This is a genomic window from Pseudomonas sp. MTM4, assembly GCF_019355055.1.
Taxonomy (GTDB): domain Bacteria; phylum Pseudomonadota; class Gammaproteobacteria; order Pseudomonadales; family Pseudomonadaceae; genus Stutzerimonas.
In genome coordinates this window covers 4187480-4301511 of the sequence record NZ_CP048411.1, presented here as the reverse complement: position 1 = coordinate 4301511, position 114032 = coordinate 4187480, and the positions used below count along the sequence as shown (strand labels likewise).

At 61.2% G+C, this 114032-nt stretch carries 107 protein-coding genes and 1 tRNA gene (2 of these 108 running past the window's edge); 44 read left to right on the top strand and 64 right to left on the bottom strand.

What is annotated here, in order from left to right; translation table 11 throughout:
- From hisS to trmJ, 16 genes are all read right to left on the bottom strand, one after another.
- On the bottom strand, positions 1–722 hold the 5' portion of the coding sequence (gene hisS, locus GYM54_RS19805) for a histidine--tRNA ligase (RefSeq protein WP_181101684.1). It extends 562 nt beyond the left edge of the window; the window shows 722 of its 1284 coding nt (coding positions 1–722); the start codon lies at positions 720–722; the stop codon falls past the left edge of the window.
- A gap of 13 nt (positions 723–735) precedes the next feature.
- Positions 736–1848: a flavodoxin-dependent (E)-4-hydroxy-3-methylbut-2-enyl-diphosphate synthase gene (gene ispG, locus GYM54_RS19800; RefSeq protein ID WP_181101686.1), complete on the bottom strand. Its 1113-nt coding sequence runs from the start codon at positions 1846–1848 to the stop codon at positions 736–738.
- 2 nt (positions 1849–1850) lie between these two features.
- The gene (locus GYM54_RS19795) at positions 1851–2843 is read right to left on the bottom strand and encodes a RodZ family helix-turn-helix domain-containing protein (RefSeq protein WP_181101688.1); all 993 of its coding nucleotides are present in this window, start codon (positions 2841–2843) and stop codon (positions 1851–1853) included.
- A complete protein-coding gene (pilW, locus tag GYM54_RS19790; protein WP_181101690.1) occupies positions 2840–3598 on the bottom strand; it encodes a type IV pilus biogenesis/stability protein PilW in 759 nt (252 codons plus the stop codon). Before pilW ends, GYM54_RS19795 begins: the two co-directional genes overlap by 4 nt.
- Positions 3599–3614: 16 nt before the next feature.
- Entirely contained in the window at positions 3615–4763 is a 1149-nt protein-coding gene (rlmN, locus tag GYM54_RS19785; protein WP_131651199.1) for a 23S rRNA (adenine(2503)-C(2))-methyltransferase RlmN, read from the bottom strand.
- A 19-nt stretch (positions 4764–4782) separates the two neighbouring features.
- Positions 4783–5214: a nucleoside-diphosphate kinase gene (gene ndk, locus GYM54_RS19780; protein ID WP_021209485.1), complete on the bottom strand. Its 432-nt coding sequence runs from the start codon at positions 5212–5214 to the stop codon at positions 4783–4785.
- A 239-nt stretch (positions 5215–5453) separates the two neighbouring features.
- Positions 5454–5651: a Fe-S cluster assembly protein IscX gene (gene iscX / locus GYM54_RS19775; RefSeq protein ID WP_197445456.1), complete on the bottom strand. Its 198-nt coding sequence runs from the start codon at positions 5649–5651 to the stop codon at positions 5454–5456.
- Between the two features lie 14 nt (positions 5652–5665).
- Entirely contained in the window at positions 5666–6004 is a 339-nt protein-coding gene (gene fdx / locus GYM54_RS19770; protein ID WP_131651268.1) for an ISC system 2Fe-2S type ferredoxin, read from the bottom strand.
- A gap of 5 nt (positions 6005–6009) precedes the next feature.
- Complete coding sequence (hscA, locus tag GYM54_RS19765) at positions 6010–7872, bottom strand: Fe-S protein assembly chaperone HscA (RefSeq protein ID WP_197445457.1); 1863 nt, start codon at positions 7870–7872, stop codon at positions 6010–6012.
- A 40-nt stretch (positions 7873–7912) separates the two neighbouring features.
- Positions 7913–8434: a co-chaperone HscB gene (gene hscB / locus GYM54_RS19760; RefSeq protein ID WP_131651196.1), complete on the bottom strand. Its 522-nt coding sequence runs from the start codon at positions 8432–8434 to the stop codon at positions 7913–7915.
- Positions 8435–8441: 7 nt separating this feature from the next.
- Positions 8442–8765 carry an iron-sulfur cluster assembly protein IscA gene (gene iscA, locus GYM54_RS19755; RefSeq protein WP_131651195.1) on the bottom strand — a complete coding sequence of 108 codons (324 nt, stop codon included), beginning with the start codon at positions 8763–8765 and terminating at the stop codon, positions 8442–8444.
- Between the two features lie 10 nt (positions 8766–8775).
- A complete protein-coding gene (gene iscU, locus GYM54_RS19750) occupies positions 8776–9168 on the bottom strand; it encodes a Fe-S cluster assembly scaffold IscU (protein WP_045425243.1) in 393 nt (130 codons plus the stop codon).
- A gap of 41 nt (positions 9169–9209) precedes the next feature.
- A complete protein-coding gene (locus GYM54_RS19745) occupies positions 9210–10424 on the bottom strand; it encodes an IscS subfamily cysteine desulfurase (protein ID WP_131651194.1) in 1215 nt (404 codons plus the stop codon).
- A 30-nt stretch (positions 10425–10454) separates the two neighbouring features.
- Positions 10455–10946, bottom strand: a complete 492-nt coding sequence (iscR, locus tag GYM54_RS19740) for a Fe-S cluster assembly transcriptional regulator IscR (RefSeq protein ID WP_197445458.1) — start codon at positions 10944–10946, stop codon at positions 10455–10457.
- A gap of 181 nt (positions 10947–11127) precedes the next feature.
- Positions 11128–11904 carry a serine O-acetyltransferase gene (gene cysE / locus GYM54_RS19735; RefSeq protein ID WP_131651192.1) on the bottom strand — a complete coding sequence of 259 codons (777 nt, stop codon included), beginning with the start codon at positions 11902–11904 and terminating at the stop codon, positions 11128–11130.
- Complete coding sequence (gene trmJ / locus GYM54_RS19730; protein WP_131651191.1) at positions 11904–12680, bottom strand: tRNA (cytosine(32)/uridine(32)-2'-O)-methyltransferase TrmJ; 777 nt, start codon at positions 12678–12680, stop codon at positions 11904–11906. The genes cysE and trmJ overlap by 1 nt, the downstream gene beginning before the upstream one ends.
- A 149-nt stretch (positions 12681–12829) precedes the next feature.
- Here trmJ and suhB point away from each other — a divergent pair, with 149 nt between their 5' ends.
- Complete coding sequence (gene suhB, locus GYM54_RS19725; RefSeq protein WP_131651190.1) at positions 12830–13645, top strand: inositol-phosphate phosphatase; 816 nt, start codon at positions 12830–12832, stop codon at positions 13643–13645.
- Positions 13646–13705: 60 nt separating this feature from the next.
- Here the strand turns inward: suhB and GYM54_RS19720 are convergent, their stop codons facing one another.
- The 6 genes from GYM54_RS19720 to queA all read right to left on the bottom strand — a co-directional run bounded on the left by GYM54_RS19720 (position 13706) and on the right by queA (position 19716).
- On the bottom strand, positions 13706–14239 hold the full coding sequence (locus GYM54_RS19720; protein WP_131651189.1) for a glycine zipper 2TM domain-containing protein: 534 nt from the start codon (positions 14237–14239) through the stop codon (positions 13706–13708).
- Positions 14240–14312: 73 nt separating this feature from the next.
- The gene (gene secF, locus GYM54_RS19715) at positions 14313–15221 is read right to left on the bottom strand and encodes a protein translocase subunit SecF (protein WP_197445459.1); all 909 of its coding nucleotides are present in this window, start codon (positions 15219–15221) and stop codon (positions 14313–14315) included.
- Between the two features lie 12 nt (positions 15222–15233).
- Positions 15234–17102, bottom strand: coding sequence for a protein translocase subunit SecD (secD, locus tag GYM54_RS19710; RefSeq protein ID WP_181101701.1), 1869 nt, complete (start codon positions 17100–17102; stop codon positions 15234–15236).
- 66 nt (positions 17103–17168) lie between these two features.
- Positions 17169–17498: a preprotein translocase subunit YajC gene (gene yajC / locus GYM54_RS19705; protein WP_131651186.1), complete on the bottom strand. Its 330-nt coding sequence runs from the start codon at positions 17496–17498 to the stop codon at positions 17169–17171.
- Positions 17499–17536: 38 nt separating this feature from the next.
- Positions 17537–18652, bottom strand: coding sequence for a tRNA guanosine(34) transglycosylase Tgt (gene tgt, locus GYM54_RS19700; RefSeq protein WP_165914257.1), 1116 nt, complete (start codon positions 18650–18652; stop codon positions 17537–17539).
- A 14-nt stretch (positions 18653–18666) separates the two neighbouring features.
- Entirely contained in the window at positions 18667–19716 is a 1050-nt protein-coding gene (gene queA, locus GYM54_RS19695) for a tRNA preQ1(34) S-adenosylmethionine ribosyltransferase-isomerase QueA (RefSeq protein ID WP_131651184.1), read from the bottom strand.
- A gap of 114 nt (positions 19717–19830) precedes the next feature.
- Between queA and GYM54_RS19690 the strand changes: the two genes are divergently transcribed.
- From GYM54_RS19690 to GYM54_RS19680, 3 genes are all read left to right on the top strand, one after another.
- Positions 19831–19917: transfer RNA gene (locus GYM54_RS19690), tRNA-Leu, on the top strand.
- 469 nt (positions 19918–20386) lie between these two features.
- Positions 20387–20599, top strand: a complete 213-nt coding sequence (locus GYM54_RS19685) for a cold-shock protein (protein WP_003284681.1) — start codon at positions 20387–20389, stop codon at positions 20597–20599.
- A gap of 95 nt (positions 20600–20694) precedes the next feature.
- On the top strand, positions 20695–21192 hold the full coding sequence (locus GYM54_RS19680; protein WP_131651183.1) for an RDD family protein: 498 nt from the start codon (positions 20695–20697) through the stop codon (positions 21190–21192).
- Between the two features lie 47 nt (positions 21193–21239).
- Here the strand turns inward: GYM54_RS19680 and lptG are convergent, their stop codons facing one another.
- Positions 21240–22301 (bottom strand): LPS export ABC transporter permease LptG, encoded by a 1062-nt coding sequence (gene lptG, locus GYM54_RS19675; RefSeq protein ID WP_181101703.1) that lies wholly within the window; start codon positions 22299–22301, stop codon positions 21240–21242.
- Positions 22294–23415: an LPS export ABC transporter permease LptF gene (gene lptF / locus GYM54_RS19670; RefSeq protein WP_131651181.1), complete on the bottom strand. Its 1122-nt coding sequence runs from the start codon at positions 23413–23415 to the stop codon at positions 22294–22296. Before lptF ends, lptG begins: the two co-directional genes overlap by 8 nt.
- A 183-nt stretch (positions 23416–23598) precedes the next feature.
- Here lptF and GYM54_RS19665 point away from each other — a divergent pair, with 183 nt between their 5' ends.
- The 9 genes from GYM54_RS19665 to rlmF all read left to right on the top strand — a co-directional run bounded on the left by GYM54_RS19665 (position 23599) and on the right by rlmF (position 35368).
- Positions 23599–25092 (top strand): leucyl aminopeptidase, encoded by a 1494-nt coding sequence (locus GYM54_RS19665; protein WP_181101738.1) that lies wholly within the window; start codon positions 23599–23601, stop codon positions 25090–25092.
- A 22-nt stretch (positions 25093–25114) separates the two neighbouring features.
- Positions 25115–25534, top strand: a complete 420-nt coding sequence (locus GYM54_RS19660; RefSeq protein ID WP_181101740.1) for a DNA polymerase III subunit chi — start codon at positions 25115–25117, stop codon at positions 25532–25534.
- Between the two features lie 127 nt (positions 25535–25661).
- Positions 25662–26024: a DNA polymerase III subunit chi gene (locus GYM54_RS19655; RefSeq protein ID WP_181101742.1), complete on the top strand. Its 363-nt coding sequence runs from the start codon at positions 25662–25664 to the stop codon at positions 26022–26024.
- Between the two features lie 172 nt (positions 26025–26196).
- Positions 26197–29031 carry a valine--tRNA ligase gene (locus tag GYM54_RS19650; RefSeq protein ID WP_181101749.1) on the top strand — a complete coding sequence of 945 codons (2835 nt, stop codon included), beginning with the start codon at positions 26197–26199 and terminating at the stop codon, positions 29029–29031.
- A gap of 441 nt (positions 29032–29472) precedes the next feature.
- Complete coding sequence (nhaD, locus tag GYM54_RS19645) at positions 29473–30855, top strand: sodium:proton antiporter NhaD (RefSeq protein ID WP_131651176.1); 1383 nt, start codon at positions 29473–29475, stop codon at positions 30853–30855.
- Positions 30856–30929: 74 nt separating this feature from the next.
- Positions 30930–31226 (top strand): helix-turn-helix domain-containing protein, encoded by a 297-nt coding sequence (locus GYM54_RS19640; RefSeq protein WP_131651175.1) that lies wholly within the window; start codon positions 30930–30932, stop codon positions 31224–31226.
- A gap of 12 nt (positions 31227–31238) precedes the next feature.
- Positions 31239–33068: an SLC13 family permease gene (locus GYM54_RS19635; RefSeq protein WP_131651174.1), complete on the top strand. Its 1830-nt coding sequence runs from the start codon at positions 31239–31241 to the stop codon at positions 33066–33068.
- An 85-nt stretch (positions 33069–33153) separates the two neighbouring features.
- Positions 33154–34323 carry a YbfB/YjiJ family MFS transporter gene (locus GYM54_RS19630; protein WP_181101752.1) on the top strand — a complete coding sequence of 390 codons (1170 nt, stop codon included), beginning with the start codon at positions 33154–33156 and terminating at the stop codon, positions 34321–34323.
- A gap of 43 nt (positions 34324–34366) precedes the next feature.
- Complete coding sequence (gene rlmF, locus GYM54_RS19625; RefSeq protein ID WP_181101754.1) at positions 34367–35368, top strand: 23S rRNA (adenine(1618)-N(6))-methyltransferase RlmF; 1002 nt, start codon at positions 34367–34369, stop codon at positions 35366–35368.
- A gap of 1 nt (position 35369) precedes the next feature.
- Here the strand turns inward: rlmF and GYM54_RS19620 are convergent, their stop codons facing one another.
- The 3 genes from GYM54_RS19620 to GYM54_RS19610 all read right to left on the bottom strand — a co-directional run bounded on the left by GYM54_RS19620 (position 35370) and on the right by GYM54_RS19610 (position 37472).
- A complete protein-coding gene (locus tag GYM54_RS19620; RefSeq protein ID WP_131651171.1) occupies positions 35370–35801 on the bottom strand; it encodes a GNAT family N-acetyltransferase in 432 nt (143 codons plus the stop codon).
- Between the two features lie 3 nt (positions 35802–35804).
- Positions 35805–35996, bottom strand: a complete 192-nt coding sequence (locus GYM54_RS19615) for a hypothetical protein (RefSeq protein ID WP_131651170.1) — start codon at positions 35994–35996, stop codon at positions 35805–35807.
- Between the two features lie 264 nt (positions 35997–36260).
- A complete protein-coding gene (locus tag GYM54_RS19610; RefSeq protein WP_219853051.1) occupies positions 36261–37472 on the bottom strand; it encodes an MFS transporter in 1212 nt (403 codons plus the stop codon).
- A 141-nt stretch (positions 37473–37613) separates the two neighbouring features.
- Here GYM54_RS19610 and yejK point away from each other — a divergent pair, with 141 nt between their 5' ends.
- Entirely contained in the window at positions 37614–38621 is a 1008-nt protein-coding gene (gene yejK, locus GYM54_RS19605) for a nucleoid-associated protein YejK (protein ID WP_181101756.1), read from the top strand.
- Between the two features lie 253 nt (positions 38622–38874).
- Entirely contained in the window at positions 38875–39672 is a 798-nt protein-coding gene (locus tag GYM54_RS19600) for an undecaprenyl-diphosphate phosphatase (RefSeq protein WP_181101758.1), read from the top strand.
- A gap of 57 nt (positions 39673–39729) precedes the next feature.
- Here the strand turns inward: GYM54_RS19600 and GYM54_RS19595 are convergent, their stop codons facing one another.
- Both GYM54_RS19595 and GYM54_RS19590 read right to left on the bottom strand, forming a co-directional pair.
- Positions 39730–40668, bottom strand: coding sequence for a glutathione S-transferase family protein (locus tag GYM54_RS19595; RefSeq protein WP_181101760.1), 939 nt, complete (start codon positions 40666–40668; stop codon positions 39730–39732).
- Between the two features lie 87 nt (positions 40669–40755).
- Complete coding sequence (locus GYM54_RS19590) at positions 40756–41034, bottom strand: GIY-YIG nuclease family protein (protein WP_181101762.1); 279 nt, start codon at positions 41032–41034, stop codon at positions 40756–40758.
- Between the two features lie 250 nt (positions 41035–41284).
- Between GYM54_RS19590 and mltF the strand changes: the two genes are divergently transcribed.
- The gene (gene mltF / locus GYM54_RS19585) at positions 41285–42745 is read left to right on the top strand and encodes a membrane-bound lytic murein transglycosylase MltF (RefSeq protein ID WP_131651164.1); all 1461 of its coding nucleotides are present in this window, start codon (positions 41285–41287) and stop codon (positions 42743–42745) included.
- A 6-nt stretch (positions 42746–42751) separates the two neighbouring features.
- Here the strand turns inward: mltF and ybaK are convergent, their stop codons facing one another.
- Together ybaK and metE are read right to left on the bottom strand one after the other, a co-directional pair.
- Positions 42752–43222, bottom strand: coding sequence for a Cys-tRNA(Pro) deacylase (gene ybaK, locus GYM54_RS19580; protein ID WP_181101764.1), 471 nt, complete (start codon positions 43220–43222; stop codon positions 42752–42754).
- 76 nt (positions 43223–43298) lie between these two features.
- A complete protein-coding gene (gene metE, locus GYM54_RS19575; RefSeq protein ID WP_181101765.1) occupies positions 43299–45599 on the bottom strand; it encodes a 5-methyltetrahydropteroyltriglutamate--homocysteine S-methyltransferase in 2301 nt (766 codons plus the stop codon).
- Between the two features lie 264 nt (positions 45600–45863).
- Between metE and metR the strand changes: the two genes are divergently transcribed.
- A complete protein-coding gene (gene metR / locus GYM54_RS19570; protein WP_131651161.1) occupies positions 45864–46790 on the top strand; it encodes a transcriptional regulator MetR in 927 nt (308 codons plus the stop codon).
- A 155-nt stretch (positions 46791–46945) separates the two neighbouring features.
- Here the strand turns inward: metR and GYM54_RS19565 are convergent, their stop codons facing one another.
- The 4 genes from GYM54_RS19565 to GYM54_RS19550 all read right to left on the bottom strand — a co-directional run bounded on the left by GYM54_RS19565 (position 46946) and on the right by GYM54_RS19550 (position 51506).
- Positions 46946–48076, bottom strand: a complete 1131-nt coding sequence (locus GYM54_RS19565) for a GNAT family N-acetyltransferase (protein WP_181101767.1) — start codon at positions 48074–48076, stop codon at positions 46946–46948.
- A 151-nt stretch (positions 48077–48227) separates the two neighbouring features.
- Positions 48228–48923, bottom strand: coding sequence for a DUF2057 family protein (locus GYM54_RS19560; RefSeq protein ID WP_197445460.1), 696 nt, complete (start codon positions 48921–48923; stop codon positions 48228–48230).
- Between the two features lie 155 nt (positions 48924–49078).
- Positions 49079–50143 (bottom strand): porin, encoded by a 1065-nt coding sequence (locus GYM54_RS19555; RefSeq protein WP_131651158.1) that lies wholly within the window; start codon positions 50141–50143, stop codon positions 49079–49081.
- A 241-nt stretch (positions 50144–50384) separates the two neighbouring features.
- Positions 50385–51506 (bottom strand): beta-ketoacyl-ACP synthase III, encoded by a 1122-nt coding sequence (locus GYM54_RS19550; RefSeq protein ID WP_181101771.1) that lies wholly within the window; start codon positions 51504–51506, stop codon positions 50385–50387.
- Between the two features lie 297 nt (positions 51507–51803).
- On the opposite strand from GYM54_RS19550, the gene GYM54_RS19545 reads away from it, so the two are divergent.
- Entirely contained in the window at positions 51804–52334 is a 531-nt protein-coding gene (locus GYM54_RS19545; RefSeq protein WP_181101773.1) for a hypothetical protein, read from the top strand.
- Positions 52335–52441: 107 nt separating this feature from the next.
- Here the strand turns inward: GYM54_RS19545 and GYM54_RS19540 are convergent, their stop codons facing one another.
- A complete protein-coding gene (locus GYM54_RS19540) occupies positions 52442–52654 on the bottom strand; it encodes a DUF3820 family protein (protein ID WP_181101775.1) in 213 nt (70 codons plus the stop codon).
- A gap of 293 nt (positions 52655–52947) precedes the next feature.
- On the opposite strand from GYM54_RS19540, the gene GYM54_RS19535 reads away from it, so the two are divergent.
- The 4 genes from GYM54_RS19535 (at position 52948) to GYM54_RS19520 (ending at position 57471) form a co-directional block, all read left to right on the top strand.
- Complete coding sequence (locus GYM54_RS19535; protein WP_181101777.1) at positions 52948–54342, top strand: cytochrome B6; 1395 nt, start codon at positions 52948–52950, stop codon at positions 54340–54342.
- A gap of 128 nt (positions 54343–54470) precedes the next feature.
- On the top strand, positions 54471–54995 hold the full coding sequence (locus GYM54_RS19530) for an ankyrin repeat domain-containing protein (protein ID WP_131651153.1): 525 nt from the start codon (positions 54471–54473) through the stop codon (positions 54993–54995).
- Between the two features lie 175 nt (positions 54996–55170).
- Positions 55171–56394 carry an MFS transporter gene (locus GYM54_RS19525; RefSeq protein ID WP_131651152.1) on the top strand — a complete coding sequence of 408 codons (1224 nt, stop codon included), beginning with the start codon at positions 55171–55173 and terminating at the stop codon, positions 56392–56394.
- 135 nt (positions 56395–56529) lie between these two features.
- Positions 56530–57471, top strand: a complete 942-nt coding sequence (locus tag GYM54_RS19520) for an alpha/beta hydrolase (protein WP_197445461.1) — start codon at positions 56530–56532, stop codon at positions 57469–57471.
- A 15-nt stretch (positions 57472–57486) separates the two neighbouring features.
- Here the strand turns inward: GYM54_RS19520 and GYM54_RS19515 are convergent, their stop codons facing one another.
- Together GYM54_RS19515 and GYM54_RS19510 are read right to left on the bottom strand one after the other, a co-directional pair.
- Positions 57487–58617 carry an aldo/keto reductase gene (locus tag GYM54_RS19515; protein ID WP_197445462.1) on the bottom strand — a complete coding sequence of 377 codons (1131 nt, stop codon included), beginning with the start codon at positions 58615–58617 and terminating at the stop codon, positions 57487–57489.
- A 243-nt stretch (positions 58618–58860) separates the two neighbouring features.
- Positions 58861–59802, bottom strand: coding sequence for an alpha/beta fold hydrolase (locus GYM54_RS19510; RefSeq protein ID WP_181101783.1), 942 nt, complete (start codon positions 59800–59802; stop codon positions 58861–58863).
- A 449-nt stretch (positions 59803–60251) separates the two neighbouring features.
- On the opposite strand from GYM54_RS19510, the gene GYM54_RS19505 reads away from it, so the two are divergent.
- Positions 60252–60680: a response regulator gene (locus GYM54_RS19505; RefSeq protein ID WP_181101784.1), complete on the top strand. Its 429-nt coding sequence runs from the start codon at positions 60252–60254 to the stop codon at positions 60678–60680.
- 11 nt (positions 60681–60691) lie between these two features.
- On the top strand, positions 60692–61690 hold the full coding sequence (locus GYM54_RS19500) for a sensor histidine kinase (protein ID WP_181101786.1): 999 nt from the start codon (positions 60692–60694) through the stop codon (positions 61688–61690).
- A gap of 121 nt (positions 61691–61811) precedes the next feature.
- Here GYM54_RS19500 and GYM54_RS19495 read toward each other — a convergent pair whose 3' ends face one another.
- From GYM54_RS19495 to GYM54_RS19480, 4 genes are all read right to left on the bottom strand, one after another.
- The gene (locus GYM54_RS19495; protein ID WP_374105201.1) at positions 61812–62798 is read right to left on the bottom strand and encodes an alpha/beta fold hydrolase; all 987 of its coding nucleotides are present in this window, start codon (positions 62796–62798) and stop codon (positions 61812–61814) included.
- 239 nt (positions 62799–63037) lie between these two features.
- Positions 63038–63466, bottom strand: a complete 429-nt coding sequence (locus tag GYM54_RS19490) for a 3-isopropylmalate dehydratase (protein WP_181101790.1) — start codon at positions 63464–63466, stop codon at positions 63038–63040.
- Positions 63467–63584: 118 nt separating this feature from the next.
- Positions 63585–63806: a hypothetical protein gene (locus tag GYM54_RS19485; protein ID WP_131651145.1), complete on the bottom strand. Its 222-nt coding sequence runs from the start codon at positions 63804–63806 to the stop codon at positions 63585–63587.
- A 50-nt stretch (positions 63807–63856) separates the two neighbouring features.
- Positions 63857–64006 (bottom strand): hypothetical protein, encoded by a 150-nt coding sequence (locus tag GYM54_RS19480; RefSeq protein ID WP_165914255.1) that lies wholly within the window; start codon positions 64004–64006, stop codon positions 63857–63859.
- A gap of 198 nt (positions 64007–64204) precedes the next feature.
- Here GYM54_RS19480 and GYM54_RS19475 point away from each other — a divergent pair, with 198 nt between their 5' ends.
- Together GYM54_RS19475 and GYM54_RS19470 are read left to right on the top strand one after the other, a co-directional pair.
- Positions 64205–64597, top strand: a complete 393-nt coding sequence (locus tag GYM54_RS19475) for a hypothetical protein (RefSeq protein ID WP_131651144.1) — start codon at positions 64205–64207, stop codon at positions 64595–64597.
- Positions 64598–64738: 141 nt separating this feature from the next.
- Positions 64739–66004: a DUF445 domain-containing protein gene (locus tag GYM54_RS19470; protein ID WP_181101792.1), complete on the top strand. Its 1266-nt coding sequence runs from the start codon at positions 64739–64741 to the stop codon at positions 66002–66004.
- A 231-nt stretch (positions 66005–66235) separates the two neighbouring features.
- On the opposite strand, the gene GYM54_RS19465 is transcribed toward GYM54_RS19470, so the two are convergent.
- Both GYM54_RS19465 and GYM54_RS19460 read right to left on the bottom strand, forming a co-directional pair.
- The gene (locus GYM54_RS19465) at positions 66236–66679 is read right to left on the bottom strand and encodes an HIT family protein (RefSeq protein WP_181102032.1); all 444 of its coding nucleotides are present in this window, start codon (positions 66677–66679) and stop codon (positions 66236–66238) included.
- A gap of 274 nt (positions 66680–66953) precedes the next feature.
- Entirely contained in the window at positions 66954–67391 is a 438-nt protein-coding gene (locus GYM54_RS19460) for a DUF6306 domain-containing protein (protein ID WP_131651142.1), read from the bottom strand.
- A 361-nt stretch (positions 67392–67752) separates the two neighbouring features.
- Between GYM54_RS19460 and ccoN the strand changes: the two genes are divergently transcribed.
- The 4 genes from ccoN to GYM54_RS19440 all read left to right on the top strand — a co-directional run bounded on the left by ccoN (position 67753) and on the right by GYM54_RS19440 (position 71521).
- On the top strand, positions 67753–69201 hold the full coding sequence (gene ccoN, locus GYM54_RS19455) for a cytochrome-c oxidase, cbb3-type subunit I (RefSeq protein WP_131651141.1): 1449 nt from the start codon (positions 67753–67755) through the stop codon (positions 69199–69201).
- A 3-nt stretch (positions 69202–69204) separates the two neighbouring features.
- Complete coding sequence (locus GYM54_RS19450; protein ID WP_181101794.1) at positions 69205–69420, top strand: hypothetical protein; 216 nt, start codon at positions 69205–69207, stop codon at positions 69418–69420.
- Positions 69421–69485: 65 nt separating this feature from the next.
- Positions 69486–70181 carry an MOSC domain-containing protein gene (locus GYM54_RS19445; RefSeq protein ID WP_181101796.1) on the top strand — a complete coding sequence of 232 codons (696 nt, stop codon included), beginning with the start codon at positions 69486–69488 and terminating at the stop codon, positions 70179–70181.
- A gap of 92 nt (positions 70182–70273) precedes the next feature.
- The gene (locus tag GYM54_RS19440) at positions 70274–71521 is read left to right on the top strand and encodes a M20/M25/M40 family metallo-hydrolase (RefSeq protein ID WP_181101798.1); all 1248 of its coding nucleotides are present in this window, start codon (positions 70274–70276) and stop codon (positions 71519–71521) included.
- Between the two features lie 72 nt (positions 71522–71593).
- On the opposite strand, the gene GYM54_RS19435 is transcribed toward GYM54_RS19440, so the two are convergent.
- Positions 71594–72961, bottom strand: coding sequence for a GntP family permease (locus GYM54_RS19435; RefSeq protein WP_181101800.1), 1368 nt, complete (start codon positions 72959–72961; stop codon positions 71594–71596).
- A 168-nt stretch (positions 72962–73129) separates the two neighbouring features.
- Between GYM54_RS19435 and GYM54_RS19430 the strand changes: the two genes are divergently transcribed.
- A complete protein-coding gene (locus tag GYM54_RS19430; RefSeq protein WP_181101802.1) occupies positions 73130–73834 on the top strand; it encodes a glutathione S-transferase N-terminal domain-containing protein in 705 nt (234 codons plus the stop codon).
- Positions 73835–74008: 174 nt separating this feature from the next.
- Here GYM54_RS19430 and GYM54_RS19425 read toward each other — a convergent pair whose 3' ends face one another.
- The 3 genes from GYM54_RS19425 to GYM54_RS19415 form a co-directional block, all read right to left on the bottom strand.
- Positions 74009–74731: an anti-sigma factor domain-containing protein gene (locus GYM54_RS19425; RefSeq protein WP_181101804.1), complete on the bottom strand. Its 723-nt coding sequence runs from the start codon at positions 74729–74731 to the stop codon at positions 74009–74011.
- On the bottom strand, positions 74728–75294 hold the full coding sequence (locus GYM54_RS19420) for a sigma-70 family RNA polymerase sigma factor (RefSeq protein WP_231752210.1): 567 nt from the start codon (positions 75292–75294) through the stop codon (positions 74728–74730). The genes GYM54_RS19425 and GYM54_RS19420 overlap by 4 nt, the downstream gene beginning before the upstream one ends.
- 109 nt (positions 75295–75403) lie before the next feature.
- Positions 75404–75934 (bottom strand): DUF3455 domain-containing protein, encoded by a 531-nt coding sequence (locus GYM54_RS19415; RefSeq protein WP_181101809.1) that lies wholly within the window; start codon positions 75932–75934, stop codon positions 75404–75406.
- A 280-nt stretch (positions 75935–76214) separates the two neighbouring features.
- Here GYM54_RS19415 and GYM54_RS19410 point away from each other — a divergent pair, with 280 nt between their 5' ends.
- Positions 76215–76634 (top strand): YciI family protein, encoded by a 420-nt coding sequence (locus GYM54_RS19410; protein WP_181101811.1) that lies wholly within the window; start codon positions 76215–76217, stop codon positions 76632–76634.
- A 19-nt stretch (positions 76635–76653) separates the two neighbouring features.
- Positions 76654–77082, top strand: coding sequence for a VOC family protein (locus GYM54_RS19405; RefSeq protein ID WP_181101813.1), 429 nt, complete (start codon positions 76654–76656; stop codon positions 77080–77082).
- Positions 77083–77105: 23 nt separating this feature from the next.
- On the opposite strand, the gene GYM54_RS19400 is transcribed toward GYM54_RS19405, so the two are convergent.
- On the bottom strand, positions 77106–77888 hold the full coding sequence (locus GYM54_RS19400) for a sulfite exporter TauE/SafE family protein (protein ID WP_181101815.1): 783 nt from the start codon (positions 77886–77888) through the stop codon (positions 77106–77108).
- 136 nt (positions 77889–78024) lie between these two features.
- The gene (locus GYM54_RS19395) at positions 78025–79338 is read right to left on the bottom strand and encodes a CitMHS family transporter (RefSeq protein WP_181101817.1); all 1314 of its coding nucleotides are present in this window, start codon (positions 79336–79338) and stop codon (positions 78025–78027) included.
- A gap of 215 nt (positions 79339–79553) precedes the next feature.
- Between GYM54_RS19395 and GYM54_RS19390 the strand changes: the two genes are divergently transcribed.
- The 3 genes from GYM54_RS19390 to GYM54_RS19380 all read left to right on the top strand — a co-directional run bounded on the left by GYM54_RS19390 (position 79554) and on the right by GYM54_RS19380 (position 84777).
- Positions 79554–80543 carry a ribonuclease Z gene (locus GYM54_RS19390; protein WP_181101819.1) on the top strand — a complete coding sequence of 330 codons (990 nt, stop codon included), beginning with the start codon at positions 79554–79556 and terminating at the stop codon, positions 80541–80543.
- 279 nt (positions 80544–80822) lie between these two features.
- Entirely contained in the window at positions 80823–83192 is a 2370-nt protein-coding gene (locus tag GYM54_RS19385) for a TonB-dependent siderophore receptor (protein WP_231752202.1), read from the top strand.
- Between the two features lie 166 nt (positions 83193–83358).
- Positions 83359–84777: an FAD-dependent oxidoreductase gene (locus tag GYM54_RS19380; RefSeq protein WP_197445464.1), complete on the top strand. Its 1419-nt coding sequence runs from the start codon at positions 83359–83361 to the stop codon at positions 84775–84777.
- A gap of 4 nt (positions 84778–84781) precedes the next feature.
- On the opposite strand, the gene GYM54_RS19375 is transcribed toward GYM54_RS19380, so the two are convergent.
- Positions 84782–85423 (bottom strand): acetoacetate decarboxylase family protein, encoded by a 642-nt coding sequence (locus tag GYM54_RS19375; RefSeq protein ID WP_181101825.1) that lies wholly within the window; start codon positions 85421–85423, stop codon positions 84782–84784.
- Positions 85424–85786: 363 nt separating this feature from the next.
- Positions 85787–87193 (bottom strand): PLP-dependent aminotransferase family protein, encoded by a 1407-nt coding sequence (locus GYM54_RS19370; protein WP_197445465.1) that lies wholly within the window; start codon positions 87191–87193, stop codon positions 85787–85789.
- Between the two features lie 162 nt (positions 87194–87355).
- Between GYM54_RS19370 and GYM54_RS19365 the strand changes: the two genes are divergently transcribed.
- The 3 genes from GYM54_RS19365 (at position 87356) to GYM54_RS19355 (ending at position 91188) form a co-directional block, all read left to right on the top strand.
- Positions 87356–88402, top strand: coding sequence for a thioredoxin family protein (locus tag GYM54_RS19365; protein WP_231752203.1), 1047 nt, complete (start codon positions 87356–87358; stop codon positions 88400–88402).
- A gap of 160 nt (positions 88403–88562) precedes the next feature.
- Positions 88563–90527, top strand: a complete 1965-nt coding sequence (locus GYM54_RS19360) for a protein-disulfide reductase DsbD (RefSeq protein WP_197445467.1) — start codon at positions 88563–88565, stop codon at positions 90525–90527.
- Between the two features lie 31 nt (positions 90528–90558).
- A complete protein-coding gene (locus GYM54_RS19355) occupies positions 90559–91188 on the top strand; it encodes an FMN-dependent NADH-azoreductase (RefSeq protein ID WP_197445468.1) in 630 nt (209 codons plus the stop codon).
- A 165-nt stretch (positions 91189–91353) separates the two neighbouring features.
- On the opposite strand, the gene GYM54_RS19350 is transcribed toward GYM54_RS19355, so the two are convergent.
- The 3 genes from GYM54_RS19350 to GYM54_RS19340 form a co-directional block, all read right to left on the bottom strand.
- Positions 91354–91827, bottom strand: a complete 474-nt coding sequence (locus GYM54_RS19350) for a DUF2214 domain-containing protein (RefSeq protein WP_181101833.1) — start codon at positions 91825–91827, stop codon at positions 91354–91356.
- A 10-nt stretch (positions 91828–91837) separates the two neighbouring features.
- Positions 91838–92275: a DUF6152 family protein gene (locus GYM54_RS19345; RefSeq protein ID WP_231752204.1), complete on the bottom strand. Its 438-nt coding sequence runs from the start codon at positions 92273–92275 to the stop codon at positions 91838–91840.
- A 191-nt stretch (positions 92276–92466) separates the two neighbouring features.
- Entirely contained in the window at positions 92467–93336 is an 870-nt protein-coding gene (locus GYM54_RS19340; RefSeq protein WP_181101835.1) for a LysR substrate-binding domain-containing protein, read from the bottom strand.
- Between the two features lie 154 nt (positions 93337–93490).
- On the opposite strand from GYM54_RS19340, the gene GYM54_RS19335 reads away from it, so the two are divergent.
- Both GYM54_RS19335 and GYM54_RS19330 read left to right on the top strand, forming a co-directional pair.
- Positions 93491–94120, top strand: a complete 630-nt coding sequence (locus tag GYM54_RS19335; RefSeq protein WP_197445470.1) for a DUF998 domain-containing protein — start codon at positions 93491–93493, stop codon at positions 94118–94120.
- A gap of 226 nt (positions 94121–94346) precedes the next feature.
- On the top strand, positions 94347–94676 hold the full coding sequence (locus GYM54_RS19330) for a DHCW motif cupin fold protein (RefSeq protein WP_181101837.1): 330 nt from the start codon (positions 94347–94349) through the stop codon (positions 94674–94676).
- 81 nt (positions 94677–94757) lie between these two features.
- Here the strand turns inward: GYM54_RS19330 and rarD are convergent, their stop codons facing one another.
- From rarD to fadD2, 5 genes are all read right to left on the bottom strand, one after another.
- A complete protein-coding gene (gene rarD, locus GYM54_RS19325) occupies positions 94758–95648 on the bottom strand; it encodes an EamA family transporter RarD (RefSeq protein ID WP_197445471.1) in 891 nt (296 codons plus the stop codon).
- Positions 95649–95874: 226 nt separating this feature from the next.
- A complete protein-coding gene (gene hrpA / locus GYM54_RS19320; RefSeq protein ID WP_197445472.1) occupies positions 95875–99912 on the bottom strand; it encodes an ATP-dependent RNA helicase HrpA in 4038 nt (1345 codons plus the stop codon).
- 129 nt (positions 99913–100041) lie between these two features.
- Positions 100042–101646 (bottom strand): M28 family metallopeptidase, encoded by a 1605-nt coding sequence (locus GYM54_RS19315; protein ID WP_197445473.1) that lies wholly within the window; start codon positions 101644–101646, stop codon positions 100042–100044.
- 389 nt (positions 101647–102035) lie between these two features.
- Complete coding sequence (fadD1, locus tag GYM54_RS19310; RefSeq protein ID WP_197445474.1) at positions 102036–103724, bottom strand: long-chain-fatty-acid--CoA ligase FadD1; 1689 nt, start codon at positions 103722–103724, stop codon at positions 102036–102038.
- Positions 103725–103931: 207 nt separating this feature from the next.
- Positions 103932–105620, bottom strand: coding sequence for a long-chain-fatty-acid--CoA ligase FadD2 (gene fadD2, locus GYM54_RS19305; RefSeq protein ID WP_181101847.1), 1689 nt, complete (start codon positions 105618–105620; stop codon positions 103932–103934).
- A gap of 331 nt (positions 105621–105951) precedes the next feature.
- Between fadD2 and GYM54_RS19300 the strand changes: the two genes are divergently transcribed.
- Both GYM54_RS19300 and pulA read left to right on the top strand, forming a co-directional pair.
- Complete coding sequence (locus GYM54_RS19300) at positions 105952–106422, top strand: MaoC family dehydratase (RefSeq protein ID WP_197445475.1); 471 nt, start codon at positions 105952–105954, stop codon at positions 106420–106422.
- Positions 106423–106898: 476 nt separating this feature from the next.
- Complete coding sequence (gene pulA, locus GYM54_RS19295; RefSeq protein ID WP_197445476.1) at positions 106899–110018, top strand: pullulanase-type alpha-1,6-glucosidase; 3120 nt, start codon at positions 106899–106901, stop codon at positions 110016–110018.
- 69 nt (positions 110019–110087) lie between these two features.
- Here pulA and ccoM read toward each other — a convergent pair whose 3' ends face one another.
- From ccoM to GYM54_RS19280, 4 genes are all read right to left on the bottom strand, one after another.
- Positions 110088–110198 carry a cytochrome c oxidase subunit CcoM gene (gene ccoM, locus GYM54_RS21895; protein WP_305955872.1) on the bottom strand — a complete coding sequence of 37 codons (111 nt, stop codon included), beginning with the start codon at positions 110196–110198 and terminating at the stop codon, positions 110088–110090.
- A gap of 224 nt (positions 110199–110422) precedes the next feature.
- Positions 110423–110584 (bottom strand): hypothetical protein, encoded by a 162-nt coding sequence (locus tag GYM54_RS19290; RefSeq protein ID WP_197445477.1) that lies wholly within the window; start codon positions 110582–110584, stop codon positions 110423–110425.
- Entirely contained in the window at positions 110581–111168 is a 588-nt protein-coding gene (locus GYM54_RS19285) for an alpha-ketoglutarate-dependent dioxygenase AlkB (protein ID WP_197445533.1), read from the bottom strand. The genes GYM54_RS19290 and GYM54_RS19285 overlap by 4 nt, the downstream gene beginning before the upstream one ends.
- Before the next feature lie 23 nt (positions 111169–111191).
- The gene (locus GYM54_RS19280) at positions 111192–111488 is read right to left on the bottom strand and encodes an aspartate-semialdehyde dehydrogenase (protein WP_131651112.1); all 297 of its coding nucleotides are present in this window, start codon (positions 111486–111488) and stop codon (positions 111192–111194) included.
- Positions 111489–111670: 182 nt separating this feature from the next.
- Between GYM54_RS19280 and rapA the strand changes: the two genes are divergently transcribed.
- A protein-coding gene (gene rapA / locus GYM54_RS19275) for an RNA polymerase-associated protein RapA (RefSeq protein ID WP_197445478.1) crosses the window boundary here: on the top strand, positions 111671–114032 show its 5' portion. It continues 488 nt past the right edge of the window; 2362 of the gene's 2850 nt are visible here — the first part of the coding sequence; it begins with the start codon at positions 111671–111673; its stop codon lies beyond the right edge, outside the window.

Genomic DNA, 114032 nt, shown 5'->3' with positions numbered 1-114032 from the left:
AGCCCTTCGAAATGAACACGAGACTCATCGTCCAGGTAGTCATGCAATGTCGGCGCATCAGCCAGCAAAGCCTGAGTCTGAGCATTCTTGCTATCCAGAATGCGCAAGGGATTACTGGTCAAGCGGCGCTGGCTATCTTCGTCAAGCTGTTCGAAATGCTGCTGCAGGTAGGCGACCAAAGCATCACGATAGGTCGCGCGCGCCTCGCTGGAGCCTAGGCTGTTCAGCTGCAGCGTGACCGCGTCGGACATGCCGAGCTTCTTCCACAGTCGGGCCGTGAGTACGATCAATTCGGCATCGACGTCGGGGCCGGGCTGATTGAATACCTCCACGCCAATCTGGTGGAACTGACGATAGCGGCCCTTCTGCGGCTTCTCATAACGGAACATCGGACCGGCATACCAGAGTTTCTGCACCTGACCGCCACCGGTCATGCCATGTTCGAGCACGGCGCGGACGCAGCCGGCCGTGCCCTCGGGGCGCAGGGTCAGCGACTCTTCGTTACGATCGAGGAAGGTGTACATCTCCTTATCGACCACATCGGTTCCTTCACCGATGCCACGGGCGAACAGGTCGGTGAACTCGAGGATGGGCAGGCGGATCTCGCTGTAACCATAGCTGTCCAGCAGACGCGCAAAAGTCGATTCCAGATAGCGCCACACCGGCGTCTGCGCCGGCAGAATATCGTTCATGCCACGAATGGCTTGCAGGGACTTGCTCAATTCGGTTCCTTAATCAGCCACGAACAATCAGCGCGGCGTCAGCCTCGGCCTTCTCGCTGGCCTTGCGACGAATCAGCTGTTCCAACTCGTCGACCAGATTTTCGTTGTTCAGCTTCTGCGCCGGCTTGCCGTCGATGTAGATGAGGTTATTGGGCGTGCCGCCGGTCAGACCGATATGCGCTTCCTTGGCTTCTCCGGGACCGTTCACGACGCAACCGATCACCGCCACATCCATCGGCACCAGTAAATCGTCCAACCGCCCTTCGAGTTCGTTCATGGTCTTGACCACATCGAAGTTCTGCCGCGAGCAGCTCGGGCAGGCGATGAAGTTGATGCCACGCGAGCGCAGACGTAACGATTTGAGGATATCGAAACCGACCTTGATTTCTTCCACCGGGTCGGCCGCAAGCGAAATACGGATGGTGTCGCCGATGCCCTCGGCCAGCAGCATGCCCAGCCCTACCGCAGACTTCACCGTCCCGGAGCGCAAGCCACCAGCTTCGGTGATGCCCAGATGCAGCGGCTGCTCGATCTTGTCTGCCAGCAGCCGGTACGCGGCAACGGCCATGAACACATCGGAAGCCTTTACGCTGACCTTGAAGTCTGGGAAGTTCAGCCGGTCGAGGTGCTCGACATGGCGCAAAGCCGATTCCACCAACGCCTCGGGTGTCGGCTCGCCGTATTTTTTCTGCAGATCTTTTTCCAGCGACCCGGCATTAACGCCAATGCGGATCGGGATTCCGCGGTCGCGTGCGGCTTCGACCACGGCCCGCACACGATCTTCCCGACCGATGTTGCCGGGGTTGATGCGCAGACAATCGACGCCAAGCTCAGCCACACGCAGGGCAATCTGATAGTCGAAATGGATGTCGGCCACCAGCGGCAAACCGACGCGCAGCTTGATCTTGCCGAACGCCTCAGCCGCATCCATCGAGGGCACCGAGACCCGAACGATGTCCGCACCTGCATCCTGCAGCCGCTGGATCTGCGCGACAGTCGCGTCGACGTCGCAGGTTTCGGTATTGGTCATGCTCTGCACGGCGATAGGCGCATCGCCACCGACCGGTACGCTGCCAACCCAAATCTTTCGGGTGTGGCGGCGCTTGATGGGGGATTCACTGTGCATAATTACTGTCCGAGCTTGAGTCGCGCGGTCTCGCCACGCGTTTTGCCAGAAAGATTGACGGCTTCCCCGTTGAAGCTGACTTGCACACCGGAGGCAAAGCCCAGGTGCAGGTCCAGCGGGGTCTCGCCAACCAAAGTGCGACTGCTGCCAGCCTTTTCCAACCCGCTGTAAAGCACCTTGCCGTTCGCATCGGTTACTCGGGTCCAGCAGTCAGCGGTGTACTCAAGCGTCAGGCGACCTTCTCCCGGCACGATCGGCTCCGCTTCGGCCACTGGAGCCACTGCAACATCGGCTGGTGGGGCGGGCGCGGCGGATACCTCAGCGGAAGAAACCGGCTCGCCCTGCTCCGCAGGCGCTTCAATAGGCATCTCGGCTGCCGGCTGTTCGTCCGACGACAGGGTTACAGTTTCAGAGCTCTGCCCTTGGTCACTCACCGTAGGCGGCACTGAATCAGTCGGCTCGTCGATAGCAAGCTCAGCCGGATCCTCGGCTCGATCCAGCAAATGAATCTCAGTGGTACCGTCGGCCGCCTCGACCTCGATCCGCTCCAGTGCCGTGACCGATGGGCCCGACTCGTTACGAGCCGATCGGTCCTGCCACCAAAAAAAAGCGCCAGCGCCAATAACAAGCGTCAGAAGAAACGTGAAGAAGCGCACCATGCTGCGCGACAAGCGCACGGGCTGATCAATATGACCCAGGCTGTTGACGCTGCTACCACTCGCATCCGTACCAGTATGCTGATCGAACTGCTGCACTAACAGAGCCTGATCCAGCCCCAGGAGCTTGGCATATGCCCGAACGTAGCCGCGCGCAAAAGTATGGCCAGGCAGCTGACTGAAATCACCGGCCTCGATCTGGATGAGCGAGCGCTCCGACAGATTGAGCTGTTTCGCCACCGAAGAAATCGACCAGTCCTTGCTTTCCCGCGCGGCGCGGAGCGTCTCGCCTGGGTTGGCCAGTGTCGGGGCAGCGGCTTCTGAATGTGGCGCTATCATCGTTGCTCCGAAAGAAACTGTTGATATTCAGGCGTACCTGGGTACAGGCGCTTGAGTTGCAGGCCGAGGCTTGCTGCTTGGTCCCGGTCCTGATGAATCCTTGCCAGACGAATACCCAGCAGCAAACTGCGGGCGTTCTGCTCGGAAAGACTACTGAATCCATCGTAATAACGTTTTGCCGGCACGTACTGCTGGGCCTCGTAGGCCAATAGTGCAAGTTCGAGAAGAGCCCGTGGCTGACGGCTGTCGAGGCGAAGAGCGCGGGTGAAATAGGCTTCGGCCTGCTCGCGCTGGCCGAGTTTCAGCGCAGTCATGCCCATGTTCTGGAAGACATGCGAGCGCTCGGGATAGAGGTTATCCTCGGACGCTTTCGCAAAACGCTCCATGGCTTCTTGATAACGTTTCTGCTCGAACAGGAAACTGCCGTAGTTGTTCAAGATACGTGCATCGTTGCGGCTGGATAGTGCCTTACGGTAATGCTCGTCGGCCAACTGGTATTCCATCTCGTTCTGAAATACGAGAGCCAGCGCCGCATGGGCGTCCGCACTACCTGGATCCAGCTCGAGCGCCTTGCGCAGCGGCGTCTTGGCACGCGAGCCCTCACCTTGCTGCAAATAGCCGATGCCAAGCTGAATATAGGCATCTCGCGCTTCGTTACGCCCTTCAGAGGTTTGCAACGGATTACCCGTCCCGGAAGATACACAGCCAGCCATGAAGCCGGCAAAGACAAGCAGCAGCGCAACGCGCACGGTCATCAGCAATATCCCCTCCTCAGGAACGGTTGGAAGCAACGGACGCCGTCACTGGCTCGGATTGCAACTCACGCACCGCGATATAGCGCTCGCTACGACGCGTCCGATCCATCACCTGACCCACCAGCTGGCCGCAGGCTGCATCGATATCCTCGCCGCGAGTGGTACGCACCGTTACATTGTGCCCAGCTTTATGCAGGATGTCCTGGAAACGGCGGATGGCGTTGTTGCTCGGCCTCTCATATCCGGAATGCGGGAAGGGGTTGAAAGGGATCAAATTGATCTTGCAGGGGATTTTCGCCAGCAACGCGATCATTTGCTCGGCATGCTCGGGCTGATCGTTGACACCTTGCAAAAGCGTGTACTCGATGGTGAGCACGCGCTTCTCGCCCAGATTCGAGATATAGCGCTGGCAAGCAGCAAGCAGCATCTCCAATGGGTACTTCTTGTTGATAGGCACCAACTGGTCACGCAGCGCGTCGTTCGGCGCATGCAGCGACAGTGCCAGCGACACGTCGATGACTTTGGAGAGTTCATCGATCATCGGTACGACACCGGATGTCGAGAGCGTCACCTTGCGCTTGGAAATGCCATATCCCAGGTCATCCATCATGATCTGCATGGCGGCGACGACGTTGTCGAAGTTCAGCAAAGGCTCGCCCATGCCCATCATCACCACGTTAGTGATGGCGCGATCGACTTTCGCCGGTATGGTGCCGAACGACTTGTTAGCAATCCACACCTGACCGATCACCTCGGCTGCCGTGAGGTTGCTGTTGAAACCTTGTTTGCCGGTAGAGCAGAAACTGCAGTCCAGCGCGCAACCAGCCTGCGAAGAAACGCACAGCGTGCCCCGCCCGTTCTGCGGAATGTATACGGTTTCGACACAACTGCCCGAGGCGACGCGAACCACCCATTTGCGGGTGCCATCGCTGGAAATATCCTCGCTGACGATTTCCGGGCCGCGTATCTCGGCAGAGGCCTTGAGCTTTTCGCGCAAGGCCTTGCCGATATTGCTCATGGCGTCGAAATCATCGACGCCAAAGTGGTGAATCCACTTCATGACCTGACCGGCACGAAAGCGCTTCTCCCCTATTGAATCGAAGAAGCTTTCCAACTGAGGCTGGGTCAGCCCCAGCAGGTTTACTTTACCGGTCGTAACAGTCATTGAATTCACCTTCGCCTGATCAGCGAATGCGGGCGCACACTTCGGTGGCGGAGAAGAAGTAAGCGATTTCGCGCGCAGCAGAGGCTTCGGAATCGGAACCGTGAACAGCATTTTCGTCGATGGAAACAGCGAAATCGGCGCGAATAGTGCCCGGAGCGGCTTCCTTCGGGTTGGTGGCACCCATCAGCTCACGGTTCTTGGCGATGGCGTCTTCACCTTCCAGCACCTGAACGATGACCGGACCGGAAACCATGAAAGCGACCAGATCCTTGAAGAAGCCACGCTCACTGTGCTCGGCATAGAAACCGCCAGCTTCACGCTCGGACAGTTGGACCATCTTCGAAGCGACGACGCGCAGACCAGCCTTCTCAAAACGGGAGGTGATTTCACCGATTACGTTCTTCGCGACAGCGTCAGGCTTGATGATGGAAAAAGTGCGTTGCAGGGCCATTTGAAAACTCCAGAAATCGACAGGTTAAAGCAAACGAGTAAACCCGCGAATTATACGCGGGTCGGGAAGGAAAATATAAGAGCAGCCGGGGAGCTGAAGACGATAACAGCGCTGGAAGTTTGAATGCCAAACGGACGTCTTAAGCACCGCAGGGTGGGCTTCAGCCCAGCAGAGCCCTCTCGACGTCGATGCCGGCGGGTGGAGCCTACCTTACCCAAAACTTGCAGCTCGCCGCTGATCTAGATTTCTTCGATCCAGGCAGCCTGGATGGCTTCGAGCACTTTCTCGCCACCGCGATTCGGATCGTCCGAGAAATCTGGCAGCTCAACCACCCAACGATGCAGCTCGACGAAATTCACATAGCGAGGATCTACATCCGGTTTGCATTCGGCCAGTTCGATTGCGATGTTCAGCACATCGGCCCATTTAAGCGCCATGGTTCACCTCGCCCTCAATGGCCTTCGGAAACTTGATTGATGGTGTACTTCGGAATCTCGACCACCAGATCGGCATCCGTAACGGCCGCCTGACAGGACAGCCGGGAGTTGGGCTCGAGCCCCCAGGCCTTGTCCAGCATGTCGTCTTCCAGCTCATCGGAAGCTTCCAGCGAGGCAAATCCTTCACGGATCACAACGTGGCAGGTGGTACATGCACAGGATTTTTCACAGGCATGCTCAATATCGATACCGTTTCGCAGCGCGGCATCGAGCACCGTTTCACCGGGCTGCGCATCCACTACAGCCCCTTCCGGACAGTGGTCAGCATGGGGCAGGAAAACAATCTGCGGCATCTGGGTCATTCCTCGATATCGTTAAGCCGCCGTCCAGCCAGTGCAGCCTTGACGGTGGAATCTAGCCTGCGCGCGGCAAAGGCATCGGTAATCTGGCTCAGGCGCTTGATTTGACGCTCGATGGCAACGCCGTCGTGACCATCAAGCAGCTCACGCAGCGCATGCATCTGCGATTCGATCGCGACGCGTTCCTCATCGCTGAGCAAACGCTCGCCATCTACAGCCAAGGCAGAGTCGACCGCCTCGAGCAGCCGCTGCGCATCGACCAGCTGTTCACGTAGCGCCCGAGCAGCCTTGTCTTCGCCGGCCTTGTTAAAAGAATCTTCCAGCATGCGGGTGATTTCGCCATCGGTCAGCCCATACGAGGGCTTCACCTGAATGCTCGACTCGACGCCGGATGCCAATTCACGAGCCGATACGCTGAGCAACCCGTCGGCATCGACCTGAAAGGTAACGCGAATCTTCGCCGCGCCCGCCACCATCGAAGGTATGCCACGCAACTCGAAGCGAGCCAGCGAGCGGCAGTCGGCGATAAGCTCGCGCTCGCCTTGCAGCACGTGGATCATCATGGCCGACTGACCATCCTTGTAGGTGGTGAACTCCTGCGCACGTGCAACCGGAATCGTGGTGTTGCGCGGGATGATCTTCTCCATCAGACCGCCCATGGTCTCCAGCCCCAGAGACAACGGGATCACGTCGAGCAGCAGAAGCTCCTCTCCATCACGATTGTTGCCTGCAAGGGTTTCGGCCTGGATCGCCGCGCCGATGGCAACGACCTGATCGGGATCGATATCGGTCAGAGGATCTCGACCGAACATCTCGCCAACCCGTTCACGAACTCTCGGCACCCGAGTGGAGCCGCCGACCATTACCACCGCATGAACATCTTCCAACTCGACAGCCGAATCCCGTAGCGCGCGCCGGCAGGACTTGAGGCTGCGAGCAATCATCGGATCGATGAGCTCGTTGAAGGTCGCGCGCGTCAGAACGCCCTGCCAACCGCCATAACGCACCTCGACGGACTCGGCATCGCTGAGCCGCTCCTTGGTATCACAGGCGATTTTCAATACTGCGCGCTGCGCGCCTGGATCGAGATCCTCGGATGCCCCCGCCTGGGCGAGAATCCAGCCGGCGATCGCATGGTCGAAGTCATCACCGCCAAGTGCGGTATCGCCCCCGGTCGCCAGCACCTCGAACACACCTTTCGTTAGGCGCAGAATTGAGATATCGAAGGTTCCGCCACCCAGATCATAGATAGCCACGACGCCCTCGGCCTCGCGATCAAGACCATAAGCAACGGCTGCGGCGGTCGGCTCGTTGAGTAGACGCAGCACATTGAGATTGGCCAGCCGCGCGGCGTCCTTGGTGGCTTGCCGTTGCGCATCATCGAAATACGCAGGAACAGTGACCACAGCACCAACTAGCTCACCACCCAGCACGGCCTCAGCGCGCTCGCGCAAGGTGCGAAGAATTTCGGCAGATACCTCAACCGGACTCTTGGCGCCCTGTACCGTCTCGATAAAAGGCATTTGCGATTGCCCTTCGCTGAACTGATAAGGCAGTTGCTCACCCAGCTGCTTTACATCGCCGATACCGCGACCCAACAGACGTTTGACCGACACAACGGTATTCAATGGGTCACTGGCGGCTGCGCTCTTAGCAGCACGTCCCACCTCAACGTGGTCAGCGTGATAACGCACCGCGGACGGAAGAATCACCTCACCGTCGGCATCGGCCAGCGGCGCCGTAACGCCACTACGCAGGGCCGCGACGAGTGAATTGGTAGTTCCGAGATCGATACCAACCGCCAGGCGGCGCTGGTGAGGCTGCGGGCTTTGTCCGGGTTCAGCTATCTGAAGTAAGGCCATGTCTGTCTGATATCGGGCGCAGCGCTGGCGCTACGCGGGGTTAATCGTCGAGGCGCTCTTCCAACTGGCGCACTTCATGTGCCAGCTTGTCGAGAAACTGCATTCGGCGCACCAGCCGTTCCGCCTCCTCGCGCTGCGATTCATCCCGCCATATATGGGCGAACGAATCATTGAGATCCTGCTGAACGGCTTTCAGGCGAGCCTTGAAGGAAACGACGCCGTCGAGATTCCCATCGTCATACAACTCTTCGAGCTCTTCACGCCACTGCATCTGCTGCATCAGAAAGGCAGGATCCTGGACGGTAGCCTCAAGCGGCATATCCCGCCCCTGCAGCGTTAGCAGATAACGGGCCCGCCGGGACGGGCTTTTCAACGTTTGAAAAGCCTCGTTGAGATTCGCCGAGCGCTCTATGGCGTGACGCTGCTCTCTCTCGCCAGCGTCAGCGAACCGATCCGGATGAACCTTGCGTGCAAGCTCGCGATAACGGGACGAGAGCGCCTCGATATCAATATCGAAAGCCGGCTGCAGCTCGAACAGCGCGTAGTGACAGGGAGTTCCCACAGCGTCCTCAGATGTTGAAGCTCTCGCCGCAGCCGCATTCGCCGCGCACGTTGGGGTTATTGAACTTGAAGCCCTCGTTCAGGCCTTCCCGAACGAAGTCGAGTTCAGTGCCATCGAGGTACACGAGGCTTTTCGGATCGATGATGACCTTCACGCCGTGACTGTCGAACACCGAGTCCTCTACCGCCGCCTCGTCAACGAACTCAAGCACGTAGGCCAGACCGGAACACCCGGTGGTGCGCACACCCAATCGGACGCCCAGCCCTTTGCCGCGCCCCTCGAGGGAGCGACGTACGTGATTGGCAGCAGCGGCTGTCATGCTGATAGCCATCGATACCTCCTTAGGCCTGTGGCAACCCTTTTTTCTCGCGATAGTCGCGAACGGCGGCCTTGATGGCATCTTCCGCCAGGACCGAGCAGTGGATTTTCACCGGCGGCAGCGCCAGCTCTTCGGCCAGCTGAGTGTTCTTGATGGTTTCAGCTTCTTCCAGGGTTTTGCCCTTCATCCACTCGGTAGCCAGCGAGCTGGAAGCGATGGCCGAACCACAGCCATAGGTCTTGAACTTGGCATCTTCAATGACGCCCTGCTCGTTGACCTTGATCTGCAGGCGCATCACGTCGCCGCATGCCGGCGCACCGACCATGCCGGTACCGATGGATGGATCCTCAGCGTCGAATTTGCCGACATTGCGAGGGTTTTCATAATGGTCGATGACCTTGTCACTGTATGCCATGGTGCAATCCTCTTTGATCAGGCTATGCGGAGCTCGGTGAATCAGTGGGCAGCCCACTCGACTTTCGAGATATCGACGCCGTCTTTGAACATGTCCCACAGGGGCGAAAGCTCACGCAACTTGATAACCGCCTCGCTGACTTTCCGCGCGGCGTAGTCGACTTCTTCTTCAGTAGTGAAGCGGCCGAAAGTAAAACGGATCGAGCTGTGCGCAAGTTCGTCGTTGCGGCCCAGCGCGCGGAGCACATAAGACGGCTCCAGTGAGGCAGAGGTACAGGCAGAGCCGGAGGAAACCGCCAGATCCTTGAGCGCCATGATCAGCGACTCGCCCTCGACATAGTTGAAACTCAGATTCAGGTTGTGCGGAACCCGCGCCGTCATGCTGCCGTTTACATACAGCTCTTCCAGGTGTTCGACCTGCTTGAAGAAGCGGTCACGCAACTGAGTGATGCGCTCGTTCTCGGCAGCCATTTCCTCTTTAGCAATGCGGAACGCCTCGCCCATGCCCACCGACTGATGCGCTGCCAGCGTGCCCGAGCGCATGCCGCGCTCATGGCCACCACCATGCATCTGCGCTTCGAGGCGCACACGTGGCTTGCGGCGAACATAGAGCGCACCGACACCTTTGGGGCCGTAGGTCTTGTGTGCGGAGAAGGACATCAGGTCGACCTTCATCTTCTCTAGGTCGATTTCCACCTTGCCGGTGGACTGAGCGGCGTCGACATGGAACAGCACACCGCGCGAGCGGGTGAGTTCACCGATCGCAGCAATGTCGTTGATCGTTCCGATCTCGTTGTTCACGTGCATGATGGAAACCAACACGGTGTCATCACGCAGGGCTGCCTCGACCATTGTCGGGGTGATCACACCGTCTTCGCCTGGCTCGATGTAGGTCACTTCGAAGCCTTCACGCTCAAGCTGGCGGGTCGTATCCAAAACGGCCTTGTGCTCGATCTTGCTGGTGATGATGTGCTTGCCTTTGGAGGCATAGAAATGCGCGACGCCTTTGATCGCCAGGTTGTCAGATTCGGTGGCACCCGAAGTCCAGACGATTTCGCGAGGGTCCGCATTGACTAGCTCGGCGACTTGGCGGCGAGCGTTCTCCACAGCCTCCTCGGCTTTCCAGCCAAAGGCATGGGAGCGTGACGCCGGGTTGCCGAAGTTACCTTCAGCAGTGAGGCACTCGACCATTTTCTCGGCAACGCGAGGATCGACCGGTGTGGTAGCGGAATAATCAAGGTAAATCGGCAACTTCATCAGGTATCTCCTATCAGGCAGTCGTCCTGCTCAATCGACGGCGGACGCTTCAATCTTATCCAGTTGCGAAATCTGGCCTTTGGCGCGCCGCATATCCTGGCGCAGAGCCACTTCCTGAACCTCGCGACGCATTACCAGATCCGCCAGACTGATGCCGCTTAGAAACTCGTGGATCTGCTGACTCAAATCGCACCACAGATGGTGGGTCAGACAGGTATCACCCGAATGACAGTCACCCAGCCCCTGGCAGCGCGTGGCATCGACCGACTCGTTGACTGCGTCGATGACTTGCGCAACCTGAATACCGGCCATTTCACGGGAAAGTTGATAACCGCCACCCGGCCCCCGAACGCTGGTAACTAGACTGCCACGGCGCAGTTTGGCGAATAGCTGTTCAAGGTAGGAGAGCGAGATGCCCTGCCGCTCGGATATATCGGCAAGAGACACCGGCCCATGCTGCGCATGCAGCGCCAGATCGAGCATCGCAGTGACGGCGTAACGGCCTTTGGTAGTCAATCGCATCGGTTTGCACCAAGCATCATGGTTTGGCGCAAGTATGCAATACCCGACTATTTAGATCAACTATAAGACCTATTAAACCACTCGGACTTTAGCTGCTGAGCAGAAGCGGCGGCCGGAACGCAGCACCCCATCAGCAAAGGCGCCCATTATAACAGCGCGCCCCGTCTATCGCACCCAACCCTCAGGGGCGAGCCTCATCGCCAGCATCCTTAACCTCAGCGAAATCCTCTTCACGCAGCTCGGGCATCTGCTTGGCGCAATAGTCGCTGCCTAGCGCAGTCAGCGCCTGACACATACCTTCCATGCGCTCTTCGACAGCCTGGACGTGATCGAGCAACTGGCCAATGGCGCGCGCCACGGGGTCTGGCATATCTTCTGTCACCCCGTAAGCATCGAAGCCGATCTTCTCGGCAATCGCCTTGCGCTTGGCTTCTTGCTCTTCATCCGACTTGACGATCACGCGCCCCGGAATGCCGACCGCGGTAGCACCCGCCGGAACCGCGCGGGTGACCACCGCGTTGGAGCCGACCTTGGCGCCAGCACCTACTGTAAACGGGCCGAGAATCTTCGCCCCTGCTCCAACAATCACACCGTCTTCGAGCGTAGGGTGGCGCTTGCCCTTGTTCCAGCTAGTCCCACCCAACGTGACACCATGATAGAGCGTCACGTCATTACCGATCTGCGCAGTCTCGCCAATCACGATACCCATCCCATGATCGATAAAAAAACGCCGACCGATATGCGCCCCCGGATGGATCTCGATACCCGTCAGCCACCGCGCCAGGTTTGAGTTCACTCGCGCCAGCCACTTGCAATCCTTCATCCACAACCAATGCGAAACCCGATGAAACCAGACAGCGTGCAGCCCCGGATAACAAGTGATGACCTCGAATGCGTTACGCGCCGCCGGATCGCGATGAAAAACGCTCTGGATATCTTCGCGCATGCGTTCGAACATCAATCAGATCTCCGCTTGTGGGGTTCGCCGCGGACAGCCTTCTGGGTTTCGGTCAGAATCCCGCGCAGGATGTTCATTTCGAGTTTGCTGATGCCGCTACGCCCGTAAAGCCTGCGCAAACGCGGCATAAGGTGACGAGGCTTCTCCGGGTCGAGAAAGCCGATATCGATCAAGGTCTGCTCGAGATGCCCGTAATAGTGCTCAAGCTCGTCAGCGGTCACGGGCTGCGCATTGAGCATCGATGTGGTTTCGAGCTTCTCCTGCTTGCTTGGCTGGCCGTTCGCCGCAAGCCAGGCCATACGCACCTCGTAAGCCAGCACCTGCACCGCCGCGGCCAAGTTCAGCGAACTGAAATCAGGATCGGACGGGATATGCACATGGTACTGACAGCGCTGAAGCTCTTCGTTGGTGAGACCGGCATATTCGCGGCCGAATACCAATGCGACCTCACCGCCGCGCTCGATTTGCTCCAGGCAAACTGAACCGGTCTCGCGCGGATCCAACAGCGGCCAGGGTATTCGGCGATCACGCGCACTGGTCCCCAGCACCAGGCTGCAGCCCACCAACGCCTCTTCGAGCGTCGCCACGACCTGCGCCGAATCGAGAATATCCGTTGCACCCGACGCCCGGGCAATAGCGTTCGGACTGGGAAAATCCTCCGGATCCACCAGAACCAGACGGGACAAACCCATATTTTTCATAGCCCTGGCCGCGCCACCGATATTGCCGGCATGACTCGTATTGACCAGCACCACACGAATGTTCTGAAGCGACACAGTTATTCTCGACCAAAAAGCGGACCGAAAGCTTACAGGAAGGGATTACGCCTTCGCCATTACCGTCCCGACGGTCTCCATCCTCATACACCCGAGCCAGCTTTCTGATAGAATTGCCGGCTTTCTTTAAACGACCAGGTATTTGATCGATGCAGCCCATGCTGAATATCGCGCTGCGCGCCGCCCGTAGCGCCGGCGAAATGATTGTTCGTTCCACCGAGCGCCTGGACGTGATCTCGGTTAGCGAAAAGGACGCGCGCGATTACGTCTCGGAGATCGACCGAACAGCCGAACAGCTGATCGTTGCCGCGCTGCGCAAGGCTTATCCGAATCACGGCATTCTGGGCGAGGAAGGCGGACTGCTGGAAGGCAGCGGTGACGGCAAGGATTATCTCTGGGTGATCGACCCGCTGGATGGCACGACAAACTTTCTGCGGGGCGTCCCACACTATGCCGTCAGCATCGCCTGCAAATACCGTGGCCGTCTTGAGCATGCCGTCGTTCTCGATCCGGTTCGCCAGGAAGAATTCACCGCGAGCCGCGGTCGTGGCGCCGCGCTCAACGGCCGCCGATTGCGCGTCAGTACGCGCAAGAGCCTGGACGGCGCCCTGCTGGGTACCGGATTTCCGTTCCGCGACGGGCAAATGGACAACATGGACAGTTACCTGAACATGTTCCGCAGCCTAGTAGGACAAACCGCCGGGCTACGTCGCGCCGGCGCCGCCAGTCTGGACCTGGCCTATGTCGCCGCCGGCCGCTATGACGCCTTCTGGGAGTTCGGGCTTTCCGAATGGGATATGGCCGCCGGCGCACTACTAATCCAGGAAGCTGGCGGCCTTGTCAGTGATTTCAGTGGTAGTCACGATTTCCTTGAGAAGGGCCAGATCGTCGCGGGCAACACCAAATGCTTCAAAGCGGTACTGACTGCTATCCAGCCGCACCTCACGCCGTCACTGAAACGCTGAGCTAGCGGCAGCACAAAAAAACGCCCCGCGGGGCGTTTTTTTATTCAGACCAAAAACTACTCACTGCTGCGTCAGCATGAGCTGACCGTCCTGCACGGGGATGCGATTACCGGGATCGCGATCCATCCGCACCGTACCGACCTTCCCATCCAGATCGTACTGGACCTCATAGCCAACCACCTTGTCATGAGTGTCGGTGACCGTATTGCAGCGGGTCTCGGTGGCGGTGTAAGTATCGTTGGCCTGCATCCGCTCTTGCACCTGATTACCGGCGTAACCACCGCCCACCGCCCCGGCGACCGTCGCGATCTTCTTGCCGGTGCCACCACCGACCTGATTGCCGAGCAACCCGCCGACCACAGCTCCTACCGCTGTGCCAGCGATGCGATGCTGGTCCTGTACCGGCTTCTGCCGTGTAACCGTCACTTCCTTGCAGACTTCCCGAGGCGTCTTGATCGTTTCCGTGACAGGCTCCACCTTAAGGACCTCAGCGAACTTCGGCCCGCGGTCAACCAGCGTGTAAGTGGCAAATGCGCCACCCGCGGTCACCACTACCGCTCCTAGTACCGCACCCACCAGCATCGATTTATTCACTGCGTTTTCCTTCTTCCGACGGGCAAGGCCCCGTTGCGGCGGCTTAGGCAGCCGAGCCCGTCAGAAGTTCGCCTCAGGGTCGCTCGTCGACCTCTTCCACCACTGGCGGAATCAGATCATCGCGGGTCAACTTCAACGCGATAAGGAAGACACCGGCAATGTAGACGGACGAATAGGTTCCGGCACCAACCCCGATGAGCAACGCCAGCGAGAAGCCCCAGAGGTTTTCCCCACCGAAGAACATCAACGCGCCTACCGCAAGCAGGGTGGACACCGAGGTGGCCAAGGTCCGCAGCAGCGTTTGGGTGGTAGATATATTGATGTTCTCGAGCAGCTCCGCCTTGCGCAACATGCGAAAGTTCTCGCGGATCCTATCGAAGATCACGATGGTATCGTTGAGCGAATAGCCGATCACCGCGAGCACCGCAGCCAACACGGTCAGGTCGAACGAAATCTGAAAGAATGAAAAGACACCCAGCACCACAATCACGTCGTGGAAAAGTGACAGCACCGCACCCAAACCGAACTTCCATTGAAAGCGGAACGCGACGTAGACCAGGATGCCACCAAGGGCAAGCAGCATGCCCAACCCACCCTGGTCGCGCAGCTCCTCACCTACCGCCGGCCCAACGAACTCGACGCGTTTGACGGTGACGGCGCTGGCAGCCTCATGGCCACGCAGCGCCTCGGCGATACGCTCGCCCAGCATAGGATCGTCGCCCGGCATTCTCACCAGCACGTCGGTCGTGGCACCAAAACTCTGAACCACGGCCTCACCGAAATCGGAGCGGGACAGCTGCGCCCGCACTTCATCCAGCGCGACCGGTTGCTCGTAAGACAGCTCGATCAACGTGCCACCGGTAAAGTCCAGGCCGAAGTTCAGCCCCTTCACCGCCAGACTGCCGAGGGAAGCAAGCGTGAGTATTACCGTCAGGGCGAAAGCCACATGACGCACACCCATGAAATTGATTACGCGTTTCATCGTGCTAGCCCCTTAAATCCACAACTTCTTGAGATCGCGGCCGCCGTAGATCACGTTGACCATGGCGCGGGTCACGAGTATTGCCGTGAACATTGACGTCAGGATTCCGAGCGAGAGCGTGACGGCGAAGCCCTTGATCGGACCAGTCCCCATCGCAAACAGGATGCCGCCAACCAGCAATGTAGTCAGGTTGCCGTCGATGATCGCCGAAAAAGCCCGATCGAAACCTTCGTGGATGGCGCGCTGCACTGACATCCCGTTCTGAATCTCCTCGCGAATCCGCGAGAAAATCAGCACGTTGGCATCCACCGCCATACCCATGGTCAGCACGATACCGGCGATACCCGGCAGCGTCAGGGTCGCACCCAGCATCGACATCAGCGCGGTCAGCAGCACCATGTTGAATAGCAGCGCGACGGTTGCCAGCACACCGAAGAACTTGTAGATCAACACCATGAAGATCGCGACGAACAGGAAGCCCCACAGAGCCGCCTCGACGCCCAGCTTGATATTCTCGGCACCCAGGCTTGGGCCGATGGTACGTTCTTCGGCGAAGTACATCGGTGCCGCCAGACCACCTGCGCGCAGTAGCAGCGCGAGTTCCGAAGACTCACCCTGCCCATCGAGGCCGGTGATGCGGAACTGGCTACCCAGCGGCGACTGGATGGTCGCCAGGCTGATGATTCTTTTCTCTTCCTGGAAGGTTTCGACGCGCACTTCCTGCTCGACGCCATCGACCATTTGCTTCACATAACGGGTCTGCGGCCGCTGCTCGATGAAGATCACCGCCATGCTGCGCCCGACGCTGTTGCGCGTGGCCCGGTTCATCAACTCACCACCATGCCCATCCAGACGGATATTGACCTGCGGACGACCATTCTCGTCGTAGCTGGCCTGGGCATCGGTCACCTGATCGCCGGTGATGATCAGCGAGCGCTCCAGCTGTGCCGGCGGACGGCCCTCCTGGCGGAACTCGAAGGTCTCGGTGGTCGCACGCGGGGCATCCATCTCGGCTGCCAGGCGGAATTCCAGATTGGCAGTCTTGCCAAGGATTCGCTTGGCTTCCGCAGTGTCCTGTACGCCCGGCAATTCGACCACGATGCGGTTGGCGCCCTGGCGCTGTACCAGCGGCTCGGAAACGCCCAGTTCGTTGACCCGGTTGCGAACCGTTGTGAGGTTCTGCTTGATGGAGTACTCGCGGATCTCCGCCAGCTTCGCCTCGGTAATAGCCAGACGCAGCACCTGATGGCCGTTGCGTTCGCTGGAAGTAATCTCAAAATCGTTGAAGTTCTTGCGGATCAGAGCCTGAGCGGTGGATAGCGTCGCCTGGTCTGCAAAGCCCAGCTGCACCGCGTTGTCCTGCATGGGCAGGCTACGATAGCGGACACGCTCCTTGCGTAGCAGGCTCTTGACCTCCCCCTCATAGACGTTCAAGCGAGTCTCGATAGCCTTGTCCATATCCACTTCGAGCAGGAAGTGCACGCCACCGGACAGGTCCAGGCCGAGCTTCATCGGGCTCGCGCCGAGACTGCGCAACCAGTCGGGCGTGGTCGGTGCCAGGTTGAGAGCAACAACATAGGCATCACCTAGAGCGCGGCGGATCACGTCTTTGGCCGGCAGCTGATCGTCCTGGTGCAGCAGACGCAGCAGACCACCGCGACCCTGTTCGTCCAGCGAGACGTCCTTGACTTCAATTCCAGCCTCTTCGAGCGCTGTACTGGCTCGGCTAAGATCAGCCTCGGTCACGTTCAGCGAAGTGGTTGCGCCGGTGATCTGTACAGCTGGATCGTCGGGATAAAGATTGGGGGCCGAATAAATGCAAGCAACCGCCAGCACCACCAGTATCAGCAGGTATTTCCAGAGGGGGAATCTATTGAGCATGACGCAGCCCGTCTAATGACGCGGGGCGCCTTGCGCGCCCCGTCGTGGTATTGAATTGAACTCGGCTCAGATGGCTTTCAGAGTGCCCTTGGGCAGCGTCGCGGCAATCGCGACCTTCTGGAACTTCAGCTCAACGTTGTCGGAAACCTCGATAACGACAAAATCGTCAGCCACCTTGGTGACCTTGCCGGCAATGCCACCGGAAGTAACCACTTCATCGCCCTTCTGCAGGCCACCGATCAGGTTCTTGTGGTCCTTGGCGCGCTTGGCCTGGGGACGCCAGATCATCAGGTAGAAGATGACCAGGAAGCCGACCAGGAACAACCACTCGAAACCACTACCAGCGGGACCAGCGGCAGCCTCTTGTGCGTAGGCGGCGGGAATCAGAAAGCTCATGTAGCACTCCTGTTGCAGAGATAGTTGGTATGAATTCGTCACGCAAGCGGCGGGGTTGGCAGACCGCGCTTGGCATAGAAGGCGTCGACAAAGGTCGCCAATGTACCCTGCTGGATAGCATCGCGTAAACCGGCCATCAGACGCTGGTAGTGACGCAGGTTGTGGATTGTATTCAACATGCTGCCCAGCATTTCGCCGCACTTGTCCAAATGGTGCAGATAGGCGCGGGAGAAGTGTTTGCAGGTGTAACAATCGCAGCCGGCATCCAGCGGTGAATCATCGTGCCGATGCACCGCATTGCGAATCTTGATCACGCCAGTGTCGGTAAACAGATGGCCGTTGCGGGCATTGCGGGTCGGCATTACGCAGTCGAACATGTCCACGCCGCGACGCACACCCTCAACTAAGTCCTCGGGCTTGCCGACCCCCATGAGATAGCGGGGCTTGTCGGCCGGCATCCGCGACGGCAGGAAATCCAGCACCCGGATCATCTCTTCCTTCGGCTCTCCCACCGACAGCCCGCCGATCGCCAGACCGTCGAAGCCAATCTCGCACAGCCCTTCCAGCGAGCGCATGCGCAGCGATTCGTGCATACCGCCCTGGACGATGCCGAACAGCGCCGCGACGCTATCGCCGTGCGCCTCCTTGGAGCGCTTGGCCCAGCGCAGCGACAACTCCATGGAACGCCGCGCCACCTCCTCGTCGGCCGGATAGGGCGTGCATTCATCGAAGATCATCACGATATCGGAGCCTAGGTCGCGCTGGACCTGCATCGACTCTTCCGGCCCCATGAATACTTTTGCGCCATCGACCGGAGAAGCGAAGTAGACACCCTCCTCCTTGATCTTGCGCATCGCGCCCAGGCTGAACACCTGGAAACCACCTGAATCGGTCAGGATCGGCCCCTTCCATTGCATGAAATCATGCAGATCACCGTGGGCCTTGATCACTTCGGTGCCGGGACGCAGCCACAGGTGGAAGGTATTACCGAGAATGATCTCGGCACCGATTTCCTCGACATCACGCGGCAACATGCCCTTGACCGTGCCGTAAGTACCCACCGGCATGAACGCCGGCGTCTCCACCGTGCCGCGCGGAAAGGTCAGGCGTCCGCGGCGCGCCCTGCCGTCGGTAGCAAGCAGTTCGAAGGACATATGGCAGGTACGACTCATGGGGTTTCCTCGGGGCCGCGCGGGGCCGGGTTGCGCGTGATGAACATGGCATCGCCGTAACTGAAGAAGCGATAACCCTCGGCGACGGCTTCAGCGTAGGCAGCCATGGTTTCCGGGTAGCCCGCAAACGCCGAGACCAGCATCAGTAGGGTCGATTCAGGCAGATGGAAGTTGGTCACCAGGGCATCCACCACATGAAAGGGCCGGCCTGGATAGATGAAAATGTCGGTATCGCCACTGAAAGCCTTAAGCGTGCCGTCGCGCGCCGCGCTCTCCAGCGAACGCACGCTGGTGGTACCTACCGCGATGACACGTCCACCGCGCTGACGACAGGCTGCAACGGCATCGACCACATCCTGGCCGACCTCGAGCCACTCGCGATGCATATGATGATCTTCGATGTGCTCGACGCGCACCGGTTGAAAGGTGCCAGCGCCCACGTGCAGCGTGACGAAAGCGCGCTCTACGCCTTTCTCTTGCAGTGCCGCCAGTAGCGGCGTATCGAAGTGCAACCCCGCCGTTGGCGCGGCGACAGCGCCGGCCCGCTGCGCATAAACCGTCTGATAGCGTTCGCGATCAGCGGTTTCGTCCGGTCGATCTATATAAGGAGGCAGCGGCATGTGCCCGACGCGATCGAGCAAGGGCAGCACGTCTTCCGCAAATTCCAGTTCGAACAGGGCGTCATGGCGCGCCAGCATCAGCGCCTCACCACCGCCCTCAATATGAATTTTTGTTCCCGGCTTCGGTGACTTGCTGGAGCGGATATGTGCTAGCACGCGACGACCATCGAGCACGCGCTCGACAAGCACCTCGACTTTGCCGCCCGTTTCCTTCTGGCCGAACAGACGCGCCGGAATCACCCGCGTGTCGTTGAAAACCATCAGATCGCCAGGCAACAGGTAGTCGAGCAGCTCGGCGAACCCACGATGTTCCAGCCGCCCGGTCATTCCATCGAGCACCAGCAGCCGGCTGGCCCGGCGCTCGGCCAGCGGGTGGCGAGCGATCAGCGAATCGGGGAGCTGAAAGGAGAAATCGGAAACTTGCATTGAAAATGATCAGCACGAGGCTTGGGGGCGCAAAGCTTAGCGGAAACGCCTCAATCTGACCACGCCAGACGATTGACCGACTCGCATTGCATCCCTATACTGCGCCGCCACTGTGCCTCGATGGCGGAATCGGTAGACGCAGCGGATTCAAAATCCGCCGTTGGTAACAACGTGAGAGTTCGAGTCTCTCTCGAGGCACCATGAATCAGAAGCCACAGGCAACCGATTGCCTTTGGAACAGGGGAACCGCGCAGCAGTAGCGGCATCACCCCAGCAGTATCGATGCGCCACGCGCATCAGCAAGCGCGACATGCTTCATCGGGCTATATCGCAGCACGCTCTGGAAGCGCTCATCGAGCGACAGCTTCGTAACGGCGCAGCGCATCTCGCTCCATGGCGACATCATAAAGAACGCAAGCAACGCTAAAGCGCGCCGAAATGGCGCCCCTGCAGTGGGCAAACTCTATGACTCCGAGGGCTTGGCATCGGCCGGCGAGTTATCGTAGAGTGTGCCCACTGTGTTTGCATGGGTCGCTGTTGAATCGTGACCTGGTGCAGTAGATCTTCAGATCCGCTACATCCCGTTCGACTCTTTACTCCTTGCAACCAGTCTCCGCTTCCTGCCCCATGCAGGGGCGCTTCTACTATTGAGTTTCAAGGATACAAAGACATGTCGAATCGTCAGAACGGTACCGTCAAGTGGTTTAACGACGAGAAAGGTTTTGGTTTCATCACTCCCGAGAGCGGTCCGGATCTGTTCGTGCACTTCCGCGCGATCGAAGGCAACGGCTTCAAGAGCCTGAAAGAAGGCCAGAAAGTCAGCTTCGTCGCTGTGCAAGGTCAAAAGGGCATGCAGGCTGACCAGGTGCAAATCCAGGAATAAGCCCTCACTCCGAAAAGCCCCTGATGGCAACATCAGGGGCTTTTTTATGCGCGTGATTCCGTAGAATGCGCACTGCCATTTTTAGCGAGACACCCATGCGCAACCATCTGCTCAGCCCGCAGGGCCAGTTTCCTGCAGCCGGCCTATTTCGCCGGCTCGCCGCAATCTTCTACGATTCGTTTCTTTCCATCGCACTGATGATGGTGGTCACGCTGCTCTACCAGCAGGGCGTGCTGCGCCTGATTTACGGCAGCGAAGGCCTGCAGGCATTGGCAGAAGCTGGCGGGCTGGACATCGATCCGATCCTGTCCACGCTGTTGCTGTTCAGCCTGTTCGGCTTTTTCGCCAAGTTCTGGACCCACAATGGCCAGACGCTTGGCATGCAGGTCTGGGGCGTGCGCATTCAGAACGCCGACGGCAGCGCCATCGACCTGTGGCAGGCGCTGCTGCGCTTTCTGATTGCAATCATGTCCTTGCTGGCGCTGGGGCTGGGCTATTGGTGGATGCTTTGGGACAAGCAGCACCGCACCTGGCATGACATCTATTCGGAAAGCCAGGTCGTTCAGCTACCGAAGAATATTCATAAGAAATAGCTTCAGGCTCGGCACTGCTCGCCGCCTAGTCGAGCGCTCTTGCATTACTAGCCCGCCCGCCGCAACAACCAAACGCCCGCTAGCGCACAGATGCCTGCGGGCACCGCCACCGCCAGCAGCGGCGAGAAGCCGAACACCTGGCTCGCCGGACCTAGCAGGTCTTGCAGAATGCGGAACACGAAGCCGACGATCACACCGGTGAAGATGCGCTGCCCGAGGGTCACCGAGCGCAACGGCCCGAAGATGAACGAGATGGCCAGCAGCATCAGCGCCACCGTCACCACCGGCTGCAGCACCTTGGTCCAGAACGCCAACCAGTAGCGCCCGTTATTCAGCCCTTGGTCGCCGAGGTAGTGGATATAGCGCCACAAGCCGGTGACGGACAGGGCATCAGGCTCCATGACGACGGTACCGACCAGCTGCGGCGTCAATAGCACGTCCCAATGCTCCTCGGCGGCCTTGACCACTTCGGTATGATCGCCGCGAAAATGCGTGGTAGCGACGTCGCTGAGCTGCCAATGATCGCCATCGTAGCGCGCCCGGCGGGCAAAACTTGCCGACAGAAGCTGCCGCTGCTCATCGAAACGGTAGCGAGTGACACCCAGCAGCAGACCGCTTGGCTGCACCGCATTGATGTGTACGAATTCTTCGCCCTGTCGATGCCAGAGGCCACGTTTGCTGCTTTGCGCCTCACCCGCCCCCTGCGCCGATGCCCGGTTGGCCTGAGCAATATTCTCGCTCCAAGGCGCCAGATATTCGCCAATCAGAATGCCTACCAGCATCAGCAGCAGCATCGGCTTCATCACGGCGACTACGATACGCCCGAGCGATACGCCAGCGGCACGCATGATGGTCAGCTCGCTGCTGCTGGCAAGCGTGCCGAGGCCGATGAGACAACCGATCAGTGCCGCCATCGGCAGCATTTCGTAGATTCGCGACGGCGTTGTGAGCAGGACGTAAACAGCGGCATTCAGCGTGCCGTAACTCCCCTTCACATCGCCCAGCTCGTCGATGAAAGCGAACAGCAACGCCAGCCCGACGATGATCCCGAGCACAGTGAGAATCGCCAGCAATACATGGCTGCCGATATAGCGATCGAGCTTACGCATGAGCGACCCCCGACCTGCTCCGACGCTTGCTGATGGCGAGCCTCAGCGGTTCCCAGTAAAGCATCAACATTCCTATCGCAAAGAAGATTGCATGCACCCACCAGAGCCCCAATGCAGCGGGGATCCGCCCCTTATCAAGGGAACCACGCGCAGCGATCAGCAGCGCCAGGTAGGTCATGTACAGAAGAATCGCAGGCAACAGCTTGAGGAAACGCCCCTGACGCGGATTGACCTTCGACAGCGGCACCGCAAGCAGGGTCACGATGAAGACCAGTAACGGCAGCGACAGGCGCCATTGCAGTTCGGACTGCAAGCGAATGTCGTCACTGCCGAACAGCTCACTGGTAGGCATCGCCTCGCGCTCGCTCAGTTCGACACTGACCTCAGGCTTTGGTAACAGTACGCCGTAGGTGTCGTACTGGATCGCGCGGTAATTGGCCTGCCCCGGATTGCCGTCGTAGCGGTAACCGTTTTCCAGAATCAGGTAGCGGCTTCCATCGGGCTGAATCTCCTGCCGACCGCTTTCGGCCACCAGCACGGATAGACCACGCTTCTCTCCGGTCGCCTCGGACAAGTTGGTTTCGGAGATGAATACGCCTGCCAGCTCCGTGCGGTCGTCGGTCAGCTCACGGGTATAAGTCACCCGAGTTCCGTCGCGCAGGGTTTGGAAGCGTCCGGGCACCAGCGTATCGAACTCGGTCAGCGAGTCTTGCTCATTGAGGATTCGATCGACTTCGGCAACACCTTGCGGCGCCAGGCCGAGACTCAGCCAGCCAACCAGCGCAGCGATCAGCGCGGCCGGCGCCAGACTGTAGACCAGCAGGCGTCGCTGGCTCATGCCGGTGGCCGAAAGGACGGTCATCTCGCTGTCGAGGTAGAGCCGGCCGTAGGCAAGCAGGATGCCGAGAAACAGGCCCAGCGGTAGAATCAGCTGCAGGAACCCGGGCAGGCGGAAGCCCATGATCATCAGAAGCACGCCCGGATCGAGAAGCCCCTGCGCAGCCTGCGCCAGGTATTTGATGAAACGTCCACTCATGATGATCACCAACAGCACGGCGCTGACGGCGCTCAAGGTGACCAGAAGCTCACGGGACAGGTAACGAAAGACGATCAAACCGGACACTCCAGGGTTGTCAGGCTCCGGCGGCTACGCTCAAACTAGCCGCCAATAGCCGGTCCGCCCGCAACAGGACGTTGAATTCACGCAGCACTCTCAACGCCCCGGTGGACGAACCACCGGAAAATAGGCCCGGCATTATCCTGCAAACCCGACTCTTTGTCTTGGGGACTCGACGCCATGGAATTCGTTGTAAAAACAACCAAAGCCGCTGCAGCCAAAACAGCCACCCTGGTTCTGCCAGTTGCCGAGGGGCAACTGCTCGGGGCTACTGCGCAGAGCGTGGACCAGGCCAGCGGCGGAGCCATCAGCACCGTACTGAAGCGCGGCGACCTACAAGGCAAGCCGGGCCAGACCCTACTGCTGCACAGCATGCCGGGCCTCAAGGCCGACCGCGTGCTGCTGGTTGGCATCGGCAAGGGGGACGAACTCGACGCTCGTCAGTGGCGCAAAGCCGCCGGCGCCGCATTCGGCGTTCTCAAGGGCCTCGGTGGCAACGACGCGACCTTCGCCCTGCAAGACGTTCAAGTGAAGGATCGCGACCTCTACGCGCGCACTCGCATGCTGGTCGAAGTGCTGGCTGATGGTCAGTACCGGTTCGATCAATTCAAGAGCAAGAAGAGCGACGCATCGGCGCTCGACAAGATCACTCTGCTCGTCGACAAGGCAAACCAGACTCAGGCCGAGCAAGCCGCACACCACGCCACCGCAATCGCCGCCGGAATGAGCTTCGCCCGCGACCTGGGCAACCTGCCGCCGAACATATGCCACCCCAGCTATATGGCCGAACAGGCCAGGCAGCTCGGCAAGGCATTCAAGGGGCTTAAAGTCGAGGTGCTGGATGAGAACAAGCTGCGCGAACTCGGCGCCGGCGCCTTCCTCGCCGTCTCCCAGGGCAGCGACCAGCCAGGCTGCATCGTGATCATGCAGTACAACGGTGGCAAGAAAGGCGAGCAGCCTTACGCGCTCGTCGGCAAAGGCATCACCTTTGACACAGGCGGCATCAGCCTCAAGCCCGGCCTGGGCATGGACGAAATGAAATACGACATGTGCGGCGCGGCCAGCGTGCTCGGCACCTTCCGCGCGGCATTGGAACTGCAGTTGCCTATCAACTTGGTCGGCCTGCTGGCATGCGCGGAGAACATGCCCAGCGGCAAGGCCACGCGCCCGGGCGACATCGTCACCACCATGAGCGGCCAGACGGTCGAGATCCTCAACACCGATGCCGAAGGCCGTCTGGTCCTTTGCGACACCCTGACGTATGCCGAGCGCTTCAAGCCGCGCGCCGTGATCGACGTCGCCACGCTGACCGGCGCCTGCATCGTTGCCCTGGGCAGCAACACCTCGGGCCTGCTGGGCAATGACGATGCGCTGCTGCAGCAGGTGCTGGGCGCCGGCCAGAAAGCCGATGACCGCGCCTGGCAACTGCCCCTCTTCGACGAATACCAGGAGCAACTGGACAGCCCCTTCGCTGACATCGCCAACATCGGCGGACCCAAGGCCGGCACGATCACCGCCGCGTGCTTCCTCTCGCGCTTCACCAAGGCCTATCCCTGGGCTCACCTGGACGTCGCCGGCACCGCCTGGATCAGTGGCGGCAAGGAAAAAGGCGCCAGCGGCCGTCCTGTGCCCCTGCTGACCCAGTACCTGCTGGATCGAGCCGAGCAGGCATGAGACAGGCGAGCGGGAACCGGACATGACACGGGTCGAGTTCTATGTGTTGCCCGATAGCGAACCGGCAGGCCGAGCCAAAGCGGCCTGCCTGCTGGCGAGCAAGGGCTGGCAGCACGGGATGCCGGTGTTCATTCGCTGCGACGACAGCCAACAGTGCGGTCAGCTGGACGAGCTGCTGTGGAGCTTTCGCGCCGAACGCTTCATACCGCACGAACTGCACGACGACGATCCGCATGCGCCGGTGGTGATCGGCACGGAGCAACCACCCGCCACTGCCCAAGGTCTGCTGATCAATCTGGCGCCAACGCTATCGCCACATACCGATCAGTTCAGCCGCGTGATCGAGATCGTCAACCAACAACCGGAGCTACTAAGCCTTTGCCGAGACAATTTCCGCCTCTATCGGCAACGTGGCTATGAACCGAAGCGAGTCGAACTGTAGCGCCAGTGCCGCTGGGTTCGGCGAACTCATCGCCTTATCGACGAGTCAACAACGATAGGCATCGGGCTCATCCCGTTTAACGAGCGCCACGACCACCTGGACGCTTAATCTCCGGAAACCACCGTACATGACGCAAACGCCAAAACCCACCCATCTACTCGACGACCTGGAGTCCATCCGTGCGCTGCTAGGAGATCAGGACCCGCCCGTGTTGAGCGAGACGCTGGATCCGGACAGCATCCCTGTGCTCTCGGAAATCGTCCAACCCGCACCTTCCGCAACAAGCCAGCCAGAGCCGGAGCCCCGCGAACCCGCCGTCCGTACGGCTTTTCGTACCTTGGCCGAGCGCCATCTCGATCTCGAATTGCGCACCGCCGCGCAATTGATCCTGCAAGAAGTGATCGACGACTTCGTTCCGCAGATCGAAGCCGAGCTGCGGCATCGACTGGAAGCCCGAGCCGAGCAACTGATCAAGACCCATCGCACCTGAGCTGCCGATACGGCAACTCAGCCGCTTTTCGATAACACCCCTTCCAACCCAGTCCAGACCAGCTGTCGCCTCGATCGCGGCGCGATAAAAGCGCCATTGCGGTTCTGCCACCCGCGTACTTACCTTTATACTCTCCGGTTTTTCCGACCAGCCGTTCTAAGGGTCCCGCCGAATGGACAAGACCTACCAGCCGCACGCCATCGAGACTTCCTGGTACCAGACCTGGGAATCGAACAACTATTTCGCACCCCAGGGTTCGGGCGAGCCCTACACCATCATGATCCCGCCGCCGAACGTTACCGGCAGCCTGCACATGGGTCATGGCTTCAACAACGCCATCATGGACGCGCTGATCCGCTTCCGCCGCATGCAGGGCCGCAACACCCTGTGGCAGCCGGGCACCGACCACGCGGGCATCGCCACGCAGATGGTAGTCGAGCGCCAGCTGGGCGCCCAAGGCGTCAATCGCCACGATCTGGGCCGTGCCAAGTTTCTCGAGAAGGTCTGGGAGTGGAAGCACGAGTCTGGTGGCAACATCACCCGGCAGATTCGCCGCCTGGGCTCCTCGGTGGACTGGTCGCGCGAGCGCTTCACCATGGACGAGGGCCTGTCCGAAGCGGTCAAGGAAGCCTTCGTGCGCCTGCACGAGGACGGCCTGATCTATCGCGGCAAGCGCCTGGTCAACTGGGACACCAAGCTGCACACCGCTATTTCCGACCTGGAAGTGGAAAACCACGACGAGAAGGGCCATCTCTGGCATCTGCGCTATCCGCTGGCTGACGGTGCGCGCACCGCCGATGGCAAGGATTATTTGGTGGTCGCCACCACCCGCCCGGAAACCATGCTCGGTGACGCCGCCGTCGCCGTGCATCCCGAGGACGAGCGCTACAAGGACCTGATCGGTCGCCACATCATGCTGCCGCTGGTCAATCGCCTGATTCCCATCGTCGCCGACGATTACGTCGACCTCGAGTTCGGTACCGGCTGCGTGAAGATCACTCCGGCGCACGACTTCAACGACTATGAAGTTGGCAAGCGCCACAGGCTGCCGTTGATCAATATCTTCGATCAGAACGCAGCGATCCTGGCCCGCGCCCAGGTGTTCCATATCGACGGCACGCTGAACGACAAGGTCGACCCGAGCCTGCCCGACGGCTATGCGCGCATGGACCGCTTCGACGCGCGCAAGGCCATCGTCGCCGAATTCGAGGCCATGAGCCTGTTGGAGAAGATCGACGACCACGCACTGAAAGTCCCGCGTGGCGATCGCTCCGGCACCATCATCGAGCCCTGGCTGACCGACCAGTGGTACGTCTCCACCAAGCCGCTGGCGGAAAAAGCCATCGCTGCGGTGGAAAGCGGCGAGATCCAGTTCGTTCCCAAGCAGTACGAGAACATGTACTTCAGCTGGATGCGCGACATCCAGGACTGGTGCATCAGCCGCCAGCTGTGGTGGGGCCACCGCATTCCGGCCTGGTACGACGAAGCCGGCCACGTCTACGTCGGCCGCGACGAGATGGAAATCCGCCGCAAGTACAACCTCGGCAATGAAGTGGAGCTGCGCCAGGACGAGGACGTGCTGGACACCTGGTTCAGCTCCGGCCTGTGGACCTTCTCCACCCTCGGCTGGCCCGAGCAGACCGATTTCCTCAAGACCTTCCACCCCACCGATGTGCTGGTCACCGGCTTCGACATCATCTTCTTCTGGGTCGCCCGAATGATCATGCTCTCGACCCACCTGACCGGGCAGATCCCGTTCAAGACCGTCTACGTCCACGGTCTGGTGCGCGATGGCCAGGGCCAGAAGATGTCCAAGTCAAAGGGCAACGTGCTCGATCCGCTGGACATCGTCGACGGCATCACCCTGGACGAACTGCTGCAAAAACGCACCAGCGGCATGATGCAACCCAAGCTCGCCGAGAAGATCGCCAAGCAGACCCGCGCCGAGTTCCCCGAAGGCATCGCCAGCTACGGTACCGACGCGCTGCGCTTCACGTTCTGCTCGCTGGCCTCCACCGGTCGCGATGTGAAGTTCGACATGGGCCGCGTCGAGGGCTACCGCAACTTCTGCAACAAGCTGTGGAACGCCGCCAACTTCGTCTTCGAGAACACCGAAGGCAAGGACACGGGAATCAATGGTGAGCCCGTTGAACTGTCCTCCGTGGATCGCTGGATCATCTCCGCGCTGCAACGCACCGAAGCCGAAGTGACCCGCCAGTTGGAAAACTTCCGCTTCGACCTGGCCGCGCAAGCCCTATACGAATTCGTCTGGGACGAGTACTGCGCCTGGTATCTGGAGCTGGTCAAACCAGTGCTCTGGGACGAAACCGCAAGCGCCGACCGCCAGCGCGGCACCCGCCGCACCCTGGTGCGCGTACTGGAAACCGCGCTGCGCCTGGCGCATCCGTTCATGCCCTTCATCACCGAGGAAATCTGGCAGCGCGTCGCGCCGCTGGCGGGCAAGACCGGTCCGACCCTGATGCTGCAACCCTGGCCGGAATACAACCCCGAGCGCCTCGACGAGGCAGCAGAAGGCGATATCGAGTGGGTCAAGGCGTTCATGCTGGGCATTCGCCAGATCCGTGGCGAGATGAATATCTCCATGGCCAAGCGCATCGACGTGGTGCTAGGCAATGCCTCGGAAACGGACCTGCGCCGCCTCGGTGAGAACGAGCCGCTGTTGAAGAAGCTGGCCAAGCTCGAAAGCGTCCGTGTGCTTAGCGAAGGCGAAGAGGCACCGCTGTCCGCCACCGCCCTGGTCGGCGACCTGCAGGTACTGGTGCCCATGGCTGGCCTGATCGACAAGGACGCCGAACTGGCGCGCCTGGACAAGGAAATCGGCCGTCTCGATGGCGAGGTCAAGCGCGTCGGCGGCAAGCTCTCCAACGCCGGCTTCGTCGACAAGGCGCCGGCCGAGGTGATCGACAAGGAACGCGCCAAACTGGCCGAAGCCGAACAGGCAAAAGCCCGACTGGTGGAACAGCGCGAGCGCATCGCCGGGCTGTGATGGTTAGCTGATCGCAGCGGCTCGCCGTTGCGATCAGTAGCAAAACGGAGTGCGCTGGCACCGGCTGGCGCTCTTCGTCTTGAGCGCCCACGGTCATTTCCAGCCTTACCTTAAACCGAACGCCAGCCTGTTTGAATCGCGCTTGATCAGTGACAAGTTATAACCGGCACCGCCGGTACAATATGACTCACAACAAAATCCCGAATAACAACTGGCAGGCCGAGCCAACGCAGAAGCTCTACGACATGAACTAAGCCCGCAGCACAGCGAGCCCGACCGGGCAGCCGTACGCGACCGTCACACGCAGGTAGCTACCTTTCCGTATACGGTTTTCTAACTTACTTCACTCGCTAAAGCCCATCGCCATTTTGAGCCTGCCAACGACCGAGCCGTTCGGCATTCCGAACCGCCGGTCCGGTTTCTCAAGATGGAGCCCCTCCGATGTATGCACTCATGGCTGTTGTGTTTGTTCTGGGCTATCTCTGTATAGCCTTCGAACACCCACTCAAGATCGACAAAGCCGCCGCCGCGCTGCTCACCGCAGTGCTGACCTGGACCGTACTGATATTAGGTGCGGACAGCATTCTGCCGCTGCTGCAACCAGGCAGTCATGATCCAGGCGACTCATCGGCCGTAGTGGTCGAATCGTTGCGCCACCACCTCGGCGAGATATCGGAAATCCTGTTCTTTCTGCTTGGCGCGATGACCATCGTCGAGCTGATCGACTCCCACGAGGGCTTCAAGGCCATCACCGACCGAATTCAGACACGCAAGCGCGTTCATCTGCTATGGATCATCGGCTTCCTGACCTTCTTCCTGTCAGCCGCGCTGGACAACCTGACCACTACGATCGTTATGGTTTCGCTGCTACGCAAACTGATCCGCGGGCGTCCGGAACGCTGGCTGTACGTGGGCATCGTGGTGATCGCCGCCAACGCCGGTGGTGCCTGGTCGCCGATTGGCGACGTGACCACTACCATGCTCTGGATCGGTGGCCAGATCACCGCCTCCGGCGTTATCACTGGCCTGTTCCTGCCGAGCCTGGTCTGCCTGTTGGTGCCATTGATCATCCTCAGCTTCCGCTTGCGTGGCGAGGCGCCGCGGCCACGTGTGCGGGCGCACCTTGCCGAACACAGCTCATCGGCTACCACTCCGTTCGAGCGCAACCTGGTTCTGGCGCTCGGTCTCGGGGCCCTGCTGTTCGTGCCGATCTTTAAAACCGTGACACACCTGCCGCCTTACATGGGCATCCTCTTCGGCCTCGGAGTGCTTTGGATCACCACTGAATTCATCCACCGCCATAAGAATGACGAGGACAAACATCCGCTTTCGGTCGTCGGCGTGCTGCGCAAGGTCGATACCCCCAGCGTGCTGTTCTTTCTCGGCATCCTGCTGGCCGTCGCGGCACTGGCCACTGCCGGTCACCTGACGCAGGTCGCTACGGCGCTACGCGAGACGATGGGCCACATCTATCCCATCAACTACGCCATCGGCCTGCTATCGGCTGTAGTCGACAACGTGCCGCTGGTTGCCGGTTCGATGAAAATGTACCCGCTGGTGAGCCCGGCTATGCTTGCCGAAGCCGCGGCTGACGAAACCGTATGGCTCTCGCAATTTGTCGTCGATGGCAATTTCTGGGAAATGCTCGCCTACTGCGCCGGCACCGGCGGTAGCACGCTGATCATCGGCTCGGCGGCGGGCGTTGCAGCAATGGGCATGGAGAAGATCAGCTTCACTTGGTATATCAAGCGGGTCAGCCTGCTAGCTTTCCTCGGCTACACAGCCGGCGCGGTCACTTACATCGGCATGCTCGCGCTGCGTTAATCGATACGCCTCGTTCTGTGCCGTTGAAGCCTCGCATAGGCTCAACGGCACAGAACCACTGTCATGGAACCGTGATGACTGTCAGCAAAACCAGAAGCAGTTTCTACCGTCGACTCTACGTCGCCTGGCTGATCGACAGCGGTGCAGCCACCAGCGTGCCCGCGCTGGTCGCCGCGACCGGGATGCCAAGGCGCACAGCCCAAGACACCCTGACCGCACTGGCCGATCTCGATATCGACTGCCGCTTCGCCCAGGAGGACGGCGAGCGGCATAACGCCGGTCAATACCGCATCCACGACTGGGGCGCGATCGACCGCCATTGGATCGAGCGCAACCTGCCCCAGCTCAAATCCGTTCTCGGCTACCCCTGAGCGCCGTTCAGCATGAACGTCGATCTGTTGCTGGTCTTGGCATTGCTGGCCACCTGCGTCGGGTTGTTCATCCTCAACCGGCCGCGGATGGATGTCGTCGCGCTGCTGGCCATGGTCGCCCTTCCGCTGACTGGGGTCCTTAGCGTTGCCGAAGCACTGGCCGGTTTCAGCGATCCCAGCGTCGTACTGATCGCCGCGCTTTTCGTGATCGGCAACGGCCTGGTGCGTACCGGCATCGCTTATCGCATGGGCGAGTGGTTGATGCGCTCGGCCGGCAGCAGCGAGACACGCCTGCTGGTACTGCTGATGCTTGCCGTTGCCGGACTGGGCTCGGTGATGAGCTCGACCGGCGTGGTCGCCATCTTCATTCCGGTGGTGCTGAGCATCGCCGCAAAGATGAATGTATCGCCGCGCCGCCTGATGATGCCGCTGGCGTTCGCCGGCTTGATGAGCGGCATGCTCACACTGGTCGCCACACCGCCGAACATGGTGGTACACAGCGAGCTACGACGCGCCGGCCTGGTCGGCTTCGCCTTCTTCAGTTTTGCGCCCATCGGGCTGACCATCCTGCTGCTAGGTATCGCCTACATGCTGCTGGCGCGGCGCTGGCTTGGGCAGTCGAGCGATCCGGACAGCACCGCAGAACCCCGCGACACGCTCGCGGCCTTGGCCCAACGCTACCGACTGCCCGAGCGCGAACGCCGTCTTCGCGTACTGCCCGCATCGCCGCTGGCCAACCAAGCGCTCGACGAGCTGCGGCTTCGTACTCAATACGGCATCAATGTCATCGGCATCGAGCGCCAACGGCGTTTCCGCCGTCTGTTATTGATCGCCACCGGCAATACGCAATTGCTTGCGGGAGACGTATTGCTGGTCGACCTGGCGAGCCCGGCGATCGGGCTGCTTGGCGCGTACGACGAACTGGGGCTCGAGCCGCTGCAGCTCGACACTTCCTACTATGGCGATCACTCCCGCGAGCTGGGCCTGGCAGAGGTGGCGCTGCCACCGGACTCGCGTCTTCCCGGCAAGACCATTCAGGATCTGGGCTTTCGCTCCAATCACAAGCTCAACGTCGTCGGCCTGCGGCGCAACCACGAGGCGCTGCAAGGCTTGCTGGTCGATGAAAAACTCAAACCCGCCGACACCCTGCTGGTAGCCGGCGGCTGGAAACACATACATCGCCTGCAAGGCATGCGCCGAGATTTCCTGGTCTTGAGCCTGCCCGCCGAGATTGATGACGTAGCGCCCGCCGCTAATCAGGCGCCCTTCGCGTTGTTCGGGCTGGCCGTGATGGTGGTGCTGATGGTCAGCGGCGTGGTCCCTAACGTGCTCGCCGCGCTGATCGGCTGCCTGGTCATGGGGCTGTTCCGCTGCATCGACATGGACAGTGCCTACAGAGCCATCCACTGGCAAAGCCTGGTGCTGATCGTCGGCATGCTGCCGTTCGCCCTGGCGCTGGAAAAGACCGGCGGGATAGCACTGGCGGTATCGGCGCTGATCGGCCTGTTTGGCGACTCCGGCCCGCAGGCGTTGCTGGCCTGCCTGTTTCTGCTCACGGCCATCATCGGCCTGTTCATCTCCAACACCGCAACCGCGGTATTGATGGCGCCGGTGGCGATTTCCACAGCCGAGCAAATTGGCGCATCGCCCTATCCCTTCGCCATGATCATCGCGCTGGCCGCCTCAGCCGCGTTCATGACGCCGATTTCTTCGCCCGTGAATACCTTGGTGATTGGGCCAGGCAACTATCGTTTCGCGGATTTCGTGCGCATCGGTGTGCCCTTCACCTTGTTGGTCATGCTGACATCGGTGTTAATGGTGCCGCTGCTCTTCCCGCTTTGAAATTTCTATCAGCCATCCGTAGCGTGGTCGCCTGACCATTGCTGCCGTTAAGCTGACGCCCTCCACGCTCGCCTGGTCCGAACCAATGACCCAACGCCCCGCCCTGTTCCCTGTCCTGCTGGCCGGAGCCACGCTGCTGCTCGTCGTTCACGGGCTCGGTCGTTTCGTCTATACGCCATTACTGCCCTGGCTAGTGGAAGACGGGCAGTTAACCGTGCAACAAGGCGCGAGCATCGCCAGTTGGAACTACCTCGGCTACCTGATCGGCGCGCTGCTGGCGTTGCGCTGGCATCGGGTCTCGCAGATCCGCCGAAGCCTGCCTTGGGCGCTGATAGTGCACGTGTTGACCACCCTGGCACAGACCCAGGCCGAGTCTGCGGAGTCGCTTTCGGCGCTGCGTCTGCTCAATGGCATCAGCAACGGGTTGGTGTTCGTTCAGGCCCCTTCGCTGGTTCTGGAATGGCTTGCGCGGCATCGGCGCGTGTCATCCAGCGGTCTGGTTTACCTGGGCGTTTGCGTTGGGCTGATCCTCTCCAGCCTCCTGGTGAGCCTGAGCAACGGCGTGCTGGCAGGCGCCGATCGTTGGTGGCCGGCGGCGTTGCTTTCAATCCCGCTGGCTTGGTGGGGCTGGCGCCAACTGGCGCGGCTGGACATACCCGACGACACAACGACGGAAGACGCCGAGCATATCCGCAGCGGACGACTGCTGGATCGCGCCAGCACACCGCTGTTTCTGGCCTATGCCGGCGCGGGCATGGGCTACATCCTGCCGATGACCTTTCTGCCGATGGTAGCGCGGCTGCAGGTGGAGCCCGGTGATTTCCTGATCGAAAGCAGTTGGCTGGTAGTGGCGCTCGCGACGCTTCCCTCGCCTTGGCTGTGGAATCGATTGGGCGCCCTGCTTGGCGATGTCCGGGCACTGCGTTTGAGCTATGTCACTCAACTGATCGGCGTGCTGGCTGCCCTGTTGCTGCCGGGTGCGCCGGGCATCCTGCTCTGCGCCGTGCTGGTCGGCAGTACCTTCCTCGGCACGGTGCTGCTGACCCAGCGGCTGGCGCGCACGCTGCATCCGCATCAGGGGCCGCGCCTGTCAGCCGCGCTGATCGCCTTTTACGGCCTGACGCAACTCGCCGCTCCCTGGCTGACCAGCGTCTGGATGGGCATGGGCGGCAGCCTGCACAGCGCCTTTTGGCTTGGCGCCGGCGCGCTGCTATGGGGGCTGATCTGGATGCTGCTGGTCCCACGCCGCGCTTGAAAGCTGTGGGACAATGCCGACTTCATCGTTACAGCAGCCGAACATGAACGTCCCAAAAGCCAATAGCCAATCACGCGCCGCCAAGCCGGCCAGCGGCACGGCCACACTGCATCCGCGCAATCGCCACACCGGGCGCTACGATTTCCCTGCGCTGATTGCCGCCAGTCCGGAGCTGGCCGAGTATGTGATTCTCAACCCATACGGCAAGGAGAGCATCGACTTCGCCAACCCGGATGCGGTGCGCGTGTTCAACCGGGCATTGCTCAAGCAGTTCTACGGCATCGCCCACTGGGACATTCCAGCGGGCTACCTGTGCCCGCCGATTCCCGGGCGGGCCGACTACCTGCATGGCCTGGCCGATCTTCTGGCCACCCAGAACGCCGATGAAATCCCCCGCGGCGCCAGGATCCACGCACTGGACATCGGCACCGGCGCCAACTGCATCTATCCGCTGATCGGTCTACGCGAATACGGCTGGCGCTTCACCGGCTCGGATATCGACGCGATCGCCCTGGCTTCGGCGCGCACCATCGTCGCGGCGAACGGGCTCGGCAAGAACATCACGTTGCGCCAACAGACGGACTCGCGACACATCTTCGAAAAGATCGTGCAGCCTGACGACCGATTCGACATCACCCTCTGCAACCCGCCTTTCCATGCCTCCCAGGCGGAAGCCAACAGCGGCAGCCAGCGCAAATGGCGCAACCTCGGCAAGCTCGACCCGAAACGCAAGCTTCCGGCACTGAACTTTGGCGGCCAGGCGGCGGAACTCTGGTGTGAAGGCGGGGAAGCGGCATTCATCGCTCGATTGGCGGACGAAAGCCGTGGCGTGGCGGAGCAAGTCTGCTGGTTCAGTACGCTGGTATCCAAGGCGGGCAATGTGCAACCGCTGCAGGCACGGCTGAAAAAACTCGGCGCCCATCAGATACAGGTCTCGGACATGTCTCAAGGGCAGAAGCGCAGCCGCTTTGTCGCCTGGACCTTCCTGAACGAAGCGCAGCAGAACGAGTGGCGCTCGACACGTTGGAAGCGCCAGCCAGGCTGAGTCAATTCAGCGAACGACGGAAGTACTTGGGCGCATCCTCATAACCCAGTCGTGCATAGAAACGGTGCGCCGCGTCGCGTCGAACATCGCAATGAAGTTCCATGCGATCACAACCGCGACCTCGGGCACGCAGCTCGGCAGCCTGCACCAGCAGCTCACCGATCCCCCGGCTGCGTGCCGTCGAGTCGACGCAGAGATAGCTGATCCGGCAGAAGTCGCCCTCAAGGGCTAACTGCGCGATGAAATGCAGGGAGATGAAGCCGAGCAGTTGGCCATCATCCCCCTCGGCCACGAGCAGACAGGCATCGTCATGATCGATTTGTTGCTGAAGACGACTGTCGATGAGCTCATCGCTTGCCGGGTAGCCAAGCTGGCCCAGCAGGCGAGCTATCGTTACAGCGTCGTCGCGGCGCGCCTTGCGCACGCAAGGCATGGCTCAGACCGCCACGTCCCACAGCTGCTTGTTTTTCAAGACCATGGTCTGAATGTAACGCGGCTCGCCATTGATCTCTTCCAGCTCAGTCATGCCAGCGAGCTCGCCGACTACGCGGTAGCGCTTGCCGACGCGCTTGTCCTGCAAAGGATAGAGTTGGGCGATCTGTTGGGCGAGTTCGGTAAGAGTGGACATGTTCGGTAGCTCCAATAACTGCATGCCGCAGCTTTTTACAGGGCTTTGGTTACGGTTCTGCGACAGCTTTCAATCGTCTCGCTTGTTGGAGCCATCTACTGCGAATTGATTCCGTAACACCCGTAAAAACTACCAGAACGCTCGATCAGCAAATGCCAACGCCCAGTTGCAGCAGGGCCAGCCCGCCCTGCTGCCAGCCCCACCAAGCCATAGCCAGAAGCAGCGCCAGAACAACGCTGCCTGCCCACAACAAGCCCCTGCGCATTACGCAACGCCCCCGGCCAGACGCACCCGCTCGACCGGTTGTTCGCGAATTGGCCAGTTCAGCGCGGCGGCCATCAGACTGAGAGCGATGGATATTTGCCAGACCAGGTCATAGCTGCCGGTCTGGTCGTAAACCCACCCGCCCAGCCAGCCGCCGAAGAATGAGCCGATCTGATGAAACAGAAAGACGATGCCGCCAAGCATCGACAGGTTGCGCACACCGAACAGCGTCGCCACCGTTCCGTTGGTCAGCGGCACAGTGGATAGCCATAGCAGGCCCATCGCGATGCCGAAGGCATAGGCTGTCCAGAGCGTCAGCGGGGCGAAAAAGAACGCGCTGATTACAACAGCCCGAAGCAGATAGAGCGCCGTCAGCAACTTGGGTTTCGAGTAACAGCCGCCCAACCAACCGGCGGTATAAGTACCCACCACATTGAACAGCCCGACCAGCGCCAGCACCGTGGTGCCCGCCATCGCCGGCAGTTGCTGATCCACCAGATACGCCGGCAGATGCACGCCAATGAATACCACCTGGAACCCGCAGACGAAGAAGCCCAGCGCTAACAGGCGGAAGCCGGAGTGACTGACCGCCTCACGCAGCGCCTCGACCAGCGACTGCTGCGGGCCGGACACGGGAGCCGGCGGTCCGCTGCGCAACATCAACGCCAGCGGCATGATCAGCGCGACCAGTAGCCCCAGCGCCAGCAACGCCGACGACCAACCCAGCCAGCCAATCAGACCGAGCGTGCCGGGCAGCATCGCAAACTGACCGAAGGAGCCCGCCGCGCTGGCGATGCCCATGGCCATGCTGCGCTTCTCAGCCGGCACGGCGCGACCGACCGCGCCCAAAATCACCGAAAACGAGGTACCGGACAGTCCTAACCCGATCAGCAGGCCGGCGCTCAGCGACAGCGAGACCGGTGAATCCGCGCCAGCCATGAATAATAGGCCGACCGCGTAGAGCACCCCGCCAAGCAATACCGCTCGGGCAACGCCAAAGCGATCCGCCAGCGCGCCAGTGATCGGCTGCGCCAACCCCCAGATCAGATTCTGCAAAGCAATGGCGAAGGCGAAGACCTCACGTCCCCAGCCGAACTCCGCGCTCATCGGCGGCAGGAACAGGCCGAAGCCGTGCCGCACGCCCAGGGAAACGGCCAAGATCAGGGAACCACCCAGCAGGATCCAGGTACTGTTGCGCCATATCGCATTCATCGCCGACACACTTAGTAAAACAAGGGGAAGCCATCTTACCCGCATACCCCCTTTTAACCGCATCCACTTTTTTGCCCTGCGACGGGCACGGTTGCTCGGGTAAACTGCCGTCTGTCCGCCTCACCCGCCCGCGAGTAACCCATGCCGATTCGCCACTGCATCGTTCATCTGATTGAGAAAAAGCCCGACGGCACGCCTGCCGTGCTTCACGCCCGCGATTCGGAGCTTGGCGAATCGCAGGCCATCGAGAATCTGCTGGCCGATCTCAACGAAAGCTACAACGCCAAGCAGGGCAAGGCCTGGGGCTATTTCCACGAAGAGTCGGGGGCCTACCCTTTCAGTGGCTGGCTGGGTCAGTACATGGAAGGCAACCAGGATTTCACCTCCTTCAGCCGCCAAGCCGTCGAGCATTTGCAGAAGTTGATGGAGGAATCCAATCTCTCCACCGGTGGCCATGTGCTCTTCGCTCATTACCAACAAGGCATGACCGACTACCTGGCGATTGCCCTGCTCCACCACAGCAACGGCGTGACCGTCACCGACTCGCTGGACGTCGCGCCAGCCAAACACTTGGACCTCGGCCAACTGCACCTGGCCACCCGGATCAATCTGTCCGAATGGAAGAATAACCGGCAGTCGAAACAGTACATTTCCTTCATCAAGGGCAAGAACGGCAAGAAGGTCTCGGAGTATTTCCGCGACTTCATCGGCTGCCAGGAAGGCGTCGACGGGCCCGGCGAAACCCGTACGTTGCTCAAAGCGTTCAGCGACTACGTCGAAAGTGAAGACCTGCCAGAAGAAAAGGCCCGCGAGAAAACCAGTGCGCTGGTCGGTTACGCCAGCAGCCAGGCGAAGATCGGCGAACCCATGTCGCTGGAAGAGCTGTCCGGCGTGATCGACGAGGAGCACCCACGGGCCTTCTACGAGCACATCCGCAACAAGGATTACGGCCTTTCGCCGGAGATCCCGGCGGACAAGCGCACCCTCAACCAGTTTCAGCGCTTCACCGGCCGCGCCGAAGGGCTGTCGATCAGCTTCGAATCGCACCTGCTGGGCTCGAAGATCGAATATGACGAAGCCCGCAACATGCTGATCATCCGCCAACTCCCGACACAGCTGACCGATCAGCTCAAGCGCCGCAAGGATTGATCACCGGCTGGCCCGCAGCAGCTAACGACAGCGTCTGCGCCTTAGCGGATCGTAGCGCTGCGCTGGCGGTATTGGCGTTCATCAACTCAGCGCATGCTCGATCCGGGCGGCTTGCTCCGCCCGGCTGAGGTCGCCCGCTGGTCATGAGCGGAACGAATCCGACTGTCGCTGAATGAAATTCCCGTTTGTCAGTCACATGGGCTGCTCGATTGGAGCCGCAACTTTGTACGACCCGTTCTGGTAAGGATTCGCAATGGATTGGTTTCACCTGATTATTCTGTCCCTGGTGCAAGGCATCACCGAATTTCTCCCGATTTCCTCGTCCGCTCACTTGATCCTACCGTCCCAGGTGCTCGGCTGGCCGGACCAGGGCCAGGCGTTCGACGTCGCGGTGCATGTCGGCACGCTGCTAGCCGTATTGATCTGTTTCCGTCACGAAGTGATTGCTACCAGCCGCGGCTGGCTGGCTCACGTATTCAGACGGCAGGTCAGCGCTGAGAGCCGTCTGGGCTGGGCAATCATCGTTGGTACTCTGCCAGCGGCAGTCATCGGGCTATTGCTGGAGGACTTCATCGAGCAGTACACCCGTTCAATGCTGTTGATTGCCGCCACCACCATCATCTTCGGTTTGCTGCTGTGGTACGCCGACATCAAGGGCCGGCGGGTCGCTGAAATCGATCACCTGACCTGGAAAAGCGCGCTGATTATCGGATTCGCCCAGGCGCTGGCGTTGATTCCAGGCACATCCCGCTCGGGCATTACCATGACCGCCGCCCTGCTGCTCGGTTTTACCCGGCAGACCGCCGCGCGCTTCTCCTTCCTGCTGTCGATACCGCTGATCCTTGCCGCTGGTGGGCTGAAAGCGGTCGAACTGGCCCAATCCGGCGAAGCTGCGCAATGGAACGACATTTTCATCGGCGCGGCCCTGTCCTTCGTCGCCGCATTCCTCTGCATCAAGCTGTTCCTCAAGGCCCTGGATGCGCTGGGCATGTTGCCCTTCGTGATCTATCGCTTGCTGTTGGGCGTCGCGCTGCTGTTCATCGCGCTCTGACGCTCGGAACACGAAAGGCCCGCGGAACGGCGTTGCGCAGTTCGCGGGCCTGAGGCATCAACGGGCGTCGATGCGGTAGCCGATGCGCGGGAAATGCACATGGACCACGCCGGCGCGCTCATCTTCACGGCGCAGAATCAACTCCTCGACACCGACGAATACCAGCTCGCCAGCAACCGGATCCGTTCCGTAGTCCACCGCGGAAATGGTCACCGACTGGCCGGCCTGGAAGCCGTTAGGCTCGAAGAAGGCCTCGTCTGGCAACGCAGCCGGAGTGGAGCTGCGGGCGATGGATACGGCCTCTTCGGCAGATAGCTCGGAAAGCGAGCCATGACCGACAGCCAGTACCCTACCAAGCCAGGCGGCAACATCAGGATAATCGTCCACCAGTGGCGCAGTGACAGGCGTGCCCTTGAGAAACCACAGACAATGCGCAACCGCAATGTCGGCCACGCAAGGCACGCTGCCCAGCAGAAACCCGCCGCTTTCGCGCGACAATTGTTGCTGCAGACGCGCCATCAACACCGGCCAGTGGCTCTTGGCCTGTTCTAGCGGAATACGTGTCACGGAGCCGCTACTGAACAGCTCGGCGCGATCCTTGCTGAAAATCTGCACGAATTCCTTGGGCACCTGAGCGAAACGCAGCGCCATGGACTCGGGTTGGAACACCAGGCTCACCGCATGCAGGAACAGCACCGAATCGGCCCACTGCGCCAAGGTCGCCGCCACGAACTCCCGCCCTTCCGGAAACAGCGCCGGCGTGTTTTTCTCGGCGTCCAGGCGGCGGGCCATCAATGCGGTATCGCAATACACATCGGCGCCGATCTGCAGCACCGGCGTACGCCGATAGCCACCGGTCAGCGCGGTGAGATCCGGCTTGGGCATCACCGGCGGAATCGTCACCGAGCGCCAGGAAAGCTGCTTGAAACCCAGCATCAGCCGCGCCTTTTCGGCAAACGGCGAGGTGGGATAGTGGTGCAGGATGATCTCGTGCATTGCAGGCTCCGCCAGTCTTGTAGGTAGACCGGCAGCTTACTCGCGACGGAGAAGGCAGCCTACCCGTTCAGCTGATTGCCGAGGCATTCACCGGGTCACTGATTGGTACGTGGCGACCAGCGCCTCCTTGGCCGGCTTTTTCAGCGATTTGATGGCACGCTCGCGGCGCAATGCGTCCCCCTTGCTCTCGCAGGCTTCGACATAAACCAGCGCCACCGCCGGGCTCGAATGAAAGAAGCGCGCCCCTCGCCCGCTCTGGTGCGCAGCAAAGCGGCGCTGCGCATCGTCACTGATTCCGCAATACAGCGAGCCGTTCGCTGCCCTTACCAGATAGACGAACCAGGGCTTTGAAGCAGCGGTGCTCATGCGACCAAATCTCGCGGCAAGATGGAATGTGGCATGCAGAAACGCGCCCGAAAATAAGCGTCGGATTGTCCCGGTCAGCCATCATCAGGGCAAGCTCGCACGGCCCTGCGTCGAGATAATGATGGCCTCCCGCGCTTGATCGGACAGAACCAAGGCATCCCGGTAAGCCATGCGCTAGCCGCTTCGCTTAGCAAAGTCCGTCGATCCTGTCGAGATATGGTGGCGGTTCGCCTTTGCGTATACTGCGCCGATGTTTGCCCAAACCGCGTTCCGCAAGCGCTGCACCGCCTGGTTGCTGGCGACCGGACTCTTCCTGATGCTCAGCAGCTGCGCTGAACCGCCCAGCGCACTTGAGCGTATTAAGGAGGAAGGTGTACTGCGCGTGATCACCCGCAACAGCCCGTCCACGTATTTTCAGGATCGCAACGGCGAAGCTGGCTTCGAATACGAACTGGTCAAACGCTTCGCCAGCCACTTGGGCGTCGAGCTTCAGCTTGAAACCGCCGACAGCATCGATGAGATTTTCACCCGTCTGAATCGTCCCGGCGGCCCTGACCTCGCCGCAGCCGGGCTGGTTGCCAGCGAAGGACGCCAGAACCTGGCGCGCTTCACCAACGCCTACCTGGACGTCACGACTCAGGTGGTCTATCGCAGAGGGCAACGCCGCCCGACGCAACCCGAAGACCTGATCGGCAAGCGCATCCTGGTACTCAAGGGCAGCAGCCAGGCGGAAAAACTCAAGGCGCTGCAGACCGAGTTGCCCGAGCTGCGCTACGAGGAATCCGACGCGGTGGAAGTCGTCGATTTGCTGCGCATGGTGGATGAAGGCCAGGTCGATCTGACGCTGGTGGAATCGAACGAACTAGCGCTCAACCAGGTGTATTTCACCAATGCTCGCGTTGCGTTCGATCTGGGCGAGCAGAACAGCCTGTCGTGGATCGTCGGCAAAGGCGAAGACGACAGCCTGCTCGTAGCGGCCAACCAATTTCTCGACCAGGCCAAGGAGAACGGCACGCTGCAGCGGCTGCGCGAACGTTATTACGGCCATGTCGACGTGCTCGGTTATGTCGGTGCCTATGCCTTCGCCAAACATCTCCAACAGCGCCTGCCGCGCTATGAAAAGCACTTCCGCGAAACGGCCAAGACGCATGGCGTCGACTGGCGTCTGCTCGCCGCGATTGGCTATCAGGAATCCCATTGGCAACCGGAAGCCACGTCGAAAACCGGCGTGCGCGGCCTGATGATGCTGACGCTCAATACCGCAAAAGCCATGGGCGTTACCAATCGCCTCGACCCGGTACAGAGCATTCAGGGCGGCGGCAAATACATCGCGCTGGTCCATGCCAATCTGCCTGACAGCATCAAGGAGCCGGACCGCACCTGGTTCGCCCTCGCCGCCTACAACGTCGGCGGCGGCCATCTGGAAGACGCTCGAAAGCTGGCCGAGGGCGAAGGGCTGGACCCGAACAAATGGCTGGACGTGAAGCAGATGCTGCCACGCCTATCTCAGAAACAGTGGTACACCAAGACGCGCTACGGTTATGCGCGCGGAGGCGAGCCCGTGCATTTCGTCGCCAACATCCGCCGCTATTACGACATCCTGACCTGGGTGACCCAGCCGCAGATGGAAGGCCAGCAACTGGTGCAGAACGAGATTCACATCCCCGGCATCAATGCCACCGAGTTCGGCGAGATTCTGCCGCCGCTGTAACCCGACTTAGGCTCGGCCGATCGGCGCGAAGCTGCCGGCGGTGTGATCGGCCAACACCTGCGCCGTCAGCTCGACCTCTAATCCCCGACGCCCGGCGCTGACGTAGATGCTTGGCTGCGTCTGAGCCGAACCGTCAATAAAGGTGCGCAACCGCTTCTTCTGACCCAGCGGACTGATCCCTCCGATCAGATAACCCGTCGCACGTTGCGCAGCCATGGGATCAGCCATCTCGACCTTCTTCACTTTAGCCGCTTGCGCCAGCGCTTTCAGATCAAGCGTACCGGCGACCGGCACCACCGCGACCAGCAGTTCGTTCTTCTCGCTGCAGGCCAGCAGCGTCTTGAACACGCGTGCGGGCTCGAGGCCGAGCTTCTCGGCCGCTTCGAGCCCATAGGACGCGGACTTAGGATCGTGTTCATAGCTGTGAACACAGTATTCGGCTTTGGCCTTTTTCAGCATATCGATGGCGGGAGTCATGATGGCGAGCGAGTCGGATGGAAGCCGCTACCTTAGCCGAAAAACGCAACGGCCCGCACGTGCCGCGGAGACGGTCTTAGGCCACCCTGCCCTGCTGGGCGGCGCGTAATTGCCGCGCCGCCGCGACCATATTCACCAACGCCGCCTCGGTTTCAGGCCAGCCGCGGGTCTTCAGGCCGCAATCAGGATTGACCCAGAGCCGCTCGACCGGAATCCGCTCACTGGCCTTCTGGAGCAACTGCACCATTTCCTGGGTATCCGGCACCCGTGGCGAGTGAATGTCATAGACGCCTGGACCGATGTCGTTGGGATAGTCGAAGGCGCGGAAGGCTTCGAGCAGTTCCATGTGCGAGCGCGAGGTCTCGATGGTGATGACGTCGGCATCCATCGCGGCGATCGACTCGATCACATCGTTGAATTCGCTGTAGCACATGTGCGTATGGATCTGCGTTTCATCGCGTACGCCGCTGGCGCACAGGCGGAAGGCCTCCACCGCCCAGTCCAGATACCCTTGCCACTGCGCACGGCGCAACGGCAGGCCCTCGCGAAACGCGGCCTCGTCGATCTGCACGATCCTGATACCCGCCGCCTCCAGGTCGCAGACTTCATCGCGAATCGCCAACGCAAGCTGCCGTGCCTGTTGTTCGCGACTGATATCGTCGCGAGTGAAGGACCACATCAGCATCGTCACGGGGCCGGTCAACATGCCTTTCATGATCTTGCTGGTCTGCTGTTGCGCGTAGCGAATCCACTCCACCGTCATTGGCGCCAGACGGCTCAGATCGCCATAGATCACCGCCGGTTTGACGCAACGCGAGCCATAGCTTTGCACCCAGCCGAAACGGGTAAAGGCGTAGCCGTCGAGCTGCTCGGCAAAGTACTCGACCATGTCGTTACGCTCGGCCTCGCCATGCACCAGCACGTCCAGGCCCAGCTGCTCCTGCACCGCTACTGCATGACGAATTTCGGCCTGCATCGCCTCGGTATAGTCAGTCAGTGCCAATTTGCCCTGCTTGAACGCCTGACGCGCAAGACGGATGGCTGGCGTTTGCGGAAACGAGCCGATGGTAGTGGTCGGAAACGTCGGTAGATTCAGTCGTGCACGCTGCTTTTCGATCCGCTCGGCAAACGGCGCCGAGCGCTGGCTATCCTGTGGTTCGATTGCAGCCAGGCGCGCCTGCACCTCTGGCTTGTGAATACGCGGCGATAGTGCGCGGCTGGCCTGGACCGCGCGGCTATGTTGCAGCGCGGCCTGTACCTGAGCATCTTCAGGAGCGCTCACCGCACATGCCAAGACCGCCACTTCGGCGCATTTCTGCACGGCGAAGGCGAGCCAGCTTTTTAGCTCGGCGTCCAACTGATCCTCTCGCGCCAGATCGACCGGCGCGTGCAGCAGCGAGCAGGACGGAGCAACCCACAAGCGCTCGCCGAGCCGCTCGGCGGCGTGCTGCAACACACTCAGCGCCTTGTCCAGATCGCAGCGCCAAACGTTGCGCCCATTGACCAGCCCGAGGGAAAGAACCTTGTAGGCCGGCAGCCGATCAAGGATCACCGGGTACTGATCCGGTGCGCGCACCAGATCGATATGCAGACCGTCCACCGGCAGCGCAGCGGCTAGGCCCAGATTGTCTTCCAAACCACCAAAATAGGTGGCGACCAGCTTTTTCAGCGGAGCCCGCTGCAACAGGTTATAAGCGCGCTCGAACGCATTCTTCCAGTCCTGCGGCAGGTCCAGCACCAGAATCGGCTCGTCGATCTGCACCCACTCGGCGCCCTGCTCGGCCAGCCGATCGAGCACTTCGCCATACACCGGCAGTAGGCGTTCCAGCAGGTCCAGCTTGTCGAACGCCTCGCCCTTGGCCTTGCCCAACCAGAGATAGGTCAACGGACCGATCAGCACCGGCTTGATCGCATGCCCCAGCGCTTTAGCTTCTTCGACTTCCTCGAGCAACTGCGTCCAGGACAGGCTGAACTGTTGATCCGCAGTGAATTCAGGCACCAGGTAGTGGTAGTTGGTATCGAACCACTTGGTCATTTCCTGCGCCTGTCCCGCGCCGCAGCAAGATTTGGTGACGCCCCTCGCCATGGCGAATAGCGTATCCAGCGTCGGCGCGCCATCAGCCGGACGAAACCGCTCCGGCACCACGCCAAACATCAGCGAATGCGTCAGCACTTGGTCGTACCAGGCGAAATCGCCGACCGGTAACAAGTCGATGCCGGCCTCCGCCTGCAGCCGCCAGTGCGCGGCGCGCATCTCGCGGCCCACTCGGCGCAGCTCGCCCTCATCCAAATCGCCTTTCCAATAGGCTTCAAGGGCCTTTTTCAGTTCGCGGTCCGCGCCGATGCGGGGAAAGCCCAGGGAATGCGCCACAGCCATAACAATCTCCAATCCGTCTCGTTTTTCGATGAGGAGATTGTGGCCATGCTGAACGCATGAAACAAACTCAAGCATTTAAAGTTAAAGATTAGGATAATTCACCTATAAACTGACAAAACTACTGCGGCTCGCTTCGCTAACTCCGGCTCGACAGTGTTTTCATGCTGATACACACTTCGCCCTCACGATGAGCAATGCTCACGTCATATGCTCGCCCACATCACGAGCGCCGGCGTGTGCTGCAAACAGCAAGGAACTCGCGACATGCTGGAAATCCGCCACCTGAAAACGCTTCATGCATTGCGCGAGACGGACAGCCTCGTCGAAGCAGCCGAGCGCCTGCACCTGACCCAATCGGCTCTGTCGCATCAGTTCAAAGAGCTGGAAGAGCGCCTGGGCCTGCAGCTCTTCGTGCGCAAGACCCGCCCCGTGCGTTTCACCAGCGCCGGTTTGCGCCTGCTGCAGCTGGCCGACAGCCTGCTGCCGCAGCTGCGCAGCGCCGAACGCGATCTGGCGCGCCTGGCCGGCGGCACCGCCGGTCGTCTGCATATGGCCATCGAATGCCACAGCTGTTTCCAGTGGTTGATGCCGACCATCGACCAGTTCCGTGATGCCTGGCCGGAAGTGGAACTGGATCTGGCTTCGGGGTTTTCCTTCGCGCCGCTGCCAGCGCTGGCCCGGGGCGATCTGGACTTGGTGGTGACGTCGGACCCGGTCGAGCTGCCCGGCATCAGCTATGTCCCGCTGTTCACCTACGAAGCCCTGCTGGCGGTCGCCAACCAGCATCCACTGGCGACACGGCCTTATGTGCGTGCCGAAGATCTGAGCAGCGAAACCCTCATTACCTACCCGGTAGAACGCGACCGGCTGGATATCTTCACGCGCTTTCTGGAGCCAGCCGATATCGAGCCGGCCCAAGTCCGTACTTCCGAACTGACGGTAATGATGATGCAGCTGGTCGCCTCTGGGCGTGGCGTCTGCAGCGTGCCGAACTGGGCATTGCACGAATACAGCACACGCGGCTACGTCACCGCCAAGCGCCTGGGCGAGAAAGGCCTGTTTGCCACGCTCTACGCCGGTATCCGCGCCGACATGCTGGATTCGCCGTTCATGCGTGATTTCCTGCTCACGGCCAAGGACACTTCCTTCGCCACGCTCGAAGGCGTCAGCGCCGCGCCGAAGGCGAAATAGCCCCCGCCGTGACGTGCCGATAGCTCCCGGAGGAAGGAATCGCCGAAGGCGCTTTCGTCGCTTGCCGCGAATTCATGGCGAAGACTTGCGCCTTCGGGCACCCGGACTACCACCTCTGACACCCGGATTACGCCTTCGGCTAATCCAGGCTACGACTACGCCGTATCTTGTCGATAGGGCAGAGCATCACGTGCCGCCTCGGCATAGCGCAAAACGCCCAGGCGCTCCTGAGCGAGAAAATCACCCACCGCCGCGCGCAGGCCGGGATGCGCCAGGTAATGCCAGGACCGGGTGATCACCGGCTCGAAACCACGAATGAGCTTGTGCTCACCCTGCGCACCGGCATCGAAACGAGACAGCCCGGCGGCGATCGCCTGATCGATGCCCTGATAGAAACAGGTCTCGAAGTGCAGCCGATCGAATTCGGCCAGGCTGCCCCAGTAACGGCCATAGAGCCCACCCGCGTCGATCAGGCTGAAGGCCATGGCCACCGGGCGCGTACCCTGCCTGGCCAACACCACGCGGATCGCCTCCGGCATGCGCTCAGCCACCAGGCTGAAAAAGCTGCGCGTCAGGTAGGGCGCCTGACCGCGCACATGGTAGGTGTTGGCGTAGCAGGCGTAGACGAAATCCCATTCCGCCTCGTCAAGCTGATGCCCTTCTCGCCAGTCGAATTCGATCCCCTGCCCCGCCACTTGCTCACGCTCCTTGCGCAACTGCTTGCGCTTGCGCGAGGTGAGGCCGTCGAGAAAATCCTGAAAATCCCGATAGCCGCGGTTGTGCCAGTGGAACTGGCAGCCGATGCGTTCCAGCCAGCCGTCTCGCCCCTGCAACAGCGCATCGGCATCGGGCTCGGTGAAGTTGACATGCAGGCTCGATTGCCCTCGTTCAGCCAGTCCGGAGATGAGCTGATCAAGTAACCGGGCCGCCGCCTCGCGATCGCCCAGCAGGCGCGTGCCCGTCACCGGAGAGAACGGCACGGCACAGAGCAGCTTGGGGTAATACTCGATACCCGCGCGATGACAGGCATCGGCCCACGCCCAGTCGAAAACATATTCGCCGTATGAATGGCTCTTGCGATACAGCGGCAACGCAGCCTGCACGGCACCCGTCGCATCGAGCAGCAACCGGTGTTCCGGCTGCCAGCCCGTACGCCCGCCAATGCTGGCGCTGTCTTCGAGGCTGGAAAGAAAGGCGTGACGCAGGAACGGCTGGGGCTCCGTCAGCAGTGCATCCCACTGTTGCGGCGCAATCTCGGCAAGGCGGGAAAGGGTCTGGATAGGCATGCCGCGCAGTCTGGCCCGTCGCGCGCAGGAATAAAAGGTTCTTAAAGCGAGTGATGCAACCAGGAGCCCGCTTGCTGGCGATCCGTAACCGGACCGAAGCTTCGCCAGCAAGCTGGCCCCTACGGTCGAGGCTCAGCCTTTCACCAAACGCTTACTGCTGAGCCCATTTGAGGAAGGCCGTGCGGCTTTCCGGCGTCAGCAGATTCCACATCTGCTGCAGGGTGGTCAGAGTGGCGTCGGTGTGTGGCAGGGTAGCTGTCGCAGCGGGCGACTGGCGCAGCGTCACCGCCTGAGCAGCGGGCTCGGTTGCGGCACCTAGCGGCGCAACGCTGGTTGCCTCCGGCGCGACTTCACTGGAGACCAGCATCGCGTTGAATACCGAGGTATTGCGATTACCGGCCTGCGCCTCATGACGCTCGCCCGTGCGGGTGTTCAGGGCCCAGGCGGGGAATGCGGTCTCGAATGCCTGGGCTTCGGCCAGGTTCTGCGGGCGATCGAACTCCAGGCGCCATACCTCACCGGCTTGCCCCTCGAAGTTGAAAATGGCCGTGCGTCCGCGCACTACTTCGTGGCTCATGCCGCCGTTGATATCGAACCCGTTCTTGTAAAAGGCATGAACCCGGTAGGCGCCCGGCTGCAGCTGCAGCTGCTTATCCGCCGCACCGAACATTGAGTTGGCGGCAGAGTGAGGTTTGCCGTTGATGCTGCGAATTTCCAACTCGCTGGGAACGACCAGCGTCAGTACTTGGCTCTCCGGCAAAGACTCACCGGCGTACAACTTGACGTGGGGCTGTTGGGCACAGGCTGCCAGCAGGCAGGCCATGGCGATAACGAACAAACTGCGCATGAAAGCTCCTAAGTGCAAAGGCCCGCCGACGTCGGCGGTCTGGATTCGATGACAATCGGAAAACAAGAATAAGACTGAAAAATGTCAGCCAAATGACAAACCGGGCTGCCCCTATGGGAACAGCCCGGTTTGTTTACCCATCCCGCCAAGCAGGATCAGAAGTCGTAGCGCAGCCCCACGGTGAAGGCAGAGGCTTGCTCACCGAAAGCGTCATCGGAGCTGGATGGGTTGGCGGAGCGGCCTTGGCTCCACGGGTTCATGCGAATCGCGTCATCGTTGTCCAGCACTGCGTAGTTGGCATAGACACGGACTGCCTTGTCCAGCTTGTGCTCGACACCCACGACCCACATATCGGCGTCAGCATCATCCGCGTCGGCGTCGCGGGTCATCCACATGGCCTTAAGCGCGGTATTGGAAGCGATCTTGTATTCGCCACCCACGCCATAAACGTCCGACGTCCACAGGTCGCGCTCCAGATCCGAGGCATCAGCATCGTCATACTCGATGGTCTGATAGAAGCCAACCAGCTTGAACGCGTCGGTCAGCTTGTAGGCTGCAGCGGCACGAATCCCATCACGCTCGCCACGACTGGTGTCCTCTTCAGCCTGCTCGTATGCCAGAGATGCCTCGAGCGGGCCACCGGCGTAGTTCAGCGACATGCTCATGGAGTCACTGTCGAGCGCATCACCTTCGTCATCCAGCTGTACCGACTGACCTTCATGGACCGAGTAGGCCAGCTTGGCGTTGAAGCCACCGAAGTCAGGCGTGGTGTACTGGATGGTGTTGTCGTAGCGCTCATCGAAACGGGCATCGCCGACACGCGTCAGGTTACGCATGTCACCGACCTGATCACCGAACAGGTTGGCCGGACCACGGGCGACCTTGAACGGGCTGTCGAAGCGACCAATCTGCGCCGCACCGAAGTTGCCACTCAAGCCAACGAAGGTGTCACGGGTGTTGAAGCTGCTGCCGTTATCGGAGCCAAACAGAACTTCCTGCTCGATCTGGAAGAATGCGTTCAGATTCGGGTTGATCTGGTGGTCACCCTTGAAACCCAGGCGCGAAGAGTTGCTCGACAGGTTGGTTTCGGAATAGTCGGCACCGTCATCCAGAAAATCCACCGACACGTGCGCACGGCCGTAGATGCTTATATCGGCCATTGCCACAGCCGGCACCGCCATCGCAGCACCAACAGCAATCGCAATCAACTTCTTCTTCATCGGAAAAGCTCCTTCGGTTATGAAACGTCGTCCTGCGAGTGACATGACGTCGTCTTGTTCGACGGAGGCGATTATGGGAAGCCGATGTGACAGAAGATTTGCCGCAATATGACAGTTCAAAGTTGTGGGAACTTTCTGCAATGGGCATTGCAGAGCGGTCCAAGCGGACCGCTGGAAGCAGGCGAGAAGGTGGGAAATACTGCGCGCTGCCTCCCGGTTCGAGAGGCAGCGGACGCGGGGATCAGCGCTTGCGCAGGATCACGCTGCCAATCGAGTAACCGGCACCGAAAGAGCTGAGCACACCAAGGCTCCCAGCCGGCAGGTCGTCCTGGTGCTTGTGAAAGGCAATCACCGAGCCGGCCGAACTGGTGTTGGCGTAGGTGTCGAGAATCACAGGCGCCTCTTCGGCGCTGGCGTCGCGACCCAGCAGCTTGCGCACGATCAGGTGGTTCATGTTGAGGTTGGCCTGATGCAGCCAGAAGCGCTTGACCGAGCCGACCTCAATATCGTTTTCCTTCAGGTGCTCGCCGATCAACTCGGCCACCATCGGGCAGACTTCCTTGAACACCTTGCGGCCTTCCTGGACGAATAGCTTGTCCGGGTTGGTCATGTATTCCTCGGCGGTGCGGTTGAGGAAGCCGAAGTTGTTGCGGATGTTGTTGGAGAATTCGGTCACCAGTTTGGTGCTGATGACATCCCACTGATGCTTGGAGGTCGCCAGGTCGGCGCGCTCGACGATCACTGCGGTGCAGGCGTCGCCAAAGATGAAGTGGCTGTCGCGATCGCGGAAGTTCATGTGGCCGGTGCAGATTTCCGGATTGACCATCAACACTGCCCGCGCCTGGCCCAGTTGCACCGCGTTGGCAGCGTTCTGGATACCGAAGGTGGCCGAGGAACAGGCGACGTTCATGTCGAAGCCGAAGCCCTTGATGCCCAGTGCCGCCTGCACTTCGATGGCTACCGCCGGGTAGGCACGCTGCAGGTTGGAGCACGCCACGATCACCCCGTCGATGTCCGCGGCGGTTTTGCCCGCTCTGGCCAGTGCCTCTTCGGCGGCTTTCACCGACATTTCGCAAAGAATCGACCACTCGTCATTGCTGCGCTCGGGAATGCGCGGAACCATGCGGTCGGGATCGAGGATGCCGGCCTTGTCGGTCACGAAGCGGCTCTTGATACCGGACGCCTTCTCGATGAAGGCTGAGCTGGACTCGGGCATCGGCTGCACTTCACCAGCTTCGATGGCAGCGGCATGCTCGGTATTGAAGCGGAGCGAGTAAGTGTTGAAGGACTCCACCAGCTCGTCGTTGGAAATGCTCTGGGCAGGGGTATAAAGGCCGGTACCGCTGATGACGACGTTATGCACAGTCGTTCCTCTTGAATATTGGCTGATCGTTGTCTGGCGTCGGAACAGAGCGATGCCGGCAGCGCCGATCGCTAGCCTCATCCCGCATCTGTTTTATATGGCGGCTATTGTGCACGAAAACCTGACAGAAGCTGCAGCCGCGCGTTGAAAAGCGGACAAGCAGATCACAGGTCGGCAATCGTAGCGCCGGCCACGCTGTCGGCCCCGGTACCGCCCCATATTGCTCATCAGGGCAGTTACTGCCGGCCGCAACCGGCTTACGTTATTCTTGCGCGCCCAACAAGCCAGGACCGCCCGATGAAAGATTCACTCGCCGAATTGATCCGCCTCATCAGCTCCGGCTGCATGAGCGATGAGGAAATCAACCGCGTCGCCGACGAAGCCGCGCAGGCCTATGCCGATCCCCAGGGCTTTCTGCAGGCCAATCCGGATATCAATTACGACGATGACTTCCCCATTCCACTGGGCGAATGGGTGGTCGTCGGCAGCCTGCCGGACACGGTGCTGTTCCAGGCCGACGACTATCAGGCATTGTTCGAGCAGATCCGCGCCTCGTTTGGCGAGAGCGTCAACTTCGTGCTGCAACCCAAACAGCTGGCCAAGACCGAGCCCTTGAAGGCGCTCAACCGGATCCAGACGCAACTCGGCGCGCTCTACCCCGAGAAGGGCGGCTACGTACTGGTGGACTTCAGCGAACCGCTGGATAACGAACTTCAGGCGGTGCTGGTCTACACCTGCGACGTCGAGCGAGTGATGGCGCTGGCCGTAGAAGTCGGCATTTACGCCGCGCCTGCGTTGGCCGCACTGCAGGCGGAACTCGGCGAATAACTCACAACACCGTAGGGCCGATCTTGTTCGGCCTCGGTGGAACGGGATGCCGCTTTCTATCTATCGGCCCTCAGCAGAACCGGCCGAATAAATTCGGCTCTACAGGTTTAGCGTCGGCGTAGCGGTTCGAGCAGGGGCGACAGGCCGTTGTGATCGATCTCCTGCATCAGCGCCAGCAACTGGCCGATTTCCCCCGGCGGGAAACCCACCCTGGCGAACCAGTTGAGGTAGTTGCCCGGCAGGTCGGCGATCAGTCGCCCCTTGTACTTGCCGTAGGGCATGGTCTGGGTCACCAGACGTTCGAGATCTTCGGGTTTCATGTACGGCATTCGCTTCGGCGGGAGCGGGATATTGCCACAGCCACCCGGCTTCGACAGATCCGTTACGGCACCTTTGGCTTGGATCATTTCTGCATAAAAGATGCAATGTTCCCTAATCCGGCTATAAGGCAATGCGCTATCAAACACACTTAGCTCACGGCAGCCGTGCGCTGCGCGCATACATTGCCGCTACATAGTGAAGAGTCTATCGCCCCAATAGCCTGAGCCTATTTTCCCACGCTGCGATTCGCTTCTAGGCCTTCAATACCTACCAGCCCGTGAGGAAAACAATAATGAAGACCTGCAGCGCTCCCTTGCGCCTGGCCATTGCGCTCGGCGCCACCCTCGTTCTGCCTTGCGTAGTACATGGGGCCGAGGGCGAAAAGCCGTCCAGCTACCATCCGGTGAGAATCACCGAGCACTTCGACTCGATCATGCAGCGCATGAAAGCGGAAAAACCGGCAATCCGCGAAACCCACATGAGCTTGCTGGAGCAGCGCTACGACCTCAGCGACACGCCCGATGATGAGGTCACCATGGCTCGCGGCAAGCCGATCCAGACTGGCGTGCGGGTCAAGCTGGCGGACGGCAGCTGGGAGGAACTGGCCAAGCTCAGCCCCGAGCAGATTCGCCAGCAGAAACGCTTTCCGGCCGGCTTCATGCCTCTGCCGCATCCCAACCATCCCGAAGGCGGCATGGTTTTTCCGCAGTTCCAGATCGATGAGGTCAACGAAATCGAGGGCCGAGACCTCACCCGTTTCGATCTGGATTTCGATCTGCCCGATCATTTCCTGCCGGAATTCCCGGCACCGATCTATCTCACCACCCGACCGGATCTGGGCGATGTGTCCCAGGGCAAACTGGTGAACATCCGCAACTACTTCGAGATGTTCAACGGCATTCTCAATCCCAAGCAACTGGAAGGCCTGCGGCTGCTGGTCACGACTTTTCCGCAACAGCAATTCAACGCCACCGACGACCGTCGCAGCGAGCATCCGCATACGGGCGTCGCCTGCTTCGATTGCCACGCCAATGGTCACACCAACGCCTCCACCCACCTGGCGGGCGATGTTCGGCCACAGGAATTCCGCCACCGCATCGACACCCCGACCCTGCGCGGTGTGAACGTCCAGCAGATATTCGGCTCGCAGCGGGCGCTGAAGACGGTTGAGGACTTCACCGAATTCGAGCAGCGCGCAGCCTACTTCGACGGCGATATCGTCATGGCCGCAAAGAAAGGCGTGAACGTGCTCGATCGAGGCAGCCAGGTGCATTTCATGGGTGAGTTCCAGGCCCTGCTCGACTTCCCGCCGGCCCCGAAGCTCAACGTCGAAGGCCGTCTCGATCCGGCCAAGGCCAGCGAGCAGGAACTGCGTGGCGAGCAGATATTCCACGGCAAAGGCGCCTGCGCCAGCTGCCACGCGCCGCCCTACTACACCGACCATCTGATGCATAACCTGCAGACCGAGCGCTTTTACGAACCGCAGGAATACAACGGAGTGATGGCGGTGGGCGACGGACCGATCAAGACCTTCCCGCTACGCGGCATCAAGGATTCGCCGCCGTACCTGCACGATGGGCGCCTGCTGACGCTGGACGATACGGTGGAGTTCTTCAACCTGGTGCTGCAGCGCGGTCTGAATCAGGACGAGAAGGCCGATCTGGTGGCCTTCCTGCGCACCCTTTGAACACCAACCGATAAAACCGGTCTATGCGCCGGATAGCCTATGCAAGCACGCCAACCGGCGCAGCGCTTGGCACAATGGCGACCGCTGGCCAATCGAGGCCAGCGGTTGCGCATATTCGAGGAGCCAGCATGAGCCAAGCCGACAAACCCAAGCCCCAACTGGACGACGCCGCCCTCGCCTTTGCCGAGCAGGTGTTCGACAGCACCCGTCAAGGAGACGCCGCGCGTCTCGCCGACCTCCTCGGCCGGGGCCTGCCACCGAATATCCGCAACCACAATGGCGACAGTCTGTTGATGCTCGCGGCCTATCATGGCCATCGTGATGCAGCGCGCGTACTGCTGGAAAACGGAGCCGACCCTCAATTGCGCAACGACAAGGGCCAGACACCCCTGGCAGGCGCGGCCTTCAAGGGCGATTTGGCGATGATCAAGCTGCTGCTCGAACATGGCGCCGACGTCGAGGGCGCATCGCCCGATGGCAAGACCGCCCTGATGATGGCCGCGATGTTCAACCGCACCGAGATCGTCGAGTACCTGATTGCTCAGGGCGCGAACCCTCAGGCTGCCGACAATAATGGCGCCACGCCACTCGCTGCCGCGGCGCTGATGGGTGCCGCCGATACCCACGCGCTGTTGAGCAAGATCGGCAGCTAACGACAACTGCATTTCTGCTCTCTACGGGTCGCCGGGTACAACGGTCCGTGGCGCGCCGTTGAACCATCGCGCCGCCGTTCGATCTCTGTGTTCTGAATCGATCACCGGCGGCCCTCCCCTTCCGGGCGCCTTATCGGGATAATCCGCGCTTTTCCAATACCATCCGAGGCCAACCATGACGGCGCACGCCAATCCGTCGACGCAGCGCTTTTCGCCGCGCGCCATCCTGTTGATCGAACTGGCGCTGGCCATGGGCGGATTCGCTATCGGCACCGGCGAGTTCGCCATCATGGGGTTGATGCCCAACGTCGCGCAGGGCCTAGGCATCAGCGAGCCGCAGGTCGGCCACGTGATCAGCACCTATGCGCTGGGCGTCGTGGTCGGAGCGCCGCTATTGGCGATTCTCGGCGCGCGGCTGTTTCGCCGGCATTTGCTGCTATTGCTGATGGGCTTCTTCGCGCTGGGCAACTTCGCCAGCGCCATGGCGCCGGACTATCACTCACTGATGCTGTTCCGCTTCATCGCCGGCCTGCCCCACGGAGCCTATTTCGGCGTGGCAATGCTGGTGGCCGCCTCGATGGTGGCGCCGGATCAGCGCGCCAAGGCGGTCAGCCGTGTACTGGCCGGGCTGACCATCGCCATGCTGATCGGCAACCCCATCGCAACCTGGCTCGGACAATGGCTCAGCTGGCGCTGGGCATTCGGGCTAGTGGGGCTGATCGCGCTGCTGACAGTGTTGCTGGTGGCAATCTTCCTGCCGCTCGACCGCGACGAGCCACGCACCAACCCGATGCGCGAGCTGCGTGACTTCAACCGCAAGCAGGTCTGGCTGGCGCTGGCGATCAGCTCCGTCGGGTTTGCCGGGATGTTCTGCGTATTCGCCTATCTGGCGCCAACGCTGCTGGAGGTCACCGGAGTCAGCGAGCGCTGGATCCCCGTGGGCCTGGCTGCCTTTGGCCTGGGCGGCATTATCGGCAATCTGTTCGGCGGTTGGCTGTTCGATCGGTTGCGCTTCAAGGCGATTCCCTTGTTGCTGCTCTGGAGTATCGCGGTGCTGCTGGTGTTCCCCTTCGCCGCGCACTCGCTGTGGACTATCCTGCCGGCGGCCTTCGCGGTGGGCACGATGGTTTCTCTGTCGCCAGCGCTGCAGACGCATCTGATGGACGTCGCCGCCGATGCCCAGACGCTCGCAGCGGCCTCCAACCACGCCGCATTCAACATCGCCAACGCGCTCGGTCCCTGGCTTGGCGGGCTGGCCATCAGCGCCGGGCTCGGCTGGACCTCGACCGGCTACATCGGCGCGGCGACCGGAGCGGCTGGTTTGCTGGTGTTCTGGTGGGCCTGGACGGCACGGAACGAACCGGCGCATGGCGCTAGCGTGGCAGCGGCCTGTGACTGAGCGGCCAAGTCACTGACAAGGCGATCAACCCGAACGGCGCCGTAATCTGCGGTAAAGACTTCTCGTCGCCCGCCGCTTGCGCAGCTGGCAGACCGCACGCTCAATGCCGGCTCAGCAGGAGGAACCTGAGCCGTCATGTCGCAATTCCCGTTGTTTCGCACCCGAACCCGAATGTTCGCCTCGTTGGTCATGGCAGCACTGCTGGCCCTGCTGCCAGTCGGCTGTTCCATGCTCGAACAGAAGGAGCGCGAGCTGGTGTTCCGCATCGAGCCCGGCACCGCCAGTTGGTACCGCGGGCTGCCGGACAGCGTCGAGGAGCTGGAACTGACCACGCCGGCGTTCGGCGACAGCCAGAACATCCATGCTTGGTGGTGGCCGGCCGAGCAGGTCGACGCGCCTGCCGTGCTCTATCTGCATGGCTCGCGCTGGAATCTCACCGGCCATCTGTTTCGCCTCGAGCAGCTTCGTTCGCTAGGCTTTTCGATACTGGCCATCGATTACCGCGGCTTCGGCCAAAGCCTTGGCGAGCTACCGTCCGAGGCCAGCGTTTATCAGGATGCGCGCATCGCCTGGGATCACTTGAAAACGCTTCAGCCCGACGCTGACAAGCGCCTGATCTACGGCCATTCATTGGGCGGAGCGGTAGCCGTGGACCTAGCCGCCGAGCTTGGCCGCGAGGCCGAACGTCGCGACGAGGCACCGGCCGCGCGCGCACTGATCATCGAGTCCACCTTTACCAACCTGGCCGACATCGCCACCGAAGTGGCCGACACGTCCTGGCCAATCCGTTGGCTTCTCTCGCAGAAGTTCGATTCCATCGACAAAATCGACCAAGTCGGCATGCCTCTGCTGGTGGTGCACGGCACGGCCGATCAATACGTGCCGGCACGCTTCAGCAAAGAACTCTATGACGCCGCTCAGCAACCAAAACGCCTGCTGCTGATCGAGGGCGGCACCCACAACAACAGCATGCGGCTTGGCCGGCAGTCCTATCGCAGGGCTCTGGACGAGTTGCTCAGTGGCAGCGGCAATAAGCCAGGCGATACGGCGACGCGCGCACCAGGCGCGGCGGGCTAAAGCGCCGCAGCATCGTCAACTGGGAGTCGGTGCGTTCTCTTCGATCAATCCGGCTTGTTTGGCTGCCGACCAGAACTCGCCCGTCACCTGGTCGGACATCGATGCTACGTTCTCACGCACATGCTCGGGCTTACTTGCGCCGGGAATGATCGCCGATACCACCGAGGGTGCGTTGGCAAATTGTAACGCCGCAGTACGCAGATCCACTTGGTGCTCGCGGGCCAACTGACGATAGCGTTCACGCTTGTGCTGAATCTCGGGCGGTACGTCCTGGCTGTAATTGAAATAGTCATTACCAGCCAGATACCCGGAATTGAGCGGCGCTCCGACGACTATCGAGACGCCTTGTTTTTCCGCCGCGGGAAATAACTGATTCAGCGTATCCTTGTGCTTGAGCAGTGAATACTGGGTAGCGGAAAGAATGATGTCCGGATCTGACCGTTCAATGGCACCAAGCGCAGGCGGCAACGTGTTGACCCCCATGCCCCACGCCTTGATCAGTCCCTCTTCGCGCATTTTTACCAGCTCTGGCATTGCACCTTTGACCGCCACTTCAAAGTGTTCTTTCCAGCCTTCGCCCATGTCGACATTGTCTGGCGACAGGTCGTGTATGAACACCACATCCAGGCTGGGCACGCCCATGCGCTGCAGGCTGTCTTCAATGGAGCGGCGGGTACCGGCTGCGGTGTAGTCATACTCGTAGTTGAAATTGCTGACGCCCTTCCAGTCGTCGTGCGAATAGCCGGGTTCAGGCTTCAGCAGACGGCCTACCTTGGTCGACAGTATGTAGGCGTCATGCTCTCGAGCAGAGAGCAGCATGGCGTGCCGTCGCTCGCTGAGCCCGAGACCATACCAGGGTGAAGTGTCGTAGTAGCGAACCCCGAGTTTCCAGGCCTCCTGCAACAACATCAGCGCCTGCTGCTCGGACATCTCACGGCGCATATCACCCAGCCCGATCGCACCACCGAGACCGAAGCGATACAACGGCCGGTACCGCTCATGATTGCCGCTGTTCATCGGCAGGCTATTGGGCGACTGGCTTGCCTGTGTGCTGTCGGTCCGCGCTTGGGCATACGCCAGCATAGGCGACAAGGCGAGCCCAATTCCGCCTAGCGCAGCGGTCGAGATAAAGGAGCGACGGTACATGCGAAACCTCCGTAGCGTTGATAGACAGCCGCCAAAAGGAAGGGCGTCTGTCTAGCGACCCTAGGTTCTTGCGAGGGTTTCCCTGAACCGTTTCATTCATCCGAATCTACCGATGGCAAGCACCCAATAGGTACCTGCTTGGTCGGCTTGCTATCTGAACGCCACGGACTGAGCGAAAACTGCGCGTTCACGTGCATAACCCATGGAGCGCCAAGAGGTTGCGTGGAATTAATATCCCCGGCATCAACCCGGATCGGCAGCGGGGTCGGTAACAAGCTCGACGATGGCCGGCGCTTCAGGCGCAAGGGCTTCGAACAGTGGCCAGGGATTGTGGCCCTTACCGATCCACTCCAGCGTCGATTGCCAGAAGCCGTCGCGGTGCCGCTCACGGAACAGATCGAAGTGCCCGACCTTCTGCATGCCCAACGCCTCCGGGCTGAGCTGGACGTGCTGCCTGTGGCTGTTGCGGTAGTAATCAAGGCCACGGCGAAGGGCCGGAGGGGTTCCGTACTCGTCGTCAGTCACGCTGACCGCCAATATCGGCGCACGAATCGCCGCAAAGCGCTGCAGTACTTCGTCGCGCTCGTTTAATGGATAGCTGGCCTCCAACCGGGCCCGGCGAAACGCCCATTCGTGGGCGACACCCGCGGGCAGGTCTTCCAGCCAGCCCAGCCGCCGTCCGGGAAAATAACCGTACAGCGCGGTCACAGCTGGCATGAACAGATGCCATCTGGCGAACATCTGCCAGCGCTGCGCGGGAGCATAATCACGCCAGTAAGCATATTGCGCACCGACGCTGAGAAAGCGATCGACCTCGGTCGCGGCCCTGGCAAAACCCGGCATGAAGCCGCCAATACTGTGCCCCACCGCAACCAGCAACCCGTCCGGGTCGCGCTGGCGCATCCAGCGCACGGCCGCATCGAAATCGTAATCGCCCCAGTCGCGCCAGCGGATGCCTGCGCCACGCAAATTCGCCGGCCGAGAACCACCGATGCCGCGGTAGTCATAGGTCAGCACTGTGTAGCCCTGCTCGCGCAGGAAGCCGGCGTACCGGGCGTAGTAGCGCGCCAGCACGCCGGTCGCGCTACTGACGATCACCGAGCCGCGCGCCTCGCCCGGCGGTAGCCAGAGTTGCGCGGCGAGCTGATAACCATCGCGGCACGGCAGAAGGATGTGCTTGGGCATAGCTGATCGTCGCTCCGTGGGCCTCATGCAACCTTGCCCGCTCGGACGGATTTTGGCCAGCACAGCCGTAGAACCTGTTGGGACGACAGCCGCCTCTCACCGCACCGGCCGCTACAAGATGGCGAGATAGAGATTCTGGTGGGCTAAGCAAGGCGCTGCCCGGCCCACCATAGCAAGCAAAGCATGGCCTGGGCCTCAGGCACAGAACGCGGCTATAAAAGGCTGTCGAAGGACGCCGACGAACTTCCAAATCCGCGCACACGGCAAACATCACCAGCTAGCGAACCTTCACGGAACTGGTGCCATCATTCGCCCTCTAAGTGGCCACCATCGCACAGCCAGCGGTCACGTCCGGCGCGCTGTCGTTGCTACACTTCGCGCCCTGCCGTCTGCCAGTACATGAGGCCACAGGACGGTTGCCACTCTCCTTCGATATCGAAAAGGAAGCCATGCGTATCCTGTTGGTTGAAGACGATCCCATTCTCGCGCTGATAGCCGCCTCAGCGTTGGAGGACGAGGGTCACCAGATCGTCGGTCCTGCCTATGACGACGAGCAAGCCATGGCCCTCGCCGAAACCCAGAGCGCCGACATTGCACTCGTCGATATCAACCTTGCAGGACATGATGAAGGCATATCGCTCGCCCGTAGCCTGCTGAAGCTGCACGGTATCGCCTCGGTGTTCGTCAGCGGTCAGCTCGAGGCGGCGCGCAGTAACGCCGATGCCGCGCTAGGCTTGTTGCGTAAGCCGTACGAGCCAGGCGACCTGGCGCTCAGCGTAAGCATCGCGCAGGCGATGCTCAATGGCGGCCCGGTGTTGCCGATACGCGTGCCGGCTTCACTGGAAATCTTTTCCCCTGGCCGCGCCAGCGATTGTTAAGGACCCGGAACATGAACCAAACGGACAGCATTGCGAGCGGGCAGATCGATGGCATGGGTGAGCGCGAGTTTCGCGAACTGGCGGACAACGCCCCTGTGATGATCTGGCGATCACGCACAGACAAGCTCTGCGACTGGTTCAACAAACCCTGGCAGGATTTTTCCGGCAAGACTCAAGAACAACTGTTCGGCTATGGCTGGACGGACGACGTCCATCCAGAGGATTTCGACCGCTGCGTGGCAACCTATACGAATGCCTTCGATGCCCGTGAGTCCTTCACCATGCCCTACCGGCTGCGCCGTAGCGATGGCGTTTACCGCTGGTTTCTGGACAACGGCGCGCCCTTCTTTCGCAATGGCGAATTCGCTGGTTATTTCGGCAGCTGCATCGATATCACCGAGCAGCGCGACCTTGAGGAGCACCAGCGGGTATTGCTGGCAGAGCTCAACCATCGGGTCAAAAACAACCTGCAGCTGATCATTTCCTTCCTGCAGTTATCCAAGAACCGCGCCCGCGGGGATGAAGCGAAGACCCTGCTACAGGGTGCGATCAGCCGCATTCACGGTGTCGGCGCGGTGCAGAACGAGTTGCACAAATACAGCAGCGGTACGGTGGACCTCGCCGAATACCTGCCCAATCTGGCACGCAATGTTTTGAGCATCGAGAGCGGCGAAAGCGCCACCCTGGTGACCGAGGCGCAGAGCGTTAAGGTCCCGTTCCAGACCGCTTCCAACCTCGGTTTGATCGTCAATGAGCTGATGATCAATGCCATCAAGCACGGCGGAGTGGATCGCGTGTTTCTCACCGTCAAGCAGACCGGGCCGGGAATGGCTGAAATCTGCGTCGCCGATCAAGGCCGTGGTTTCAGCGAAGAAGCCCTCGCCGACGACGTCCCACGCGGCGGAGCCAAGGGCATGGAGCTGATCGGGGCGCTGGCGCGAAGCTTCAAGGCGACCGTCATACGGCGCAACCAGAACGGCGCGCAGGTCACCATCAGCTTTCCCTACTGAGCGCCGGGCGCGGGACGACAGCGTAGCGGTTACTCATTAAGGCAGTTGACCCAGGCACAGTTGCGATGGCCGCAACGTTCGCCAGTGCTGGCAGCACGACGCGCTGCCAGCGCAACAATCATCAGCGCGCCCGGAGCCCATTCAGCAACGCCTTGTGAAACACCTGCGGCGCCTCGACCTGCGGTGAATGGCCAAGCTCGGGGAATGGGACCAGCGTGGCATCGGGAATCAGTGCGGCGGCCTGCCGGCCCAGCTCCGGGTAGTTGCCAAGGCGTTGCGCCACTTCCTCGGGCGCGCGGTTGGCGCCGGGTGCGGTGCGGTCCTTGCCACCAATGAGCAACAGCGTCGGCATGCTAATCTTCTCGAACTCATGGATGACCGGCTGGGTAAATAGCATTTCTGACGTCTGCGCCTGGTTCCAGGCAACGATCTCCTTGCCCTCCCCGGCATACATGCCCGCCAGCATGTTCACCCAACGGTCGTACTCGGGCTTCCAGTTGCCGTTGTAGTAGAACTTCTTTTGATAGGCCTTGATCTTGTCGAAGTCGGTTTTCAGTTCGCCCTGGTACAGCTGATCGATCGGCGCGTAAGGCACGCCTTCGGCCTGCCAGTCTTCCAGGCCGATCGGATTGACCAGCACCAACTGCTCGACCATGTTCGGATAGTTCAGCGCAAACCGCGCCGCCAGCATGCCGCCCATTGAGTGGCCGATAACGGTGGCCCGATCCACGTCCAGTGATTGCAGCAGCGCCTGGGTGTTATGCGCCAGCTGAGAGAAGCTGAACTGATAGCCCTGCGGTTTGCTGGAGCTGCAAAAGCCGATCTGGTCCGGCGCAATCACCCGGTAGCCATTTTGGGAAAGCACCGCGATGGTTTCTTGCCAAGTCGCGGCGCAGAAATTCTTGCCGTGTAGCAGCACAACGGTGCGGCCATTGGCCTTTCCCTCGGGCTCGACATCCATATAAGCCATGGACAGCGCCTTCTCCTGCGATGAGAACTCGTAGCGCTCGATGGGATGCGGATAGCTGAAGCCTTCCATCTGCGGTCCATAGACCGGCCGCTGCTCGGCATGCAGCGAGGGGACCAGCGCGAGGCCGGCGGCAAACATCAACGAGGGCATGACTTTCTTCACGCATCGACTCCTTGTAGCGGCAACGTGCCGCGAGGTCATTGGGATTCGCTGGGAGCCGTGGCGACAGCAAAAGCTGGCCAGCAAAGGCTCAAGCACAACGGTTCTGACTAGATGGGAGTCCAGAAGCCGCGTAAGGGTTCGTCGAGGATACAGGGCGATTATTTCACCATGTGAAACGCGGCAACCTGGACGTTTACCGCGTTGGCGAGGAGTCGCTATTTGACCTCGACCTGCTGGATGTCGAAGCCAATACGATTGTCGGCACTGATGCGAAAGTGCAGCGTCTCGCCAGTCTCGACCCGCGCCGCCTTTTCGCGCAGCAGATTGCCTTTGCCACACAGGGTATCGTCCTCCGGATCGGACTCGATGCTGACAATGCGCATCCCCGCCGGCACCTGCAACCGCACCTGCTCGCCGACATGCACGCGCGCGGCGAGCTTGCGGTCCACCATCAGCGCCACGTAGCACCCGCCCCCACGCAGGCCGAAATCACGCGTCACCACCAGCTCACCGCCATTGGCGACAGGTGTCTGATAGCCGCGCAAGCGCTCTTGCGGCACGGGTTTAATGTCTTCTGGGTCAGCTTGCCAAGACGAACAGCCGGCCAGAGCCAGAAGAGGAACGAGGACAAGGAGCAAGCGCATACGGGTTTCTCCAGATAAGCGAAGCGGTGATGGTATGACAGGTTTGCTCGCTCGCCGTGCGCAAAAGATGCTGCGATCACTATCTAGCAGGCCGTTGGAGTAGTTATTCAACGGTCTGCTAGCGGGTCGATATCGGATGGCTGCTACCGGGATAAGGCCGCTCTTCCTCGAGCCCTCCGTCGCGCCTGTAAACCTCGACCGAAGCCGTCTTGCCTGCCATGAACTGGTCCAGTTCGCTCAGCATTTCATCCTTGGTCAGGGTACGTAGCAACGTTTCCTGGGATTGCGGATCGGTCAGTTCCCATCCCATCGGGGTGGGGTTTACGTGATATTTGTCCATGGAACGCTCCTAGTAGCGAGCGCAGACTCAGCTGCGCTCGGAGGATCGGGTCAGCCGCGATCTTCGTCGCCGTCGATTTCACTGTCGTCGAAGTCCGGATCCTCGCCCGGCTCCTTCTCGCCGCTATCGGTCATGGTGACGTCCGGCGATTCCTCGGCGGGCATCTCGTGCTCGGAGTGATCCTGATGGTTCTGGTTCATGGCGACCTCGTTATATGGCCCGATGGGTTCTATCAATTGGAACCGTCCCAGCTGGAGGGCGTTCATCCGTGTGCTTGCCGGCGGTCGCTCATCACGCCGTGACAAAAAAGAATCCGCCGCCCCGCTCAACTTGCGATTGCAGCCGCCCAAGGACTCCACCACACTGCCTCGCAATCCCACCTGCACCGGAGCCGCTCCATGCCTGCCACCCATCAATACACGCGCGACAGCATTCTGGCCGACGCGAATGCCCTGAGCTGCACCATCTACCGCGCCCACGAATCGGACCCGGACGGCGAAGAGCAGGACATGGGCGATGCCCGCGTCATCATCACCGGCAACTTCGAGCCGCCGGCCGAGTGGGATGCCAAGGAGCGCGCCGACTACTTCGACGGCATGCCTGAAGACGCGTTCTTCACCGCCGTATTCGCCAGCGAAGCAGGCGCCGACTCCAAGGGCTACTTCACCGTCGAGGCGGATGATTACGCCGCCGTGACCGAGCAGGACGGTACGATTTCCATGTTCTATATCTGCGAGCGCCTGGCTGACGGCACCTACGTACTGCTACGCGAAGAAGACGACGAGGAATAAGCCGCTCCTTTCACCACGCGCAACAAGCGGGCTCATCGAACCCGCTCCCGCCCAAACGGGTCTGTGCTGTATGGGCAGACCCGTCGGCCCGCCGGCCGACACCGCCTCGTTTCATCATCCGCCGCCATCAAGAGGAATCGCATGAGCCCTCTGCACAGCCGCTGGCAATCACCGGTTGCACGCATGAAGCTGGTCGCTGGCCTGCTCCTGCTGCTCGCCGCCCTGCTCTACATCATCGCCACCGCCATGGAGCCACGTCATCCGGCCTGGGGCTACCTCGCCTCGTTCGCCGAAGCCGCGATGGTCGGTGCCATTGCCGACTGGTTCGCCGTCACCGCCCTGTTCCGTCACCCGCTCGGTCTGCCGATCCCGCACACGGCGATCATCCCGCGCAGCAAGGCGCGCATCGGGCAGAACCTGTCGACCTTCATCACCACCCATTTCCTGTCCACACCACTGGTACTGGCCAAGCTGGAAGCGCTGGATCTTGGCGGGCGCCTGGCCAATTGGCTGCGCCATCCAGACAACGCCGCTGCGGTCGGCCGGCAGCTCACCGGCATGGCACGTTTCGGCGTCGAGTCCCTACATGACGAGCGTGTGCAGGCCTTCGTCCAGGCCAAGCTGATCAACCGTGTGCGCAAGATCGACCTCGCACCGGTATGCGGACAGGTGCTGGAAATGCTCACCCGCCAAGGCAAACACCAGGCGATGCTCGACGAAGCGCTGATCAAGCTCGACGCGCTATTGCAGGACGACGACACCCGCGCACTGGTCGCTGACGCCATCACCGCCGAGGTTCGAACCCTGCGTTACCTTGGTCTGGGCAAGGCCGTCGGTGGCTGGTCGGCGAATAAGTTCGTCGATGGGGTTTCGGCAGTGATCGCCGAGGTGGCGAACGATCCCGAGCATCCTTTGCGTGAGCGTTTCGACGAGCATGTCGGGGAATACATCGAGCGGCTCAAGCACGACCCTGACTATCGGCTAGAGATCGAACGCATCGTCGCTCAACTGCTGGAGCATCCCGCCACCACTGGTTACATCCGGACGCTCTGGCAAGAGCTGACCGATTGGCTGGAGACCGATCTGGACAGTCCGGACTCACGCATCGGCACGCGTATCGTCAAGCTGACCCAGGGCCTCGGCGACTCGCTGGCAGCAGATGCCACCATGCGCAGCTGGATCAACGAGCAGTTGATGGCGGCCGCACCGGCAATGCTCGAGCGCTATCGCGGCAAGATCGGCCATTACATTGCCCAGCGTGTAGAGAACTGGGAAAGCCGCGAGTTGGTCGAGCAGATGGAGCAGAGTGTGGGCAAGGACCTGCAGTACATCCGCATCAACGGCACGCTGGTTGGTGGATTGGTCGGACTGGTGCTGCATGCACTGACGCAGCTGGTGGCCGGCTAGGTGGCAGGCGGCGTTCCGCTTTAGCCCACCAACGCGGCTACCTATGGTGGGCTGAAGCCCACCCTACGACATTGGTCACGCATTGAGACACTGATGGCTTGCTATCTCTCGGTGGGCCGTAGGGTGGGCCGTGCGGCGCTCCGCTTCAGCGCCGTAGGGTGGGCTTCAGCCCACCAAAGAAGATGCCTTGCCCGAAGTAGTAGGCCAAAGCGGAACGCCGCCTAGCCCACCCTACGCTCGCTGCGCCAACCGCTGCACAAGCCGTGTCTGCAATTTTTCCAGCGCTTCCGGTTCGGCCTTGCCCGCCGCATGAATACCCAAGCCCTCGCCCGCGTAGCGCGGGACGATGTGCACGTGAATATGAAACACCGTCTGCCCCGCCGGCGCGCCATTGAACTGCGCCACCTGCACGCCATCGGGCTGCAACTCGTCGACGATCACGCGGGTGAGCTTCTGCACCACCGCCATCACCTTGCCCAACGCCTCGGTATCCACATCGAGGATATTGCAGGCAGCGGAGCGCTTCGGAATCACCAACGTATGGCCAAAGGATTGCGGAAACAGATCGAGAAAGGCGAGTACGTCGTCATCCTCGTAGAGCTTGTAGCAAGGCGCATCGCCCCGAATGATCTGAGCGAAGATGTTCTGTGGGTCGTAGGGCGTGATCAGGGACACCGATTTTTCTCCAGGACGAATGGAAAGGCAGACCAAATCGGTCAGAAAGTAGTAAACCGAATCGTGACCGATGTCCGATAGCAAAGCCACGTCTACCTCGTGCGCAGAACATCCAGACTCTGAGCAACTTGGTGCGCAAAGCGCACCCTACAAAAGCATCTGCACCCGCCAAGTCTGTAGGGTGCGCTCCGCGCACCGCGTGCTCGAAATGGCTGGTGCGCCGCCAGAGCAGTACCGCCATGCTCATGGGCCTCGACAAAAAAATGCGATACGCCTAACGCAACTCTTCCGCCTTGGCGGCATAGTCATCGCTGTTGATTTCATGGGTGCGGAGCACGGCTTCCAGCTCCTGACGAATCTGCGGATGCGTGACGTCCTGAAGCAGCGCCTCGAGTTTGCGAATCACCCATTTCTGCCCACGATCGACCAGCGCCAGACGCTCGCCCAGATCGGCGATCGCCATGCATTTTTCGTAGAAGGCGCCGCGTTCGTGCCCCGGCTCGGCATCCAGCATCAGCAGGCAATCTCGCAATCGCCGGCAACTATCGGCTTCGCCACGATGCACCTGCGCCAGCACGCTGCGCTGCAGGTCTCCCTTGGCTTGCGCGAGGCTGGCGTGGGCAACCTGTGCCCCGGCCCGCTCAGCGCTCAACAGCTCATCGAGCGCCTCGATCAGGCGCTCCCGCTCGATTCCTAACGATTCCACAGTCATCTTCTTCTTTCCTTGTTTCGGTGATCAGCCTGCAGCTGGCCGGAACCATGCTAGCCGCACGTCAACAGCGACCAACAATGAAAAATCCTGCCGTGACGGTGCAGTCTTTTTGCTTCGCCGCCGCTGGCTTGTCTTTAGAACATCCGGAGCCGGTTACATGATAAATAAAAATAAATGCATTTAACGTTCATTATTATTCCTTTGCCTAGACCAAACAGGAGGATCACACTGCCGGGCGTTCACCTTCAGCGTCGCATGGCGCCAGGCACGACTCGCAACGAGGCCCCCGCAGAGGAAGCCCACGAGGCGTAAAGGCTGAACGAAACCTTGCAAATCCTCCTTGCGTGCATCTGGAAATTTCATGTCCCGAGTGATTCCTGTCGGCTCGTCCGGCGAAACCTACAACTACCACATCGTTCGCCAGTTCACCTTGATGACCCTGATCTGGGGCATCCTCGGCATGGGCATGGGTGTGTTCATCGCGGCCCAACTGGTGTGGCCGCAACTGAATTTCGACCTGCCCTGGACCAGCTTCGGACGCATCCGGCCGTTGCACACCAATCTGGTGATCTTCGCTTTCGGTGGCAACGCGCTGTTTGCCACCTCCCTGTACGTCGTGCAGCGCACCAGCCGGGTACGCGTGATTTCCGACGGCGTGGCGAGCTTCGTGTTCTGGGGCTGGCAGACGGCGATCGTGGCGATGCTGATCAGCTACCCGCTGGGCTACACCACCTCCAAGGAATACGCGGAGATGGAATGGCCCATCGCCTTGCTGGTCACCTTCGTGTGGATCGCCTACACATGGCTGTTCTTCGGCACTATCGCCAAGCGCACGGTCAGCCATATCTACGTCGGCAACTGGTTCTACGGTGCGTTCATCGTCGTCACCGCGATGGTGCACATCGTCAATCACATGCTGGTGCCGGTGACGCTGCTCAAGTCCTATCCGATCTATTCGGGCGCCACCGATGCCATGGTGCAGTGGTGGTATGGGCACAGCGTGGTGGGCTTCATTCTCTCGGTGGGTTTCCTTGGGATGATGTATTACTTCGTACCCAAACAGGCGGAGCGGCCGATCTATTCCTACCGCCTGTCCATCGTGCACTTCTGGGCGATCATCAGCCTGTACATCTGGGCCGGCCCGCATCATCTGCACTACACCGCACTGCCGGACTGGGCGCAAAGCCTGGGCATGGTGATGTCGATCATCCTGCTGGCGCCGAGTTGGGGCGGCATGATCAACGGCATGATGACCCTCTCTGGCGCCTGGCATAAGCTGCGCACCGACCCGATCCTGCGCTTCCTCGTGGTGTCTCTGGCCTTCTACGGCATGTCCACTTTCGAAGGCCCGATGATGGCCATCAAGACCGTCAACGCGCTTTCCCATTACACCGACTGGACCATCGGCCACGTGCATGCCGGCGCCCTCGGCTGGGTGGCGATGATCAGCATCGGCACGCTGTACCACATGATTCCCAAGCTCTGGGGACGCGAGCAGATGCACAGCGTCGGCCTGATCAACGCGCACTTCTGGCTAAGTACCATCGGCACCGTGCTTTACATCGCCTCGATGTGGGTCAACGGCATCACCCAGGGTCTGATGTGGCGTGCGATCAACGAAGATGGCACCCTCACCTATTCCTTCGTCGAAGCCCTGGAAGCCAGCCATCCCGGCTACGTGGTACGCATGATCGGCGGCGGACTGTTCGCCTTCGGCATGCTGCTGATGGCCTATAACACCTGGCGCACCGTGCGCGCGGGCGACAATGCCGTTCAGGCGCCGATTCCCAATCTGGTCACGGCGGGGTAAACCATGGCAATGCTGATCCTCTTCACCGTGATAGCGCTGCTTGGCGCGGCGCTGAGCCTGACGAATCTGTCCAGCCACGACGCGGAGCAGACTGCCCTGCTGCCCTTCGCCGACGATCCCGAAGCCGCCCGGCAATTGATGGCCGAAACCGGGCTGGTCTGCGACCGGGTGGTGCGTCCTGCCGAAGAGCCGGAGCCGCCCTACGTCTGGAAGGCCTGACAGACGCGCTCCGGGCCGCGTTTGAGGCACAATCGCGCCATTCACGATGAACGTCCGGAGCGCCAATGCAGCTGGCAAGGATCGAGCAATTACTGGTCGGCAAGGCCGTCCCCTACACCCGCCCCGGCACCCACAGCGCCATCGCCAAGCACGCGGTCGCCGGCCCGGTCCCAGTGGGTTTCGAAGGGCTGGAAGGCGACGAGCAGGGCGACCGCAAGGTGCATGGCGGCGTGAACAAAGCCGTGCACCACTATGCCTACGAACACTATTCCCGCTGGCGCGAGCAGCTCGGTGCCCTACCGCTGCTGGAGCAACCAGGCGCCTTCGGCGAGAACATCAGCACCCGGGGGCTCAGCGAGGCGGACCTATGCCTCGGAGATGTCCTGCGCTGCGGCGAAGCACGGCTGGAAGTGGTGCAGACGCGCCAGCCCTGCTGGAAGCTAAATGATCGCTTCGGCATCCCGGACATGGCGCTGCGTGTGCAACAGAGCGGCATGACCGGCTGGTACTACAAAGTGCTCGAACCCGGCGCGCTCGAAGCCGGGCAGCTGCTCATCCTCGAACACCGCCCTTTCCCGCGCTGGTCGCTAACACGGGTGCTGGAAGTGCTTTATCAGCGCACCCTGGACCAAACTGCCCTGCATGAACTGAACGAACTGCCATTAGTGCCGTCCTGGCGCAAGCTAGTGGAGCGCCGCCTGCAACAGCACACCGTGGAGGACTGGAGCAAGCGGCTGTACGGCTCGAATAGCGAAACCTGACAAAACCGGCTTTGCCGGCGTCTGGTTGGCGGAACATGCGCGCTTGCCGGGCCTCTCATCCTCGATAACCACAAAAATGAACGAGGCCCTCCATGCATGCTCGCCGCTCGTCCATCGCCGCCGCCTTCGCGCTCGGCTTGTTCGCTCTTCCCGCCCTCGCTGCTGAGCTCCAGCCCAGCGAGCTGCTCAAACAGGCCGAAACGGAGCAGGAGGCCTATCTCGACACTCTGAAAGCGCTGGTCGTGGTGGACACCGGCACCGGCCAGCAGCAGGGACTCGCCACGGTCAGCGAAATGCTGGTCGAGCGTCTGGAAGCGCTGGGCGCCGAGGTCACCACCACCCCGGCCACGCCATCGGCCGGCGACAATATTGTCGGTACGCTGAAAGGTACGGGCACGAAGGATTTCCTATTGATGGTTCACTACGACACGGTGTTCGCCGAAGGCACAGCCGCCGAGCGCCCGTTCCGCATGGATGAACAACGCGCGTACGGGCCGGGCGTCGCTGATGCCAAAGGCGGTGTCGCGATGATCTTGCATTCGCTCAAGTTGCTGAAGGAGCAGAACTTCGATGGCTTCGGGACGGTCACCGTACTGTTCAATCCCGACGAGGAAATGGGTTCGTCGGGCTCGAAGAAGATCATCGGCGAGCTCGCCCGCAAGCACGATTACGTCTTTTCCTACGAGCCGCCAGACAAGGACGCCGTGACCACCGCAACCAACGGTATCAACGCGGTGATGCTGGAGGTAAAAGGCAAATCTTCGCACGCTGGATCGGCACCCGAAGAGGGCCGCAACGCCGTCATGGAGCTCGCGCATCAACTGGTGCAGCTCAAGGAGCTGGGCGATCCGGACAAGGGCACCACGGTGAACTGGACGATGATCAAGGGCGGCGAGAAGCGCAACATCATTCCTGACAGCGCCGCCGCCGAAGCCGACATGCGCTATTCCGATCTGAGTGAGTACGACCGCGTCCTGGCCGATGCCCAGCGAATCATCAAAGACAAATTGATCGAGGGCACGACGGTCGAACTTCGCATCGATAAAGGCCGACCACCGCTGGCGAAGAACGCCGGCTCGGATCAATTAGCCGAGACGGCACAGAAGCTCTACGGTGAAATCGGCAAGACCATAGAACCCATCGCCATGCGTTTCGGCACCGATGCCGGCTACGCCTACGTGCCGGACAGCGACAAACCAGCCGTACTGGAAACCATGGGCGTGGTGGGCGCTGGTCTGCATTCGGACGAGGAATACCTGGAGCTCGCCAGCATCGCGCCGCGCCTGTATCTGACGGTTGCGATGATCAAGACACTGTCTGGCGAGAACGAGTCCCGCTAGTCACCAGCACGAGCCACACCGGGATGCTGCCTGCCTCCGGTGTGGCTCGTTGCTACGAATCAGAGCGAAGCCTCAGAGCAGCACCAGCCCCAACAGCCAGACCACGGCCATCCCCACCACACCTTGAACCAGCGTCGCCATGGTCTGCGCGCGATAGGCCGTGGAAACCTTCATCCGGCTGAACTGAGAAACCACCCAGAAGAAGCTGTCATTGGCATGAGAGACGGTCATGCCGCCCGCGCCGATGGCCATGACGGTGAGCACCCGGCCCATTTCGCTATCCAGACCGAGACTGCCGAGCAGCGGCGCGACCATTGCCGAGGTGGTGACCAGCGCGACGGTGGTAGAGCCCTGCGCGGTCTTCAGCGCGGCGGAAACGATGAAGGGCATGAACAAGCCGATACCCAGCGCCGACAGGCTCTGGCCCAGATAGTCGCCCAGCGGGGTGATTTTCAGCATGGCGCCAAAAGCACCGCCAGCCCCGGTGATGAGCAGAATCGGCGCCGCCGCGACGATGCCCGCAGCGACCTGATCATGGAACTGCTGGCGCTTGTTCTCGCCCTTGAGCAGTGTGCAGGCGAAGCCCAGGCCGATCAGCAGAGCGGCGACCGGCTGGCCGAGAAAACCCAGCACGGAGAACACAACGCCCTCGCCCAGCGGCCTGCCCGGCAGCGCGACGATCGAGCCGATACAAATCAGCGCGATGGGAATGAAGATAGGCGCAAAGGCCTGCCAAGCGCTGGGCAAGGTCCCGTAGCGGGCTCGCAAGGTATCGAAATCCACATCCTCGGCGAGCAGCTCGCTAGGCGCTTCGTCCAGCAGCTCGCGATCGTCCTGCTTGAGGAAGCGGTTGGCCCAGAACAGCCCGGCCAACGCAGCTACGGCCGAGACCAAGAGACCGACGGCTATCACCAGCCCCAGCGAATCTTCCAATCCCAGGTTGCCCGCGGCTGCGATTGGACCTGGTGTTGGCGGCACGAAGGTGTGGGTGGCGTACAGGCCGGTGGCCAGCGCCACGCTCATCGCCACCACCGAGACCTTCATCCGCGCCGCCAACGCATTCTTCAGCGAGTTGAGGATGACGTAGCCGGAATCGCAAAACACCGGGATTGACACCAGGTAACCGATGATCGACAGCGTCAGGGTCGGGAAGCGTTCACCCAGCAGCCGGATCACCGTTTCGGCCATGGTGATCGCCGCACCGGAGCGTTCGAGGATGACGCCGATGATGGTGCCTAACGCAATGACAATACCGATATAACCGAGGATGCCGCCGAAGCCAGTCGCGACCGTTTTGAGGATTTCCGCAGTCGGGACTTGATAGGCGAAGCCGGCAAGAATTGCCGCTGCCAGCAGTGCCAGAAAGGGATGCAGCTTCCAGCTCACCGTGGAATACACGATGAAGGCAATCAGCAACAACAAGATGAGGATCAGCACCATAGTCGAACGCCTCGTGTAATGGTTCCAGAATGCGACAGGCGCCGACACCTGCGCTGCGTTGAGCATAGTGCAGCTTGTCCGTGGCGCTCGGAGCCGTCGAGGCGGTCGACCAACTGCGCCAAAGGCTGGGCTATCCTCAACTCCTCATCGTATGGAGAGCATTCTCGTATGCACGACTTATCCGCCTTCCCGATCACCCAGAAATGGCCAGCCAGCTACCCGGAACGCTTGCAGCTCTACTCGCTGCCCACGCCCAATGGGGTAAAGGCGTCGATCATGCTGGAGGAGACCGGCCTGCCGTACGAGGCGCACCTGGTCAGCTTCGACAGCAACGACCAGAACTCCGAAGAATTCCTCTCGCTGAACCCGAACAACAAGATTCCGGCGATCCTCGACCCGGACGGACCAGGCGGCGAACCGCTTGCGCTGTTCGAATCCGGGGCGATCCTGCTGTATCTGGCCGACAAGACCGGCCAGTTCATACCGGAGGACACGGCGGCCCGCTACGAGACGATTCAATGGCTGATGTTCCAAATGGGCGGCATCGGGCCAATGTTCGGCCAGCTCGGCTTCTTCCACAAGTTCGCGGGCAAGGACTACGAGGACAAGCGCCCGCGCGACCGTTACCTCGCGGAAACCCAGCGCCTGCTAGGCGTGCTCGACAAGCGCCTGGAAGGCCGCGAGTGGCTCATGGGCGGCCGCTACAGCATCGCCGATATCGCCACCTTCCCCTGGGTGCGCAATCTGGTGGGCTTCTACGAAGCGCGTGAGTTGGTGGAATTCGAGCGCTTCAGCAATGTGCAGCGCGTGCTGGATGCCTTTGTCGCGCGGCCTGCAGTGGCCAAGGGTCTGAACATTCCACCCCGCGGGTGAAACGGACTTTCCGCCGAGCGCTCTGTGCTTATTACAGCAGCCCTCACCCCTATGCCGGGCGCCCCAACCCTCTCCCGGAGGGAGAGGGGGCAGGTATTTGTCGGATGTTGCTGCGAGTGGTTCCAAATGGGTCGCTGCAAGCAAAGCCGCGGTTCTGCGCGAAACGCGCCAGCCCTAGATCACCTTCGCCGCGCGCCCGATGAACTGGATCGGCCCGGTCGGCTTGCCGGTTGGCGAGCCAGTTGGCTGTTCGAGCGTGAGTTCGAACAGCTGATTAGGCTGCAGCGGGGGCAGCTCGTCGAGGCGAATCTTCACCGGCTCGCCGGGTTTGACCAATCCGAGCGAGACCGGTGCCTGCCAGCCTTCGGCCTTGGTCCAGAGCTGCAGCGCCTTGTCCGGCGGCAGCTCGGTCACGCCGAGGGGGATCAGTTCGATTTCCCGCGATTGGTTACTGGCCTGCATCACCCAACCGGGGGCAAGACCCTGCGGAGTCGCGAGCACCACCAGCCAGGTCGGCGATGATTCCGGCGTGGTGCGGGTAAGCAGCAACGTGCCCAACACCAACGTCGCGGCCATGCCAGCGGCGGCGAAGCCTCGCCAGAGCGATAGGTTGTCCCACCACTTCATTTGACGGTTACGCGGCACCGGTGCGGCCTGGTGAGCATCCAAGGTACGTTCTATGCGAGTCCACAGGCGCGGCGATGGCGTTTGCGACTCGACCAGATCGGTCAGGTGCAACAGGCGTGCTTCCCAATAATCCACGGCGGCTTGCAGTTCGGGCTCGACGGGCAAACGCCGCTCGACGTCCTCCCGCTGCGACGCAGGCAAGGTGCCAAGTACGTATTCGCCGGCCAGTTCGTGCAGGCTTTCGCCGCTGTCGTTGACTTCGGTATTCATCCGATGCACTCGCGAAGGGCGGTCAGGCTGCGGCGGATCCAGGCCTTTACCGTGCCCAGCGGAGCACCCAGGCGCTGCGCGATTTCCTGATGGGAATAGCCGTCGACGTAGGCGTGAAATACGCAGTTGCGGCGCACCGGTTCCAATTGTTCGAGGCAGGCTTCGATCCGGCCGGGATTGACTCGCCAATCGAAGGCGTCGGTCTGTTCCTGCCAACCGTCGATAGCTGCGTGGCTGGTTTCGCGCTCCTCGTCTGGGTCCATCAGCATCTGCCGGGCATCGTTGCGCACGGCGTTGAGGGCGAGGTGGCGGGTCACGCTGAAGATCCAACCACGGGCCGAGCCGCGCGTCTGGTCATACGTAGCCGCTTTGTTCCAGATGCGGATGAAGGCGTCATGCACGATGTCCTCCGCCAGTGCGGCGTCTCGCACGATGCGCTGAACCACGCCGAGCAGGCGCGGGCTTTCCTGTTCATACAGTTTCTGTAATGCCGAGCGCTCGCCGCGAGCGCAAGCGCGCAGGGCTGCTTCGTAGTCGAACGGGGATGAGGACGCTGCTGACAATTGACCCGCCACTGGCTGATTGTGATTGCCCCGGCGCGCAGGCCGGGGCTTCTGTGGAGCATAGAGGCGTTTAACGCTCATATCGAGCGACTTGCCCGCTGTGCTGGACTCACTTGCTGGTCCAGAACAGGTAGTCGGCCTGATAATCCACGATCTGGCGCTCGCCCTTGCTGGCTGCATCGCAGGTTGCCGCAGGCGCTACGCCGCCCTTGGTCGCCACTCGCTGAATGTAGCTGACGCCCTTCATCGCACCGTCGCCTTCGGCGGGGTTGGCCTTGACCAACTGATACGGGATGTTGCCTTCGCCTGCCGGAGCTACCGCAACCTGGGTGCCGGTTATCGCGGAACCGTCCGCCGCTTCCCAGGTGGCAGGCGGGCCGTAGTAGCTGCCGACCTGCTTGCCGCTGCGATCATTGAGCGCGGCTTTGGGGCCGATGAACACCCACTCCATTTTTTCGGGCATATCGGCTTTGGCTTGGCATTCGTAGGTGATCTTGCCGACGCCGCGGGTTTCCATGCTGACGGTGTGGCCATCCGGGACCTTGACGGCGTCGGGTACGTCCATTTTGGCGAAGGCATTGGCCGAGCAGCCGAGCGCCAAGGAAAGTCCGGTCAGGCAAAGGATCTTTTTCGCGTCCATTTTGAATCTCCGATAGTGATCAAGTGGGCGGCAAATCTGGCCGCTACCTGTACTACCCGCGAGAAACCGAATCGGATGCAGACCTTGCAGAAATATTTTCGGAGTATCCAACCAGCGCCCTAATCACCTGAAGGGATAGGCACCCATTTATGCGGTAGCAAAGAAAATTTCGTCATCGTGTCGATTCTCGTCTCGTCCACTCGACCAATGATCAGAGCCGGAGGAAATTTCTACATCTCCGTCTAGGCTGTTTTCTCCCATCCGATAAAGGAGTCAGACGATGCGATTCATGGTGATGATCAAGGCCAACCGCGATACCGAAGCAGGCGTGATGCCTACTGAGGAGATTCTCGCAGCCATGGGCCAATACAACGAAGAATTGGCAAATGCCGGTGTACTGCTGGGCGGCGAAGGCTTGCATCCGAGTCGCCGGGGCGCGCGGGTGCGCTTCAACGAAGGGCAATGCTCGGTCGTCGATGGCCCGTTCGCTGAAACCCGGGAGCTTATCGCCGGCTATTGGCTGTTCCAGACCGCGTCGCTGCAGGACGCCATCGATTGGGTGAAGCGCTGCCCGGCATCAGCCATCGGCGAATCGGAAATCGAAATCCGTCAGGTGTTCGAAGCCGAAGACTTCGGCGCCGAGTTCACGCCCGAATTGCGCGAGCAGGAAGACCGCCTGCGCGCACGGTTAACCCAATAATCGAAACAGGAGGCAGACCATGAAAATTACCCCGTACCTCACCTTCGACGGCCAAGCACGCGACGCCTTCACGCTGTACCAGCAGGTATTAGGCGGCACGCTGGAGATGATTACCTTCGCCCAAGCGCCCGACTCCGAGCATTTCCCAGCGGAGCATCAGGAGCGAATCATGCATGTATGCCTGAATCTGGGCGACTTCCAGCTGATGGCGTCCGACACCATGCCCGGCGACGCTGCCTGTGGTGGAGGCCCGTACGAGGGCATCAAAGGCTGCTCGATTTCCCTGCATCCCAAAAGCGTTGCCGAGGGCGAGCGCGTTTTCAATGGGCTGGCCGAAGGGGGCCAGGTCGTGATGCCGCTGGAGAAAACCTTCTGGGCCGAGCGTTTCGGCATGTTCGTTGACCGTTTCGGCGTGTCCTGGATGGTCAATTGCGAACAGGCCGGATAGCGGATCATCCGGCCGAAGAAGGGTCAGATCAGCTTATAGCCGATGGCTGCCAGCATAACCGCCATGCAGGGACGCAGGACGGTATCCGGCACCTTGCCGGCCAGGTTGCTGCCCAGATAAATCCCCGGCAACGAGCCCACCAGCAGATAGGCCAGGATGGTCCAATCCATATTCCCCATGCCGGCATGGCCCAGCCCTGCCACCAGCGTAAGTGGCACGGCATGGGCGATCTCCGTTCCGACCAGGCGGCGCGTGCTCAATAGCGGGTAGAGAAAGAACAGCGCCACGGTACCCAGCGCGCCGGCACCGATGGAGGTCAGCGTCACAATCGCACCGAGCACCCCACCAACCACCACGGTCAGCACGTTAAGCCCACGCGGCGAAAGCCGAGGCGTCGGCCCGGACAGACGAGCGGCGAATGCAAGCAGCCGCATTTTGAATAGCACCGCCAGCGCGGTGAGCACCAGAACGACGCCCAACGACTGTTTGATAATCGCGTTGAGCACTTCCGGATCGGAGTGCAACCCGCTCAGCACCCAGAGCGTCAGGCCCGCCGCCGGCACGCTACCAAGCGCCAGCCAGCCGGTGATGCTCCAATCGATGTTGCGATTCTTCTGATGCACCCAGACACCACCGGCCTTGGTGATCGCCGCGTAAAGCAGGTCGGTACCCACGGCGGCAGCCGGGTTGACGCCAAACCACAGGAGAACAGGCGTCATCAACGAGCCACCGCCAACGCCTGTCATGCCAACGATGAACCCCACCAGCAGGCCGGCCACCACAAAGCCGATAACACCTAATTCCATCGTTCGCTTCCCGTTGAGGCCCGCCTGGGCCGTGTCAAAGGGAAGCAGCATAACGGCGAGAACTAGCAATCCTTAATATAAGTTTGTTCTTTTTTAGTAGCTAATCGATATATGCAGATTGCTACGTCTTGGATCATCAGAACAGACCGAGCATCCAAGCGGCGACGAACAGCAACAAGGAAAAGCCCCACATCCACAATAGCGAGTAGCGGATGTGCCGGCCCAGATCCAGCCCGGCCAACCCCAGAGCCAACCAGAGTGCTGGCGAGAATGGGCTGATGAACGTACCGATGATGTTGCCGATGGTCATCGCGTAGACGACGCTGGCTGGCTCGATACCGTGATTGGTCACCACCTCCAGCGTGACCGGCAGCAGACCGAAGTAATAGGCGTCGGTGCTCAGCATCAGCTCCATCGGCAGACCAAATACACCGAGAACGATGTGCAGCTGCGACACCATCGAGGCAGGCAGCACCTGAACCAGATCCTGGGCGATGGACGTCAGCATACCGGTGCCGGTCAGCATCCCCAGCATCGAGCCCGCCGCGAGGATAATCATGCCCATACTCAGCGCCGCCGGCGCATGCGCCGCGATGCGCTGCATCTGTGTCTTGCCGCCTGGATAGTTGATGAACAGCGCAAGCGACAGGCCGATCATGAAGATGTAGCCAGCCGGTAACACACCCGCGAACAGCGCAATCAACACCAGCAGGAACAGGCCTCCATTTGCCCAGAGACGCCCGGGGCGCTCCAGCGCGCGCTCTTCAGGGGTAGGGTCGTGAAGACCCGCGTGGGTATCGACCAGCACGCCAACATCTGCCGGTACATTGCCCGACGCGATGCGCCGCTGTTCACGCCAACCCAGCAAGGCGGCCAGTGCCACCAGCAACACCACGCCGATGCCCTGCACGGCAACAAGCGGCCGCCACAGCTCAGTCACTTCAATGCCGGTCACCGCCGCCGCGCGGCCCAGCGGGCCAGCCCAGGGCAGCATGTTGAAAATGCCAGCACCCAGGGCCAGCAGCATGAGCATCAGGTACGGGCTCATCCGCAGCTGACGATAAAGTGGCAGCAATGCAGGAATGGTCAGCAGAAAGGTAGTCGCGCCGGCGCCGTCGAGGTGCGCCAGCATGCCGATCACAGCAGTGGCCATCGCCACGGCGATCACGTTGCCGCGAGTGATCTTCACCATGGCGCCGATGATCGGACGGAACAGCCCGGTATCCTGAAGCACGCCGAAAAAGGTGATGGCGAAGACGAACATGGCGGCGATGGATATCACACGCTCCAGACCGTCAGTGAAAAAACCGGAGATCGCCTCCGGTCCGAAGCCGGCCAGCAATGCGCCTACCAGCGGTACTACGATCAACGGCAGAATCGGCGCCATGCGCCCGACGAGCAGCAGTACTACCAAGCTGCCAATGGTCAACAGACCAATCAGAGTCAACAAGCCTAATCTCCTCTTTATTCTTATCCAGCTGAAACAGGTGAGCCGGGTAGGCTACGGAGCAAAGCTTTCAGCAACCTTTAACCCACCAAACGAAACGCTGGGGCACTGTGAGGAAATATGTCGGGCCTCGAGAATGGCGGTCGCCCGTGGATCTGCTTGCATTGATCAGGACGCTGAGTCACGAATCACAAACATTGCAGAACAGGAGCACAGGTGTGGATCTGCTATTTCTTGGTACCTCGTCCGGCACACCGACCAAGGCCCGCAATGTCAGCGGGCTGGCGTTGGTGGAAGACAGCGGAAAAGGTTGGTACCTGATCGACTGCGGCGAGGCCACTCAGCACCAGCTGCTGCGCACACCTTTGACCTTGCATGGCCTGCGCGCGGTTTTCATCACGCATGTGCATGGCGATCACTGCTTTGGCCTGCCCGGTCTGCTCGCCAGCGCCGGCATGGCGCGCCGGCAGGAGCCGTTGGAAATCATCGCGCCCGCGGCAATTGAAGGCTGGATACGCGCTACGCTCGAAATGAGCCAGTGCCGTCTGCCCTATGAACTCCGCTTTCACGCCATCGAGACCTTCGAAGGCTGGCGCAACCCGCAGGTGCGCGTCGAAGCCATCGCCCTCTCCCATCGCGTGCCGAGCTGGGGCTACCGTTTCACCGAAGCGCGGCCCGACCCGCGCCTCGATATCGAGAAGCTGGACCGCGACGGCATCCCTCGCAGCGCGCTCTGGGGGCAACTGGTGCGCGGCCATGACATCGAATTCCAAGGCCGTTTTTTGCGCAGCGAGGATTATCTGCTGTCCACACGCCCGCCCCGCCGCGTCGTGATCGCCGGCGACAATGACCGCCCCGAGCTGCTGCGTGACGCCTGCCAGGACGCGCACGTGCTCGTTCACGAAGCCACCTACACCCAGCCCATCGCCGACGCGGGTAAAAACGATTTCGGCCACAGCACTGCGGCACAGGTTGCAGCCTTTGCGCAGGCCGTCGGGTTACCCAACCTGGTGCTGACGCACTTCAGCGCGCGCTACCAGAACGCTCCGGGGCGAGGGTTATCGATGGACGATATACGAGCGGAGGCTGCTGGGTGCTATCAGGGAGCGCTGTTTTTGGCAAAGGACTTTCTGAGGTTAAGACTGGGGAGAGGCGGGGTGTTGGGCTTCGACAACAGGACAATCACCGATGAAGCCCAGGCGCTGTAGCGGGCTTACCGTCGCCGTGCCGAGCCGATCCGCAGCGCGTGCGCTATCACGCTCGGTAGTTGTGAAACCACAGCAAACGCGATGAACACGCATTTAGCAACAACACACATCCGCGAACATTTCTCATTTACAACCGCTCGATCCATGCCTAGGCTTGCTGTCGGCGTCGTTCCCGCTGCTTCCATGCCGCACCGATGCCGCCTTCAAGCGCCGCTCATCATCGTCTGCAGCAGGCGATACGGCCGCGCTCGCACTCACGCATGCCAAGGACAGACCACGGTGAAACCTAGACTTATCCAATCCCTGACGCTTTCAGCCTGGCTTGGTGCCTGTGCTGGGGCATATGCGGCTCCCATCGAACTGGACGTGCCGGCACAGCCGCTTACCGATGCCCTGCAGCAATTCCAGGCCCAGAGCGGCGTGCAGGTGGTGTTCGGTGCCGACGCGCTCGCGGGTCGAACCTCTTCAGCCGTTCAAGGCGCGCTGGAGCCAGCCGAAGCACTGCGGCGTTTGCTGGCGGGGACGGGATACGAGGCCGAGCTACGAGACGGCACCGCAACGGTATCCAGCGCCGTCAGTGAAGAGGACGAATTGAATCTCGGACAGATGAATATCGTCGCCGAACGCGCGCCGGTCGATGGCACCACCGAAGGCACCGGCTCCTACACCACCGGCGTGGTGAATTCCTCGACGAAGCTGCCCATGTCGCTGCGGGAGACACCGCAATCGGTCAGTGTGATCACTCGTCAGCAGATCGAAGACCAGGGGCTGAACAACCTGCATGACGTGGTGCTGAGCACGCCCGGGCTGACCATCCAGCAGTCCGGTCCGGAACGTCAGCGTTATCACGCGCGCGGCTTTCAGGTCGACAACATCATGTACGACGGGTTACCGATGAGCCTGTCACGATTCTCGCAGGACGTCATCACCGCCCCAGACAGCGCCATGTTCGACCACATTGAAGTGGTTCGCGGGGCTACCGGGCTGATGCAGGGTGCCGGCAACCCGGCGGCGGCCATCAACATGATCCGAAAGCGCCCAACTTCCGATCCCTACGTGAGCATCGGCGCCAGCGCTGGCAGCTGGGATCGCTACCGCACCGAAGTGGACGCGTCCAACGCGCTCAACGAGACCGGCACCCTGCGCGGACGCTTCGTCACGGCCTACGAAGACAACGGCACCTATATCGATTACGGCGGCAGCGAACATGCCTTCGCCTACGGCATCGTCGAAGCGGACATCACCGACAGAACGCTGTTCACACTCGGCGCGTCGTACCAGAACGACAATAAGGACTCGGACTGGGGCGGCTTGCCAACCGCACCGGATGGCAGCGACCTGCACCTCTCCCGCTCGACCTATCTGGGCAATGACTGGGCCTATTGGGATACCAATACCCGGCATCTATTCGCCGAGCTCGAGCACCGCTTCGACAACGACTGGAAGCTGCGCCTGGCCGGCAACAAGATGTGGGGCCGCATCAACATGCTCGGCTCATACTTCTGGTACAACGCCGACGAGCTCAACCAGGGCACGGGCGCCTATACCTATGTCAACGACTACGACGCCTACGATGGCAACCTTTCGGGCCCGTTCACGCTGTTCGGCCGGCGCCACGAATTGGTGGTGGGCGCCAGCACCCGAACCGAAATCTTCGACGGCCACGGCGGCTGGGGCGATACGGGCACGGACATCGACCCCGGCAACTGGGACAGCGGCGCGGTTCCCAAGCCGAGTTACGACATGGACCTCTGGAACCTGAAGTTCGAGGCGCAGCAGAAAGGCCTGTACAGCGCCACCCGCCTTAGCATCACCGACCCGCTGACAGTCATCCTCGGTGGGCGCCTGGACTGGTACGACTACGATGACGGCACCGACACCGGCAGCTACACAGTCACGCGCAACGTCACCCGCTACGCCGGCATCGTCTACGACCTCAACGAGACGTACTCCATCTACGCCAGCTACACCGACATATTCAAGCCGCAAGACAGCCGCGACGTCAGCGGCAGCGTCATCGAACCCATGACCGGCATCAACTACGAGATCGGCCTCAAGGGCGAGTACTTCGACGGCAGGCTCAACGCCTCGGCGGCGGTCTTCCGCATCCTGCAGGAAAATCGCGCTAGGCTCCTCGATGACCAGGCCGGCACGTGCCCCAGCTTTCCGGCCGTCAGCTGCTACGAGGCTGCCGGGGAAGTGGAAAGCAAGGGCATCGATCTGGAACTCGCCGGCTCGCTCACTGAGCGCTGGCAAGCGAGCGTCGGTTACACCTACGTCGAAGCCAAGTACCGCAAGGACGCCGACCCGACCAACGAAGGCGAGTTCTTCGATCCGAAACAACCGCGCCACCTGTTCAAAGCCTCCACCGTCTACCACCTGCCGGGCACGCTCGAAAAATGGCGCATCGGCGGCAGCCTGAACAGCCAGAACAGTACCTACAGCGAGGCTTCGAGCTATCGCATCGATCAGGACGCCTACACCCTGGTCAACCTGATGCTGGGTTATCGCGTCAACGAGCACATCGATACGCGCCTGAACCTCAACAACCTGTTCGACAAGACCTACTACTCGAGCATCACCAACAACGCCAGCGTCGTCTACGGCGAACCACGCAACCTGATGTTCAGCGTGAACTGGACGCTCTGAGCCAACCGGTCCGCGAGCCGTCGAAAGGCGGCTCAGCTGGTTCCGTCGAGCGTCGAAAGCGCTTCCGCTTCGGCATCTTCCTCGGCGCGGGGGGTCACAAGCAGACCCGACTCCGAAGAGCGCCGCCGATGCCCCGTCAACCCTCCCGCTGCGGCGCAACCGCCGGATGAAGCCCGACGTCGTCGTCATCGGCGCCGGTATCGCCGGGTTGTCCGCGGCGGTCTGGCTGTCCGACGCAGGCCTGAAGGTAAGCGTCCTGGAGGCGTCCGACGTGCCCGGCGGGCGGGCTCGGAGCTGGGCCGATCCGGTAATGGGCGACAGCGTCGATATCGGCCCGCATATCCTGCTCAACAAATACGCCAACATGCGCACCCTGCTCCAGCGGCTGGGCACGGCGGATCAGGTGCTGTGGCAGACCGAAGAGCTGCTGACCGTGTTCGATCGCGGCCGCTCGATGCACTTCAAGGTCGGCGGACTGCCGGCACCGCTGCACTACATCCGCAACCTACCGCGCATTTTGCCAAGCGTGCCCTTGCGTCATCTGCTGAGCAACACACGACTGGCCTGGCGCACCCAGCGCAGCAGCGGGCCGGAACTGATGCAACTGGACGATCGCAGCGGGCGTGAGCACCTGGTACGGTGCGGCGTCAGCGACTTCTTCATCGACTGGTTTTGGGCCTCGGCGGCCATCGCCGTCCTCGCAGTCCCGGTGGAACGCTGCTCGGCGGCATCGCTGATGCGCCTCCTTGCCCAGGCGCTCGGCCACGAAGACATCGCCTTCGGCATGCCCAAGGTCGGGCTAAGCGACCTCTATGCCTGGCCGGCGATCGAATTCATTCGTCGCCATGGCGGCGAGGTGCAGCTCGGCTGCGGGGTGGATGGATTTTTGCGCGAGCAAGGTCGAGTCACCGGCGTGCACTTGAGCGACGGCGCAAAGGTCCAGGCACCGGCAGTGGTGCTAGCCGTGCAACCGACCGCCATCGCCCCGCTGCTGCCCGAAACTCATGCGCTGGCGCAGACCGCGCGCCGCTTCCAGCCGAGCCCCTATATCAGTTGCTACCTCTGGTTCGACCGGCCGATCACCGCCTCGCGCTTCTGGGCCAGGCCGTGGAACCCGGAGGGCTTCAACACCGATTTTTACAACCTGACCAATATCCGCCCGGCGACCCGCGGCGGCGCGCTGATCGCCAGCAATATCATCTGGAGTCAGCGGGTAGAGCACCTGTCCGACGCGGCGATCATCGAGGCTACGCGACGCGAGATCGCCGAGTTCGCGCCCGAGGCGCAACGCGCGGCGCTGCTGTCGGCCTCGGTACACCGCATTCCCATGGCGATTCCGGCTGCCTTCCCCGGCACCGAAACGGCAAGGCCGAGCACGGCGGTGGAGCCGGGTTTGTGGCTTGCAGGTGATTGGCTCGATACGGGCTTGCCGTATTGTATGGAGAGCGCCACCCGAGCTGGCGCACTGGCGGCTGAAGCAGTACTTGCCGAGCGCGGCCTAGGTCGGTCACTCGCGTTACCGCCGCCCAAGCCGAGCGGCCTTGGTCGCTGGTTGAGAACAGGCGAAGCCGGAGAAGATTTCTGATCGTTCAGATGCCGAACGAGGCCTGCAGATCGCGCAGATACAGGCTGAAAAACGGCGCGCGGCCCTGCAGAAAGGCCAGCGGGCCGGTAGCTGAAAAATCCCACTCGGCGCGCCCGGTGACTATCCGTCCCCGGCCACGACAGCGGGTACGCAACAGCCCGCAATCGTTCTGCTGAATCACGAAACCACTGGCGCTCGGCTGCCCTGGCAAGCTCATGTTCGGCGCGAAGCGCACCGAGGCCACCGCCTGATCGTCGACGCTCAACTGCCCAGCGAAGCCACGCTCACCGGTACCCGGCTCGATGACGAAATCGCCCATTTGCTTGGGAATCGACCACAGCTGGTGGCCGCCAGCAACCGAGCGCTCCTCGTCGACCCAGATATGCGTCACTGTACCGGCAGGCGCCAGCATGCCGTGCCCCCGCACCACTGCAGCCACCGCCAGCTCGTTGTAGGCCAACGTGCCGCCCGGCAGATAAGCCGCCCAGATGGTCAGCACCAGGACGTTGTCACCCAAGGCGGCATAAGCCAACCCCTTCGGCGCCGGCGGCAGTTCCCGCGCCGGCACCCGCCAGGCCGACACGCAGGCGGTACCGGTCAGATGCCAGGGGGCTTCGGGATAAGTGGTTTCGTCGAGTCTATCCATGTTTCATGGACGCCAAGTGGCGCAGTGGGTTCCGGTGGGCGGAGGGTCAGTCGTCCGAGACTGATGTGCTGCAGTGCTGGGCTGTAGTGCGACGCCTAGAACACCGACCGGGAGCCCACCAACTGCTGTTTCGGGCGCATCACCGCATGACGGGCTATTTCGGCCAGGAGCTGCCTCTTTTGCGCGTCTGTATTGAACAACGTCAAACAAGTTGAGTGTACATACCCAGCTCGGCACTCCAGGTGCCGCCCGACACACTGGCCATTCCGTTTTCCCCCTCGCTGTCGATGAGCCAGCACGGCCAGTCATTGGAACCGCCTCGCACAGGCCGAGCACCCTTCAACGGTATGGTTTCCCCCGTTTCTATATAAGCGCTTCAGTGAACCGAACCAGGCGGCTGCAGCAGTCCTCGATGCCTTCGTCTGGAACGTTGGTGACGCCCAGCAGCAAGCCGCTTCGGGCCTGTGCGGCGTCGGCATACCAGATAGATAACGGTAAGGGCGCAAGCCCGACTGCCAGTGCCTGTTGGCTGATAGCAACGTCGTCCGCACCTTGAGGCAAGTGCACCAGCAAAGCTAACCCCGCCATCGCCTCGGTCGTGGCTGGAATGCTCAAGGCACGCTGTAGAGCAGCCAACCGGGCGGTATAGGTGCGCTTCATTCTGCGCAGATGGCGCAAGTAATGACCCTTGCGCATGAACTCTGCGAGCGCCCATTGGCTGGTGATCGACGCAGCGGGTGCCAGCGCAGCCGCTGTATCTGCGACCCGGTTTGCCAAGGATGTTGGCGCCACAACGAAACCCAGACGCAGGCCAGGGTTGATGGTCTTGCTGAAAGTGCCGATGTGAATGACCCGGCCTGAACGATCCTGTGAGGCAAGCGCTGGGGCCGCCCGACCGACAAGTTGAAGTTCGCTCAGGTAGTCATCTTCGATGATCCAGCTACCGTTCTTATCCGCCCATTCCAACAGGCGAAGACGCCGTGGCAGTGACAACGTCATTCCCAGAGGAGCCTGCTGCCCTGCGGTGACGACCGCCAGGGCCGCATTCGGCGCACGCCGGATACCTTCTTCGACGTCCAACCCATGTGCATCAACACTGACCGGTATCGTTTCGATACCCGCCATGGAAAGCGCCGTTCGCGTCATTGGATAGCCGGGATCTTCCATCCACGCCGTTTGCCCTCGCAAACCGAGCGCATGCAGGATCAGCCCAAGGCCACCGGAGTATCCGGAGGTGATAACGACCTGCTCTGGCGCACAGATGATGCCTCGCGCCACGGCAAGATAGGCGGCGATTTCGGTTCGCAAACCGGGCTCTCCGCGAGGGTCCGGGTAGCTGACCGGTGCCATTGCGGCCTGGCGGGCCGCGCCCGCGGCAATGCGTGACCACATCTTGTAGGGAAAAACGTCCTGCGCGGGAATGCCGACTTGAAACACCATGGGCGAATTGCTGAATGGATGTTGGTAGAAGTCCGGCAATGGCGAGCGCAGACTGCTGGTTTCAGTCGGCCGGACCGCAGGCAACGGTTGCGCGACAAAGGTACCCGCAGCGCCGCGGGAAACGATCAGCTGTTCGTCGATCAGTCGCTCATAAGCCGCCCGAACGGTGCCACGAGCAACGCCAAGCTGAACGCTAAGGTCCCGCCAGGACGGCAAGCGAGCGCCCGCATATAGATGCCCCTCGCGGATCGATCTGCCGATGGCTCCAACGATTTGCTCAACCAGAGAACGCCCTGCTTTCCGGTTGAGTTCAATGCGCAAATCTTCCATGCAGCCCTCACTCACTCGCTTGTGTTGACGAAGGAGACGACATCAACCTCAGGCGCACCGATGGTACAGTCAGATTTGCTATTCATGGGCCTTTTTATTGGACCTTTAACCAATATGATGAAGCGCTAGAACCTCAAGCCCATCATGGTCAAGGAGCTCCCCTTGCAATCACCGTCTCTCCTCTCATTCATCAAGCAGTTCGCGGCCCTGCTCCTGCTCGGTAGCGCGCTCCACTTGGCTCACGCCGACGGCAGTCTGGACGATGAGGGTGAGCGGCGGGCACGCACCGCCGGCGCTTCGCTGATCGGACAGCCTGGGCCGGTTGCCGTGCTCGAAACCATCGATGGAACAAAGATTGACCTAGCTGAGTTGTACGGGGAAAAGCCGGTTTATCTGAAATTCTGGGCCACATGGTGCGTGCCCTGCCGCCAGCAGATGCCCGGCTTCGAGCAGTTGCAACAGACGATGGGCGACAAGGTGCAGGTCATCGCGGTAAACACGGGCTTCAGTGACGACATTGACTCGATCCGCGCATACCGCAAGGAGCACCAGCTGACCATGCCGATCGTGATCGATGACAGCAGCCTGGCGGCGGACCTCAACCTACGGGTGACACCCCAGCATGTTGTGATTGGCCGAGATGGCCGGATATCCCATATCGGTCACCTTGATGACCAGGCTTTGCATGCCGCGCTGGAAAGTGCTGTATCAGAACAAACGACCTCCGCCAGCCACTCGGAGAGCAATGCAACACCCGAGACACCGCAGTTTGCCGTGGGCGACACCGTGACCGGCCTGAACATCGAAACTCTAGAGGGCAATCAAGTGAAGCTGGGCAAGGACGACAAGCCGCGCGCACTGGTGTTCTTCGCCCCTTGGTGCGAGTCCTATCTTGAGGAAAGCCGGCCCGAGACGTCCCAGGCTTGCCTACGAGTACGCAAGGATGTGGACAGCCTGATGGGCCAGGGCGACATGGAGTGGCTGGGTGTTTCTTCAGGGCTTTGGGTCTCGGCCAGCGACTTGCAAGATTACAAAAACACCACGCCTACCGCCCTGCCGCTAGCGCTCGACGAGCAGGACGAACTCTTTCGCGCCTTCGCCATTCGGGACATTCCGACAGTGGTCCTTCTAGACGCGCATGGTCGTGTCGCCAATATCCTCAAACCGCAGGACAACAATCTCGTAGAGGCGGTCAAGGCGCTGCATTGATCCGTTTCGCCCTGCGGTTACGGGAGGAGGCGCCATGACGCCACCTCCCTTTTATCCACTCGATACGTTCATCAGGAACCGCATGCCACTGCTATCGCTAAAAAGGCTCCTGCTCTGCTTTTGCCTGTGCGTTATCAATCTGCCCGGCTTGGCAGCAAAGATGCCCGGTCCTGATGATGTATTGATCGCGTCATCGCTGTTCGCTGCAACCGAAGCGCCGTCATCTGGATCGACCACGACATTGGCGATCCTCATGGAGCCTCAGGGCGAGTGGCACGGCTACTGGAAGCAACCAGGCGATGTTGGCCTCCCGACCACGTTCACCTGGCACCTACCGGACGGTGTAATGGTGAGCGACCCAGCCTATCCGTTGCCGCGGACGCTGCTGATTGAAGGTTTGATGAACCATGTCTACGAGCACCCCTACGCACTGCTTGTAGAGCTGACCCTCGACGGCGACTTGCCAGGCGGGACCGCATTGCCGATCCGTGTGGATATGCAATATCTGGCCTGTCGGTATGACGCCTGCGTCCCTGAGCGCGCATCATTGGAAACGACATTGCACGTAGGCGATGGTCACCAGTCGCCGGACGTTGCAGCCCGCTTCGCCAACTGGCGTCAGGCGCTGCCCAGGCCGCTGGCCGCGCAGGCCAGTTTTGACGTAGAGGGCGATCTCCTACGCCTGCGCGTGCCCCTCCCGGCCAGCGTACCGATCCAAAACCCCCATCTGTTTTCCGCAACCAAGGGGGCGATCGACAATGCCGCCCCCCAACGGGTCGAGCGACGCGGTGATGAGCTGATTGTTGAAACGCGCGTAGGAGCTCAGATAACTGATGTTTTTCAGGCCACGCTGAAACTGAGCGACAGTTTAGGTCTAGATATAGACGCGAAACGCGGCGGCCCGACAAGCGCGCCCGATAGCACGTCCAACAGCAGCTTGAGCATCATCCTGCTTGCGCTGGCCGGGGCGATTGCCGGCGGGCTGTTGCTGAATTTGATGCCGTGCGTCTTTCCCATCCTCAGTCTTAAAGCCATGAGTCTCGCGCGCTCCGGCATCAGCCCGGCTATAGCTCGTCGCGACGCCGTGGCCTACACCAGCGGTGTGCTACTGGTCTGCGTCTTGCTGGGCGCCGTTCTGCTCGCTTGGCGTGCCGCTGGCACTCAGGTGGGCTGGGCCTTCCAGTTGCAGAACGCTGCCGTGATTCTGACCCTGATGTTGCTGACCACGGCCATCGCATTCAATCTGGCCGGGCTGTTCGAGCTGGCAGCGATCGATGCTGGTACCAAGCTAACCAACCAAAGCGGCGCCGGTGGCGCGTTCTGGACCGGCGCGCTCGCGGCTTTCATCGCTACGCCTTGCTCCGGGCCTTTCATGGCCGCAGCCCTGGGCGCTGCGCTGGTTTTACCGACTGCCGCAGCCATGTTGGTATTCACCGGGCTTGGTCTAGGGATCGCTTTACCGTTCTTGATGCTGGGGTTCATCCCCGCGCTGCAACGACGCTTGCCCAGACCCGGCCCCTGGATGGGAACCTTGCGCCGCGTTCTCGCGGTGCCGATGTTCCTTACCGCGCTCTCTCTGCTGTGGGTACTCAGCCATCAGGTCCCGGCCAATGCGCTGGTCGCATCCCTGGGCTGCGCCATGCTGCTTGCACTCGGGCTCCGGCTGACCGGCCTGCGGCAGCAGAAACACAAACGCAACGCCTGGTTGCCCGCTTCTCTTGCATTGATTCTGGCGCTCGGCCTGGGCTGGAGCCAGGTATCAGGGCAAACCGCGCCGGCTTCGGACGTGCAGCGGCACGTGTTCGACGAGCAGCAGTTAGCCCAACTACGCGCTGACAAGGTGCCGGTGTTTGTTTACTTCACCGCTGACTGGTGCATCACCTGCAAGGTGAACGAGCAAGTCGCCATCAACCGTGACGCGACCGCACAGGCTTTCGCCGCGGCTGGGGTTGTAGTGATGCGGGGCGACTGGACCAATGGCGATCCTGTCATCACCGCATTCCTCGAACGCCACGGCCGCTCAGGTGTTCCTTTGTACCTGTGGTACGGAGCGGGTGAAGCCGAACCACGGCTGCTGCCCCAGATCCTCGGACCGGGCTCGCTGCTCGAACTGGTGCAACGGTAATTCTGACCATCGAAATACGAAGGGGTCGTTCATGGAACAATTGCTCGTCATCAACACCAGCCCGCAGCGCAGCGGGTCGTACAGTCGGAAAATGACAGAACGCTTCGTACACCTCTGGCGCCTTCGATACCCGAGCGGCGAAATCATCCACCGAGAGCTGGGTAACCAGCCGATTCCACACGTCGATGAACGCTGGATCCAGGCCGCTTTCACCCCGCCCGAGGCCCGAGACCACCAACAGAAGGACACCCTGGCGCTCAGCGACGAGCTGGTGAGCGAGTTGAAGCAAGCCACACAGATCGTGATCGGTTGCCCCATGCACAACCTGTCGGTGCCCAGTACGCTGAAAGCCTACATCGACCAGATTATCCGCATGGGAATCACGACCCGCCTGGTACCTGGCACCCCTGGCAGCCCCTACGCTGGTCTACTGCATGACAAGAAAGCGTACCTGCTGCTCGTGAGGGGCGGCCATGGTTATGAGAAAGGCGAAGCATACGCACACATGAACTTCCAAGAGCCCTACTTAACCGCAGTATTGGGCATGCTGGGCATCCACGACGTGACGACGGTCAGCCTGGAATACACCGCTATCGGCGGCGATCAGTTCGACGAAGCCGTCAAACGGGCCAATTCACGTATCGATGCACTGTTTTGTTAACCGCATAGATTTTGCAGACAGATATAAGCCGCGTGGCAGCGAGCGAACTGCTGCTCTCGAGTGGGCCCATGCGGACAGTAGATGAAAAACCTTCTGCTGGAATATTGATAGCGCTGGCAGAGTCGCTAATTGGTGGCGCCGCTAACTGCCCGCGATATCCTCGCCTCAGACAAAGCCGATCCAGCGGCCAGCTATGAGGATCGAAAGCCAAAGAATGGCGGATGCGGCGGCCAGGGCGCGAACTCGGACAGTTGGCTGGCCGCCGCACAGGGCGGCATCAAAGCGCTCGCTGCGATGCTGGAGTGCAATGTTGCAGATCGCCAGCACTAGCAGCGCGGCCTTGCAGAGAAAGGCTGGGTTCTCTGCGTACTCCGCTGGCCTCACTGAGAACAACCAAAGCCCCGTTATCACCGCAAGTGTAGTGCCCGTTGCCGCTGCGCGTACTAGAAAGGGGCCAAGGACCGGCAGATCCCGTCCGTGCATTGAACGCAAAAGGAGCAAATCGAGCGGCAGGATCGCGCCGAGGAGTAGCCCTATCCCAAGGATGTGAGTTGCATTGACGACCAGATAGGCAATCCAGTATTCCTGCAGGAAGACGGCACCGGGCCAGCCAGCAACTGATTGCAGAAAGCCCGTCATCGCCGTGTCGTCATTCCTTGATGCGTTCCGGATACATATCGTATTGCTTGCCGCCGACCGTAATGCGCACGGCTTTCATATGCGCTTCGTTCGGCTCTTTGGTGCGGTTGCCGAGTACGGTGACTTCATCTCCTACCTTGGCGGTATCGTCGGTGAAACCGGAACGTTGCGTCTGGTTCGGATTCCCCAGATCGACTTGCCATAAACGGCCGTCTTGAGCCTCTACGCGCAAGGCCGGATGAGGTGGCGCCATCGAAATCTCGGTAATCGTGCCCTTCAACTCCGACTGCTCTTCTTCCGCCCAGGCCCAACCGTGGTGAGCGAAGGCCTGCGTTGTAAACAGCACCATCGCTGTGACGCAAAGCATCAAGACCATACGATGCGCCGCATCGCGCGCCGTGAGGGGGGTTGCTCGGATGGCGGTTCGGCTTTCGCTTGATACCGACATAATCATGCTCCTTTGAGCGAATAAATAATTGAGAGTCGACACATTGGACCCAGTTCCCGGTTTTTACCGTAGAGCAACTGCCAGCCCTACGTTCCTGAAGTGATGTGTAGCAGCTTTTTTCGACGGCAGCCTTTTGGCCGAAACCGGACGGAGTTGCTGGCTAAAGCTCAGGGATGATTGCCAGTTATGGCCTAGCCGGAAGCAGACTCTTCCATAAGCCAACGTTTGAAATTCGTCAGTGCAGAAGCGGCATGCGTACTCGGGCGAGTTACCAGGACGTAGCGTTCGCAGAGTTCTTCGAATGCCGGCCAAGGAGCTACAAGCCGGCCTCCAAGCAGCTCCTCCTCAACGTAGCAGTTAGGCACGAGCGCCATTCCTATGCCGGCTTTCGCCGCTTCGATCAGCAGCGCATAGCGATCATAGGTGGGGCCTGTCGAGTTGGAATCCAGTGGCAATTCAGCAAGCGTTGCATAACGAGCCCAACTATAGGGGCTCGCGAGTTTGTGAAGTAGCGGCATGCTTTCGGGTATTTCGCTTGCAAGGCGAGGGTGACAGACGGCAACCATCGGTTCTACAAAGAGCGGCTGTACTCGCATTGTCTGCCAGACGGGATGGTCGTAGTTGATCGCAGCGTGCAAGCCACTTTGCTCAAGGGAAAAGGGCTGTGTGCGTTCGTGGAGATTCACTTTTATATCGGGGTAGCGCGCCTGGAATCGAGCCAGCCTGGGTATCAACCAACGACTGGCGAATGTGGGAATGACGCCAATTTCCAGCGAGGTACTGCCCCTAGCGTCCGCAACGAGCTGGCGGGTGTGCCGTTCGATATCGGCCAGTGCCGCACGAATGTGCGAAGCATAGTTGTCACCAGCAACTGACAACTCGACGCGATTGCCGATACGGTTGAACAGCCGCGTCCCGAGAAATTCTTCCAGTTTAGATATTTGCCGGCTGACAGCACCTTCGCTGAGCGAGAGCTCCTGTGCCGCTTTGGCAAAGCTCTGATGGCGCGCGGCTGCTTCCAGGGCAAGCATCATAGAGGTGCTTGGCAGACGTCTGCTCATGGATCCATCCGTGGTTTGAAGGGGCGACAGGATGATGCATGCGCAAGCTGCCTTGCAAAAAAATCGTTAGCTCGAAAGCATCAGTGATCCCTAGCATGCAGGCACTTTACGAGAGATGGAGTTGGTAGTTGCCATGACAAGGGAAGGCCGCACCGTGAGTACCTTTGACCGAACTTTACTGTGCCTGGGGCTATTAATTCCCCTCTGGCTCTTTGCGGGCGTGGCGCTAACGTCGCTGAGCTATCCGGGCTACAGCCATATCGACCAGGCGATGAGCCAGTTAGGGGCAGTAGGAGCCCCCACCCACCCGTTCTCCGCCTGGGTGAACAACTTCCCCCTAGGCGTGCTCTTCATGCTTTTTGCTCTGGGTGTTGCTCGGAGGTTCACGACATCGCGTCTAGCCCAGCTCAGCGCAGCGCTGATACTGATCCACGGTCTGGCAAGCTTTGCTACTGGGGTGTTCTCATGCGATCCAGGATGCGCACCTGCACAACCCTCGCCGTCTCAGCAGGTTCATAACCTGGCAGGACTAGTCATGTTCCTCTCGCTGACGCTGGCGACCGCGCTTTGGGGGGCTCTTAGCAAGAGGCTGTTGTCATCGCCAGCGTTCGGATGGTTCTCGATACTCTGCGTGATCTTTGCTGTCGTGACTGTCGGCATGATGGCCAAAGCATTCGACGATGGACATGGATTTGGCTTGTATCAGCGGCTCAATTACACCGTATCCGTAGTTTGGGTCGCGGCACTGGCATGGATTGCCAATCGTGGTGAGTTGGCTTCGTGAGCGTCCGCTCCTGGCCGATAGCAGGCGGTCAGGGTCGCCTGGACGGACGCCGACATGTACGGAGCCCCGACTTGCTCCGAACCGCTTGATTAGACCTTTTCGAATAGTCATCTGAGGCGCCAGTGGGTTGCACGTGGGTGTATTGGAGAAACAAGGCCGATCTGTATCTATTTGGCTTGGTGGCGTATCGGTAGGATTCGAACCTTACCCTTTTGGCAAGGCAACCATGGAACTCACTGACATCCCATTTGGCACTACCGACTGGTCGAAAATAGAACCCATTGCGCATCCGGGTGAGACCGGCACGGCGCTCTGGCGTACCTGCCAATTCGGTAATACGAGAGTTCGAATGGTTCACTACTCCCCTGGATACGTTGCCGATCATTGGTGCCGGAAGGGACACATTCTGCTATGTCTGGAAGGTCAACTGGAGACCGAACTCGATGATGGCCGTACATTCACTTTGAGCGCCGGCATGAGCTACCAAGTGGCCGACAACGCGGAGGCTCACCGGTCTTCAACCGCTACCGGCGCCAAGTTGTTCGTCGTGGATTGATACCTGAGAGCGAGTAGCAGCGTTTGGCCGATTTTGCCTATCGCGACCGGCCGCCCGGTCGAATCTGCCCCACCTAAACAGCTAACCCCTCCCCCTCCTCAACGCCCTCACTCCCTCCACCACCAGCACCGCAATTGCCATCCAGATCGCGCCATAAGTCAGCCATTGGTCCGGCGCGATGCTTTCGCCGAGCAGTAACGCGACCACGACCAGTAACACCGGCTCAACGTAGCTGAGCAGGCCGAACAGGGCGAGGTTGAGGCGGGTGGCGATGATCATCAGGGCCAGTGCCAGGGCGCTGAGCGCGCCCAATCCGAAGATCAGCAGTTGCAGCCGTGAACTTGCGATGACCTGTTGCAGGGTGGCGCTATCGCCCAAGGCGAAGGTAGCGGCGACTGGCAGGCTGATGACGAGGTCAAGCCACAGACCGCCAAGGTTAGCGGTGCCGATCCGGCGGCGCAGGATGAAGTAGCAGGGATAGCCGAGCGCGACCGCCAGCACTGGCCAGGAAAGGGACGAGGCAAGCAGCAGTTCGTTACCAACGCCAACGGCCGCCAGTATGCAGGCCAGGCGCTGCAGGCGGCTGATCGCCTCGCCGAACACCAGCCGGCCGGTCAGCACGAGGGTCAGCGGCAGCAGGAAGTAGCCGAGGGAGACGTCCAGCCCGTGGCCGTTGATTGGCGCCCACATGAACAGCCAGAGCTGTAACCCGACCAGCGCCGAAGACAGCGGCAGCGCGAGCCACAACCGCGGTTCTGCCGACAGGCGCGCAAGGATCTGGCGAACCTCGCCCCAGCGCCCGAAGCCGATCAGCAGCACCGCCAGGCAGGGCGCGGTAAGCAGGATGCGCCAGCCGTATATCTGCTGGCCGTCCAGCGGTTCGAGCAGCGAGGTGTAGTAGTACAGCGTGGCGAAAAGTATCGACGCCCCGACCGAGCTGGCCACGCCCGGCAGACTGTTCCGGTTTTGCATAAACGTCTCAAATCTCGAAGTATCGGCGCCGCAGCCATAGGTTTATTGAGCTCCGCCACAAGCCGAAACTACGCGGGTCACGACGAAACGGGAAACAGCCAGGGAGGAGCCGCTCCACCAAGGCCGGCTGGCTTCGTGTAGGGTGCGCTCCGCGCACCGCCGGGCCTCTTGCATGCGGTGCGCTGAGCGCACCCTACGTTGGGACCACGCCGGAAGCGGCGTTGGCTTACGGCTCGACCTGGCTCCACTGTTTGCTCAGCCGCTTGTCCGAAGCCGGCATCTTCGTCCCGAGCTGCTGCGCCCAGAGCGAAACGCGGTATTCCTCCAGCATCCAACGGTACTGGCTCAGCTCCGGGTCGCGCTTGCCTTCCTGCTGGTGCTTCTTCAGCCGCGCCTGGTACTGCTCCCAGTAGCCTGCAAGTTCGCCAGACCAGACGCGATCACGCTGCAGCTGCGCGCCGATCTTCTCGAAACGCTGCTCGATGGCCTTCAGATATCTCGGGTATTCCTTCAGCCATTCGACGGGCGTTTCGCGGACGAAGCCTGCATAAACGAGGTTAGTGAGTTGCGCCTTGATATCGTTGAGCGCCACGGCCTGGGCCAGGTCGATCTTGCCCTTGAAGCGCTTCTGCAGGCCGTGCCAGAGCTTGAGGATATCCAGCACCAAGCGCGCCAGGCGCTCGGCGTGGCCGGTCCATTCACCACGTTTTTTCTCGGCCAGCGTGGCCAGGGTGGCGCCTTCGCGCGGTAGCTGGGTTTCGCCGTCGAGGACGCAGCTGTCCAGACTCGCCAGCAGGATGTCCTCGACCAGCGCATCGACCTTGCCCATGTCGCGATAGAGCAGGCCCAGCTCGGTAAGTCCTGGCAGCTTGTTACGTAGGTATTTGGCCGGCTCGGACAGTTGCTGCAGCAGCAGGCGTTGCAGGGCGCGGCGGTGCTGATAGTCGGCCTCGGCCTGGGTCGGGAAGCGCCCCTCTTTGACCACGCCACGCTCTTCCACTAGCGCCGGGTAGACGGTCATGGACAACCCGGCCATCTTCGCCTGGGTCTTCTCCGCCACCTGAGCAAAGCCCTTGGCCTCGACCGGCTTCTGCTCGGCCTTCTGCTGGGGCGGCGCCAGCGCGGCCTGGCTGGCCTCACTGAATCGCGCGGTAAGCTCGGCCAAGTCGCGGCCTTCACCGAGGAATTTGCCACGGGCGTCGACCACTTCGATGTTCATCTTCAAATGGCTGTCGAGCCCGGTAGCCGCGTCGTGCCAGGCTTCTTCCGGCACGCGGGCACCGGTCATGCGCAGCAGTTCACGGCCCAGCGCCTCGGGTAGCGAACCCTCGCCGAAGGTGATCTTCGCCAGCGCCGCGCCGACGAAATCCGGCACCGGCACGAAGTTCTTGCGTATCGCCTTGGGCAGGTTGCGCACCAGCGCCACGGCCTTGGCCTCGATCAGCCCCGGCACCAGCCAGTCCAGCCGCTCACGGCGCAGTTGCGGTAGCAGCGGCGCCGGCACGCGCAGGGTCACGCCGTCGCGCGGGTGGTTGGGCTCGAAGTGGTACTCCAACGGCAATTGCAGCTCGCCGATGCGTAGGGTATCGGGATACTGCGCAGCGGTGACTTCGCGGGCCTCGCGGGCCAACACGTCTTCCTCGCGCATGACCAGCAATTGCAGGTTCTTCTGGCTCTCGCGCTTGTACCAGTTCTCGAAGCTGGCGGTCTGGTAGATGTCGACGGGCAGCCGCGCATCGTAGTAGCCGAACAGGGTTTCCTCGTCCGCAAGAATGTCGCGCCGGCGGGCCTTGGCTTCCAGCTCGTCCATGCGCTCCAGCAGTTCGCGGTTGGCAGAAAGCGCACGGGATCGGCTGTTGATCTCGCCGCGCACCAGCGCCTCGCGGATGAAGAGTTCGCGCGCCGTGGGCGGATCGACCGGGCCGTAATGCACCGGGCGCTTGCCCACCACGATCAGACCGTAGAGCGTGATCTGCTCGTAGGCCACCACCTGGCCACGCTTCTTTTCCCAGTGCGGCTCGAAGTGGTTCTTCTTGATCAGGTGGCCGGCCAGCGGCTCGATCCACTCGGGCTCGATCTTCGCCACCATCCGGGCGAACAGCTTGGTGGTTTCCACCAGCTCGGCGGCCATGATCCAGTTGGGCTTCTTGCGACCAATCACGCTGGATGGATGCACCCAGAAGCGCCGCTGGCGTGCGCCAAGGAAATCGCCGTCCTCGGTCTTGTGGCCGATCTGGCTGAGCAGGCCGGATAGGATCGCCTTGTGCACCGCGGCGTAGCCCTTAGCCTTCTGTGCGGCTTCGCTAGCCTCGGCCTGCTGGCGGAGGACCACGTTGACCTTGGTATCGGTGGTCGGCGTGATCTGCTCGGCTGCTTTTCGGCCCTTGGCGAGTGAAGGCACAACAGCTTCCGGGGCTTTGCTCGCGCCCAGCTTGAGCTCACGGGCGATCAGGGTGAGCTGGCGGTGAGCATCACGCCACTCGCGCAGCCGCAGGTAGTTGAGGAAGTTCTTCCGGCACCAGGTACGCAGCGGGTTGGAGCCCAGTTCCTGACGCTTCTCTTCGAAACCGCGCCAGAGGTTGATCAGCGCGGCGAAATCCGAATCGGGGTCCTTCCACTGCGCGTGCGCCTGATCGGCCTGCTGCTGGCGATCAGCCGGGCGCTCGCGCACGTCCTGTACGGAAAGCGCACTGGCGACGATCAGCACTTCGGCCAAGCTGCCCTGCTGCGCGGCTTCCAGCAGCATGCGGCCCAGCCGCGGGTCGATGGGCAGGCGCGCCAGCTGGCGACCGAGCGGCGTCAGCTGGTTCTCACGGTTGACCGCGGAGAGTTCCTGCAACAGGTTGAAGCCGTCGCTGATGGCCTTGCCGTCCGGCGGCTCGATGAAGGGGAAGTCCTGAATGTCGCCCAGGCGCAGGTGCAGCATCTGCAGAATGACCGCGGCGAGGTTGGTACGCAGGATTTCCGGATCGGTGAATTCGGGGCGGGAAAGAAAATCTTCCTCGCTGTACAGGCGGATGCAGATGCCTGGTTCGACGCGTCCGCACCTGCCCTTGCGCTGGTTGGCGCTGGCTTGGGACACCGCCTCGATGGGCAGGCGCTGGACCTTGGCGCGGTAACTGTAGCGGCTGATACGCGCGGTGCCGGAGTCGATCACGTAGCGGATGCCCGGTACGGTGAGCGAGGTTTCCGCCACGTTGGTGGACAGCACGATCTTGCGCCCCGCTGCCGGGCGGAAAATCTTCTGCTGCTCGGCAGGCGTCAGCCGCGCATACAGCGGCAGTACTTCGGTCAGGCGCAGGTTGGCCTTGCGCAGCATCTCAGCGGCATCGCGAATCTCGCGCTCGCCGGGGAGGAACACCAGCACGTCGCCGGGGCGCTTGCCGATGCTCTTCTCATGGGCTTCGATCTCGTCCAGCGCGGCGAGGATGCCCTGGTCGACGGTCAGATCGTCCTCGACGCGGTTGCCGTCTTCGTCGGTCTCCGCTGCCAATGGGTGATACCAGGTCTCTACCGGATAGGTACGCCCTGAAACCTCGATGATCGGCGCGTCATTGAAGTGCTTGCTGAAGCGCTCCAGGTCGATAGTCGCCGAGGTGATGATGACCTTCAGATCCGGCCGGCGCGGCAGCAGCGTCTTGAGGAAGCCCAGCAGGAAGTCGATGTTCAGCGAGCGCTCGTGGGCCTCGTCGACGATGATGGTGTCGTACTTTTCCAGAAAGCGGTCGTGCTGGGTTTCAGCCAGCAGGATGCCGTCGGTCATCAGCTTGATCAGCGTGCTGTCGGTACTCTGGTCCTCGAAGCGCACCTGATAGCCCACCAGCTCGCCCAGCGGCGTACCGATTTCCTCCGCCACGCGCGTGGCAACGCTGCGCGCGGCCAGACGCCGCGGCTGGGTATGGCCGATCAGCCCGTGCACGCCACGGCCGATTTCCAGGCAGATCTTCGGCAGCTGAGTGGTCTTGCCCGAACCGGTTTCGCCGGCGATCACCAGCACCTGATGCTTTTCCAGCGCGGCCTTGATCTCGTCGCGCTTGGCGGCGATAGGCAGGGCATCGTCGTAACGGATGGCCGGCACGCTCTGCCGCCGCGCCTCGACCTTGGCAGCCGAGGCCTGGAAGCGTTCGAGCCACTGCGCGAGCTTGCTCTCGTCTGGCTTTTTTCTCAGCTCATGCAACTGGCGGCGCAGGCGATGGCGGTCGGCGCTGAAGGCCTGGTCGAGATTTTTGTGCAGGGTGTCGAAAGCGGGCGTTGCGTCGGTCATGGACAGCCGTAAGCGATTTCGGGAGGACGGCGATTGTCGCAGATTTGGCCGGCTGGCCGTAGGCGGATCGGGAGCCGGATGACCGAACGGGTGGAACCGCGCCGACGAATCGGCGCGGTGGTTACGCGCTTACCTGATCCAGAGGCCCCAGCGAGACCTTTCCTGAACCTGCTGAATGCGCATTGTGCCTATGCTCTGCTCGGCCGCCGCAGCAATCTCGTCATCGACCATCTTAGTCGACAGCGACAGCCAGCTGGTGGCGAAGGCCAGCGCATCGCCGTGCAGCTCCAGCGCCTCGGTGGAGATATTGCCGAGGTTGTCGCACTCGCTGTGGTAGCACGGATCGAACGACTGCCCCGCTGTGCCACCGTAACGCTGCGCCTGCTCCTGGCTCTTGATGTCTTCGGCGCCGGTGAACAGGCCACCAAAGGCGATGCCGTCGTCGAAGAACTGCGCATAGTCGGAACGGAAGTCGATTTCGGTGCCTTCGGACGGCTCGTTGCGCAGCTGGAAGTAGGAGCGGAACAGACGCTCGATCGCCGCCGAGCCGGGCGGACCCTGCAGGCCGAAGTCCGAGCCGTCACCGTCGTAGATGAAGTTGGCGTAGTTCGGCGAGCCGATCATGTCCACGTTCAGGTACGCCTTGATCCGCTGTTTCTCCTCGTCTGGCAGCTGATTAACGTAATAGGTCGAACCGACCAGACCCGACTCTTCCGCGCCCCACCAGGCGAAGCGCACCTTGTTCAACGGATGCGCCTTGCCCATCAATACCGCCATTTCCAGCAAGGCGGCACTGCCCGAACCGTTATCGTTGACGCCAGCCCCTTCGAACACGGAGTCCAGATGCGCGCCGACCACGATGACATTGTTACGGTTGCCCCGGCGGGTTTCGGCCAGCACGTTGTAGGTCTCGGTCTGCTCACGCACCACGTCGACGTTCATGCTCATCTGCAGGCCTTCGGTACCCGCCCAGGCGACACCGAGGTCGTAGGTCGAAAACAGGACCGGGATACCGCCTTGATAGTCCTCACCGAGCGTGGCAGCCATCAGCCCCTTGCGATCCTCGGTATCGCCCTGGTTGAAGATGATCGCGCCGGACGCGCCCGCAGCCGCAGCGTTGGTCGCCTTGTCGCCGAACGGGCACGTGCCACGCTGCATCAGTGCGATGGCGCCAGCCGGGAAGCCAGCGAAATCCGCCGCCTCGCAGCCGCTGGTCGAAGTGTTGCCGGCGCCGAGCGACAGGTCCACCGCAACCACTGGCGCGGTGACGTTGCCCGGGTCGGTCTGGTCGGCGTAGGTAAAGTCTTCTTCCCAGGTGTATTGCACCGGTTGCGGCGTGACGGCATTCAGCGAGCCGGGGCCTGCCGGGTAGAAGGCGAGGAACGGAAAGCTCTGCACCCTGACCTCATAACCAGCGCGCTCGAGGTGCGTGCGCACGTAATCCACCGAGGCCTGGTAACCGGGCTGACCGGAGGCCCGGTTGCCCTGATTCAGCGCGGCGATGTCCTGCAGGTTCTCCAGGTGCTTCATGATGTTGCTGGCCTGCATGCAGCGCGGCAGACCCAGCGGCGTGCCAACCAGCAGAGGGGACCGACACGCCCTGGAGTCGGGCTTGCCGGGTGACCATAACTCATCGAAATGTGCCGTTTCCGCGGAAGGCGCAGCCAGGGCTGAAGCGGAAGCGATTAGCGCGAGAGAAGCAACTACCCGACGTGCATTGTTTTTTTTCTGCATGGGTAACTCATCCTTGCAACGAGATTGATGGGCAGGCCGCGAAATGGCATGCGCCATCGTCCCCTTACGGCACGACCGACGTTGAAACCCGGCGTACAGCGAATAGCAAGGCGAAGCCGCCCGCACGATCGCATCTACAGAAAACGATCTTGCAGCTTCAGCGTTACATAGCGAGGCAGGTTGGGGTTCAACGACCGGAAAGCGGGACGCGGCCATAGCGTCCTAGACCGGGGCAACCTCGTCTCGGTTCGAACTTTGCGCCAGACGGCAGCACCGTTTGTCGGGTTGATTGAACTCGAACCTGGGCGGCTCGGAACGGATGAGTTCGATGAGCGTTGCGGATAAAGAAAAGCCCCGCCAAAGCGGGGCTTGATGTCCGGCGGAATGCGTTACTTTTTGCCGAGCTTGCGCAACTCCTCGTCACGCAATTCACGACGCAGAATCTTGCCGACGTTGGTGGTTGGCAGGCTGTCGCGGAACTCGACGGCCTTGGGCCGCTTGTAGCCCGTGACGTTGTCATGCATGTGCTGCATGACCTGCTCCTTGGTCAGGCTCTCGCCTGGCTTGACCACCACGAATAGCTTGATCGCCTCACCGGACTTGTCGTCTGGAACCCCGATCGCAGCGCACTGCATCACGCCCGGCAGCGTCGCGAGCACGTCTTCGAGTTCGTTGGGGTAGACGTTGAAACCGGACACTAGAATCATGTCCTTCTTGCGATCGACGATCCGCAGATAGCCGTCTTCCTGAATGATGCCGATGTCGCCAGTCTTCAGCCAACCATCGGCGCTGAGAACTTCGTCGGTGGCTTCCTGGCGCTGCCAGTAGCCCTTCATCACCTGCGGCCCTTTCACGCACAGCTCGCCCGTCGCGCCAATCGGCAGTTCATTGCCTTCGTCGTCGATGACCTTGCACTGGGTGGAAGGCATCGGGATACCGATGGTGCCAATCTGGATACCGCCGAACGGGTTGACCGAGACCACTGGGCTGGTTTCGGTCATGCCGAAGCCTTCACAGATGGAGCAGCCAGTTACCTGTTGCCAGCGCTCGGCGGCTGCCTGTTGCAGCGCCATACCGCCGGAGAAGGTTGCCTTCAGCGAAGAGAAGTCCAGCTTGCGGAAGTCGTCGTTGTTGCACAGCGCGACGAACAGGGTGTTGAGCCCGACGAAGCCGCTGAAACGATACTTGCCCAGATCCTTGACGAAAGCCGGCAGGTCACGCGGGTTGGTGATCAGCACGTTATGGGCGCCGATCAGCATCATCGTCATGCAGTGAAAGGTGAACGCGTAGATGTGATACAGCGGCAGAGGCGCAACCATGGTTTCACAGCCGACCCCCAGCTCCGTGCCCATCAAGCCGCGGCACTGCAGCATGTTGGCGACAATGTTGCGATGGGTCAGCATCGCACCCTTGGCAACGCCGGTGGTACCGCCGGTGTACTGCAGCACGGCAATGTCGTCACCGGCAGGATTGAACTCTCGAACCGCCTTGGCACGGCCGAGGGCCATGGCGTCGTTGAATTTGACTGCCTTCGGCAGGTTGTAGGAGGGCACCATCTTTTTCACGTGCTTGATCACGGCATTGACCAGCAGGCGCTTGACCGCCGGCAGCATGTCACCGACTTCGGTGACGACGACGTGTCTGATGCCGGTCTTAGGCAGCACTTCTTCGGCCAGATGAGCCATGTTGGCCAGGCAGACCAATGCTTTGGCGCCGGAGTCATTGAACTGATGTTCCATTTCCCGCGCGGTATACAGCGGGTTGGTATTGACCACGATCAGCCCGGCGCGCATGGCGCCGAATACCACGACGGGATATTGCAGCAGGTTGGGCAGCTGGACCGCGATCCGGTCGCCCGGCTGCAGATCGGTGTTGTGCTGAAGGTAGGCGGCAAATTCGCCGGACAGGGCGTACAGCTCACCGTAGGTCAGGGTCTTGCCGAGATTGCTGAAGGCCGGTTTGTCAGCGAAACGCTCACAGGACTGTTTCAGCACTGCCTGGATGTTCTGGAACTCATCGGGATTGATTTCGCTCTCGACCCCGACAGGATATTTATCCTTCCAGAAGTTATCGGTCATGACCCCACTCCTCAGCGACAGCTTCACTGCATATAGCAGCTGTTTTGTTGTGTTTTGTTAATTTTTGTACCCGGTTTTCCGGTCAAAAAGCGGGCCGAGGTTAGCAGCTTTGGCACAGGCCGAACAGTGGCCACGACTGGTTAAAACGACACAAAGTGACTGATCACGAACGATCAGTCACTCACTATGTAGCACCAAGTCGTTACCTCAGGCTTGCTCGCGCAGCTCCCGGCGCAGGATCTTGCCAACCGGCGTCATCGGCAGCGCGTCGCGGAAGACCAGATGCCGGGGCACCTTGTAACCGGTGAAGTTTTCCCGGCAGTAGGCTTGCAGCTCTTCGACCGTCAGGCTGGTATCGCTGCGCACTACGAACAGCTTCACCGCCTCCCCTGACTTCTCGTCGGCGACGCCGATCGCGGCGCAGGCGGCCACCTTCGGATGCGCCATGACCACGTCTTCGATCTCGTTCGGATAGACGTTGAAACCGGAAACGATGATCAGATCTTTCTTGCGATCGACGATACGCACGAAACCATCAGGGTCGATCACAGCGATGTCGCCAGTCTTCAGCCAGCCCTGGTCGTCGAGCACTTCGGCGGTAGCTTCCGGTCGTTGCCAATAGCCTTTCATCACCTGCGGACCCTTAACGCAAAGCTCACCACGCTCACCTAGCGCAAGCTCGATGCCCTCGTCGTCGATCACCTTCAACGCCGTGCCCGGTACTGGCAGGCCGACAGTGCCCAGACGCGATTTGTCTCCGTGGGGGTTGGCGCAAACCACCGGCGACGTTTCGGTCAGGCCGTAGCCCTCGGTCACGGTGACGCCGGTCAGGCTCTTCCAGCGCTCGGCCACGGACGATACCAGTGCGGTACCGCCGGAGTTGGTGCCTTTGAGCGAGGAAAAGTCGATCTTCTTGAATTCCGGATGCGACATGAGCGCGACGAACAAGGTGTTCAATCCGAGGAAGGCAGTGAACTGCCACTTCTGCAGCTCCTTGACGAAGCCGTCGATGTCGCGCGGATTGGTGATCAGCACGTTGTGGTTGCCCGTCACCATCATGCACATGCAATTCACCGTGAATGCATAGATGTGGTACAGCGGCAGCGGCGCGATCATCACTTCCTGCCCTTCCTTGATGATCGGGTGGCCGTCGGCGCCGAGCTGCTGCATGTTGGCATGTGCCTGACGCATGTTGGCGACCAGATTGCCGTGGGTGAGCATCGCGCCCTTGGCGACGCCAGTGGTACCGCCGGTGTATTGCAGCACCGCGACGTCATCGAGCGTCAGCGGAACCGGCTTCAGGCTGTGGCGGGCACCGTCGCGCAGCACATGCTTGAACGACACAGCCTGAGGCAGGCTGTAGACCGGCACCATCTTCTTCACATGCTTGACCGCGGCATTGACCAGCAGGCCTTTGAAGGAGGGCAGCATGTCGCCGATCCGCGCCTCGATAAGCACCTCGATGCTGGTATCAGGCAGCACCTCCTGCACCAGCTTGCCGAAGGTATTGAGATACACCAGCGCCCGTGCGCCGGAATCCTGGAACTGGTGGCGCATTTCCCGCGCGGTGTACAGCGGGTTGGTGTTGACCACAATCAGTCCGGCACGCAGGGCACCGAAAACGGCGATCGGATACTGCAGGAGGTTGGGCATCTGCACTGCGATGCGATCCCCCGGTTGCAGATCCGTATGATTCTGCAACCAGCCCGCAAAGGCCGCCGAGTAACGATCGAGGTCAGCGAAGGTGAGCGTGACGCCCATATTGCTGAATGCGGGGCGGTTCGCATGGGTCTTGCAGGAGCGCTCGAACACTTCCACCACCGAGCGGAACCCACCCATATCCATGTCATTGGGCACACCGGCGGGTCGTTTGTCGTTCCAGAAATCAGGTTGCATTGTTATTGGCCTCGTTACCTGAGAGTGGGCTGCGGCGAAGTTAGCAGTTCGACCGCACAGCGCAACAGCGTTGCGTCGCGCAAATCACTGTTGTGAATCTTTCGTCACGGCAAGCCACGATTTCGAGGCGCACACGTCAGCTATACGTAATAGTGAAAGAAGACGTACCGCGCCTCGCGGGAACCCATGAGTCATGCCGTGACTCTCGCTGGGACAAGACCGCGACATCTCACTAGAATGCAGCCGCACCGCAGGCGCAGCGCTCATCGCGCAGCGCAATTCATATCGACCGTCGGACGGCCCCTGCCCCGACTGCGCCCGAGGAAACTTAATGACCACCATCAGCAACACGCCCTACTCCGCTCTGGAAGTCGGCCAGACCGCAAGCTTCGAGAAAGCCGTCGAGGAGCGCGACATCCAGCTCTTCGCCGCCATGTCGGGCGACCGCAACCCCGTCCACCTCGACGCGGAATTCGCCGCCGGCACGCCGTTCAAGGAGCGCATCGCCCACGGCATGTTCAGCGGTGCACTGATCAGCGCGGCCGTTGCCTGCACCCTGCCCGGCCCGGGCACCATCTATCTCGGCCAGACGATGAAATTCACCCGCCCGGTCAAGCTCGGCGACACCCTGACCGTGCGCCTGGAAATTCTCGAAAAACTGCCGAAGAACCGCGTACGCATCGCCACGCGCGTGTTCAACCAGAACGATGAACAGGTCGTGGATGGCGAAGCCGAAGTACTCGCGCCGCGCCGTGAAGAAACCGTGGAGTTGAAGGACCTGCCGCCGATCAACTTCGGTTGAGCCATTGGGCAAACTCGAAACAGGTGCGTTTGGACAGGCCTGCAGCCTGTATTCGCCGCGAGGGCGCGCCTCCTGAGGAACGGGTGTGTACCTGCCGCTTTCGTGAGAGGCCCGACCTCGGGCGAACGGCTAAGTGAACGACATTGTTTAAGCAGTCAGGCTTTCCATGCCCGATTGCGCCGTGCCCATCTTTTTCCGAAAGACGAGTCACCCGCCGGCCTCGATCAGCAACCCTACCCGGTTACCCCAAGCCCAACCAGTTGTAGGGTGGGCCGGGCGGCGTTCCGCTTCAGCCCACCGCAGCGAGGACCGGGCAACACCACCAACCAGACGTTCTCGGCATGGTGGGGCAAGCAGAAGGCTATTACGGCCCCAAGCTACGCCCCACGAGCAACCCCCACGGAGGATGCGCAGCGTCCACCGCGCGCCGACCATCGGGCGGGCGGTACAACAATAACAACACCGGGACCTCAACCATGCTCATACGCTCGATCGCTTATCGGCGCCTGGCGGCGCTCGTTCTCGGCGGCTTTTCGCTGGCCCTCCAGCCAGCATCGGCCGCACCGCTCGACCCTGGCCCCGATGAGGCCCTGCTGTATTACCAACGAGCCGACGGCGACTACGCCGGTTGGGGCCTGCATCTATGGAACACGGCCGCATGCAATGGCAGCCAGACGGAAACCGGCTGGGATCAACCTTTGCAAGCAGCCGGCACCGATCCGGAGCACGGCGCCTACTACCGTATCGCACTGACCGCCGACGCCAGCTGCCTGAACCTGATCATGCACAAAGGCGACGAAAAGGACCTGGGTGGCGGCGACCTGACCTGGCGCTTCGACGACTTGGGCCGTCGTGTCTTTACGCTCAGCGGCACCGCACAACTTTCCAGCACGCCCTTGAGCGGGCCCGAGGTCGCGATCAAGGGCGCGCGTGCGCACTGGCTCGATCCGTTCACGCTGGCGCTGGTCGACGGCGCGCCAGCGGCCAGCCGGCTCGAATTGCGTTATTCCACCGACGCCAGCATCCGCATCGACGGCGAGACACGCACGGTCAGCGGCGGCACCGCGCTCGCGCTGCGACCCGCAACCCTTCGCGAAGGGCTCAAACGTCAGCATCCGCATCTGGCCGAAGCGCAGGCCTTCCGCTTCGTGGCCGGCGCACAGGCGTTACGTCGCGCCGTCATGAGTCAGCTGGTGGTGGTCGCCTATGACGCGCAGCAACAGGTAATCGACGCCACGGAGGTACAGACGGCGGGCGTTCTCGATCAGCTATTCGCCTACAACGGCGACCTCGGCGCGCGAGTCGATGGGCGCGGCGTGTCGTTCAAACTCTGGGCACCGACGGCCCAGCGGGTCCGCCTGCATGCGTTCGACGCGTCCAAGCGCCTGCTGCCCGGCTACCCGAAGACCATGGATGAACGCCTCGGCGTGTGGAGCCTCGACGGCCCGCCGTCGCTGGATCGGCAGTATTACCAGTACGAAGTCACAGCCTATCGGCCAAGCACCGGCAAGATCGAGACGACACTGGTCAGCGATCCCTACGCCCTGAGCCTGTCGCTCAACAGCCAGTACGCCCAGGTCGTCGATCTGGACGCCAGCGACCTCAAGCCCGCCGGCTGGGACGCATTGCGCACACCGCATCCGGAACGCCCCGAAGCGAGCGTCATCTACGAAACGCATATCCGCGACTTCAGCGCCAGCGACACCAGTCTGCCGGCCGATCTGCGCGGCACCTACGGCGCCTTTACCCAGCCGGACAGCAACGGCATGCGCCACCTGCGCGATCTACGCAAGGCCGGGCTGACCCATGTGCAGCTGCTGCCAGCGTTCGACATCGCCACCGTTGACGAAGACCCCGCTCGCCGCGTCGACCTGGACGATCCATTCGCCAAGCTCTGCGAGCTGTCTTCCGGTGCCCGCCAGCGCTGGGCGCAATACTGCGGCGCGACGAGCATTCGCCAAGTGCTGCAAGGGTTCGATCCGGCCAGCGGACAGGCGCAATCGCTCTACAACGACCTGCGCGCGCTCGACAACTTCAATTGGGGCTACGACCCCTTCCACTTCACGGCGCCGGAAGGCAGCTACGCCAGCGACGCCGAAGGCGTGCAGCGCATCATCGAGTTCCGCCAGATGGTCCAGGCGCTAGCCGGTCAAGGCCTCGCCACCGTAATGGACGTGGTCTACAACCACACCAACGCCTCTGGGCTGGCCGAGAAATCGGTGCTCGACAAGATCGTGCCCGGTTATTACCACCGTCGCGATCCATCCACCGGCGCCGTGGAAACATCGACCTGCTGCGAAAACACCGCCAGCGAACACCGCATGATGGCCAAGCTGATGACCGATTCGCTGGAGGTCTGGGCTCGCGACTACAAGGTCGCCGGCTTTCGCTTCGATCTGATGGGCCATCACCTGCGCAAGAATGTAGTGGACGCCTATCGAGCCGTCCGCCGGATCGACCGGAACACCTACTTCTACGGCGAAGGCTGGGATTTCGGTGAAGTAGCGAGCAATGCCCGTGGCGTCAACGCCACGCAGCTGAACATGGCCGGCACCGGCATCGGCACTTTCAACGATCGGCAGCGCGATGCGGTGCGCGGCGGCAGCCCATTCGACGGCGGCGAGAGCATTCGTCGCAATCAGGGTTTCGCCAATGGCCTCTATGTCCGACCGAATGAGCTGTCCAGCGCTGGCGCGCAGGAAAAGGCGCAACTGCTGCACGCGGCGGACCTGATCCGCGTCGGCATCGCCGGCGGTCTGCGCGACTTCCAATTCATCAGCGCCGACGGCAGCCTGCGCAGCGGCGGAGAAATCGACTACAACGGACAACCCGCCGGCTACACACTCGACCCGCAGGAAACCATCAACTACGTCTCCAAGCACGACAACCAGACGCTATGGGACAACAACCAGTACAAGCTCCCGGCCAGCCTGCCGGTCGCCGACCGCGTCCGCCTGCAGCTGGTCGCCTTGTCCGTGCCGCTGTTCAGTCAGGGAGTGCCCTTCATCCACCTCGGCTCGGACATCCTGCGCTCCAAATCCATGCAGCGTGACAGTTACGACTCGGGTGACTGGTTCAACGCGGTGGATTTCAGCTACCAGGACAACAACTGGAACAAGGGCCTGCCGCGTGAAGACAAGGATGGCGACAACTGGCCGCTGATCCGCCAGGTCATCGCCGACCCTCATGCCAGGCCGAGCGCGGTGGACATCGTCGCCGCCAAGCGTCGCTTTCTCGAGTTGCTGACGATCCGCAGCGAAAGCCCGCTGTTCCAGCTCGACAGCGCCCGCGAGGTGCAACGCCGCTTGCAATTCCACAACACGGGTCCGGAGCAGCAACCGGGCGTGATCGCCTTCAGCCTGGCCGATGGCCCGCGCGACGGCCGCGATCTCGACCGGCGCTATCAGTCTTTGATGGTGGTGCTCAACGCTTCGCCCGAGCGTGTTCGCTTGCCGGGCGGTAGCGGTTACCAGCTGCATCCAGTGCTACAGGAATCGAGCGATCCGATTGCGCGTCAGGCCAAAGTGACTTCCGACGAGTTCGAGGTGCCGCCCTTCACCAGCACGGTGTTCGTGCAATCCCAGAGCCGTCGTTGAACCGCAGGCAATAAAAAAGGGCGACCTAAGTCGCCCAAATGCCTTGCGTGCTCTGTAATACCGGCCGGATCACCGCTTCTTTTGCGCGTCCCGCCAGATGAAAAATCCGAAACCGCCAAGGAAGGCGACCATCAGGCCGACCGTGACCACCCCTGCGAGCACCACATTATCGACGAACATGATTTCTTGCCTCCAAGGTGTTGCGCTGTCTGATGGCTGCATAGTCGCCTTCTCGCCCGAATAAAAAATTGACGGGAATCAATAGGCGCGAAGCCTGGCAAAACAGGCGCCGTAGGAGCTGATCTGGATCAAGAAAACGAGGGTATGCGGAAGGGAGCGACGGCGAAGCGGCGAATCGGAGAGCTGCAAAGGCGCTACTGGAAGCGTGGCGTAGACTGGCTTTCTCAGCGCTTCTTCGGTTTGCTTTTGGCTTTCTTTTTCGGCTTGGCCAAGGGCAGCGCCTGTTCGAATGCATCGCGCATTTCAGCCAGGCGCTTTTCCTTGATGTCATGAATGCGCTTTTCACGTTCGGCACTGAAGTCGATCAGCTTTACATCGTTGCTCATAAGACTGGCTCGCGGATGATCTGGCGGAATGTCAGGTTGAGGCGCGGTTCGGAAACCTTGCGCGTTCTGGCTATCTGGTGTTGCCAATAATGCTGCGTCGGACCGCTCATGACCAGCAGCGAACCATGTCCCAGATTGAGCGAATACTCGATGCGGCTGGTGCCTTTTCGACGAAAGTCGAAGCGCCGCGTCGCGCCCAGGTTGAGCGAAACCACCAACGGCTCCGGACCAAGCTCCGGTTCGTCATCGCTGTGCCAGCCCATGGCATCCTGCCCGTTGCGATATAGATTGAGCAGCACGCCGTCCAGCCGTTGGCCGACCTGCCGCTGCACCCGTTCGCGGATGTCGGCCAGCAGCGGCGTCCACAACAGCGGCTCATGAACCAGTCCCGAATAACGGTAGCCCACCCCGGCATCGCCATACCAGACGACCAATCGCGGCACGGCGAAACTGCGGCCGTAAAGCTTTATCCGGGGTTGCGACCAGGGCGTCTGCAGCATCAGCTCGTGCAGCCAGTAGTCGGCTATATCCACGCCGATCCATTGCGGCAGGTAGGCCAATTCAGCGTGCGGCAGGTCGATCATCGCGGCATCGGCTAAAGGATGTGTCAAACCTCGACATCCACCCAGAGCCCTTGGCGCGGCAACTCATCGAGGGCGTCCTGATCCTCTTCGGCGGTTTCGCCCTCGGCAAGCTCCTGAGCGGTATAGCCACGGCGCCGACGGCGGCGCTGTTCGTCGCGCAACATCTGCTCAGCTTCCTGCGGATGTCGGCGATCGAGCTCGACCGAGCTTTCATCGGCGCTCGGCTCTACCGGCGTAACCGGGGCGATGTCGGGGCGCGGCTTGACCACATCCTGTTGCGCGGTGACCTGAACGGTGCCTGGCGGAATGATTGGCAGCATTTTCGCTCTCTCCCTTAAGCAGCCCGAGATCAATCGGTTACCCGTGAGATGGGCCTGTACCAGTTGATCGGCTGAACCGCTGCCGACTTTAACAGCAGGACTACACTCCAGTGGGCATCTGTCGTCGCTCTCGCGACAGTGTTCCGTTACCATAGCGCGCTTTTTTCACAGCGGGAGGCAGCATGGCGCAGCAGTATCTACCGGGGCAACGCTGGATCAGCGACAGCGAAGCGGAACTCGGCCTTGGAACCATCCTAACGCAGGATGGGCGGATGCTCACCGTGCTCTACCCAGCGACCGGCGAAACCCGCCAGTACGCCGCGCGCAGTGCTCCGCTGACCCGCGTGCGCTTCGTCCCCGGCGATGAAGTTACGCACTTCGAAGGCTGGAAGATGACAGTGCGCGAAGTCGACGACGTCGACGGTCTGCTGGTCTACCACGGCCTGACCGCGCAGAACGAAGCCCGCACTCTGCCGGAAACCCAGCTGTCCAATTTCATCCAGTTCCGCCTCGCAAGTGATCGTCTGTTCGCCGGCCAGATCGACCCGCTGAACTGGTTCAAGCTGCGTTACCACACGCTGGAAAACCAGAGCAAACAGCTGACCTCCTCGCTGTGGGGCCTGGGTGGCGCGCGTGCACAACCCATCGCGCACCAGTTACACATCGCCCGCGAAGTCGCCGACCGCATCGCGCCGCGGGTACTTCTGGCCGATGAAGTGGGCCTGGGCAAAACCATCGAAGCCGGCTTGGTGATCCATCGCCAACTGCTCTCCGGCCGCGCCAACCGGGTACTCATCCTGGTGCCGGAAAACCTGCAGCATCAGTGGCTGGTGGAAATGCGCCGCCGCTTCAACCTGGAAGTCGCGCTGTTCGACGACGAGCGCTTCATCGAGAGCGATGCCAGCAACCCCTTCGAAGACACCCAGCTGGCATTGGTTTCGCTGGAATGGCTGAAGGACGACGAACGCGCCCAAGACGCGGCCTTCGCTGCCGGCTGGGACCTGCTGGTGGTGGACGAGGCGCATCACCTGGTCTGGCATCCGGAAAACGCCAGTGCCGAATACACGCTGGTCGAGCAATTGGCCGAGGTCATTCCCGGCGTGCTGCTGCTGACCGCCACGCCGGAACAGCTGGGCCAGGAAAGCCATTTCGCCCGCCTGCGCCTGCTCGACCCGAACCGCTTCCATGATCTCGAAGCATTCCGCGCCGAAAGCGCCAGCTACCAGCCGGTCGCCGAAGCGGTGCAGGAGCTGCTCGACGAAGGCCGCTTATCGCAAAAGGCGCACCAGACGATTCACGAGTTCCTCGGCGCCGAGGGCGAAGCGTTGCTCGCAGCGGCTACCGACGGCGACATCGAAGCCAGCAGCCGGCTGATCCGCGAACTGCTCGACCGCCACGGCACCGGGCGCCTGCTGTTCCGTAATACCCGCGCCGCCGTGCGTGGCTTCCCAGAGCGCCAGCTGCATCCTTATCCGCTGCCCTGCCCGGCCGAATATCTGGAGCTGCCACTGGGCGAGCACGCCGAGCTGTATCCGGAAGTCGCCTTCCAAAGCCAGCTGGACGAGCCCGAGGCGCAGAACCGCTGGTGGACCTTCGATCCGCGCGTCGAGTGGCTGATCGATACGCTGAAAATGCTGAAGAAATTCAAGGTGCTGGTCATCTGTGCCCACGCCGAGACCGCGCTGGATCTGGAAGACGCCCTGCGCGTGCGCTCCGGCATTCCGGCCACCGTGTTTCATGAAGGCATGAGCATCCTGGAGCGCGACCGTGCGGCCGCCTACTTCGCCGACGAAGAGTTCGGTGCGCAGGTGCTGATATGTTCCGAGATTGGTAGTGAGGGTCGCAACTTCCAGTTCGCTCATCATCTGGTGCTGTTCGACCTGCCGGCGCACCCTGACCTGCTCGAACAGCGCATCGGCCGTCTCGACCGGATCGGCCAGGCGCACGTCATTCAGCTGCACGTGCCCTATCTGGAAACCAGCCCGCAGGAACGTCTGTTCCAGTGGTATCACCAGGCGCTGAATGCCTTCCTCAATACCTGCCCTACCGGCAACGCCCTGCAGCACCAGTTCGGCCCGCGCCTGCTGAGCCAGCTGGAAGAAGGCGACGATGACGAGTTTCAAAAGCTTATCGACGAAGCGCGTGCCGAGCGCGAACGCCTGGAAGCCGAACTGCATGCCGGTCGCGACCGCTTGCTGGAACTCAATTCCGGCGGCGGCGAGCAAGGCGCCGCGCTGGTCGAAGCCATCGAGGAACAGGACGATCAATTCGCGTTGCCGATCTATATGGAAGAGCTGTTCGACGCCTTCGGCATCGACAGCGAAGATCATTCCGAGAACGCCCTGATCCTGCGCCCCAGCGAGAAGATGCTGGACGCCAGCTTCCCGCTCGGCGACGACGAAGCCGTGACCATCACCTACGACCGCGAGCAGGCTCTGGCCCGCGAGGATATGCAGTTCCTCACCTGGGAACACCCCATGGTGCAGGGCGGCATGGACCTGGTGCTGTCCGGCTCCATGGGCAACACCGCCGTGGCGCTGATCA

What these genes read in the sequence shown, in the direction of transcription:
- rlmN (WP_131651199.1), bottom strand. Translation starts at nt 4,763, where the DNA reads ATGACTGTTACGACCGGTAAAGTAAACCTGCTGGGGCTGACCCAGCCT.
- cysE (WP_131651192.1), bottom strand. Translation starts at nt 11,904, where the DNA reads ATGTTCGAACGCATGCGCGAAGATATCCAGAGCGTTTTTCATCGCGAT.
- GYM54_RS19515 (WP_197445462.1), bottom strand. Translation starts at nt 58,617, where the DNA reads ATGTACCGTCGCTCCTTTATCTCGACCGCTGCGCTAGGCGGAATTGGG.
- GYM54_RS19425 (WP_181101804.1), bottom strand. Translation starts at nt 74,731, where the DNA reads ATGAATACCGAAGTCAACGACAGCGGCGAAAGCCTGCACGAACTGGCC.
- GYM54_RS19590 (WP_181101762.1), bottom strand. Translation starts at nt 41,034, where the DNA reads ATGAGCACCGCTGCTTCAAAGCCCTGGTTCGTCTATCTGGTAAGGGCA.
- pilW (WP_181101690.1), bottom strand. Translation starts at nt 3,598, where the DNA reads ATGACCGTGCGCGTTGCGCTGCTGCTTGTCTTTGCCGGCTTCATGGCT.
- ccoN (WP_131651141.1), top strand. Translation starts at nt 67,753, where the DNA reads ATGTCCCGAGTGATTCCTGTCGGCTCGTCCGGCGAAACCTACAACTAC.
- GYM54_RS19500 (WP_181101786.1), top strand. Translation starts at nt 60,692, where the DNA reads ATGAACCAAACGGACAGCATTGCGAGCGGGCAGATCGATGGCATGGGT.
- GYM54_RS19510 (WP_181101783.1), bottom strand. Translation starts at nt 59,802, where the DNA reads ATGCCCAAGCACATCCTTCTGCCGTGCCGCGATGGTTATCAGCTCGCC.
- GYM54_RS19280 (WP_131651112.1), bottom strand. Translation starts at nt 111,488, where the DNA reads ATGCTGCCAATCATTCCGCCAGGCACCGTTCAGGTCACCGCGCAACAG.
- GYM54_RS19495 (WP_374105201.1), bottom strand. Translation starts at nt 62,798, where the DNA reads ATGTTTGCCGCCGGCCTCGCGCTGGTCCCCTCGCTGCATGCCGAGCAG.
- lptG (WP_181101703.1), bottom strand. Translation starts at nt 22,301, where the DNA reads ATGCGTAAGCTCGATCGCTATATCGGCAGCCATGTATTGCTGGCGATT.
- GYM54_RS19460 (WP_131651142.1), bottom strand. Translation starts at nt 67,391, where the DNA reads ATGACTGTGGAATCGTTAGGAATCGAGCGGGAGCGCCTGATCGAGGCG.
- ybaK (WP_181101764.1), bottom strand. Translation starts at nt 43,222, where the DNA reads ATGACTCCCGCCATCGATATGCTGAAAAAGGCCAAAGCCGAATACTGT.
- GYM54_RS19505 (WP_181101784.1), top strand. Translation starts at nt 60,252, where the DNA reads ATGCGTATCCTGTTGGTTGAAGACGATCCCATTCTCGCGCTGATAGCC.
- rarD (WP_197445471.1), bottom strand. Translation starts at nt 95,648, where the DNA reads ATGCAAAACCGGAACAGTCTGCCGGGCGTGGCCAGCTCGGTCGGGGCG.
- fadD2 (WP_181101847.1), bottom strand. Translation starts at nt 105,620, where the DNA reads ATGCAACCTGATTTCTGGAACGACAAACGACCCGCCGGTGTGCCCAAT.
- GYM54_RS19300 (WP_197445475.1), top strand. Translation starts at nt 105,952, where the DNA reads ATGACCACCATCAGCAACACGCCCTACTCCGCTCTGGAAGTCGGCCAG.
- GYM54_RS19370 (WP_197445465.1), bottom strand. Translation starts at nt 87,193, where the DNA reads ATGGAAGATTTGCGCATTGAACTCAACCGGAAAGCAGGGCGTTCTCTG.
- GYM54_RS19340 (WP_181101835.1), bottom strand. Translation starts at nt 93,336, where the DNA reads ATGAGCAGACGTCTGCCAAGCACCTCTATGATGCTTGCCCTGGAAGCA.
- GYM54_RS19560 (WP_197445460.1), bottom strand. Translation starts at nt 48,923, where the DNA reads ATGCGCAGTTTGTTCGTTATCGCCATGGCCTGCCTGCTGGCAGCCTGT.
- yajC (WP_131651186.1), bottom strand. Translation starts at nt 17,498, where the DNA reads ATGAGCTTTCTGATTCCCGCCGCCTACGCACAAGAGGCTGCCGCTGGT.
- GYM54_RS19470 (WP_181101792.1), top strand. Translation starts at nt 64,739, where the DNA reads ATGAGCCCTCTGCACAGCCGCTGGCAATCACCGGTTGCACGCATGAAG.
- iscX (WP_197445456.1), bottom strand. Translation starts at nt 5,651, where the DNA reads ATGGCGCTTAAATGGGCCGATGTGCTGAACATCGCAATCGAACTGGCC.
- nhaD (WP_131651176.1), top strand. Translation starts at nt 29,473, where the DNA reads ATGTATGCACTCATGGCTGTTGTGTTTGTTCTGGGCTATCTCTGTATA.
- GYM54_RS19610 (WP_219853051.1), bottom strand. Translation starts at nt 37,472, where the DNA reads ATGAATGCGATATGGCGCAACAGTACCTGGATCCTGCTGGGTGGTTCC.
- GYM54_RS19285 (WP_197445533.1), bottom strand. Translation starts at nt 111,168, where the DNA reads ATGATCGACCTGCCGCACGCTGAATTGGCCTACCTGCCGCAATGGATC.
- GYM54_RS19290 (WP_197445477.1), bottom strand. Translation starts at nt 110,584, where the DNA reads ATGAGCAACGATGTAAAGCTGATCGACTTCAGTGCCGAACGTGAAAAG.
- GYM54_RS19795 (WP_181101688.1), bottom strand. Translation starts at nt 2,843, where the DNA reads ATGATAGCGCCACATTCAGAAGCCGCTGCCCCGACACTGGCCAACCCA.
- GYM54_RS19660 (WP_181101740.1), top strand. Translation starts at nt 25,115, where the DNA reads ATGACACGGGTCGAGTTCTATGTGTTGCCCGATAGCGAACCGGCAGGC.
- GYM54_RS19640 (WP_131651175.1), top strand. Translation starts at nt 30,930, where the DNA reads ATGACTGTCAGCAAAACCAGAAGCAGTTTCTACCGTCGACTCTACGTC.
- GYM54_RS19655 (WP_181101742.1), top strand. Translation starts at nt 25,662, where the DNA reads ATGACGCAAACGCCAAAACCCACCCATCTACTCGACGACCTGGAGTCC.
- GYM54_RS19345 (WP_231752204.1), bottom strand. Translation starts at nt 92,275, where the DNA reads ATGTCGGTATCAAGCGAAAGCCGAACCGCCATCCGAGCAACCCCCCTC.
- GYM54_RS19490 (WP_181101790.1), bottom strand. Translation starts at nt 63,466, where the DNA reads ATGCGCTTGCTCCTTGTCCTCGTTCCTCTTCTGGCTCTGGCCGGCTGT.
- GYM54_RS19400 (WP_181101815.1), bottom strand. Translation starts at nt 77,888, where the DNA reads ATGGAATTAGGTGTTATCGGCTTTGTGGTGGCCGGCCTGCTGGTGGGG.
- suhB (WP_131651190.1), top strand. Translation starts at nt 12,830, where the DNA reads ATGCAGCCCATGCTGAATATCGCGCTGCGCGCCGCCCGTAGCGCCGGC.
- GYM54_RS19415 (WP_181101809.1), bottom strand. Translation starts at nt 75,934, where the DNA reads ATGGACGCGAAAAAGATCCTTTGCCTGACCGGACTTTCCTTGGCGCTC.
- GYM54_RS19435 (WP_181101800.1), bottom strand. Translation starts at nt 72,961, where the DNA reads ATGGTGCTGATCCTCATCTTGTTGTTGCTGATTGCCTTCATCGTGTAT.
- queA (WP_131651184.1), bottom strand. Translation starts at nt 19,716, where the DNA reads ATGCAAGTTTCCGATTTCTCCTTTCAGCTCCCCGATTCGCTGATCGCT.
- pulA (WP_197445476.1), top strand. Translation starts at nt 106,899, where the DNA reads ATGCTCATACGCTCGATCGCTTATCGGCGCCTGGCGGCGCTCGTTCTC.
- GYM54_RS19380 (WP_197445464.1), top strand. Translation starts at nt 83,359, where the DNA reads ATGAAGCCCGACGTCGTCGTCATCGGCGCCGGTATCGCCGGGTTGTCC.
- GYM54_RS19745 (WP_131651194.1), bottom strand. Translation starts at nt 10,424, where the DNA reads ATGAAGTTGCCGATTTACCTTGATTATTCCGCTACCACACCGGTCGAT.
- GYM54_RS19540 (WP_181101775.1), bottom strand. Translation starts at nt 52,654, where the DNA reads ATGAAACCCGAAGATCTCGAACGTCTGGTGACCCAGACCATGCCCTAC.
- GYM54_RS19430 (WP_181101802.1), top strand. Translation starts at nt 73,130, where the DNA reads ATGCACGACTTATCCGCCTTCCCGATCACCCAGAAATGGCCAGCCAGC.
- GYM54_RS19525 (WP_131651152.1), top strand. Translation starts at nt 55,171, where the DNA reads ATGACGGCGCACGCCAATCCGTCGACGCAGCGCTTTTCGCCGCGCGCC.
- ndk (WP_021209485.1), bottom strand. Translation starts at nt 5,214, where the DNA reads ATGGCCCTGCAACGCACTTTTTCCATCATCAAGCCTGACGCTGTCGCG.
- GYM54_RS19600 (WP_181101758.1), top strand. Translation starts at nt 38,875, where the DNA reads ATGGATTGGTTTCACCTGATTATTCTGTCCCTGGTGCAAGGCATCACC.
- rlmF (WP_181101754.1), top strand. Translation starts at nt 34,367, where the DNA reads ATGAACGTCCCAAAAGCCAATAGCCAATCACGCGCCGCCAAGCCGGCC.
- hrpA (WP_197445472.1), bottom strand. Translation starts at nt 99,912, where the DNA reads ATGACCGACGCAACGCCCGCTTTCGACACCCTGCACAAAAATCTCGAC.
- iscR (WP_197445458.1), bottom strand. Translation starts at nt 10,946, where the DNA reads ATGCGATTGACTACCAAAGGCCGTTACGCCGTCACTGCGATGCTCGAT.
- GYM54_RS19635 (WP_131651174.1), top strand. Translation starts at nt 31,239, where the DNA reads ATGAACGTCGATCTGTTGCTGGTCTTGGCATTGCTGGCCACCTGCGTC.
- GYM54_RS19330 (WP_181101837.1), top strand. Translation starts at nt 94,347, where the DNA reads ATGGAACTCACTGACATCCCATTTGGCACTACCGACTGGTCGAAAATA.
- secF (WP_197445459.1), bottom strand. Translation starts at nt 15,221, where the DNA reads ATGAAACGCGTAATCAATTTCATGGGTGTGCGTCATGTGGCTTTCGCC.
- GYM54_RS19405 (WP_181101813.1), top strand. Translation starts at nt 76,654, where the DNA reads ATGAAAATTACCCCGTACCTCACCTTCGACGGCCAAGCACGCGACGCC.
- GYM54_RS19375 (WP_181101825.1), bottom strand. Translation starts at nt 85,423, where the DNA reads ATGGATAGACTCGACGAAACCACTTATCCCGAAGCCCCCTGGCATCTG.
- GYM54_RS19685 (WP_003284681.1), top strand. Translation starts at nt 20,387, where the DNA reads ATGTCGAATCGTCAGAACGGTACCGTCAAGTGGTTTAACGACGAGAAA.
- metE (WP_181101765.1), bottom strand. Translation starts at nt 45,599, where the DNA reads ATGGCTGTGGCGCATTCCCTGGGCTTTCCCCGCATCGGCGCGGACCGC.
- GYM54_RS19445 (WP_181101796.1), top strand. Translation starts at nt 69,486, where the DNA reads ATGCAGCTGGCAAGGATCGAGCAATTACTGGTCGGCAAGGCCGTCCCC.
- GYM54_RS19520 (WP_197445461.1), top strand. Translation starts at nt 56,530, where the DNA reads ATGTCGCAATTCCCGTTGTTTCGCACCCGAACCCGAATGTTCGCCTCG.
- GYM54_RS19410 (WP_181101811.1), top strand. Translation starts at nt 76,215, where the DNA reads ATGCGATTCATGGTGATGATCAAGGCCAACCGCGATACCGAAGCAGGC.
- GYM54_RS19620 (WP_131651171.1), bottom strand. Translation starts at nt 35,801, where the DNA reads ATGCCTTGCGTGCGCAAGGCGCGCCGCGACGACGCTGTAACGATAGCT.
- GYM54_RS19595 (WP_181101760.1), bottom strand. Translation starts at nt 40,668, where the DNA reads ATGCACGAGATCATCCTGCACCACTATCCCACCTCGCCGTTTGCCGAA.
- fadD1 (WP_197445474.1), bottom strand. Translation starts at nt 103,724, where the DNA reads ATGACCGATAACTTCTGGAAGGATAAATATCCTGTCGGGGTCGAGAGC.
- hscA (WP_197445457.1), bottom strand. Translation starts at nt 7,872, where the DNA reads ATGGCCTTACTTCAGATAGCTGAACCCGGACAAAGCCCGCAGCCTCAC.
- yejK (WP_181101756.1), top strand. Translation starts at nt 37,614, where the DNA reads ATGCCGATTCGCCACTGCATCGTTCATCTGATTGAGAAAAAGCCCGAC.
- GYM54_RS19530 (WP_131651153.1), top strand. Translation starts at nt 54,471, where the DNA reads ATGAGCCAAGCCGACAAACCCAAGCCCCAACTGGACGACGCCGCCCTC.
- fdx (WP_131651268.1), bottom strand. Translation starts at nt 6,004, where the DNA reads ATGCCGCAGATTGTTTTCCTGCCCCATGCTGACCACTGTCCGGAAGGG.
- GYM54_RS19450 (WP_181101794.1), top strand. Translation starts at nt 69,205, where the DNA reads ATGGCAATGCTGATCCTCTTCACCGTGATAGCGCTGCTTGGCGCGGCG.
- GYM54_RS19355 (WP_197445468.1), top strand. Translation starts at nt 90,559, where the DNA reads ATGGAACAATTGCTCGTCATCAACACCAGCCCGCAGCGCAGCGGGTCG.
- GYM54_RS19630 (WP_181101752.1), top strand. Translation starts at nt 33,154, where the DNA reads ATGACCCAACGCCCCGCCCTGTTCCCTGTCCTGCTGGCCGGAGCCACG.
- GYM54_RS19360 (WP_197445467.1), top strand. Translation starts at nt 88,563, where the DNA reads ATGCCCGGTCCTGATGATGTATTGATCGCGTCATCGCTGTTCGCTGCA.
- GYM54_RS19315 (WP_197445473.1), bottom strand. Translation starts at nt 101,646, where the DNA reads ATGCAGAAAAAAAACAATGCACGTCGGGTAGTTGCTTCTCTCGCGCTA.
- tgt (WP_165914257.1), bottom strand. Translation starts at nt 18,652, where the DNA reads ATGTCCTTCGAACTGCTTGCTACCGACGGCAGGGCGCGCCGCGGACGC.
- GYM54_RS19680 (WP_131651183.1), top strand. Translation starts at nt 20,695, where the DNA reads ATGCGCAACCATCTGCTCAGCCCGCAGGGCCAGTTTCCTGCAGCCGGC.
- GYM54_RS19350 (WP_181101833.1), bottom strand. Translation starts at nt 91,827, where the DNA reads ATGACGGGCTTTCTGCAATCAGTTGCTGGCTGGCCCGGTGCCGTCTTC.
- ccoM (WP_305955872.1), bottom strand. Translation starts at nt 110,198, where the DNA reads ATGTTCGTCGATAATGTGGTGCTCGCAGGGGTGGTCACGGTCGGCCTG.
- GYM54_RS19440 (WP_181101798.1), top strand. Translation starts at nt 70,274, where the DNA reads ATGCATGCTCGCCGCTCGTCCATCGCCGCCGCCTTCGCGCTCGGCTTG.
- secD (WP_181101701.1), bottom strand. Translation starts at nt 17,102, where the DNA reads ATGCTCAATAGATTCCCCCTCTGGAAATACCTGCTGATACTGGTGGTG.
- GYM54_RS19535 (WP_181101777.1), top strand. Translation starts at nt 52,948, where the DNA reads ATGAAGACCTGCAGCGCTCCCTTGCGCCTGGCCATTGCGCTCGGCGCC.
- GYM54_RS19545 (WP_181101773.1), top strand. Translation starts at nt 51,804, where the DNA reads ATGAAAGATTCACTCGCCGAATTGATCCGCCTCATCAGCTCCGGCTGC.
- iscU (WP_045425243.1), bottom strand. Translation starts at nt 9,168, where the DNA reads ATGGCATACAGTGACAAGGTCATCGACCATTATGAAAACCCTCGCAAT.
- mltF (WP_131651164.1), top strand. Translation starts at nt 41,285, where the DNA reads ATGTTTGCCCAAACCGCGTTCCGCAAGCGCTGCACCGCCTGGTTGCTG.
- iscA (WP_131651195.1), bottom strand. Translation starts at nt 8,765, where the DNA reads ATGGCTATCAGCATGACAGCCGCTGCTGCCAATCACGTACGTCGCTCC.
- GYM54_RS19665 (WP_181101738.1), top strand. Translation starts at nt 23,599, where the DNA reads ATGGAATTCGTTGTAAAAACAACCAAAGCCGCTGCAGCCAAAACAGCC.
- GYM54_RS19565 (WP_181101767.1), bottom strand. Translation starts at nt 48,076, where the DNA reads ATGCCTATCCAGACCCTTTCCCGCCTTGCCGAGATTGCGCCGCAACAG.
- GYM54_RS19485 (WP_131651145.1), bottom strand. Translation starts at nt 63,806, where the DNA reads ATGGACAAATATCACGTAAACCCCACCCCGATGGGATGGGAACTGACC.
- ispG (WP_181101686.1), bottom strand. Translation starts at nt 1,848, where the DNA reads ATGCACAGTGAATCCCCCATCAAGCGCCGCCACACCCGAAAGATTTGG.
- GYM54_RS19475 (WP_131651144.1), top strand. Translation starts at nt 64,205, where the DNA reads ATGCCTGCCACCCATCAATACACGCGCGACAGCATTCTGGCCGACGCG.
- GYM54_RS19615 (WP_131651170.1), bottom strand. Translation starts at nt 35,996, where the DNA reads ATGTCCACTCTTACCGAACTCGCCCAACAGATCGCCCAACTCTATCCT.
- GYM54_RS19480 (WP_165914255.1), bottom strand. Translation starts at nt 64,006, where the DNA reads ATGAACCAGAACCATCAGGATCACTCCGAGCACGAGATGCCCGCCGAG.
- GYM54_RS19650 (WP_181101749.1), top strand. Translation starts at nt 26,197, where the DNA reads ATGGACAAGACCTACCAGCCGCACGCCATCGAGACTTCCTGGTACCAG.
- metR (WP_131651161.1), top strand. Translation starts at nt 45,864, where the DNA reads ATGCTGGAAATCCGCCACCTGAAAACGCTTCATGCATTGCGCGAGACG.
- GYM54_RS19555 (WP_131651158.1), bottom strand. Translation starts at nt 50,143, where the DNA reads ATGAAGAAGAAGTTGATTGCGATTGCTGTTGGTGCTGCGATGGCGGTG.